Source organism: Pantoea sp. GbtcB22, assembly GCF_019091025.1.
Classification (GTDB): Bacteria; Pseudomonadota; Gammaproteobacteria; order Enterobacterales; family Enterobacteriaceae; genus Pantoea; species Pantoea leporis.
Genome location: NZ_JAGXKB010000003.1, coordinates 398916 through 513355, shown reverse-complemented (window position 1 = coordinate 513355; position 114440 = coordinate 398916). Strand labels below are relative to the sequence as shown.

General features: G+C 55.9%; 107 protein-coding genes and 6 tRNA genes (1 of these 113 only partly in view). 65 read left to right on the top strand and 48 right to left on the bottom strand.

The genetic code is table 11. The features are described 5' to 3' along the window. The 10 genes from KVT28_RS13945 to KVT28_RS13900 form a co-directional block, all read left to right on the top strand. Positions 1-773, top strand: the 3' portion of a protein-coding gene (locus KVT28_RS13945) for a bifunctional tRNA (adenosine(37)-C2)-methyltransferase TrmG/ribosomal RNA large subunit methyltransferase RlmN (protein ID WP_007884898.1). Its footprint begins 397 nt before the window's first position; only the last 773 of its 1170 coding nucleotides appear in the window; its start codon lies off the left edge, out of view; its stop codon occupies positions 771-773. Positions 774-848: 75 nt separating this feature from the next. After that, a complete protein-coding gene (gene pilW / locus KVT28_RS13940; RefSeq protein ID WP_217548978.1) occupies positions 849-1583 on the top strand; it encodes a type IV pilus biogenesis/stability protein PilW in 735 nt (244 codons plus the stop codon). Continuing rightward, positions 1573-2589, top strand: a complete 1017-nt coding sequence (gene rodZ / locus KVT28_RS13935; RefSeq protein ID WP_110866463.1) for a cytoskeleton protein RodZ — start codon at positions 1573-1575, stop codon at positions 2587-2589. Before pilW ends, rodZ begins: the two co-directional genes overlap by 11 nt. 38 nt (positions 2590-2627) lie before the next feature. Continuing rightward, a complete protein-coding gene (ispG, locus tag KVT28_RS13930; protein ID WP_101763487.1) occupies positions 2628-3749 on the top strand; it encodes a flavodoxin-dependent (E)-4-hydroxy-3-methylbut-2-enyl-diphosphate synthase in 1122 nt (373 codons plus the stop codon). Between the two features lie 105 nt (positions 3750-3854). Next, a complete protein-coding gene (gene hisS / locus KVT28_RS13925) occupies positions 3855-5129 on the top strand; it encodes a histidine--tRNA ligase (RefSeq protein WP_217548976.1) in 1275 nt (424 codons plus the stop codon). A gap of 39 nt (positions 5130-5168) precedes the next feature. Continuing rightward, positions 5169-5786 (top strand): YfgM family protein, encoded by a 618-nt coding sequence (locus KVT28_RS13920; RefSeq protein WP_101763489.1) that lies wholly within the window; start codon positions 5169-5171, stop codon positions 5784-5786. 19 nt (positions 5787-5805) lie between these two features. Continuing rightward, positions 5806-6987: an outer membrane protein assembly factor BamB gene (gene bamB / locus KVT28_RS13915; protein ID WP_110866466.1), complete on the top strand. Its 1182-nt coding sequence runs from the start codon at positions 5806-5808 to the stop codon at positions 6985-6987. A gap of 178 nt (positions 6988-7165) precedes the next feature. Then, on the top strand, positions 7166-8656 hold the full coding sequence (der, locus tag KVT28_RS13910) for a ribosome biogenesis GTPase Der (protein ID WP_101763491.1): 1491 nt from the start codon (positions 7166-7168) through the stop codon (positions 8654-8656). A 94-nt stretch (positions 8657-8750) separates the two neighbouring features. Then, complete coding sequence (locus tag KVT28_RS13905; protein ID WP_101763492.1) at positions 8751-8978, top strand: zinc ribbon domain-containing protein; 228 nt, start codon at positions 8751-8753, stop codon at positions 8976-8978. A 327-nt stretch (positions 8979-9305) separates the two neighbouring features. After that, complete coding sequence (locus KVT28_RS13900) at positions 9306-11744, top strand: glucose/quinate/shikimate family membrane-bound PQQ-dependent dehydrogenase (protein ID WP_101763493.1); 2439 nt, start codon at positions 9306-9308, stop codon at positions 11742-11744. Positions 11745-11831: 87 nt separating this feature from the next. Here KVT28_RS13900 and KVT28_RS13895 read toward each other — a convergent pair whose 3' ends face one another. From KVT28_RS13895 to xseA, 4 genes are all read right to left on the bottom strand, one after another. Continuing rightward, complete coding sequence (locus KVT28_RS13895) at positions 11832-12014, bottom strand: general stress protein (protein WP_045814915.1); 183 nt, start codon at positions 12012-12014, stop codon at positions 11832-11834. Between the two features lie 103 nt (positions 12015-12117). Continuing rightward, positions 12118-12444, bottom strand: a complete 327-nt coding sequence (locus tag KVT28_RS13890; protein WP_217548974.1) for a protealysin inhibitor emfourin — start codon at positions 12442-12444, stop codon at positions 12118-12120. Next, positions 12429-13454: a M4 family metallopeptidase gene (locus KVT28_RS13885; protein ID WP_192233017.1), complete on the bottom strand. Its 1026-nt coding sequence runs from the start codon at positions 13452-13454 to the stop codon at positions 12429-12431. The genes KVT28_RS13890 and KVT28_RS13885 overlap by 16 nt, the downstream gene beginning before the upstream one ends. 49 nt (positions 13455-13503) lie before the next feature. Beyond that, a complete protein-coding gene (xseA, locus tag KVT28_RS13880) occupies positions 13504-14877 on the bottom strand; it encodes an exodeoxyribonuclease VII large subunit (RefSeq protein ID WP_110866471.1) in 1374 nt (457 codons plus the stop codon). A gap of 169 nt (positions 14878-15046) precedes the next feature. Here xseA and guaB point away from each other — a divergent pair, with 169 nt between their 5' ends. From guaB to KVT28_RS13865, 3 genes are all read left to right on the top strand, one after another. Further along, positions 15047-16513, top strand: a complete 1467-nt coding sequence (gene guaB, locus KVT28_RS13875) for an IMP dehydrogenase (protein WP_101763497.1) — start codon at positions 15047-15049, stop codon at positions 16511-16513. A 72-nt stretch (positions 16514-16585) separates the two neighbouring features. Next, entirely contained in the window at positions 16586-18166 is a 1581-nt protein-coding gene (guaA, locus tag KVT28_RS13870) for a glutamine-hydrolyzing GMP synthase (protein WP_101763498.1), read from the top strand. Positions 18167-18335: 169 nt separating this feature from the next. Next, entirely contained in the window at positions 18336-19112 is a 777-nt protein-coding gene (locus tag KVT28_RS13865; protein ID WP_008108318.1) for a DUF3750 domain-containing protein, read from the top strand. Between the two features lie 27 nt (positions 19113-19139). Here the strand turns inward: KVT28_RS13865 and KVT28_RS13860 are convergent, their stop codons facing one another. Next, positions 19140-19319 carry a DUF2158 domain-containing protein gene (locus tag KVT28_RS13860; RefSeq protein WP_101763499.1) on the bottom strand — a complete coding sequence of 60 codons (180 nt, stop codon included), beginning with the start codon at positions 19317-19319 and terminating at the stop codon, positions 19140-19142. Positions 19320-19535: 216 nt separating this feature from the next. On the opposite strand from KVT28_RS13860, the gene KVT28_RS27820 reads away from it, so the two are divergent. Beyond that, on the top strand, positions 19536-19793 hold the full coding sequence (locus KVT28_RS27820; RefSeq protein ID WP_101763500.1) for a hypothetical protein: 258 nt from the start codon (positions 19536-19538) through the stop codon (positions 19791-19793). Positions 19794-19806: 13 nt separating this feature from the next. After that, on the top strand, positions 19807-20307 hold the full coding sequence (locus KVT28_RS13855; protein ID WP_101763501.1) for an AlpA family transcriptional regulator: 501 nt from the start codon (positions 19807-19809) through the stop codon (positions 20305-20307). Here the strand turns inward: KVT28_RS13855 and mgtE are convergent. The 5 genes from mgtE to ppk1 all read right to left on the bottom strand — a co-directional run bounded on the left by mgtE (position 20304) and on the right by ppk1 (position 26417). Continuing rightward, a complete protein-coding gene (gene mgtE, locus KVT28_RS13850; RefSeq protein ID WP_101763502.1) occupies positions 20304-21737 on the bottom strand; it encodes a magnesium transporter in 1434 nt (477 codons plus the stop codon). The two genes, KVT28_RS13855 and mgtE, sit on opposite strands and share 4 nt — an antisense overlap. A gap of 121 nt (positions 21738-21858) precedes the next feature. Further along, positions 21859-22044, bottom strand: coding sequence for a YfgG family protein (locus KVT28_RS13845; protein ID WP_101763503.1), 186 nt, complete (start codon positions 22042-22044; stop codon positions 21859-21861). A 153-nt stretch (positions 22045-22197) separates the two neighbouring features. After that, positions 22198-22797, bottom strand: coding sequence for a tellurite resistance methyltransferase TehB (gene tehB, locus KVT28_RS13840; RefSeq protein WP_240632920.1), 600 nt, complete (start codon positions 22795-22797; stop codon positions 22198-22200). Positions 22798-22824: 27 nt separating this feature from the next. Continuing rightward, positions 22825-24351 carry an exopolyphosphatase gene (ppx, locus tag KVT28_RS13835; RefSeq protein ID WP_101763505.1) on the bottom strand — a complete coding sequence of 509 codons (1527 nt, stop codon included), beginning with the start codon at positions 24349-24351 and terminating at the stop codon, positions 22825-22827. A gap of 5 nt (positions 24352-24356) precedes the next feature. Next, positions 24357-26417, bottom strand: a complete 2061-nt coding sequence (gene ppk1, locus KVT28_RS13830; RefSeq protein WP_101763506.1) for a polyphosphate kinase 1 — start codon at positions 26415-26417, stop codon at positions 24357-24359. Between the two features lie 182 nt (positions 26418-26599). On the opposite strand from ppk1, the gene KVT28_RS13825 reads away from it, so the two are divergent. The 3 genes from KVT28_RS13825 to pstB are packed head-to-tail and all read left to right on the top strand — an operon-like array spanning position 26600 to position 31067. Next, a complete protein-coding gene (locus KVT28_RS13825; RefSeq protein ID WP_217548972.1) occupies positions 26600-28693 on the top strand; it encodes an ABC transporter permease subunit in 2094 nt (697 codons plus the stop codon). Then, positions 28690-30288, top strand: coding sequence for a phosphate ABC transporter permease PstA (pstA, locus tag KVT28_RS13820; protein WP_217548970.1), 1599 nt, complete (start codon positions 28690-28692; stop codon positions 30286-30288). Before KVT28_RS13825 ends, pstA begins: the two co-directional genes overlap by 4 nt. A gap of 11 nt (positions 30289-30299) precedes the next feature. Beyond that, positions 30300-31067: a phosphate ABC transporter ATP-binding protein PstB gene (gene pstB / locus KVT28_RS13815; protein WP_101763509.1), complete on the top strand. Its 768-nt coding sequence runs from the start codon at positions 30300-30302 to the stop codon at positions 31065-31067. Between the two features lie 109 nt (positions 31068-31176). Here the strand turns inward: pstB and purN are convergent, their stop codons facing one another. Both purN and purM read right to left on the bottom strand, forming a co-directional pair. Next, a complete protein-coding gene (purN, locus tag KVT28_RS13810; RefSeq protein WP_192411398.1) occupies positions 31177-31815 on the bottom strand; it encodes a phosphoribosylglycinamide formyltransferase in 639 nt (212 codons plus the stop codon). Next, positions 31812-32852, bottom strand: a complete 1041-nt coding sequence (gene purM, locus KVT28_RS13805) for a phosphoribosylformylglycinamidine cyclo-ligase (protein ID WP_008108330.1) — start codon at positions 32850-32852, stop codon at positions 31812-31814. The genes purN and purM overlap by 4 nt, the downstream gene beginning before the upstream one ends. A gap of 229 nt (positions 32853-33081) precedes the next feature. Between purM and upp the strand changes: the two genes are divergently transcribed. From upp to hda, 3 genes are all read left to right on the top strand, one after another. Beyond that, complete coding sequence (gene upp, locus KVT28_RS13800; RefSeq protein ID WP_008108331.1) at positions 33082-33708, top strand: uracil phosphoribosyltransferase; 627 nt, start codon at positions 33082-33084, stop codon at positions 33706-33708. 118 nt (positions 33709-33826) lie between these two features. Then, positions 33827-35110 (top strand): uracil permease, encoded by a 1284-nt coding sequence (gene uraA / locus KVT28_RS13795; protein ID WP_217548968.1) that lies wholly within the window; start codon positions 33827-33829, stop codon positions 35108-35110. A 93-nt stretch (positions 35111-35203) separates the two neighbouring features. Next, complete coding sequence (gene hda, locus KVT28_RS13790) at positions 35204-35905, top strand: DnaA inactivator Hda (RefSeq protein ID WP_036649513.1); 702 nt, start codon at positions 35204-35206, stop codon at positions 35903-35905. Here hda and arsC read toward each other — a convergent pair. Both arsC and KVT28_RS13780 read right to left on the bottom strand, forming a co-directional pair. Further along, complete coding sequence (gene arsC, locus KVT28_RS13785) at positions 35902-36249, bottom strand: arsenate reductase (glutaredoxin) (protein WP_217548966.1); 348 nt, start codon at positions 36247-36249, stop codon at positions 35902-35904. The two genes, hda and arsC, sit on opposite strands and share 4 nt — an antisense overlap. Positions 36250-36253: 4 nt before the next feature. Further along, on the bottom strand, positions 36254-37717 hold the full coding sequence (locus tag KVT28_RS13780) for a M48 family metallopeptidase (protein ID WP_217548964.1): 1464 nt from the start codon (positions 37715-37717) through the stop codon (positions 36254-36256). A gap of 641 nt (positions 37718-38358) precedes the next feature. Here KVT28_RS13780 and KVT28_RS13775 point away from each other — a divergent pair. The 9 genes from KVT28_RS13775 (at position 38359) to KVT28_RS13735 (ending at position 47057) form a co-directional block, all read left to right on the top strand. Beyond that, complete coding sequence (locus KVT28_RS13775) at positions 38359-38964, top strand: DsrE family protein (protein ID WP_101763514.1); 606 nt, start codon at positions 38359-38361, stop codon at positions 38962-38964. Between the two features lie 23 nt (positions 38965-38987). After that, positions 38988-39596 (top strand): DsrE family protein, encoded by a 609-nt coding sequence (locus KVT28_RS13770; RefSeq protein ID WP_101763515.1) that lies wholly within the window; start codon positions 38988-38990, stop codon positions 39594-39596. Positions 39597-39722: 126 nt separating this feature from the next. Beyond that, complete coding sequence (locus KVT28_RS13765) at positions 39723-40748, top strand: substrate-binding domain-containing protein (RefSeq protein ID WP_101763516.1); 1026 nt, start codon at positions 39723-39725, stop codon at positions 40746-40748. Then, positions 40745-41758, top strand: a complete 1014-nt coding sequence (locus KVT28_RS13760; RefSeq protein ID WP_217548961.1) for an ABC transporter substrate-binding protein — start codon at positions 40745-40747, stop codon at positions 41756-41758. Before KVT28_RS13765 ends, KVT28_RS13760 begins: the two co-directional genes overlap by 4 nt. After that, the gene (locus KVT28_RS13755; RefSeq protein WP_217548959.1) at positions 41758-42621 is read left to right on the top strand and encodes an ABC transporter permease; all 864 of its coding nucleotides are present in this window, start codon (positions 41758-41760) and stop codon (positions 42619-42621) included. Before KVT28_RS13760 ends, KVT28_RS13755 begins: the two co-directional genes overlap by 1 nt. After that, a complete protein-coding gene (locus KVT28_RS13750; protein WP_217548956.1) occupies positions 42618-43430 on the top strand; it encodes an ABC transporter permease in 813 nt (270 codons plus the stop codon). The genes KVT28_RS13755 and KVT28_RS13750 overlap by 4 nt, the downstream gene beginning before the upstream one ends. Further along, the gene (locus KVT28_RS13745; RefSeq protein ID WP_192233045.1) at positions 43427-44410 is read left to right on the top strand and encodes an ABC transporter ATP-binding protein; all 984 of its coding nucleotides are present in this window, start codon (positions 43427-43429) and stop codon (positions 44408-44410) included. Before KVT28_RS13750 ends, KVT28_RS13745 begins: the two co-directional genes overlap by 4 nt. A 58-nt stretch (positions 44411-44468) precedes the next feature. After that, positions 44469-45299 carry a phosphodiesterase gene (locus KVT28_RS13740; RefSeq protein ID WP_101763521.1) on the top strand — a complete coding sequence of 277 codons (831 nt, stop codon included), beginning with the start codon at positions 44469-44471 and terminating at the stop codon, positions 45297-45299. A 165-nt stretch (positions 45300-45464) separates the two neighbouring features. Then, positions 45465-47057: a sensor domain-containing diguanylate cyclase gene (locus KVT28_RS13735; RefSeq protein WP_101763522.1), complete on the top strand. Its 1593-nt coding sequence runs from the start codon at positions 45465-45467 to the stop codon at positions 47055-47057. A gap of 32 nt (positions 47058-47089) precedes the next feature. Here KVT28_RS13735 and bcp read toward each other — a convergent pair whose 3' ends face one another. After that, positions 47090-47557, bottom strand: coding sequence for a thioredoxin-dependent thiol peroxidase (bcp, locus tag KVT28_RS13730; protein ID WP_101763523.1), 468 nt, complete (start codon positions 47555-47557; stop codon positions 47090-47092). Positions 47558-47697: 140 nt separating this feature from the next. After that, a complete protein-coding gene (locus KVT28_RS13725; protein WP_217548954.1) occupies positions 47698-48264 on the bottom strand; it encodes a glycine cleavage system transcriptional repressor in 567 nt (188 codons plus the stop codon). A gap of 143 nt (positions 48265-48407) precedes the next feature. Between KVT28_RS13725 and dapA the strand changes: the two genes are divergently transcribed. From dapA to ypfH, 6 genes are all read left to right on the top strand, one after another. Continuing rightward, complete coding sequence (gene dapA, locus KVT28_RS13720; protein ID WP_101763525.1) at positions 48408-49286, top strand: 4-hydroxy-tetrahydrodipicolinate synthase; 879 nt, start codon at positions 48408-48410, stop codon at positions 49284-49286. A gap of 14 nt (positions 49287-49300) precedes the next feature. Further along, the gene (gene bamC / locus KVT28_RS13715; protein ID WP_101763526.1) at positions 49301-50329 is read left to right on the top strand and encodes an outer membrane protein assembly factor BamC; all 1029 of its coding nucleotides are present in this window, start codon (positions 49301-49303) and stop codon (positions 50327-50329) included. Positions 50330-50473: 144 nt separating this feature from the next. After that, on the top strand, positions 50474-51187 hold the full coding sequence (gene purC, locus KVT28_RS13710; protein ID WP_007884822.1) for a phosphoribosylaminoimidazolesuccinocarboxamide synthase: 714 nt from the start codon (positions 50474-50476) through the stop codon (positions 51185-51187). A 214-nt stretch (positions 51188-51401) separates the two neighbouring features. Next, positions 51402-52271: a neutral zinc metallopeptidase gene (locus KVT28_RS13705; protein WP_110866495.1), complete on the top strand. Its 870-nt coding sequence runs from the start codon at positions 51402-51404 to the stop codon at positions 52269-52271. Positions 52272-52297: 26 nt separating this feature from the next. Continuing rightward, on the top strand, positions 52298-54229 hold the full coding sequence (locus KVT28_RS13700) for a tRNA(Met) cytidine acetyltransferase TmcA (protein ID WP_217548952.1): 1932 nt from the start codon (positions 52298-52300) through the stop codon (positions 54227-54229). 73 nt (positions 54230-54302) lie between these two features. After that, the gene (gene ypfH, locus KVT28_RS13695; protein ID WP_101763528.1) at positions 54303-54998 is read left to right on the top strand and encodes an esterase; all 696 of its coding nucleotides are present in this window, start codon (positions 54303-54305) and stop codon (positions 54996-54998) included. A 47-nt stretch (positions 54999-55045) separates the two neighbouring features. Here ypfH and KVT28_RS13690 read toward each other — a convergent pair whose 3' ends face one another. The 3 genes from KVT28_RS13690 to KVT28_RS13680 are packed head-to-tail and all read right to left on the bottom strand — an operon-like array spanning position 55046 to position 56751. Further along, positions 55046-55234: a YpfN family protein gene (locus KVT28_RS13690; RefSeq protein WP_008108368.1), complete on the bottom strand. Its 189-nt coding sequence runs from the start codon at positions 55232-55234 to the stop codon at positions 55046-55048. Positions 55235-55253: 19 nt separating this feature from the next. After that, positions 55254-56381: a succinyl-diaminopimelate desuccinylase gene (gene dapE / locus KVT28_RS13685; RefSeq protein ID WP_217548950.1), complete on the bottom strand. Its 1128-nt coding sequence runs from the start codon at positions 56379-56381 to the stop codon at positions 55254-55256. Between the two features lies 1 nt (position 56382). Then, positions 56383-56751 (bottom strand): ArsC family reductase, encoded by a 369-nt coding sequence (locus KVT28_RS13680; RefSeq protein WP_217548948.1) that lies wholly within the window; start codon positions 56749-56751, stop codon positions 56383-56385. A gap of 404 nt (positions 56752-57155) precedes the next feature. Between KVT28_RS13680 and ypfM the strand changes: the two genes are divergently transcribed. Further along, the gene (ypfM, locus tag KVT28_RS28200) at positions 57156-57215 is read left to right on the top strand and encodes a protein YpfM (protein WP_137386901.1); all 60 of its coding nucleotides are present in this window, start codon (positions 57156-57158) and stop codon (positions 57213-57215) included. Between the two features lie 196 nt (positions 57216-57411). Here ypfM and acrD read toward each other — a convergent pair whose 3' ends face one another. From acrD to narQ, 3 genes are all read right to left on the bottom strand, one after another. Beyond that, complete coding sequence (gene acrD / locus KVT28_RS13670; RefSeq protein ID WP_101763531.1) at positions 57412-60528, bottom strand: multidrug efflux RND transporter permease AcrD; 3117 nt, start codon at positions 60526-60528, stop codon at positions 57412-57414. A 195-nt stretch (positions 60529-60723) separates the two neighbouring features. Next, a complete protein-coding gene (locus tag KVT28_RS13665) occupies positions 60724-61356 on the bottom strand; it encodes a response regulator (protein WP_101763532.1) in 633 nt (210 codons plus the stop codon). Between the two features lie 109 nt (positions 61357-61465). After that, the gene (gene narQ, locus KVT28_RS13660; protein WP_101763533.1) at positions 61466-63154 is read right to left on the bottom strand and encodes a nitrate/nitrite two-component system sensor histidine kinase NarQ; all 1689 of its coding nucleotides are present in this window, start codon (positions 63152-63154) and stop codon (positions 61466-61468) included. Between the two features lie 244 nt (positions 63155-63398). On the opposite strand from narQ, the gene KVT28_RS13655 reads away from it, so the two are divergent. The 8 genes from KVT28_RS13655 to nudK all read left to right on the top strand — a co-directional run bounded on the left by KVT28_RS13655 (position 63399) and on the right by nudK (position 70682). Beyond that, entirely contained in the window at positions 63399-63671 is a 273-nt protein-coding gene (locus tag KVT28_RS13655; RefSeq protein ID WP_101763534.1) for a YdgH/BhsA/McbA-like domain containing protein, read from the top strand. 279 nt (positions 63672-63950) lie between these two features. Next, positions 63951-65453, top strand: coding sequence for an L-asparagine permease (gene ansP, locus KVT28_RS13650; RefSeq protein ID WP_101763535.1), 1503 nt, complete (start codon positions 63951-63953; stop codon positions 65451-65453). Between the two features lie 163 nt (positions 65454-65616). Continuing rightward, a complete protein-coding gene (napF, locus tag KVT28_RS13645) occupies positions 65617-66087 on the top strand; it encodes a ferredoxin-type protein NapF (RefSeq protein WP_101763536.1) in 471 nt (156 codons plus the stop codon). Then, positions 66077-66355, top strand: coding sequence for a chaperone NapD (locus KVT28_RS13640; RefSeq protein ID WP_101763537.1), 279 nt, complete (start codon positions 66077-66079; stop codon positions 66353-66355). The genes napF and KVT28_RS13640 overlap by 11 nt, the downstream gene beginning before the upstream one ends. Next, positions 66352-68838: a nitrate reductase catalytic subunit NapA gene (napA, locus tag KVT28_RS13635; protein ID WP_101763538.1), complete on the top strand. Its 2487-nt coding sequence runs from the start codon at positions 66352-66354 to the stop codon at positions 68836-68838. The genes KVT28_RS13640 and napA overlap by 4 nt, the downstream gene beginning before the upstream one ends. Before the next feature lie 11 nt (positions 68839-68849). Continuing rightward, on the top strand, positions 68850-69281 hold the full coding sequence (napB, locus tag KVT28_RS13630) for a nitrate reductase cytochrome c-type subunit (RefSeq protein WP_101763539.1): 432 nt from the start codon (positions 68850-68852) through the stop codon (positions 69279-69281). Positions 69282-69288: 7 nt separating this feature from the next. Next, positions 69289-69873 (top strand): cytochrome c-type protein NapC, encoded by a 585-nt coding sequence (gene napC / locus KVT28_RS13625; RefSeq protein WP_101763540.1) that lies wholly within the window; start codon positions 69289-69291, stop codon positions 69871-69873. A 230-nt stretch (positions 69874-70103) separates the two neighbouring features. Continuing rightward, complete coding sequence (gene nudK / locus KVT28_RS13620; RefSeq protein ID WP_101763541.1) at positions 70104-70682, top strand: GDP-mannose pyrophosphatase NudK; 579 nt, start codon at positions 70104-70106, stop codon at positions 70680-70682. 103 nt (positions 70683-70785) lie between these two features. Here the strand turns inward: nudK and KVT28_RS13615 are convergent, their stop codons facing one another. Genes KVT28_RS13615 through KVT28_RS13580 form a run of 8 tightly spaced genes read right to left on the bottom strand, consistent with a single transcriptional unit; the run spans position 70786 to position 78712 of the window. Further along, on the bottom strand, positions 70786-71748 hold the full coding sequence (locus tag KVT28_RS13615) for a ribokinase (RefSeq protein WP_101763542.1): 963 nt from the start codon (positions 71746-71748) through the stop codon (positions 70786-70788). Continuing rightward, entirely contained in the window at positions 71748-72641 is an 894-nt protein-coding gene (alsK, locus tag KVT28_RS13610) for an allose kinase (protein ID WP_101763543.1), read from the bottom strand. Before alsK ends, KVT28_RS13615 begins: the two co-directional genes overlap by 1 nt. Continuing rightward, positions 72638-73330, bottom strand: a complete 693-nt coding sequence (alsE, locus tag KVT28_RS13605) for a D-allulose 6-phosphate 3-epimerase (protein WP_061717928.1) — start codon at positions 73328-73330, stop codon at positions 72638-72640. The genes alsK and alsE overlap by 4 nt, the downstream gene beginning before the upstream one ends. Continuing rightward, positions 73330-74379: an ABC transporter permease gene (locus KVT28_RS13600; RefSeq protein ID WP_101763544.1), complete on the bottom strand. Its 1050-nt coding sequence runs from the start codon at positions 74377-74379 to the stop codon at positions 73330-73332. Before KVT28_RS13600 ends, alsE begins: the two co-directional genes overlap by 1 nt. A 16-nt stretch (positions 74380-74395) precedes the next feature. After that, positions 74396-75385: an ABC transporter permease gene (locus KVT28_RS13595; protein WP_101763545.1), complete on the bottom strand. Its 990-nt coding sequence runs from the start codon at positions 75383-75385 to the stop codon at positions 74396-74398. After that, positions 75378-76883, bottom strand: a complete 1506-nt coding sequence (locus KVT28_RS13590; RefSeq protein WP_217548945.1) for a sugar ABC transporter ATP-binding protein — start codon at positions 76881-76883, stop codon at positions 75378-75380. The genes KVT28_RS13595 and KVT28_RS13590 overlap by 8 nt, the downstream gene beginning before the upstream one ends. A 2-nt stretch (positions 76884-76885) precedes the next feature. Further along, entirely contained in the window at positions 76886-77869 is a 984-nt protein-coding gene (locus tag KVT28_RS13585) for a substrate-binding domain-containing protein (RefSeq protein WP_217548943.1), read from the bottom strand. A 12-nt stretch (positions 77870-77881) separates the two neighbouring features. Further along, entirely contained in the window at positions 77882-78712 is an 831-nt protein-coding gene (locus KVT28_RS13580) for a DeoR/GlpR family DNA-binding transcription regulator (RefSeq protein WP_101763547.1), read from the bottom strand. A 488-nt stretch (positions 78713-79200) separates the two neighbouring features. On the opposite strand from KVT28_RS13580, the gene KVT28_RS13575 reads away from it, so the two are divergent. Next, a complete protein-coding gene (locus tag KVT28_RS13575) occupies positions 79201-80274 on the top strand; it encodes a DUF1176 domain-containing protein (RefSeq protein WP_110866507.1) in 1074 nt (357 codons plus the stop codon). 92 nt (positions 80275-80366) lie between these two features. Here KVT28_RS13575 and ampH read toward each other — a convergent pair whose 3' ends face one another. The 3 genes from ampH to tal all read right to left on the bottom strand — a co-directional run bounded on the left by ampH (position 80367) and on the right by tal (position 84712). Then, the gene (ampH, locus tag KVT28_RS13570; protein ID WP_101763549.1) at positions 80367-81536 is read right to left on the bottom strand and encodes a D-alanyl-D-alanine-carboxypeptidase/endopeptidase AmpH; all 1170 of its coding nucleotides are present in this window, start codon (positions 81534-81536) and stop codon (positions 80367-80369) included. Between the two features lie 146 nt (positions 81537-81682). Then, positions 81683-83692, bottom strand: coding sequence for a transketolase (tkt, locus tag KVT28_RS13565; protein WP_101763550.1), 2010 nt, complete (start codon positions 83690-83692; stop codon positions 81683-81685). Positions 83693-83761: 69 nt separating this feature from the next. Continuing rightward, positions 83762-84712: a transaldolase gene (tal, locus tag KVT28_RS13560; protein ID WP_101763551.1), complete on the bottom strand. Its 951-nt coding sequence runs from the start codon at positions 84710-84712 to the stop codon at positions 83762-83764. Between the two features lie 341 nt (positions 84713-85053). Between tal and maeB the strand changes: the two genes are divergently transcribed. After that, positions 85054-87333 (top strand): NADP-dependent oxaloacetate-decarboxylating malate dehydrogenase, encoded by a 2280-nt coding sequence (gene maeB, locus KVT28_RS13555; protein WP_217548941.1) that lies wholly within the window; start codon positions 85054-85056, stop codon positions 87331-87333. A 104-nt stretch (positions 87334-87437) separates the two neighbouring features. Here maeB and hemF read toward each other — a convergent pair whose 3' ends face one another. Both hemF and amiA read right to left on the bottom strand, forming a co-directional pair. Continuing rightward, positions 87438-88358, bottom strand: a complete 921-nt coding sequence (gene hemF / locus KVT28_RS13550) for an oxygen-dependent coproporphyrinogen oxidase (protein ID WP_217548937.1) — start codon at positions 88356-88358, stop codon at positions 87438-87440. A gap of 48 nt (positions 88359-88406) precedes the next feature. Then, positions 88407-89264: an N-acetylmuramoyl-L-alanine amidase AmiA gene (amiA, locus tag KVT28_RS13545; protein WP_217548935.1), complete on the bottom strand. Its 858-nt coding sequence runs from the start codon at positions 89262-89264 to the stop codon at positions 88407-88409. A 210-nt stretch (positions 89265-89474) separates the two neighbouring features. Here amiA and KVT28_RS13540 point away from each other — a divergent pair, with 210 nt between their 5' ends. The 11 genes from KVT28_RS13540 (at position 89475) to KVT28_RS13490 (ending at position 99281) form a co-directional block, all read left to right on the top strand. After that, positions 89475-89900 (top strand): GNAT family acetyltransferase, encoded by a 426-nt coding sequence (locus KVT28_RS13540; protein WP_061717913.1) that lies wholly within the window; start codon positions 89475-89477, stop codon positions 89898-89900. Between the two features lie 8 nt (positions 89901-89908). Beyond that, positions 89909-90361 (top strand): DUF2919 domain-containing protein, encoded by a 453-nt coding sequence (locus KVT28_RS13535; protein WP_254633536.1) that lies wholly within the window; start codon positions 89909-89911, stop codon positions 90359-90361. 63 nt (positions 90362-90424) lie between these two features. Then, a complete protein-coding gene (locus tag KVT28_RS13530) occupies positions 90425-91045 on the top strand; it encodes an RpoE-regulated lipoprotein (protein ID WP_101763568.1) in 621 nt (206 codons plus the stop codon). Between the two features lie 101 nt (positions 91046-91146). Beyond that, positions 91147-92043: a Dyp-type peroxidase gene (locus KVT28_RS13525; RefSeq protein WP_217548930.1), complete on the top strand. Its 897-nt coding sequence runs from the start codon at positions 91147-91149 to the stop codon at positions 92041-92043. A 269-nt stretch (positions 92044-92312) separates the two neighbouring features. Beyond that, positions 92313-93329, top strand: a complete 1017-nt coding sequence (locus tag KVT28_RS13520) for a sulfate ABC transporter substrate-binding protein (protein ID WP_217548928.1) — start codon at positions 92313-92315, stop codon at positions 93327-93329. Beyond that, complete coding sequence (gene cysT / locus KVT28_RS13515) at positions 93329-94162, top strand: sulfate/thiosulfate ABC transporter permease CysT (protein WP_064739484.1); 834 nt, start codon at positions 93329-93331, stop codon at positions 94160-94162. Before KVT28_RS13520 ends, cysT begins: the two co-directional genes overlap by 1 nt. Then, entirely contained in the window at positions 94162-95034 is an 873-nt protein-coding gene (cysW, locus tag KVT28_RS13510; RefSeq protein WP_217548926.1) for a sulfate/thiosulfate ABC transporter permease CysW, read from the top strand. Before cysT ends, cysW begins: the two co-directional genes overlap by 1 nt. Further along, positions 95024-96112, top strand: coding sequence for a sulfate/thiosulfate ABC transporter ATP-binding protein CysA (gene cysA / locus KVT28_RS13505; protein ID WP_192233086.1), 1089 nt, complete (start codon positions 95024-95026; stop codon positions 96110-96112). Before cysW ends, cysA begins: the two co-directional genes overlap by 11 nt. Positions 96113-96184: 72 nt before the next feature. Next, a complete protein-coding gene (cysM, locus tag KVT28_RS13500) occupies positions 96185-97066 on the top strand; it encodes a cysteine synthase CysM (RefSeq protein ID WP_110866517.1) in 882 nt (293 codons plus the stop codon). A 176-nt stretch (positions 97067-97242) separates the two neighbouring features. Continuing rightward, on the top strand, positions 97243-97923 hold the full coding sequence (locus KVT28_RS13495) for a response regulator transcription factor (RefSeq protein ID WP_008107810.1): 681 nt from the start codon (positions 97243-97245) through the stop codon (positions 97921-97923). Then, positions 97920-99281 carry an ATP-binding protein gene (locus tag KVT28_RS13490; RefSeq protein WP_217548924.1) on the top strand — a complete coding sequence of 454 codons (1362 nt, stop codon included), beginning with the start codon at positions 97920-97922 and terminating at the stop codon, positions 99279-99281. The genes KVT28_RS13495 and KVT28_RS13490 overlap by 4 nt, the downstream gene beginning before the upstream one ends. A gap of 228 nt (positions 99282-99509) precedes the next feature. Here the strand turns inward: KVT28_RS13490 and crr are convergent, their stop codons facing one another. The 5 genes from crr to cysZ form a co-directional block, all read right to left on the bottom strand. Beyond that, a complete protein-coding gene (gene crr, locus KVT28_RS13485) occupies positions 99510-100013 on the bottom strand; it encodes a PTS glucose transporter subunit IIA (protein WP_008107804.1) in 504 nt (167 codons plus the stop codon). Between the two features lie 41 nt (positions 100014-100054). Beyond that, entirely contained in the window at positions 100055-101782 is a 1728-nt protein-coding gene (ptsI, locus tag KVT28_RS13480) for a phosphoenolpyruvate-protein phosphotransferase PtsI (RefSeq protein ID WP_110866519.1), read from the bottom strand. Positions 101783-101939: 157 nt separating this feature from the next. Beyond that, a complete protein-coding gene (gene ptsH / locus KVT28_RS13475; RefSeq protein ID WP_101763576.1) occupies positions 101940-102197 on the bottom strand; it encodes a phosphocarrier protein Hpr in 258 nt (85 codons plus the stop codon). 388 nt (positions 102198-102585) lie between these two features. Further along, complete coding sequence (gene cysK / locus KVT28_RS13470; RefSeq protein ID WP_101763577.1) at positions 102586-103557, bottom strand: cysteine synthase A; 972 nt, start codon at positions 103555-103557, stop codon at positions 102586-102588. Between the two features lie 140 nt (positions 103558-103697). Then, the gene (gene cysZ / locus KVT28_RS13465) at positions 103698-104456 is read right to left on the bottom strand and encodes a sulfate transporter CysZ (protein WP_101763578.1); all 759 of its coding nucleotides are present in this window, start codon (positions 104454-104456) and stop codon (positions 103698-103700) included. A gap of 217 nt (positions 104457-104673) precedes the next feature. Here cysZ and zipA point away from each other — a divergent pair, with 217 nt between their 5' ends. The 3 genes from zipA (at position 104674) to KVT28_RS13450 (ending at position 107958) form a co-directional block, all read left to right on the top strand. Next, complete coding sequence (zipA, locus tag KVT28_RS13460; RefSeq protein ID WP_137386242.1) at positions 104674-105651, top strand: cell division protein ZipA; 978 nt, start codon at positions 104674-104676, stop codon at positions 105649-105651. A gap of 68 nt (positions 105652-105719) precedes the next feature. Then, on the top strand, positions 105720-107738 hold the full coding sequence (ligA, locus tag KVT28_RS13455; RefSeq protein WP_217548922.1) for an NAD-dependent DNA ligase LigA: 2019 nt from the start codon (positions 105720-105722) through the stop codon (positions 107736-107738). A gap of 1 nt (position 107739) precedes the next feature. Continuing rightward, positions 107740-107958 carry a DUF3820 family protein gene (locus KVT28_RS13450; protein WP_101763581.1) on the top strand — a complete coding sequence of 73 codons (219 nt, stop codon included), beginning with the start codon at positions 107740-107742 and terminating at the stop codon, positions 107956-107958. A 32-nt stretch (positions 107959-107990) separates the two neighbouring features. Here KVT28_RS13450 and KVT28_RS13445 read toward each other — a convergent pair whose 3' ends face one another. Then, positions 107991-108992 carry a bile acid:sodium symporter family protein gene (locus KVT28_RS13445; RefSeq protein ID WP_101763582.1) on the bottom strand — a complete coding sequence of 334 codons (1002 nt, stop codon included), beginning with the start codon at positions 108990-108992 and terminating at the stop codon, positions 107991-107993. A gap of 101 nt (positions 108993-109093) precedes the next feature. Between KVT28_RS13445 and KVT28_RS13440 the strand changes: the two genes are divergently transcribed. Further along, the gene (locus tag KVT28_RS13440) at positions 109094-110014 is read left to right on the top strand and encodes a LysR family transcriptional regulator (protein ID WP_101763583.1); all 921 of its coding nucleotides are present in this window, start codon (positions 109094-109096) and stop codon (positions 110012-110014) included. On the opposite strand, the gene KVT28_RS13435 is transcribed toward KVT28_RS13440, so the two are convergent. The 5 genes from KVT28_RS13435 to KVT28_RS13415 all read right to left on the bottom strand — a co-directional run bounded on the left by KVT28_RS13435 (position 110011) and on the right by KVT28_RS13415 (position 110899). Then, positions 110011-110340, bottom strand: a complete 330-nt coding sequence (locus KVT28_RS13435; RefSeq protein WP_101763584.1) for a FlxA-like family protein — start codon at positions 110338-110340, stop codon at positions 110011-110013. The two genes, KVT28_RS13440 and KVT28_RS13435, sit on opposite strands and share 4 nt — an antisense overlap. Before the next feature lie 161 nt (positions 110341-110501). Then, a tRNA-Lys gene (locus KVT28_RS13430) sits at positions 110502-110577 on the bottom strand. 4 nt (positions 110578-110581) lie between these two features. Further along, a tRNA-Val gene (locus KVT28_RS13425) sits at positions 110582-110657 on the bottom strand. Positions 110658-110698: 41 nt separating this feature from the next. Then, a tRNA-Val gene (locus KVT28_RS13420) sits at positions 110699-110774 on the bottom strand. A gap of 49 nt (positions 110775-110823) precedes the next feature. Beyond that, positions 110824-110899, bottom strand: a tRNA-Val gene (locus KVT28_RS13415). A 273-nt stretch (positions 110900-111172) separates the two neighbouring features. Between KVT28_RS13415 and gltX the strand changes: the two genes are divergently transcribed. Then, positions 111173-112594 carry a glutamate--tRNA ligase gene (gene gltX / locus KVT28_RS13410; protein WP_101763585.1) on the top strand — a complete coding sequence of 474 codons (1422 nt, stop codon included), beginning with the start codon at positions 111173-111175 and terminating at the stop codon, positions 112592-112594. 35 nt (positions 112595-112629) lie between these two features. On the opposite strand, the gene KVT28_RS13405 is transcribed toward gltX, so the two are convergent. Then, positions 112630-112983 carry a YfeC-like transcriptional regulator gene (locus KVT28_RS13405; protein WP_110866524.1) on the bottom strand — a complete coding sequence of 118 codons (354 nt, stop codon included), beginning with the start codon at positions 112981-112983 and terminating at the stop codon, positions 112630-112632. A gap of 111 nt (positions 112984-113094) precedes the next feature. Next, complete coding sequence (locus tag KVT28_RS13400; protein WP_101763587.1) at positions 113095-113883, bottom strand: formate/nitrite transporter family protein; 789 nt, start codon at positions 113881-113883, stop codon at positions 113095-113097. A gap of 362 nt (positions 113884-114245) precedes the next feature. Here KVT28_RS13400 and KVT28_RS13395 point away from each other — a divergent pair. Next, positions 114246-114321 (top strand) — tRNA-Ala (locus tag KVT28_RS13395). A 42-nt stretch (positions 114322-114363) separates the two neighbouring features. After that, a tRNA-Ala gene (locus tag KVT28_RS13390) sits at positions 114364-114439 on the top strand. Position 114440: the final 1 nt, after the last annotated feature.

The following is a 114440-nucleotide window of genomic DNA, read 5'->3' as shown; positions in this document are numbered from 1 at the left end:
AGTGCAAATTCTGTTCGACGGCGCAGCAGGGCTTTAACCGCAACCTGCGCGTATCAGAAATTATCGGCCAGGTATGGCGCGCCGCGAAAATCATCGGTGCTGCGAAAATTACCGGTCAGCGCCCGATCACCAACGTGGTGATGATGGGCATGGGCGAACCGCTGCTGAATCTGAACAACGTGGTGCCGGCGATGGATATCATGCTGGACGACTTCGGTTTCGGCCTGTCAAAACGTCGCGTTACGCTGTCAACCTCAGGCGTGGTGCCGGCGCTGGATAAGCTGGGCGACATGATCGACGTAGCGCTGGCGATTTCACTGCACGCGCCGAACGATGCGATTCGTGATGAGATCGTGCCGATCAACAAAAAGTACAACATCGAGACTTTCCTTGCGGCGGTCAAACGCTACATCGGCAAGTCCAACGCCAATCAGGGCCGTGTGACCATCGAGTATGTGATGTTGGATCACGTCAATGACAGCACCGACAACGCGCATGAACTGGCGGCACTGCTGAAAGAGACGCCGTGCAAAATCAACCTGATTCCGTGGAACCCGTTCCCGGGCGCGCCGTATGGCCGTAGCTCCAATAGCCGTATTGACCGCTTCTCCAAAGTACTGATGGATTATGGTTTCACCACCATCGTGCGTAAAACCCGTGGTGATGATATCGACGCCGCTTGTGGTCAGCTGGCGGGCGATGTGATTGACCGTACCAAGCGCACGCTACGTAAGAAAATGGCGGGCGAAGCCATCTCTGTGAAGGCGCTCTGAAAGCCAGCGCCTGCTGATATTCAGCGGGCGTAACTCATGTCAGTCTCTCCACATATTTTTCATGGAGAGACTGAAATGCGTAAAGGATTACCCGCCGCGATTCTGGTTGGCTTTGTTGTAACCGGTTGTGTCAATCACCCTGCTAAGCAGAGTGCAGCGGATATCCGTCTGCAGCTCGGATTGCATTATCTGGCGGTGAAGGATTATGCCGCTGCACAGCGCAATTTATTGCGTGCTCAGCAGGCAGCGCCGAAAGATTATCGCGTGCCGTTGGCCCTGGCCCGTGTGGCGCAGGCGCAGCAGAACAGCGCACAAACCCGCTGGCACTATCAGCAGGCGCAGCAGTTAGCGCCGCTGAATGGTTATGTGGCTAACAATTACGGTGCGTTTCTCTGCGGTTTAAGGCAGTATGACGAAGCGCATCAACAGTTTAAGCTGGCAATTGAGGCGCAGGAAATCGATGCTCGTCAGGATGCATTCCTGTTTTCGGGCTATTGTTACCTGCAGGCTGATGAGAGTGCCGCAGCGCGCGAGCAGTTAGGTTACGCGCTGGATGCCGCACCGGAGCAGGGCAGTCAACTGCTGAGGGAAGTGGAAAGGCGGCTTGAACAGCAGGAACAGCAGTCGGTTCCGCTGCTTTTAGAAGTGTACCACCAGCGTTTGCCCGCAACGGCAGAGAGCCTGTGGTTACAGATACGTTTCGCCGCGCAACAGGGAAACGCTGCTGACGTTACACGTTATGGCGACCGGTTGGCGCGAAGTTTTCCACAATCGATACAGTACCAGCGTTATTTAGCTAATGAATACTGAAGCCACTCAAGAGAATTCTGCAGTACATTCCACAGGTGAACGCCTGCGTCTGGCCCGTGAGCAGATGGGGCTGACCCAGCAAAACGTCGCTGAACGCCTGTGCCTGAAACTTACTACCGTGCGTGATATTGAAGAGGATAAATCACCAGCTGATTTGGCTTCGACATTCCTGCGCGGTTACATTCGCTCTTATGCCCGTCTGGTGCATGTGCCGGAAGATGACCTGCTGCCGATGATGGCAAAACAGGCTCCGGTGCGCGCTGCCAGGATCGAGCCGATGCAGAGCTTCTCATTGGGTAAGCGTCGTAAAAAGCGCGATGGCTGGCTGATGATCTTCACCTGGTTGGTGGTTTTCGTCGTAGTCGGTTTGACCGGTGCGTGGTGGTGGCAGAACCATAAAGCATCACAGGCTGATTTGGTGTCGATGGCCGATCAAAACGGCAGCGGCGACAATAGCCAGTCCATTCCATTGGGCGACAACAGCACCGACAGCAATACCGATGCGGACACTAACGCTGCCGGTACGCCAGTCGATAACGGTGCTGGCGCAGCGGCCACGCCTGAAAGCAACGCCGGCGCACCTGCGTCGAGCATGAGCAACAATGCGCAAACCACCGGCAGCGACAACGCCGTGGTTTCGCCAAGCCAGGCTCCGATTGATACAGCGCCGCCTGCGGCGACCTCTCCGGCGCCAGCGAACAGCGTTCCTGCTGGTCAAATGCCTACCGCGAATGCGGCAGTCAGCCAACCGGCAGGCGATCCGAATGCCATCGTAATGAACTTCAAAGCCGACTGCTGGCTGGAAGTCAGCGATGCGACCGGCAAGAAGTTGTTCAGCGGTTTGCAACGTAGCGGCGGTAAGCTGAGTTTGTCCGGAACGGCTCCGTATCGTCTGAAAATTGGCGCACCGGGTGCGGTTGACGTGCAATATCAGAATCAGCCCGTTGATTTAAGTCGTTTTATCCGTAATAACCAGGTTGCCCGTCTGACGCTGGGTGCGCAATAACGCGCAGCGCGCTTTCCGGGTAATTGTGGAGAGAGAATATGCATAACGAAGCACCCATCATCCGTCGCAAATCAACACGGATTTACGTCGGCAAGGTGCCAGTTGGCGATGGTGCGCCCATCGCCGTTCAGTCAATGACCAACACCCGCACCACTGACGTGGACGCCACCGTTAACCAGATTCGCCAGCTTGAGCGCGTCGGGGTTGATATCGTGCGCGTCTCCGTTCCCACTATGGATGCGGCTGAAGCCTTCAAACTGATTAAGCAACAAGTCAACGTGCCGCTGGTCGCGGACATTCACTTTGACTATCGCATCGCACTGAAAGTCGCTGAATATGGCGTGGATTGTTTACGTATCAATCCAGGCAACATCGGTAACAATGAGCGCATTCGCCAGGTGGTGGATTGTGCGCGTCATTACAATATTCCGATCCGTATCGGCGTTAATGCCGGTTCGCTGGAAAAAGATCTGCAGGAAAAATATGGCGAGCCAACGCCGCAGGCGCTGCTCGAATCCGCGATGCGCCATGTGGATCACCTCGATCGCCTCAACTTTGATCAGTTCAAAGTGAGCGTCAAAGCCTCTGACGTCTTCCTTGCCGTTGAATCTTATCGTTTGCTGGCGAAAGCCATCGATCAGCCGCTGCACCTCGGTATCACCGAAGCGGGCGGCGCGCGTGCGGGTTCCGTGAAATCGGCGATCGGTTTAGGTTTACTGCTGGCCGAAGGCATCGGCGATACGCTGCGTATTTCGTTGGCGGCCGATCCGGTTGAAGAAGTGAAAGTCGGCTACGATATCCTCAAATCTCTGCGCATCCGCTCCCGCGGCATCAACTTTATTGCCTGCCCGACCTGTTCGCGTCAGGAGTTTGATGTCATCGGAACGGTCAATGCGCTGGAAGAGCGGCTGGAAGACATCATTACGCCGATGGATATTTCCATTATCGGTTGCGTGGTGAACGGTCCGGGTGAAGCGACAGTTTCTACCCTCGGCGTGACCGGCGGAGCCAAGAAAAGCGGCTTCTACGAAGATGGTGTGCGCCAGCGCGATCGTCTCGATAACAACGACATGATCGACCAGCTGGAAGCGCGTATTCGCGCTAAAGCCAGCATGCTGGATGAAAGCCGCCGTATCAACGTGCAGCAGCTGGAAAAATAATCGTGGTGCGCGCCTGTCGCGTGCCAGTTTGTGATTGAACCTGTGCGGTTTCATCCTCATAAGGTATGATGCCGCTCAGGTTTTTTTGTCTTAAGAGATTCTAACGTGGCGAAGAATATTCAAGCGATTCGCGGGATGAACGATTACCTGCCTGCAGATACCGCGATTTGGCAGCTTATTGAAGGCACCCTTAAGCAGGTGCTGGCCAGCTATGGTTACAGTGAAATCCGTCTGCCAATCGTTGAGCACACCCCGTTGTTCAGCCGCGCGATCGGTGAAGTCACCGACGTGGTTGAGAAAGAGATGTACACCTTTGAAGACCGCAACGGCGAAAGCCTGACGCTGCGTCCGGAAGGCACTGCAGGTTGCGTGCGCGCCGGTATCGAGCACGGTCTGCTGTACAATCAGGAACAGCGTCTTTGGTACACCGGCCCGATGTTCCGCTACGAGCGCCCGCAGAAAGGTCGTTATCGCCAGTTCCACCAGATGGGTGTCGAAGTCTTCGGCCTGCAAGGCCCGGACGTAGATGCTGAGCTGATCATGATGACCGCGCGCTGGTGGAAAGCGTTAGGTATTGCCGAGCACGTTGATCTGGAGCTGAACTCTATCGGTTCGCTGGACGCGCGTGCCAACTATCGCAGCGCGCTGGTAGCATTCCTTGAGCAACATCAGGACGTACTCGACGAAGATTGCAAACGCCGCATGTACACCAATCCACTGCGCGTGCTCGACAGCAAAAATCCTGACATCCAGAAACTGTTAAACGATGCGCCAACGCTAGGCGAATTCCTCGATGAGGAGTCACGCGAGCACTTCAGCGGCCTGTGTGCGTTGCTGGACGACGCGGGCATTAACTATCGCATTAACCAGCGTCTGGTGCGCGGCCTCGATTACTATAACCGTACCGTGTTTGAATGGGTGACCAGCAGCCTCGGTTCGCAGGGCACCGTGTGCGGCGGCGGACGTTACGATGGTTTAGTTGAACAGCTGGGTGGACGTGCCACGCCAGCGGTTGGTTTTGCGATGGGTATGGAGCGTCTGGTGTTGCTGGTGCAAGCGGTTAATCCAGAATTTGAACCGACGCGCATTGTTGATGTCTATGTTATCGCTTCGGGGCAGGGCGTTCAGTCCGCCGCGATGCAACTGGCGGAAAAACTGCGTGATGCTGATCCGGCACTGAAGATGATGACCAACTTTGGTGGCGGTAACTTCAAGAAGCAGTTTGCCCGTGCAGACAAGTGGGGCGCACGCATTGCGCTGGTGCTGGGCGAAGATGAAGTGAAAGCGGGCCAGGTTGTGGTGAAAGACCTGCGTACCGGCGATCAACAGACGCTGGCTCAGAGCGACGCCGCAGCAACGTTGCGCACGCTGCTGCAGTAAGCGCAGCACTGCAACAGCCATTTTAAAGAGAGGGATTGCGTGGAAGTTTACAGCAACGAAAACGAACAAGTTGACGCGCTGCGTCAGTTCTTTGCCAACAATGGCAAATTCCTGGCCGTTGGCGTAATCATCGGTATCGCTGCGCTGGGTGGCTGGCGTTTCTGGTCCAGTCATCAGGAAGGCACCGATAAAGCGGCATCAGCCGAATATCAACAGCTGACCAGTGCGATGCAGGCGGACAAGCCTGATTCGCTGGAAGCGGTCGCCACTTTCGCCAGCGAAAACAACAACACCTATGGTGCGTTGGCTTCGTTGGATCTGGCTAAGCAGTATGTTGAAACTAATCAGCTCGATAAAGCTATCACTCTGTTACAGAGTGGGCTGAAAGATACCAAAGATGCCAACCTGCAGGCGGTGATTAACCTGCGTCTGGCTCGCATTCAGTTGCAGCAAAGTCAGGCCGATGCCGCACTTTCTACCCTTAACAATGTTAAAGGTGATGGCTGGACAGCCATTGTGGCGGACATTCGTGGCGAAGCACTGCTGAGCAAAGGCGATAAGCAGGGCGCGCGTGATGCCTGGAGCAAAGGTGCTGAATCGCAGGCCTCTCCTGCGCTGAAGCAAATGCTGCAGATGAAGATGAATAACTTAAGTTAAGCCAGTCAAGAGAGCGCACATGGAATTACGTAAATACCTGCTGCCAGGGCTGATTTCAGTCACTCTGCTCAGCGGTTGCTCGCTGTTCAGCGGCGAAGAAGATGTAGTGAAAATGGCCCCGCTGCCTAAAGTGGAAAACCAGTTTACGCCGCAGACCGCGTGGAGCACCTCGGTTGGCGATGGCGTTGGTGATTTCTATTCCAATCTGCATCCAGCCTGGCTGGACGGTACCGTGTATGCTGCGGATCGTTTTGGTGTGGTTAAAGCGCTTGATGCCAGCAATGGTAAAGAGAAATGGAAAGTCGATCTCTCTGAGAAAACCGGCTTCTTCTCGAAAAACATCTCGGCACTGCTCTCTGGCGGCGTCACCGCCAGCGGCGATCGCATCTACATCGGTAGCGAACGTGGTCAGGTATTTGCGTTGAATACCAGCGATGGTGGCATTGCCTGGCAGACCAAGGTCGCCGGTGAAGCGCTGTCGCGTCCGGTGGTGAGCGACGGTTTAGTGCTGGTTCACACCAGCAACGGTATGTTGCAAGGCCTTGATCAGAGCACTGGCGTGATCAAATGGACCGTTAATCTTGATATGCCTGCGCTGTCACTGCGCGGTGAATCAGCCCCGACCGTGGCCTTTGGTGGCGCAATTGTGGGTGGCGATAATGGCCGCGTGAGCGCAGTCATCGTCAATCAAGGTCAGCTTATTTGGCAGCAGCGTATTTCGCAGCCAAGCGGCGCCACGGAAATCGATCGCCTGAGCGACGTCGATACTACGCCAGTCGTAGTAAACGGTGTGGTTTATGCGCTGGCGTATAACGGTAACCTCACCGCGCTGGAACTGCGTTCTGGTCAGGTGCTGTGGAAACGTGAGATTGGCGGCGTGAAAGACATGGTGGTGGATGCGGGTCGTATCTATCTGGTCGATCAGGATGACCGCGTGATTGCCCTGAATGCTGATGGTGGCGTAGCCATCTGGCGTCAAAGCGATCTGCTGCATCGTAATCTGACCTCGCCGGTGCTGTTCAACGGTTATCTGGTTGTCGGTGATAGCGAAGGTTATCTGCACTGGATTAACACCCTTGACGGCCGCTTCGTGGCGCAGCAGAAACTGGACAGCGATGGCTTCCAGACTGAACCGGTGGTTGCCGGTGACAAGCTGCTGATCCAGGCGAAAGGCGGAGAAGTTTACGCCATCACCCGTTAAGGATATGGCTCTGCGGGAACGCGTTTCCCGCTCGCTTACACGGCTCCTGATTCGTCAGGGGCCGTTTCGTTTTTAGTCAGGCATGGTATTCTTTGCGCCTTCAGCCTGACGCCTGGCGTCAAATGTCGTTATAATCACGCCATTCGGGCGAATTATTTTAAAAACTGAGGCAAGTGTTATGGTACCTGTGGTCGCGCTGGTTGGGCGTCCCAATGTGGGAAAATCTACGCTATTTAACCGTTTAACACGCACACGTGATGCGCTGGTGGCGGATTTTCCTGGACTGACTCGCGATCGCAAATATGGTCGCGCCGAAGTGGAAGGGCGCGAATTCATTGTTATTGATACCGGCGGTATTGATGGCACCGAAGAGGGCGTAGAAAACCGCATGGCGGAGCAGTCGCTGCTGGCGATTGAAGAAGCCGATGTGGTGCTGTTTATGGTGGATGCGCGCGCGGGCGTAATGCCGGCGGATCAGCAAATCGCTAATCATCTGCGTGCCCGTGAGAAAGCCACCTTTGTTGTCGCCAACAAAACTGACGGTATCGACCCGGAAGCGGCGGTGCTGGATTTCTATGCGCTGGGCTTAGGCGAGATTCACGCCATTGCAGCTTCGCATGGCCGCGGCGTTAACAGCCTGCTGGAAACCGCACTGTTGCCGTGGATGGAAGAAATCGTTCCAGAAGTCGAGCTCACTGAAGAAGAAGAGAACGCTGCTTATTGGGCCGATTTAGAAGAAGAGAGTGAGAAGGCGCTGGAGGAAGAGGAAGAAGAAGATTTCGACCCAACCACACTGCCAATCAAACTCGCTATCGTTGGCCGCCCGAACGTGGGTAAGTCAACGCTAACTAACCGCATTCTTGGCGAAGACCGTGTCGTGGTCTTCGACATGCCGGGCACCACGCGCGACAGCATCTATATTCCGATGGAACGTGACGGACGTGAGTATGTCCTGATTGATACCGCTGGCGTACGTAAGCGCGGTAAAATCACCGAAACCGTCGAAAAATTCTCAGTTATCAAAACGTTGCAAGCGATCGAAGATGCTAACGTGGTAATGCTGGTGATTGATGCCCGTGCCGGAATCTCCGATCAGGATCTCTCGCTGCTCGGCTTTATCCTGAACAGTGGGCGCTCACTGGTGATCGTGGTCAACAAGTGGGATGGCATGACGCAGGAAGCCAGAGATGAAGTCAAAGAGATGTTGGACTTCCGCCTGGGCTTTATCGATTTTGCGCGCATCCACTTTATTTCCGCCCTGCACGGCAGCGGCGTCGGCAACCTGTTCGAATCGGTGACCGAAGCGTACGACTGCTCTACCAAACGTGTGGGCACCGCAATGCTGACGCGCATTATGACCATGGCCGCCGACGATCACCAACCGCCGTTGGTGCGGGGTCGCCGCGTGAAGCTGAAGTATGCGCACGCCGGTGGTTATAACCCGCCAATTGTGGTGATTCACGGCAACCAGGTGAAAGATCTGGCTGATTCCTATAAGCGTTACCTGATGAACTACTTCCGTCGTTCACTCAACGTTATGGGGACGCCGATTCGCATTCAGTTCAAAGAAGGCGATAACCCGTACGCGGGCAAACGCAACCTGTTGACGCCAACGCAGCAGCGTAAACGTCAGCGTCTGATGTCGCATCTGAAGAAGAACAAGCGTTAAGATGAGAAGGGCCCAGCAGGGCCCTTTTTTTTCACCTGTAACTTGTAGTGGCGCCATTTATGGCGGCCGCCATCCAAAGCGCAGAGGATAATGGATGAACTTTTCCTGCCCAACCTGTCAGCAACCACTCACTCTCAGTGAAACCGGTTTTGACTGCCCCAATTGTGAACGTCATTTCGATCGTATCGCCTTATGCCCGGATTGCCATCAGCCGTTACAAGTGCTGAAAGCCTGTGGCGCTGTCGACTACTTTTGTCAGCACGGCGACGGTCTAATCTCGAAAAAGCGCGTCGAATTTACGCCTGCCTTCATCGCAGATTAAAAACTCCGGATTCCACGCCTAGAGTTATTAACCAGTTACGCCTGGATTTGTAGCAAAAATGCTATTAACCAGTGACTGCCGCGTTATGGATATTCACTTTTTATTGTACCAAGTGGTACAATCCTGCCGCCTTGTCGCGAGAATCACTCTCACCTACGTTGTGTCCTCGCTCACAAGCGCCGAATCACGGGCATTGCACCCGTATCAATAGATATAAAATAAAGCGTAACGGAATAGTTCCTGTCTCCCGCTGCGGCTGGGGCCTTGTCATCGGCTGCCACAGATTTATCGGCGCCAGCGCTTTATTTTTTCAGGAGAGTTTTTGTTATGGCAGAAAATTCCGCTCGTCCCGGCAAAGGGCTGAGCATCTGGTCCGTACTGTTTGGCCTGGTCTTGCTGGCAATCGGCTTGTTCTTCGCAATCGGCGGCGGCAAGCTGGTCGCGCTGGGCGGCAGCTGGTACTTCCTCATCGCCGGTATCGTTATGTTGCTGGCGGCCATTCAGTTCTTCCGTCGCAAATCATCCGCCGTCACCCTGTTTATTCTGGTGTTTGCTGGCACGCTGATTTGGTCACTGTATGATGCAGGCCTGCATTTCTGGCCGCTGGTCTCGCGCTTGATGGTGCCGGCCGGCTTGATGCTGTTTGCATTCCTCACCTGGCCAGCCCTGCGTAAAAGCGAAGGCAAAAGCTCCCTGGCAAAAGTCTCTTATGTGCTGTCTGCGGTGATCGTGGTGGGCATGGTGGCGACTTTCGTGCAGATGTTCCAGCCGCATCCTACCGTGGCATTTGACGGTAAACAGCTGCCGCTGATTCCGGTCGATAAATCAAAACCTCAGCAAGACTGGAGCAGCTACGGCCGTACGCCGGGTGGCGACCGCTTCGCTGCCATCGATCAGATTACCCGCGATAACGTGAAAGATCTGCAGGTTGCCTGGACTTTCCACACTGGCGATACGCCAATCAGCCCAACCGGTAACGGTGCGGAAGATCAGCAAACCCCGCTGCAGGTGGGCAACACGCTGTTCCTGTGCACCCCGCATAACAATGTGATTGCGGTTGCCGCAGACAGTGGTAAGGAAATCTGGAAACGCGAAATCAACGCGCAGGCAGAAGTGTGGAACCGCTGCCGTGGCTTAGCCTATTTCGATGCGACTAAACCCCTGCAGCAGCCAACCGAGCCGGGTTCAACGCCGGTTACTGCCGCTGTGCTGCCTGCTGGCGACACCTGTCAGCGTCGTATTCTGATGAACACCATTGATGCGCGTCTGATTGCTATCAACGCCGACAACGGTGAGCTGTGCGACACCTTCGGTACGCACGGTGTGGTTGACCTGAAAACCGGTCTGGGCAGTGCGCCAGATCCGCAATATCAGTTGACGTCACCGCCAGCGATGGCCGGTACCACTGTTGTTGTGGGTGGTCGTGTCGCCGATAACGTACAGACCGACATGCCTGGCGGCGTGCTGCGTGGTTTTGACGTCATCACCGGTCAGATGCGTTGGGCGTTTGACCCAGGCAACGACGACCCCAATGCGGTGCTGATGCCGGGTAAAAATTACACCCGCAGTACGCCAAACTCATGGGCGCCAATGTCTTACGATCCGGCAATGAACACCGTGTTCCTGCCGATGGGTAGCTCGTCAGTGGATCTGTGGGGTGCGAACCGTACCAAACTGGATCACACTTACGGCGCATCAATCCTGGCGTTGGATGCCACCACCGGTAAGCAGAAGTGGGTTTATCAGACCGTGCATAACGATCTGTGGGACTTCGACCTGCCAATGCAGCCGAGCCTGGTCGACTTCCCGATGAAGGATGGCACTAACAAGCCAGCCGTCGTTATCGGCGCGAAAACCGGCATGATCTGGGTGCTGGACCGCCTGACCGGCAAGCCTTTGACCAAAGTTGAAGAGCTGCCGATGCCGCAGGGTCACATCCCGAACGAGCAGTACACCAAAACTCAGCCGCACTCTGTGGAAATGCCAAATATCGGCAACCAGAAAATGACGGAATCGGATATGTGGGGGGCAACACCGTTTGATCAGCTGGCGTGCCGTATTGCCTTTAAAGGCATGCGTTACGATGGTCTGTTCACCGTGCCGGATACCGATAAATCCCTCAGCTTCCCAGGTTCACTGGGTGGTATGAACTGGGGCGGTATCTCGTTTGACCCGAACAACCAGTACATGTTCGTTAACGACATGCGTCTGGGCCTGTGGGTACAGATGATCCCACAAGACACCAGCAAAACGGCGGCCAGCAACGGTGGTGAAGCCATCAACACCGGTATGGGTGCGGTTCCGCTGAAAGGTACACCGTACGCGGTGAACAAAAACCGCTTCATGTCGCCGCTGGGCATTCCGTGCCAGGCTCCGCCGTTCGGTACGCTGTCAGCGATTGACATGAAAACCCGTCAGATCGTGTGGCAGGTGCCAGTGGGTACGGTAGAAGATACCGGTCCGTTTGGTATCAAAATGCGCGCGAAAATGCCAATTGGTATGCCGACCTTAGGCGGCACGCTGGCAACGCAGGGTGGCCTGGTGTTCATCGCGGGTACGCAGGATTACTATCTGCGCGCTTTCGATAGCTCAACCGGTAAAGAGGTGTGGAAAGCACGTCTGCCAGTCGGCAGCCAGGGGGGGCCAATCAGCTATGTTTCGCCGAAAACCGGCAAACAGTACATCCTGATCTCCGCAGGCGGTGCACGTCAGTCGCCAGACCGTGGTGATTACGTGATTGCTTACGCGCTGCCAGACAGCAAGTAAGTTAAAAAAAGAGAAAGGCCGACATCATGATGTCGGCCTTTTTTTTATCACCCTCCGTGGCACATCTCTTCCTTTAAGGCACCTTAATTACTGCTGCTTAGAAGGGCGACGGCTTTTTTGACCTCCTTTTCTTCCAGCTTCCCTGGCTCTTTCAGGATCGTTTCTGAAATTACCCCCACTGACTTTGCCGCCAGCGCTACCGGCTTCCCTGGCGCGCTCCGGGTCCTCTGCAAAGTTCCCGGCACCACCTCGTTGCTTTTTTTGTGTCATAGCAGAGACCTCATCTAAGGGTGTTTTCTTCGACGTGGACTAGCTAGCCACATAATGAGTATAGTCAATCAGTTACGCTCTGCCTTGAGAGATCTCCGATAACCTATTCACCGTCTCGCCACAGCGATTGCAGCTCGGGGGGCGCCAGTTGTTCGGGAATTAAAATCACGAAACTTCCCGCTTCGCGATGGGTAGCATAGGTGATTTGAATGCGGTAGTAACGCTGATCGCCACGACCGACATTTGCCGCCTGATCTTCCGTTTCCCCCAAGGGCATTGCCTGTTCCAGTACTTCGCAGACGCGCTGCTTTTGCGGTTCCGGCAGTTCCGCCAGCGCAAAGCGCCGTTCGCCGCGCAGTTTAGGGATAAAAGCGATTCCGCCTTCCCGCGCCAGCTCGATGATTGCGTCATCGGTCAGTTGGATGTCCATGTTACGCCTACCTGCTGCCAGGCGGATTGGATCTTTTCCGCCACTGAGCTGTTGAATCGTTGATTGGCGTGCTGCACGGTAAAGCGCGCAAAGGTGCTGAAATCGGCATCCTGTGGCAGCGTTTTGTCGCACAGCGTGTCGTACCAGGCTTGACCGGCCTGCTCCCACGCAAAGCCGCCCAGCGCTTTGGCGGCGAGGTAAAAAGCGCGATTGGGAATGCCAGAATTGAGGTGCACGCCGCCGTTGTCGTCACGCGTTTCGATATAGTGCGCCATATCGGCCGGTTGAGGATCTTTACCCAGCACCGGATCATCGTAGGCCGTTCCCGGTGACGACATCGAGCGCAATCCGCGCCCGTTGATGCCCTGCGCCAGTAACCCTTCGCCGATAATCCAGTCGGCCTGATCGGCGCTCTGCTTGAGGTGAAATTGCTTCACCAGCGAACCAAACACGTCAGACATCGATTCATTCAGCGCGCCTGCCTGTTGGAAATAGATCAATCCCGCTTCGGTTTCTGTCACGCCGTGCGTCAGCTCGTGTGCCACCACATCCAGCGCGATAGTAAAGCGATTGAAAATCTCGCCGTCGCCGTCACCAAACACCATCTGCTGCCCGTTCCAGAAGGCGTTCTGATACTCCTTGCCGTAATGCACGGTGCCATCGAGCTTGAGGCCTTTATTGTCCAGCGAGTTGCGTTGGTAGATTTGCCAGAAGAAATCGTAGGTAATGCCGAGATAGTTCCAGGCTTCTTCTGCTGCAACATCACCATTTCCCGGCTGGCCTTCTTCGCGCACCAACGTGCCGGGCAGATTTTGCGTCCCTTCGGCGTCATAGATAGCACGCAGCACCGTGCCTGGCTGAGCGGTGGCGGTGCTTGCTGGTTTAGCGTTATGTTCGCCCATCAAGTGCTGGACGTGGGTGAGGGTGCGGCGCGCATAGTCTTGCTGCGCGCCGGAGCAGTTATCAATGATATTGCGCAGAATGTAGGGAGGAATAACGCTGTAAGACATAAAAAAACTCCTGGCCATTGAGGTACATGCCAGAAGTATAGTTTTCCCGCTATGAACGCGCTTTGCGGCTCCGGGATTTCTGCGGTTCGAGTGCGGTAACCTGGCTTTCCACCCAGCCATCGTCCAGCCGGGTGCGCAGCAAGTCGCCTTTGCTCAGCTGTTGGGTTTTCTTCACCACCTGACCTTGGGTGTCGGTGGTTACGCTGAAGCCACGCGCCAGCGTCGCCAGCGGGCTCACGCCTTCCAGCTGTGCCGCCAGCGTGCCAAAGCGCTGACGATTGTGATTGAGCTGCTTCTCCATGCCCTGCTGTAAGCGATAATGCCATTGCTGGAGCTGCTGCTGAGCGCGCAGAATACGTCCCTGCGGCTGCTGGGCGTTAAGGCGTTGCAGCAGGCGATCCTGCTGACGATTGGCCACACGCATGCGCTGGTCCATCGCTTCACCGAGACGGCGCTGCAGCTGGAAGAGCGCGGTTTGCTGGCGTGCCAGACGCAGCTGTGGATGCTGCTGCTGCAAGCGGTGCTGAATGCGCGTGAAACGACGCTGCTGCTGAGCCAGATAGAAATCCATCGCCATCTCCATGCGCTGCTGCTGCGACTGCAAACGGCGCAACAGTTCAAGCTGATTACGGCTCACCAATTCTGCCGCAGCAGACGGCGTCGGCGCACGTAAATCCGCTACGAAGTCAGCGATAGTGACATCGGTTTCATGCCCAACGGCGCTGACAATCGGCAGGCGGCTGGCAAAAATCGCCCGCGCCACGCGCTCGTCATTGAAGCTCCACAAATCTTCCAGCGAACCGCCGCCACGACCGACAATCAGCACGTCACACTCATCGCGCTGGTTAGCCAGCTCAATGGCACGCACAATGCCAGCCGGCGCATCCACGCCTTGCACCGCGGTGGGATAGATAATCACCGGCAGTGAAGGATCGCGTCGATGCAGCACGCGCAGCACGTCGTGCAGCGCCGCGCCGGTGGCGGAGGTAATCACGCCCACCTGACGCGCTGGATCCGGCAGCGGCTGTTTGAACTGTTGATCGAATAAGCCTTCCGCGGCTAAACGCGCTTTCAGCTGCTCGAATTGCTGCTGCAGCAAGCCTTCACCGGCCGGATGCATGCTTTCGATAATCAGCTGATAATCGCCGCGCGGCTCATACAGCGTGATGCTGGCGCGCACTAACACCTGCTGGCCATGTTGAGGACGGAAGGTGACGCGACGATTGCTGTTGCGGAACATCGCGCAGCGCACTTGTGCGCCATCATCCTTCAACGTGAAGTACCAATGACCGGAAGAGGGCTGAGTGAAATTTGAAATTTCAGCGCTGAGCCACACCAGGCCCATCTCATTTTCCAGCAGTTGGCGCACCGTGGTGTTCAGGCGGCTGACGGTAAAAATATTGGCGGTTGGCGGTAGCGACATGTGATGTAGATCAAATTTTAAATCAGAGGGTTAATCAACTGATACTACATTGCTTGCCCCGAGGATCAAGACTTTTTCTGAAAAAACACTGGAGGCAATCGGTTTCGGCCTGTATAATGCCGCGGCAATATTTTATCTGTTTTAATCGCCCCCAGGTGGAGATATTGCAATGTTAAGAATCGCTAAAGAAGCCCTCACATTTGACGACGTTCTGCTCGTTCCCGCTCACTCCACTGTCTTACCGAACACCGCTGATCTCAGCACTCAACTGACGAAAAACATCCGTCTGAACATCCCCATGCTCTCCGCTGCAATGGACACCGTGACCGAAGCCGGTCTGGCAATTGCGCTGGCGCAGGAAGGTGGTTTGGGCTTTATTCACAAAAACATGTCAATTGAGCGCCAGGCGGATGAAGTTCGTAAGGTGAAAAAACACGAAAGCGGCGTCGTTACCGATCCACAAACCGTGCTGCCAACCACCGCGCTGGCGGCGGTGAAAGAGCTGACCGAACGTAACGGCTTCGCCGGCTACCCGGTCGTGAACACCGACAACGAGCTGGTGGGCATCATCACGGGCCGTGACGTGCGTTTTGTTACCGACCTGACCTTACCAGTTTCCGCGGTGATGACCCCTAAAGAGCGCCTGGTAACGGTGAAAGAGGGTGAAGCACGCGAAGTTGTGCTGCACAAAATGCATGAAAAACGTGTTGAGAAAGCGCTGGTTGTTGATGACAGCTTCCACCTGCTGGGCATGATCACCGTTAAAGACTTCCAAAAAGCCGAACGTAAACCTAACGCGTGTAAAGATGCGGAAGGCCGTCTGCGCGTAGGCGCTGCTGTTGGTGCCGGTGCGGGCAATGAAGAGCGCGTTGATGCGCTGGTTGCTGCCGGTGTTGACGTGCTGCTGATTGACTCATCACACGGTCACTCTGAAGGCGTGCTGCAGCGTATTCGTGAAACCCGTGCAAAATACCCGAACCTGGAAATCATCGGCGGCAACGTTGCCACCGGCGCAGGCGCATTGGCGTTGGCGCAGGCCGGCGTGAGCGCGGTGAAAGTGGGGATCGGTCCTGGCTCAATCTGTACCACGCGTATCGTCACTGGTGTTGGCGTGCCACAGATCACCGCGGTTTCTGATGCGGTTGCCGCGCTGGAAGGCACCGGCATTCCGGTTATCGCTGATGGCGGCATCCGCTTCTCTGGCGACATCGCTAAAGCGATTGCAGCAGGCGCAGCGGCCGTCATGGTCGGTTCTATGCTGGCTGGTACCGAAGAGTCTCCGGGCGAAATCGAGCTGTATCAGGGCCGTTCGTTCAAGTCTTATCGCGGTATGGGTTCACTGGGCGCGATGTCTAAAGGCTCTTCAGATCGTTACTTCCAGAGCGATAACGCCGCTGACAAACTGGTACCGGAAGGTATCGAAGGCCGCGTGGCCTATAAAGGCCGCCTGAAAGAGATCGTGCACCAGCAAATGGGCGGCTTGCGCTCTTGCATGGGCCTGACGGGTTGCCAGACCATTGACGATCTGCGCACCAAAGCGGAGTTCGTGCGTATCAGCGGCGCGGGCATCAATGAAAGCCACGTGCATGACGTGACCATCACCAAAGAGTCACCAAACTACCGCATGGGTTCATAATCCCGTAAAATTTAGCGCCCGGCACCCGCCGGGCGCTTTTATTATTAAGTCCATCCCAATGGAAACGCCTCAATGACGACTGAAAATATTCATAAACATCGCATTTTGATCCTCGATTTTGGTTCTCAGTATACGCAGCTGGTTGCGCGCCGCGTGCGCGAGCTGGGTGTTTACTGCGAACTCTGGGCGTGGGATGTCACCGAAGAGCAAATTCGCCAGTTTAACCCGAACGGCATCATTCTCTCTGGCGGTCCGGAGAGCACCACCGAGCTGAACAGCCCGCGTGCGCCGGAATACGTGTTTAACGCGGGTGTGCCAGTGTTGGGCGTCTGCTACGGCATGCAGACCATGGCGATGCAGTTGGGCGGCAAGGTTGAAGGCTCTAACGAGCGCGAATTTGGTTATGCGCAGGTTGAAGTGCTGACTCAGAGCGCGCTGGTGCGTGACATCGAAGATGCGATTAGCGCAGCAGGTAAACCGCTGCTGGACGTTTGGATGAGCCACGGCGACAAAGTCACCGCCATCCCAGCCGGTTTCGAAACCGTTGCCAGCACCGAAACCTGTCCGTTTGCCATCATGGCTAACGAAGAGAAGAAATTCTACGGCGTGCAGTTCCACCCGGAAGTGACGCACACGCGTCAGGGCCTGCGCATGCTTGAGCGTTTCATTCGTGACATCTGCGGCTGTGAAGCGCTGTGGACGCCAGCCAAAATCATCGAAGATGCGGTTGAGCGTATTCGTCAGCAGGTTGGCGATGACAAAGTGATTCTCGGTCTGTCTGGCGGCGTGGACTCTTCTGTGACCGCGATGCTGCTGCATCGCGCCATCGGCGAGCGTCTGACCTGCGTGTTCGTGGATAACGGCCTGCTGCGTCTGAATGAAGCTGAGCAGGTGCTGGAAATGTTCGGTGACCACTTCGGTCTGAACATCGTGCACGTTGCGGCAGAAGCGCGCTTCCTTGATGCGCTGGCGGGCGAGAACGATCCCGAAGCCAAACGTAAAATCATCGGCCGCGTATTCGTAGAGGTGTTTGACGAGCAGGCGCTGCGTCTGGAAGACGTGAAGTGGCTGGCACAAGGCACCATCTATCCTGACGTGATCGAATCGGCGGCTTCTGCCACCGGTAAAGCGCACGTGATCAAATCGCACCACAACGTGGGCGGTTTGCCGAAAGAGATGAAGATGGGCCTGGTTGAGCCGCTGAAAGAGCTGTTCAAAGACGAAGTGCGTAAAATCGGTCTGGAACTCGGCCTGCCGTACGACATGCTGTATCGTCATCCGTTCCCAGGTCCAGGTTTGGGCGTGCGCGTGCTGGGCGAAGTGAAGAAAGAGTACTGCGACCTGCTGCGCCGTGCAGACGCTATCTTCATCGAAGAGCTGCATAAAGCTGACTTGTACAACAAAGTCAGCCAGGCGTTCACCGTGTTCCTGCCAGTACGTTCTGTTGGCGTGATGGGCGATGGTCGTAAATATGATTGGGTTGTTTCACTGCGTGCGGTGGAAACCATCGACTTCATGACAGCGCACTGGGCGCACCTGCCGTACGATTTCCTCGGCCGCGTCTCTAACCGCATCATCAACGAAGTTAACGGCATTTCCCGCGTGGTTTATGATATTTCAGGTAAACCACCTGCGACGATTGAGTGGGAATAAATCCTGCTTTGATTACTGCGTAAAAACGAAGCCCGCTTAATTGCGGGCTTTTTTTTCAAACCTTCTGATGGCAAATCATGCGGCTAAATGTATCGCATAGTTCGTGAATACAAACGCCCCCGTTTCGATGCAAGATAGCGAGTAATTTTTACTCATCAGGATGCCGTCGATGTTGCCTTTCAAAGCCGTACTGATCTCTTTTCTTTGCATCATCTTGCTTTCATTAGGCGCGAGCTTGGCGCAGGCAACGCGAAGCGGTGAGCTCACCTCTGAACGCGGTGGCTGGGCATCAGCAAGGCGCGATTCGGCCGGTATCGCACCGGATCCGCAGCGTTATGCGGCAGAAGCTATCGTGCAGGTTTATGCTGCGCCGACTTATGGCTGGAAGGGCGCGGTGGCGGTGCATCCGTGGATTATCTTCAAGCGCGCCGGTGAAACCCGCTATAACCGTTACGAAGTGATTAGCTGGGGCAGCGGCGATAAAGTGCGTCGTAACAGCAATCTTCCCGATGGTTATTGGTACGGTGCGAAGCCGCGTCTGCTGGTTGACCATCGCGGCAGTAGCGCAGAAGCGATGATTCCGCAGATCGAAGCGGCCATTAAATCCTATCCCTGGCCGACCACGTATCACGCCTGGCCGGGACCCAACAGCAATACTTTTATGGCGCATATCGGCCGCGAGGTTCCGGCATTGAAGCTCGACCTGCCGGCTAACGCGCTCGGCAAAGATTATCGCTCGCTGCTTAATCCGGTAGGTTTACCACCTTCAGGTCGCGGCGTGCAGCTTTCCCTGCTGGGCGTGTTGGGTGTGACGGTTGGCGCGGAAGAGGGGCTGGAAGTGAACTTGCTGGGATTAAACATGGGGCTGGATTTCACACCATTTAGGCTGCGTCTGCCGTTTATCGGCGGCATCGGTCAGAATAATGTGCAGCGAGACAATCCCTAAAAATGGCCCCGATTTGGGGCCATTTTTTTAACAGACGCCGAAATCGCCGTCTTCGTGATACAGATTCACGCTATCGGCTCTGACTTCAATTTCACGTTTGATGTGATCGTCAACGCGAGCGCACCACAGCATATCGCCTTCCACGCGCAGCACCTGCATCTTTGGGCCACCGGTCTTAGACTGCACAAAATCATCCACGTTAAACATGCTTCTTCTCCGTCAGGTCAGTGATAACAACAGAGTCTATATGCACTTCAGGCGCTGTGCGCTTGATTTTGTGCGCTGTCTTCCAGCACAAAACTGAATCAAAGCGCGTTGAGACCGTTCTGGTTATTTTCTGCAGCATTCGCCGCTGAAATAGTACCGAAACACTTCGCAGTTGTCAGTTGACAACTTATTGCGGTGAGCATAAGGTAGCCAGCGATGTCATACAGGAAGCGGCATCCGCATAAAGCGGTCGAAGGAGCTTTGCGATATGCAGAAGCGAGAGGTTGGAAGATTGCAGTTGGCGGTCACCATGCGTGGGGCAAGATGTACTGCCCAGATAATTCGACAGAGTGTCGATGTGGGGATTACTGCATTACCTGCATCTGGAGTACGCCAAAAAATCCCGAAACGCATGCCAAACTGTTACGGCGCGTGGTGGATAACTGCAGTGAAAGCCCTCAGCGGGTTAAGTGACGAGGAGTGAAACATGGAATTTGAGTTTACGCTGCGTTTTCAGCTCAATGATGAGAGCGACATCAATGAAGTGATCGAACGGCTCGGTTCGCAAGGCTGCACTGATGCGTTAATTGGCGCGGGTGTGGCGGGAAAATTAAGCATGACGTTCTGCCGCGAAGCCAGCACTGCACAGGACGCGGTGCGCAGCGCGTTGGAGGATGTTTTTGAGGCATTGCCAGATGCGGAACTGATTGAAGCCGCGCCAGATTTAGTCGGGCTGACGGATATCGCAGAGTTAATTGGTGTTTCGCGGCAGAACATGCGCAAGCTGATGCTCAGCCATAGCCCGCAGTTTCCGCGCCCGATTCATGATGGAAAAACAGCCATATGGCATTTAATCGATGTGCTGGAGTGGTTAAATCAGCGTGGTTCAACGCGGGTCAATCCAGCAATGAGTGAACTGGCGCGCGCAACGTTGCAACTCAATTTACAGCAGATGCTGCAACGTTACGCACACTGTTTAAAGCCTTAATGATGCAGCAAAAATATCGTCGCCAGACCAAGGAAGATAAAGAATCCGCCGGTATCGGTGATCGCGGTGATCAGCACGCTAGAGCCAACGGCGGGATCGCGTTTCATTTTGGTCATGATTAACGGAATCAGCACGCCCATCAGCGCGGCCAGCAGCAGGTTCAGCACCATCGCCAGCATCATCACGCCGCCGAGTTGCAGGTTGTCGTACATCAGCCAGGTGACGCCGCCCATAATGCCGCCCCAGAACAGGCCGTTAATCAATGCCACGCCGAGTTCACGCATGATCAGGAACGAGAAATTACCCGGTTCAACCTGATGCAGCGCCAGCGCACGCACAATCATGGTAATGGTTTGATTGCCGGTGTTGCCGCCGATGCCGGCGACGATTGGCATCAGCGCTGCCAGCGCAACCAGCTGCGATATGGTGGCTTCAAACAGGCCAATCACGCGCGAAGCGACAAATGCGGTACACAGGTTAACCGCCAGCCAGGCCCAGCGTTTGCCCACCGCTTTGCGCACCGGCGCAAACACGTCTTCGCCCTGGCTGATACCCCCCATTTTACGGATGTTGCTTTCGTTCTCTTCGTTCACCAAATCGACCACGTCTTCAATGGTGATACGGCCAATCAGTTTGCCTTGAGCATCGGTGACCGCAGCGGAGATCAGGTTATAACGTTCAAACGCGCTAGCAGCGTCTTCCGCTTTATCGTTGAGCTGAAACGTGGTGGGATGCGAATTCATCACTTCTGCGACCAGCATCTTCGGTTTGTTGAGCAGAATATCAGTGAGCGTTAACTCACCTACCAGTTGATTCTGTTCGTCGGTGATAAAGATCTTATCGGTGCCGTCAGGCATTTTTTTGCCTTTACGCAGATAGCGCTGCACCGTGGCTAAGGTCACGTCAGAGCGCACCGTCAGGATATTGAAATCCATGATCTGCCCGACGCGATCGCGATCCAGCTCGATCACGCTCATCAGTCGCGCGCGCAGGCTAGGTTCAAGGGTGGTGAGCAGACGTCCGGTTAAATCGCGCGGCAGGTAGCGCGCCAGATATACCTGATCGTCGATATCCAGCGGCTCGATGGCGTGCAGAATATCGCGATCAGACATTTCTTCCGTCAGGCTGGCCCAAACGGTTTCTGAAGCCTCAACCAGGACGTGACCGCGCTGTGCCGTCGGCACTAAACGCCACAGCGCCTGACGCTCTTCTTCCGGCAAGGCTTCGAGGATGTCGGCTAAATCCGCGGCGTGCAATTGCTGCAGCTCAAGCTCTAATTCATAACGCCAGTCGGTGATATCACGCAGTTCGGCGGCATTCAGATCGACGGATTTATCCAGCAGAACATCAACCAGATCGTGCTCGTTGAGCAGCAGGTTGAGAATGTGATGACGGGTTTCAGCTAATTTTTGTGAATGCGAAGCAGACATAACGCGTTCCTTGTGTCTGTAAAGTCAGCTCACAGTGTAGCGCGTTGCGGGTAACAGGACGTAAAAAGCAGCATTGTCTCAAAGGACAATGTTTAGCAGCGACAGCCGACCCGCAGATTATTTAGCGCGAATCACTGGTGCTCAGCGTGACCGGTTCAGGGATGGCTTTCTTTTGCTGATGATGCTCGATGGCACCGGGAATGATGAAAAGCAGGCGGCCGAACAAAATTAAGAAGCTGACCAGTAAAACAATGCGGGTCATGGTGCCAGTTTTGCGACGTCTTCGTGCAGAGATAGCGCTGTTCACGCGGGGTGGTTCCTGTAAATGCCCGATGGGCGGAGGCAATATTTAGTCACACTTAGATCGCTAAAGCAATCGCTGTGTGAAAAATGAGCAAAAAAGATTCAGCGCACTGATCGACATCAGACAATCTAACGGCCGCACAAAGCGGCCGTTAATTCAGTAACTGGCTTTCTGCGCCAGCAGCGTGGCAAAACGGGTTTTAATGCGGTTACCGTTTTCATCACGACGATGCAGTTCACCGACCTCTTCGTTGTATTTCACAATATGCCAGTTGCGGTAATAGTGGCTGAGTTCACCGGATTTAAACGCAAATGGGAAGTTTTGCGTATTGGGATAATCATCGGTATCCATCGCCGCCACAATCAGGTTGTAGCCATATTTACGCGTGCTGGCCTGCATATCGGCAATCAGCTGCGGAATGGTTGCCGGCTGCAGGAACATCATCACCACGGTCGACAGCACAAACTTATAGTCGCCGTTGAAGCGCACGCTATTGAGATCGCACAGCTCGGTGTGAATGTTCTGTAGATTCTCTTCCGCAATGATGCTGTTCAGGCGCTCCAGACTGGCGGGATTGCTGTCCCAGGCCGTCACGTCAAAGCCATGCTGATTGAGAAACAGACTATTGCGGCCCTGGCCGCAGCCCAAATCCAGTGCTTTCCCTACTTCAAGATGAGGCAGGGCCGCCAGCACTTCAGAATGGGTCGGCGTGAGGCCGTATTTTTCAGCGTAATAGTTATCGGGGCGTGTAGTCATAACCAGATTGCGGGCCAGCTGCCCGCATTACTCCTCTTCTTCCAGCATCAGTTTCCAGCCGGTGACATCATTCCAGTAAGCTTGCTCGCGTTCCAGATCCAGCTGCACCAGCGTATTCTGGCTCAGGAAGCCGGCAGGGAAGGTCAGCGTCCAGTGGCCGTCGTCGGTGCTGAGCTTGAGAGAATCCGGTTTGGTGGTCGCCTGGCGCTGATTATTCAGCAGCGTGCCAAGACGCAGCAGGAATACCATCGGCAGAAACTGTTTCTTTTTAAACAAGGTGAAACGCGGCATCTCATCCTGCTTCACCGCTTTGCGGTGATAACGTACCAGCGTGGCCAACAGCATCTGTTGATCCTGATTAAAGCCCGGCATGTTGGAGTTCTGCAGGATGTAAGCCGAATGGCGCTGCATGCCGCTGTGATTGATGGTCAATCCCACTTCATGCAGCAGCGCGGCCCATTTCAGCAGCGCCGACAGTTGTGGATTAGCTTGCTTTGGATTCTGCTCCTGCCATTGCAAATAGAGCTTCTCGGTGGTTTCCAGCACACGGCGCGCCTGATCGCTATCAATCGCATAGTGATTTGCCAGACTTTGCGCGGTGCGGCTGCGAATGTCCTGATGACGGAAACGGCCTTCCATCTCATACAGCACGCCTTCACGCAGTGCGCCGTCAGAGAGACGCAGCTCGCGAATCGCTAACGCATCAAACACGCCACACAAAATTGCCAAGCCCGGTACAAATACCGCCTTACGCTCTTCCGACAAGCCTGGCAGGCTCAGCGCATTAAACGACTTATGCTTCAGCACTTCGCTGGTCAGCAATTCCAGCGTTTCTGGCGTAATCAGCTTCTCTTTTTCGCCCATCGCTAGCAGCACTTCGCAGGCCGCTTTAATGGAGCCCGACGCGCCTAGCGCATATTGCCAGCCGTGCAAACGATATTGCCACGCCATGGTTTCCAGCTTTTGCGCAGCGGACAGGCGCGCACGGCGGAAGTTTTCTGGCGTGATTTCGCCTTTGGGGAAGAAGAGATTGGCGAAGCTGACGCAGCCCATGCGGCGGCTTTCAACCAGCTGCGGCTCAAAGTCTTCCCCAATCACCAGTTCGGTGGAGCCGCCGCCGATATCGATCACTAGCTTGCGGCCTTTTTCCGGCTGCGTGTGCTCCACGCCCATAAAAATCAGACGCGCTTCTTCGTTGCCGGAGATCACCTCGATCGGATAGGGAATCACCTCGGCCGCGCGCTGCAGAAACTCTTCCGCATTGCTGGCGATACGCAGCGTGTGCGTGCCGACGATCGTCACGTTGGCGGAACTGAAGCCCTGCAAACGTTCGGCGAACAACGCCAGACAGCTCAGCCCGCGCTCAATCGCTTCTTCGCTCAGGCGATTATGCGCATCCAGCCCATCGGCGAGATGCACGCGCTGTTTCAGGCGTCCCAGCACTTGCAAAGCGCCATCCACCACGCGGGCAATGACCATATGGAAGCTGTTCGAGCCGAGGTCGATTGCCGCGAATTCCTGAGGTTTCGGCGTACTTTTATGTGAGATTGGCATAGGCGTTATTCGGGTTGTTCCAGTTTCTTGATGTAGTCATAAATGGCCAGTTGCGAACGCACCTTTTTACGGTTGCCGCGCGGCACATAACGATTACTCAGCTCTTTATCGACGATGCGGGCTTTCACCGTATCACTAAACAGAATGGCGATGATGTCCAATATGCGCTGCTTTACGCGGGGATCAAGAATCGCCACGGCTACTTCAATGCGGTGGTCTATGTTACGCGTCATCCAGTCCGCGGAAGAGAGGAACACCTTTTTCTCGCCGCCGTTCTCAAAAATATAGACGCGGTCGTGTTCGAGATAGCGGTCAACGATGCTGGTAATGCGAATATTTTCACTGATGCCCGGTAAATCAGGAATCAGCGAACACATGCCGCGCACCAGCAGATTCACTTTCACGCCTGCCGACGAGGCGGCGTAAAGTCGATCAACTAAACCATTATCCACCAGGTTGTTGATCTTCAACGTAATGCCAGCAGGATTGCCTTGCTGCGCGTTGGCGATCTCGGCATCAATGAACTTATACAGCACGTCACGCGAGTTCTGCGGTGACACCAGCAAATGCTCGAAGGTGACCGGACGATACGGATTCTCAATGAAGTTGAACACGCGACGCACTTCATTGGTGATGCGCGCATCGGCGGTCAGCAATGAATAGTCAGTATAAATGCGCGCGGTTTTTTCGTTGAAGTTCCCGGTACCGATATGCGCATAACGCACCACTTCTTCGCCTTCACGGCGCGAAATCAGGAACAGCTTGGCGTGAATTTTCAGACCCGGCGCGGAGAAGATCACATGCACGCCCGCTTCGGTCAGGCGTTTCGCCCAGCGGATGTTGGCCTCTTCATCGAAGCGCGCCTGCAGTTCCACCACCACCGTGACTTTCTTACCGTTATAGGCGGCGTGAATCATCGCATCCATGATGCGCGAGTTTTTCGCTACGCGGTAAATATTGATCTTAATCGCCAGCACGTTCGGGTCGAACGAGGCCTGACGCAGCAGCTCCAGCACATGCTCAAAGGTGTGATACGGATAGTAGAGCAGCACATCGCGATTGCGGATGGCGTCGAAGCCGTTGCGGAAGCCGTCAAAGCCGATGTGGCGAATTTGCGGCAGCGGACGGTTTTCCAGATTGCTTTTACCAACGTTCGGGAAGCCGATGAAATCTTTGAAGTTATGGTAGCGGCCGCCGGGCACAATCGAATCGTAGTTCGAAATCGACAGCTTATGGCGCAGCATTTCCACCATCGCATCCGGCATATCGCGCTGATAAACGAAACGGACCGGCTCGGCATTGAGACGCTGCTTCAGGCTCGACGACATCAGCTCCAGCAGGCTCGATTCCATCTCTGTAACCAGATCGTATTCGGCGTCGCGCGTCATCTTCATCGAATAGGCGTTCAGCGTATCGTAATCGAAGAAGCCTTTGAAAATTTCATCGAGGCAATAGCGCAGGATGTTATCCAGCAGAATCATTGGCTTGCGCCGGCGTGGCGACTCAGCCGGCAAGTTAATAAAGCGCGGCACTTTATCAGACGGGATCTCCAGCAGCGCATAACGAATATCGTCGCCGCGAATGATCTCCACCGCCAGATAGGTGTAATCGTCTTTCAGGAATTCGATCAGATCGGTGTCATGGTTAATCAGAATCGGCGTGACGTGCTGGCGTAATTGATGTTTGAAGTAGTAGCGCAGCCACTCTTGCTGATTCGGTGACAGTTGACGTTCGTTAATCAGGAAGATCTGATTACGCGCCATTTCCAGCAGCAGATCGTTGTAGAGCGCATCAAACTCCTGATCCGATTTCTGCACCCGCAGCTGAATTTTCTTTAACAGATGCCGCAAAGAGGTCGGTTTGCCTTGCTCTTCGCTGATCAGAATTCGCCGCTTGAGATCGGCAAAGCGCACTTTATAGAACTCTTCGAGGTTATTGGAGTAAATCCCGAGGAAGCGCATGCGTTCAATCAGCGGATTACTTTTATCCGAGGCTTCCTGTAACACACGTTCATTGAAGCTTAACCAGCTTAATTCTTTTTCTATATACAGCTTATCCTGACCCATTCTGACTCCGAGATGCTGATGCTGGACGGAATGTCCGGCGGAAAAGACGCAAAAATGCGTTACCGCTCAGTGTCCGTCACCATTATGGCGAGAGTATGGCAGGCTTGTCCAACGTCAAAGGTTGTCTTATCAATCAGCTACGGGCAACATAGCGACTTGTTTCCACCGGTAACCTGGCCTGCATGAGCATAAATCGTATTCCCGTCCACTTTAGCGACCGTCGTCGACGCGCCACTGATAATTTAGTGCGCCGCGTCGTCACAGCTTGCGGCGTGGGAATTTTGCTGCTGATGTTACTGCTGTTCTTCTGGTTGATCTGGGTGGTGTTGCCGCTGTTTAGCGCGCCGGGAATGCATGCCACCACCAATATTCAGCTGTGGGACAAAGCCCCAATGCTGGCGATGGGCAGCGACGGCCATTTAGGCTGGCGCATCAGCCGCAACGAAGCGCGCTTTATTCCGCTTGATGGTCAACCTGCCGCTCCCGCACTGGCGCTGAATGGCAAACCCGATGCGGCGATCGCAAGCTTTGATAACCGCAGCGTGCTGCTCAATATGCAGGGCGAACTGCTGTTAATGCAACCGGTTATCCGCAACGGCAGCGGCGAATGGGGCTTCCCGCTCGGCGATCGTCCACTGCGCTTACCGCAAGGCCCGGTCAGTAACATGGCGTTGACGTCGCTCAACGACCATCAATGGTTGATCGCGGCGCAAACCGCAGCCGGCATCAGCCTGCTGACGCTGGAAAATCAGCAAAAAGTGAATCAGATCCTGTTGCCCCAGCAGCAGGCCGATCATCTGCTGCTGTCGCCGGATGGCACCTTGCTCTACGCCAGCAGCGGGCGCTTACTGCGCGTGTGGCAAATCACATCTGATGGCGCACAGTTACGTGAAACGCAAACCCTCAATCTGCCGCCGCAAAGCCTGCATATGCTGGCCGGTGGACGCACCTTGCTGATTCAGGATGCGCAGGGCGTGCAGCAATGGTTCGCTATCGCCAGTAATAATGGGCCGCGCTTACAACAGATTCACACCTTCAACGGCAGCCAGCAGGCGCGCGGAATAACGCCGGAGCCGCAGCGCCGCGTGTTTGCCACTTACGATGCGCAGGGCACGGTTCAGCTGTTCGCCAGCAAGCAGCAGGGCGCGATTTTAACGCGTCAGCTGGCACCGGGCATTCAGGCACTGGCCTTCGCGCCGCACGGGGATGCCTTGATCATTGAACGCGCCGGGGAGTGGCAACAGTTTGCGCTGGATAACCCGTGGCCGGACTTCACCTGGCGCAACCTGTGGCAAAAAATCTGGTACGAAAACTATCCGCAGGCCGATTGGGTATGGCAATCCACCGCGGCGGGTGACAGCTATCAAGCCAAGTTCAGCCTGATGCCGCTGGTACTGGGCACGCTAAAAGCCGCCAGTCTGGCGCTGCTGTTTGCCACGCCGCTGGCGCTGGCCGCCGCGATGTATACCGCCTGGTTTATGTCGCCGGGTTTACGTCGCTGGGTGAAACCGGCGATCGAAATGATGGGCGCGCTGCCCAGCGTGGTGATTGGTTTAATCGCTGGCGTGTGGCTGGCACCGCACATCAGCACCGCGCTGGTTGGCGTGCTATTACTGCCGCCGGTGTTGGCCGCGACCTTATTATTGTGCGGCGTGCTGAGTCCGCGTTTGCCGGCCAGCTGGCGACGTCCCGGTTTTGAAGTGATTCTGCTGCTGCCGCTACTGTTAGTGGTGACCTTGCTGACGCTGTGGCTGCCAACGCTGTTCTGGCCGGAGATTGGCGAGCGTTTAGCGCATTACGAACAGCGCAACTTATTAGTTGCTGCACTGGCGATGGGTTTTGCACTGGTGCCGCTGATTTTCACCTTATCGGAAGATGCGCTGTTCAGCGTGCCGGGCGCGCTGGGGCAGGGCTCGCTGGCGCTGGGCGCCACGCCGTGGCAAACCCTGACGCGTGTAGTGCTGCCGGGTGCCTCCGCGGGCATCTTCGCCGCCTTGATGATTGGCTTTGGCCGCGCCGTCGGCGAGACGATGATTGTGCTGATGGCCACTGGCAACACGCCGGTTAGCGAAGGCGGCTTATTTGCTGGCATGCGTGCGCTCTCCGCCAACATTGCCATTGAGATGCCCGAAGCCGCAGCGGGCAGCGCGCATTATCGCATTCTGTTCCTCAGTGCGTTGTTGCTGTTGATCTTCACCTTGGTGATCAACACCATCGCCGAGTTGATTCGTCAGCGCTTGCGCCAACGCTACAGCCAGCATGAGGGCCACGGATGACGGCAATGAAACAAAACGATCGCTGGCGCTGGCTCACCGCCGGCGCCGTCGCGGTTTGCCTGCTGACGTTTACCTTGCTGATTGGTTTGCTCGGCTGGCAGGGCGTGCGTGCCTTCTGGCCGCAGCCGGTCGATCAATATCAGTTCCAGCCGCCGCAAGGCAGCCCGGTGATGGTGCTGGGTGAAACCTTGCAAAAGCAGCAGCAGGGCGAACAGTGGCGCTATGTGGTGAAAACCGGCAACCGTGATTTTGCCGCGCCGGATTTCCGCGTGCTCTACAGTCAGGGCGAGGCGAAAACCCGTCGTCCTGCTGATGTGTTGGTGCTGCAGCGCCGCAACGGCGGCAACGCCTATGGTTGGCTGGTGGAGCTGCGCCAGGATAACGAAGTCATGACCGCCCAAAGCCGCGATGCCTTGCTGCATCAGCGTTTGCAGCAGGTACATGAGCAGCTGCGCCAGGCGAGTAACATCCGCCGCATTGAGATGGCGCGCCTTAATGCACAGCTGGAAAGCCTGCAGCAGCAGGCCGATGAGCAGCAGCGTAACGGCCGCTTCAGCCTGGAAGTGCAGTCTGAGTTTGATGCCAATCGCACGGCGTTACAGCGCCGCTTTAACGCGCTGGCGCAGCAGTTAACTCATCTGCAGCACGAAAGTCAGCGCGATACGCTGGTGCTGCGCGATGTGAACGGCGTGGATCACACCATCCCATTGGCGCAGGTGGTGGATGCGTGGTATCCGAATGCCATGACCTTAACCAACAAAACGCTGCACTTCTTCGGTCAGATTTGGCAATTCGTCAGCGATTCACCGACTTCCGGTGGCGGCGAGAGCGGGGCGTTTCCGGCGATTTTTGGCACCGTGCTAATGGTGCTGTTGATGTCGATCATCGTCATGCCGCTCGGCGTCATCGCGGCGGTATGGCTGCACGAATACGCCGGACGCAATGCGTTGACGCGGCTGGTGCGCATCGCGGTGGTAAATCTTGCGGGCGTGCCGTCAATTGTCTACGGCGTGTTTGGCCTCGGTTTCTTTGTCTGGCTGATTGGCGGCACCCTCGACCAGCTGTTTTTCTCCAGCGCCTTACCCAATCCTACTTTTGGTACGCCGGGCTTGCTGTGGGCCGCGCTGACGCTGGCGCTGCTGACGCTGCCGGTGGTGATCGTTGCCACCGAAGAGGGATTGTCGCGCATTCCGGATAATCTGCGTCAGGGATCGCTAGCGCTGGGCGCAACGCAGGCGGAAACGCTGTGGCGCGTGGTGCTGCCGCTGGCGGTACCGGCCATGCTCACCGGCTTGATTCTGGCGGTGGCGCGTGCGGCCGGAGAAACCGCGCCGCTGATGCTGGTGGGCGTGGTGAAGATGGTGCCTGAGCTGCCGGTTGATGCGGTGTTCCCTTATCTGCACCTCGATCGCAAATTCATGCACCTCGGTTTTCAGATCTACGATTTGGCGTTCCAGAGCCCCAACATCGATGCTGATCGACCGCTGGTTTACGCCACCGCTTTGCTGCTGGTGGTGATCATCCTGTCGCTCAATCTGCTGGCGATGGCGTTGCGCCATCGGCTGCGTGAGCGTTACCGGATTATGACGCACTAAAAAGGTTTCTGATGACGCCCGATTACGACATTGCCCTTAGCGTTAATCAGCTTTCGCTGTGGTATGGCGAACGCCAGGCGCTGAATAACATTGATCTGCAGATTCCGAAGAACCGCATCACGGCGTTGATTGGTCCTTCCGGCTGTGGCAAATCGACGCTGCTGCGCTGTTTCAATCGCATGAATGATGTGATCGATCGCTGCCGCATTGAAGGCGAGATTCTGCTCGGTGATTACGCGGTGATGCAGGCGAATCAGGATCTTCCCGCGCTGCGTCGCCGCATTGGCATGGTGTTCCAGCGGCCGAATCCGTTTCCTAAATCGATCTATGAAAACGTGGTTTACGGCCTGCGCTTGCAGGGCGTGCGCGATCGTCGCGTGCTGAATGAAGCCTGTGAGCGTGCGCTGCGCGCGGCGGCGTTGTGGGGCGAAGTGAAAGATCAGCTGGGGCAGAACGCGTTAACGCTCTCTAACGGCCAGCAGCAGCGTTTGGTGATTGCGCGCGCCATTGCCATCGAGCCGGAAGTGTTACTGCTGGATGAGCCCACTTCGGCACTTGATCCGATCTCAACGCTGGTGATCGAGGAGTTGATGACCACGCTGAAGCAGCATTTCACACTGGTGCTGGTGACGCACAATATGCAGCAGGCGGCACGCGTGTCGGATTACACCGCGTTTATGCACAACGGTCAGTTGGTAGAGTTTGACGAAACCGACAGAATCTTCACCTCACCGAAAGCGCGGCGAACCGAAGATTATATTACGGGAAGATTTGGTTAAAAAAGTCTGCGATTTGTAGCGGCGCAATTTATTGCGCAATGCCCGGATGGGCACGATGTTGCCATCGAAATGCGCGATAAATCGCGCCGCTTCGGAATATGCATAACATTCAATCGTGAGCATAGCCTTGCGTCGGTAATAACTGACCATCCAGCCATGCTTTACCTTCACGCATCTGCAAACGCCCATCAACAAACCAGCTGATCACCAGCGGATAGATCGCGTGTTCCTGATGCTGCACGCGCGCGCTGATCTCGTCTTCGCTGTCGCCAGCAAACACCGGCACACGCGCTTGCAAAATAATGGGTCCGCCATCCAGCTCGTCAGTGACAAAATGCACTGAGGTGCCATGCTCCTCGTCGCCGTTTTCCAGCGCCTGACGATGTGTGTGTAAGCCCGGATATTTCGGCAACAGCGACGGATGAATATTCACCAGACGATCGTGATAGTGCGCGACAAAAGCGCTGCTGAGGATGCGCATATAACCGGCCAGCACCACCAGATCTGGCGCGTAAGCATCAATCTCCTGCATCAGCTGGCGATCAAAGGCTTCGCGGTCGGCAAAATCACTGGCGGCTAACGCAAGTGACGGGACATTGGCTTCCCGCGCGCGCGTTAAACCAAACGCGCTGGCTTTATTACTGAAAACGGCAGCGACGCTGCCGTTTATACGCCCGCTTGCGCAGGCGTCGAGGATGGACTGAAGATTGCTTCCGTTGCCGGAGATCAGTACAACCAGTTTTTTCATGGATTGATAACCACACGCTCTTCGGAATCAGACGCTTTAATCACACCGATTTTCCACGCTTTTTCGCCCGCGTCGGTCATCAGCTGTACCGCTTTATCGGCCTCTGCCGGGCTCAGCGCAATCACCATGCCCACGCCGCAGTTAAAGGTGCGGTACATTTCGTGACGGCTAACGTTGCCCGCCTGCTGCAACCAGCTGAACACAGACGGCCACTGCCAGCTGCTCTCTTCCAGCACCGCCTGGGTGTTGTCTGGCAGCACGCGCGGGATGTTTTCCCAGAAGCCGCCGCCGGTCAGATGCGAAATCGCATGCACATCAACCTGTTCGATCAGGCTAAGGATGTTTTTCACATAGATGCGGGTTGGCGCCAGCAGGTGATCGGCCAGTGATTTGCCATCCAGCTGTTTGGTGGCCGGATCGGTCTGGCTGACTTCAAGAATCTTGCGCACCAGTGAATAACCGTTCGAGTGTGGGCCGCTGGAACCCAGCGCGATCAGCACGTCGCCGTCCTGCACTTTCGAACCGTCAATGATCTCTGATTTTTCCACCACGCCAACGCAGAAACCCGCCACGTCGTAATCTTCGCCGTGGTACATGCCCGGCATTTCAGCGGTTTCACCGCCGACCAGCGCACAACCCGACTGCAAGCAACCTTCGGCGATGCCGGTGATCACCGATGACGCGGTATCCACATCCAGCTTGCCGGTCGCGTAATAATCGAGGAAGAACAGCGGCTCAGCACCCTGAACAATCAGGTCGTTAACACACATCGCGACCAGATCAATGCCGATGCTGTCGTGGCGTTTGAGATCCATCGCCAGACGCAGCTTGGTGCCGACGCCATCGGTTCCGGAGACCAGCACCGGCTCGCGGTACTTCTGCGGCAGCGCACAGAGCGCGCCGAATCCGCCCAATCCACCCATGACTTCCGGGCGGCGGGTTTTTTTCACTACGCCTTTAATACGGTCAACCAGATCGTTACCAGCATCGATATCAACACCGGCGTCTTTGTAGCTGAGAGAGGTTTTGTCGGTCACTGCGGAATCCCCACGCGAGTTGCGGTTGGTGGCAAAAATTAAGCGCGGCAATTCTAACAGCGCAGGCAAACGTTTGCGAGTCCCATCTCATGCTGCCTTTGCATCGCCTCAGATTTTCGCCAATCCTTAGATGACGCAGGCTATTGACCGATGACAAGTGGCGCAGCAGCGAAAAGGCGGTATAATCCGGCGATTTTTTTTAGCTCAACTCAATTCCGGGAGAACAATCATGAAGATCGTGGAAGTCAAACACCCGCTGGTCAAACATAAACTGGGCCTGATGCGTGAGCATGATATCAGCACCAAGCGTTTCCGCGAGCTGGCCTCGGAAGTGGGCAGCTTGCTGACCTATGAAGCCACCGCCGATCTGGAAACCGAGCGCGTCACGATTGAAGGCTGGAACGGTCCGGTTGAAATCGATCAGATCAAAGGTAAAAAAATCACGGTGGTTCCGATTCTGCGTGCGGGTCTTGGCATGATGGAAGGCGTGCTTGAGCACGTTCCCAGCGCACGCATCAGCGTGGTTGGCGTGTATCGTGATGAAGAGACGCTGGAGCCGGTTCCTTATTTCCAGAAGCTGGTTTCGAACATCGAAGAGCGCCTGGCGCTGGTGGTCGACCCGATGCTGGCAACCGGCGGTTCGATGATCGCCACCATCGATCTGCTGAAAAAAGCCGGTTGTACCAGCATTAAAGTGCTGGTGCTGGTGGCCGCACCTGAAGGTATTGCCGCGCTGGAGAAAGCGCATCCGGATGTGGAGCTCTACACCGCATCTATCGATCAGGGATTGAACGAGAAGGGCTACATCATTCCTGGCTTGGGAGATGCAGGGGACAAGATTTTCGGAACCAAATAAAAGAAACCAGCCGGCCAGAGAGTCGGCTTTTTTTTGGCAAAAACACAACATTGTCATCCTCGAGTTATTCGAGCCAACGCAGCCATGGCTCGAAGAACGAAGAGGATAGGGGATAATAATGACTCGTCGTGCTATTGGTGTGGGCGAACGTCCGCCACTGTTGCAAACCATTCCACTCAGCTTACAGCATCTGTTCGCCATGTTCGGCGCAACCGTGCTGGTGCCGATTCTGTTCCACATCAACCCGGCCACGGTGTTGCTGTTTAACGGCGTCGGAACGCTGCTCTATCTGTTTATTTGTAAAGGCAAAATCCCGGCTTATCTCGGATCGAGCTTTGCCTTTATTTCGCCGGTGCTGCTGCTGTTGCCGCTGGGTTATGAAGTGGCGCTGGGCGGCTTTATTCTCTGCGGTTTGCTGTTCTGTATGGTGGCGCTAATCGTCAAGAAAGCCGGTACCGGCTGGCTGGACGTGATGTTCCCACCGGCAGCGATGGGCGCGATTGTCGCGGTTATCGGTCTGGAACTGGCGGGCGTGGCGGCGAATATGGCCGGCCTTATGCCTGCTGACGGCACATCGCCAGACAGCAAAACCGTGATCATCTCGATGGTGACGCTGGCGGTGACCGTGTTTGGTTCGGTGCTGTTCCGTGGTTTCCTCGCCATCATCCCGATTTTAGTCGGCGTGTTGGTCGGCTATGCGCTCTCTTACGCGATGGGGATTGTGGACTGGACCGCGGTGGAAAATGCGCCGTGGTTTGCGCTGCCAACCTTCTACACGCCGCGTTTTGAATGGGTGGCGATGCTGACCATTCTGCCAGCCGCACTGGTGGTGATTGCCGAGCACGTGGGTCACTTGGTGGTCACCGCGAATATCGTGAAGAAAGATCTGATCCGCGATCCGGGTCTGCACCGCTCGATGTTCGCTAACGGTTTATCCACCATGATCTCCGGTTTCTTCGGCTCCACGCCGAACACCACTTACGGCGAGAACATCGGTGTAATGGCGATTACCCGCGTGTACAGCACCTGGGTAATTGGCGGCGCGGCGATCTTTGCCATTCTGCTCTCGTGCGTCGGCAAGCTGGCGGCGGCGATTCAGGCGGTTCCTGTGCCGGTGATGGGCGGCGTATCGCTGTTGCTATACGGTGTGATTGGCGCGTCCGGTATTCGTGTGCTGATCGAGTCGAAAGTGGATTACAACAAAGCGCAGAACCTGATCCTGACCTCGGTGATCCTGATCATCGGCGTGAGCGGTGCCAAAGTGCACATCGGCGCGGCCGAGCTGAAAGGCATGGCGTTGGCGACTATTGTAGGCGTCAGCCTGGCGCTGATCTTCCGTTTAATCAGCGTATTGCGCCCGGAAGAGGTGGTGCTGGACGCTGAAGAGAAGCGCGAAAGTTAAGGCTGCAAGCCGGGCAGGGAAGCCCGGTTCATCTCCGGCAAAGATCGTGATAAACTTGCGCGGTTTTCTGCCCGCTCATCCGTTGAGGTACTTCTGAACACGCCGGCACAGCTCTCATTGCCACTCTATTTACCCGATGATGAAACCTTCGCCAGTTTCTGGCCGGGGGAAAACACGTCTCTGCTGGCGGCGCTGCAAGGCGCACTCTCTCAGCAACACGGTAGCTATCTCTATTTCTGGTCGCGCGAAGGCGGTGGCCGCAGTCATCTGCTGCATGCCGCCTGTGCGGAACTCTCGGCGCGCGGCGAAGCGGTGGGCTATGTGCCGCTGGATAAGCGCACCTGGTTTGTGCCGGAAGTCCTGGAAGGCATGGAGAATCTGGCGCTGGTGTGCATCGATAATATCGAGTGCATCGCGGGCGATCCGGAGTGGGAAATGGCGATCTTTGATCTCTACAATCGTATTCTGGAAATCGGTAAAACGCGTTTGCTGATTACCGGCGATCGACCGCCGCGCCAGCTCAATCTCGGCTTACCGGATCTGGCTTCACGTCTCGACTGGGGACAGATTTACCGTTTGCAGCCGCTCTCGGATGACGACAAATTACAGGCGATGCAGCTGCGTGCCGGATTGCGTGGTTTTGAGTTGCCGGAAGATGTCGGGCGCTTCCTGTTGAAACGCCTCGACCGTGAGATGCGCACGCTGTTTGATACCCTGGATCGTCTCGATCGCGCCTCCATCAGCGCCCAGCGCAAACTCACCATTCCTTTTGTTAAAGAAGCGCTGGAGCTTTAGATAATCTCCAGCACCGCTTCGGGTGGACGACCAATACGCGCCTGTTCGCCCTTGATCACAATCGGGCGTTCGATCAGTTTCGGATGATCCACCATCGCTTGCAGCAGATGAGCCTCGCTTAACGCGCTATCCGCTAAAGCCAACTCTTGATACAAGTCCTCTTTACGCCGCATCAGTTCGCGCGCGCTGTGCATGCCGAGCTGTTTCAACAGACGTTTTAGCGTAGTGACATCGGGCGGCGTCTCAAGATAAAGCACCACATCGGGCTCGATACCTCGCTCCTGCAACAGCGCCAGCGTTTCGCGGCTCTTGCTGCAGCGCGGGTTGTGATAAATGCTGACCATCTTCTTATCCTTTTTGATAAACCTTAAAACGCTTCTGCAGTTCACGGAACTGGTCGATACGTGCGTCATAGCGCGCTTGTTTCAGGCTGCCGAGCGGCACCTGCGCGCTGGCGCTGCTCAAGGTGGAGATCGCCTGATCGAGTTGACCGTTGAGCGCCAAACCTTCCGCGCGCGCCGAAAGTTCTTCATCGCGCAAACCCTGCGCCGCAGAGGCCTGCGCCAGCAGATCAAAGGCGTTAACATCGTCCGGATGGGCAAAGGTGTAGCGATTGAGGATGCGGCTGGCGTTGGCGGGCTGCTTCGCTTCGACATAGGCATTAGCCAGATTCAACTGCAATACCGGATTGCTGCTGTTGCCTTTGGCGCTGCTCAGCATGGCGATCGCCTGCTGCGGCTGATTCAGGCCGATGTCGATGTCGGTCATGATATCAAGGAACCAGACGTTATCCGGCTGCTTCGCCAGCAGCGGGGCGATCACCCGTTTGGCGCTATCAAAGCTTTTGGCCTGCAGGAACTGTATCGCTTTGCCGTACTGTGCCGCCTGCTGCTCGCGCACGTTGCCTTTGGCGTATTCGTTCAGCAGGTCATCGGTCAGCTGATTGCGGCCAGTGGCGTACATGCCGAGCGAGCGCACTTTCGCCATGTAGAAATCCTGCGACGACTGCACCACCACCGGACGCATCTGGTTGGCGCGGTTACGCGCATCGGCAAGTCGGCTGTCGGGTAACGGGTGCGTCAGCAAAATTTCCGGCGGCTTGGAGGAGAAGCGGCTCTGATCCGCCAGCTTCTGCAGAAAAGTCGGCATCGCTTGCGGATCGAATCCAGCGCGTTGCAGAACCTGAATACCGATGCGGTCAGCTTCCTGCTCGTTGCCCTGGGTAAAGCTGATAATGCCTTGCTGCGCACCCGCCAGCGTACCGGTCAACGCCGCCATGCCGGCTTGCGGGCTGGCCATTGCCAGCAGAATCGATCCCAATGCGCCGACCCAGGTCAGCGGCGCATTGCGTCGCTGCTCTTCCATGGCGCGCGCCAGATGGCGCTGCGTGACGTGCGAGATTTCGTGCGCCATCACCGACGCCAGCTGGCTTTCGTTATCGGTATAGCGGAACAGCGATGAATGCAGCACCACGTTGCCGCCAAAGAAGGCGAAGGCGTTGAGTTCGTCGTTCTGGATCAAAAAGAAGTGGAACGGCGTCCGCACCGAGTTGGCATGCGCCACCAGTCGCTGACCAAGCTCGTTAATGTATTGATTCAACAGCGGATCGTTAATCAGAGGCGCACTGGCGCGCAGCTGGCGCACGTAGAAGTCGCCCATCTGAAGTTCCTGATTAATCGAAAGCGTTGAACCTGCTGTGGTGCCCATGTCGGGCAGCGTATCACTAACGTCAGCGCGCGCACTCAGCGCAGGCGTCAGCAGCAGCGTAGGAATAAGGGCCGCCAGCACTGATTTTTTCAACCGGTTAAACATGCCTTGATCCTGTAAAAGTCACCCGAAATTGGACAGGTAAGTGGTTCAAATGTTCTGCACTATTTTTCCCTTTGCGGAACGCGCTCTATCTTAACCAGACTGCGGCGACAAGCAAACGATGAAGATTCATGCGCTTTAAATGAAAAAAGGGTTACAGCATGACGAAATTGCAGCAAAAAATTGAATAGCACGCCGCGATTTAAACAGGCTTCTTCACTCGTAAAAGTTAAAGTTACGTAAAGTTGCTCAAAATTATTGAATTTGGCATGAACTTTTCCAGGTTTACTCTGAAAAGCGGCGGCAAATCAGCGGTGTTGGCCCGCTTTATCCATCAGTGTTTTTAATCGTGAAGACGACGCGCAGAGCATGCTACACAGTTATCATCGGACGGATTTTAAACGCACGTAAACTTATCCCCTCTGTATTAGGATCACAATTTCACGGCCACGCATTTCTCAACTCCTGCCAAAGCGACAATCGAAACCCTTTTTCAATTAACCTTGCTAATTATTTTTCACGCAATGAAAACGTCGGACAGCCCGTCACTACAGGACTTTTGCCTTGCTCACGCTGTGGTATAGATAAGGCACTTTATTCAAACGGACTGTGAATTGACGCGCAGTGTAAGCCGGAGAGTTTTTATGCGTTCTGTAGTTTCATACGCCCTTATCGCAATTGTCGGGGGCTTTGTTGGCGCCACCGTGAGTAAAGGTGATGACCTGTATCAGCGTGTTGTCAGCCATTTCTCCTCTGCACCCGCCGATCCCGACGGCTTCTGGAGCACGCCCGCCGTCGACGGCTACGGCAAAATCCATTACGAACCGGATGCGGCTTTCAAACCGGTGGTCGGTTTAAGCAACAAAGTGGTGTTTCAAATTACCCGCAGTGAAGGGGAGATGACGCGCCCAAATCTTGGACTGGAGCGCGTAGCGCGCGTGGTCAATCTCTATATCGCTTCGGGCGTGCCCGCTGACGACCTGCACTTTGTGGTATCGGTCACCGGTGATGCCACGCCAGCGATGCTGGATAACGCGCATTTCCAGCAGTTCTACCAGGCGGACAACCCCAATCTGGCGCTGATCGGCGCACTGAATAAGTTGGGCGTGAAGGTTTCCGTATGCGATCAGTCGGTGGCGTTCCATCACTTCCCGAGAGAGTGGATTGACCCATCGGTGATTCATGCACTCTCCAGCCCGACTACCGTGTCGACGCTGGAAAATCAGGGTTATGCACTCTTACAGATGTAAATTTCAGGCACAGGAGAAGTGAAATGCGTCCAGCATCCTATATCGTTATTGCGGCTCTGGCAGGGTTTGTCGGCGGCAATGTATTACAGCTCCCCGATTTGGTCGACAAGGTCAGCGACAAATTTGCTGACAAGAAAAGTGAACCGGCGGATTTCTGGAGCACGCCGGCGATCGAAGGTTACGGCAAAATCCACTTTGTGAATGTGCCGGACTACAATCCGGCCACCACGCCAGGGTTGAGCAATAAAATCGTTTTCCAGATCAACCGTAATGAAGGCGATGTGCGTCAGCCGAACCTTGGGCTGGAGCGCGTGGCACGCGTCACCAATCTCTATTACGCGGCGGGCGTACCGCTCGATCAGCTGAAATTTGTGGTGTCGATTAACAGCGATGCGGTTCCTGCGGCGTTGAATAATGAGCAGTTCCGTAAAACCTACGGCACCGATAATCCCAATCTCAAGCTGATTGATGAGCTGAAAAAAGCCGGCGTGAAGGTGACCATTTGCGATCAGTCGGTGGCTTTCCATCAGCTGGAGCGCAACTGGATCGACACGCGCGTCACTCACACGCTGTCGAGCGGCACCACCGTGGCGTCGCTGCAGAACGAAGGTTACGCCTTCCTGATGCTCTGATTTCTGCCTGACAGCAGTTCGCGCTGCTGTCATCCCGCTGTCATTTATCCGCGATGTTGCTGTCACAGTTCGCCGCTACTTTAAGCGCCAATGAGATCGATCTCATTGGCACTTTACGAGGCGAACATGTCCGATTTAATCAGCGTGGCCAAACTGGCTGGCGTTTCTCGCGCTACCGCCGCCCGCGCATTCTCTGATCCGCATCTGCTGCGAGCTGACACGCTGGAAAAGGTGTTGAGCGCCTCTGAGCAGCTCGGCTTTCGCCCCAATCACATTGCTCGCCAACTGCGTACCCAAAGTTCAACCACCTTCGGCGTGCTGCTGCCGTCGCTGCTGAATCCGATTTTCGCCCGTCAACTGCAAGCGATGGAGCGTCAGGCGCGTGCCGCCGGTTACGGTCTGCTGGTGGCAACCAGCGATTATCAGCCCGAGCGGGAAGCGGCGATGGTGGAGCACATGCTGAACCAGCGCGTTGCCGGTTTGGTTCTTACCGTCGCCGACGCCGACAACAGCGCCATCCTGCATACGCTGCATCAAGCCAGCATGCCGTTTGTCCTGACGCATAACGTGCCGCAAGCCACGCACTGGCCCGCGATTTGCGTCGATAACCGCCAGGCGATGCAGCAAGCCACCGAACACCTGCTGCAGCTCGGCCATCGCCACATCGGTATGGTGGCCGGTCCCATGCTGCAATCGGATCGCGCCCGTCTGCGCTATCAGGGCTATTGCGATGCCATGCAGCAGGCCGGATTGCGTGCGCTGCCGGTACTCGAAATGCCCAGCCATACCCAATCTGATTTCGCGCTGCTGCAGCCGCAGCTGAGTGGCGACACGCCGCTCAGCGCGGTGATCTGCACCAACGATCTGCTCGCCATCAGCCTGATTGGTGCGGCGGCGCGCGCCGGAGTGCGCATTCCGCAGCAGCTGTCGGTGATGGGTTTTGATGGCATCGATATCGGCGAGCACATCGCGCCGTCGCTGGCGAGCGTAAGCCAGCCAGCTGACATGCTCGGCGCCGGTGCGATCGACATGCTGTTACAACAAGCCAGCCGCGGCACGCGCGTGCTGCCACATCGATTAAGGCTCGGCGCCAGTATCGCCGCGCCAGCAACCTCTTTTTCTTCCATTGCCAATATCAGGGAACCATCATGAAAAAAGTCACAATGATTGCCGGGGCGCTCGCACTGTCCGCCGGTTCGCTGTTCAGTTCGCTGGCGCAGGCCGCCGATACGGCGATTTGCTACAACTGTCCTCCCGAATGGGCGGACTGGGGAACCCAGCTTAACGCCATTGCTAAAGACACTGGCATTCAGGTACCGCAGGACAATAAAAACTCCGGCCAGGCGCTGGCGCAGCTGGTGGCGGAGCAGGGTAATCCGGTGGCAGATGTGGTGTATTACGGCGTCAGTTTTGGCATCCAGGCGGATAGCGCCGGTGTCATCAGCGCCTATAAGCCCGCGCATTGGGACGAGCTCCCAGCCGGAATGAAAGATCCCGACGGCAAATGGGTGGCGCTGCACTCCGGCACCATGGGCTTTATGGTTAACCTTGATGCGCTGGGCGGCGCGCCGGTGCCGCAATCCTGGGACGATCTGCTGAAGCCTGAATACAAAGGCATGATCGGCTACCTCGATCCGGCTAGCGCCTTTGTCGGTTACGTGGCGGCCGTGGCGGTCAACCAGGCGAAGGGCGGCAACATGCAGGACTTCACACCCGCGCTGACATGGTTCAAAAAACTCCAGGCTAACCAGCCGATCGTACCGAAGCAGACCGCCTACGCGCGCCTGATCTCCGGTGAGATTCCGATCCTGCTCGACTACGACTTCAACGCCTACCGCGCCAAATATAAAGATCACGCCAATGTCGCCTTTGTGATCCCGAAAGAGGGCACGGTTACGGTGCCGTACGTCATCAGCCTGGTGAAGAACGCGCCGCACGCAGACAACGGCAAGAAAGTGATCGACTACGTGTTGTCGGATAAAGGTCAGGCGATTTGGGCCAATGCCTTCCTGCGTCCGGTACGCACCTCGGCGATGTCCGCTGACGCTAAGAAATTCTTCCTGCCAGACAGCGATTATGCGCGTGCGCAAACCGTAAACTATCAGCAGATGGCCGATGCACAGAAGGCCTTCTCGGCGAAATACCTGAGCGAGATGCGTTAATGTCGATGGCTGACACGCTGGCGGCCTCGCGCCGCCAGACACCCACGCAACCGGGCAGCCGCTGGTTGTGGCTGACGCTGCCCGCGCTGCTGTTCTTCTGCGCTTTCTGGCTGCTGCCGTTTGCCCGCCTGCTGCAAATCGGCATGCAGAACGATCGCAGCACCCAGCACAGCGGTTACTGGACGGTGATCACGCAACCGCACTATCTGCTGAGCCTGCTGAACACCGTGCTGCTGTCGCTGGCGGTGACGCTGGTGACGTTACTCATCGCCGCTATCGTCGGCTGCTTTCTGGCACGCCAGCGCTTTGCCGGGCGCGGCACCTTGCTGGCGTTGCTGACCTTTCCGCTGGCGTTTCCCGGCGTGGTGGTGGGTTTTCTGGTGGTGATGCTGGCTGGACGTCAGGGATTGCTGGCGCAAATCAGCATGAGTTTGCTGCATGAACGCTGGACGCTGGCCTATTCGCTGGCGGGTCTGTTTATCGGTTACCTCTATTTCTCGCTGCCGCGCGCCATCGTCACGCTGGTAGCTGACAGTGAAAAACTCGATCGCTCGCTGGAAGAGGCGGCGCGTTCGCTCGGTGCCAGCCAGTGGCGCATCACTTGGGACGTGATTGTGCCCGGCCTGCAACCGGCGCTGCTCTCTACCGGCGCGCTGTGCTTCGCTACCAGCATGGGCGCTTTTGGCACCGCCTTTACGCTCGGCACCGATTTGGCGGTGCTACCACTGACCATTTACGGCGAGTTCACCAATTACGCCAACTTCGCCACCGCCGCCGCGCTGTCAGTGTTGATGGGCGGATTCGCCTGGCTGGCACTGATGCTGGCGCGCCGTCTGGCGCAGGCTAAGGAGGCGCAATCATGAAACGTCGTGGACTGTTTAGCCTGCAACTGCTGATCACCGCCATCACCGCGCTGTTTATGATCGTGCCGGTGGTGCTGTCAATGCTGGCGGGCGTCACCAATAACTATTTCATCGGCCTGCGCAGCGGCTTCACGCTGAAGTGGGTGGAGCAAGTGTGGCAGATGTACGCCGATACTTTCTGGCTGTCGCTGCTGATCGCGCTGTTCTGCCTGCTGGTTACCTTGGTGATTGGCGTTCCCGCTGCGTGGGGATTGCTGAAAGCGCCGGGCCGCTGGGCGGCGCGTATTGAAGAGTGCTTGATGCTGCCGGTGGCGCTGCCCGGTCTGGCAACCGCGCTTGGCATCATTCTGCTCTACGGCCAGTTTTCCGGCTTGCGTGATAGCTGGCTGTTCATCCTGATTGGTCACGTGCTATTTACCTTGCCGTTTATGATGCGGCCGGTGCTGGCGGTGATGCAGGCGGTGGATATGCCGCGCCTGGAAGAAGCCTCGGCCAGCCTCGGCGCCAGCTTGTGGCAGCGCTTCTTTACCGTGGTGGTGCCGAACTGCCGCAACGGCATTCTTGCTGGCGCGTTTATGATGATCACGCTGTCGGTGGGTGAATTCAACATTACATGGATGCTGCACACGCCACTGACCAAAACCTTGCCGGTTGGCCTTGCCGACAGCTATGCCTCAATGCGGCTGGAAGTGGGTTCCGCCTACACGCTGATTTTCATTCTGATGATTCTGCCGCTGCTGCTGATGCTCAATGCCGTGAATCACTGGCTTAACCGCGCGGTTTCGCGCCAACACAAGGAGGCAGCATGAACCCTGCGGCCGTTACCGTGACGCTGCGCGGCTGCGCACGTCATTTTAATCATCATCAGGCGCTGCAACCGCTCGATCTCACAGTGCATGCCGGCGAAACGCTGGTGCTGCTGGGGCCGTCCGGCTGCGGCAAAACCACCACGCTGCGCATTATCAGCGGGCTGGAGAGCTGCGATGTCGGCGGCGAAGTGTGGTTTGACGATCGCAACGTTACCGCTTTACCGATTGAAAAACGCAACGTCGGCATGGTGTTCCAGAACTACGCGCTGTTCCCGAATCTCAATGTGGCCGGGAACGTAGCGTACGGCCTGAAAGTGCAGGGCGTGGCGCGTGCCGAACGGGAAGCGCGCGTACAGGAGATGCTGGCGCTGGTGGATCTCACCGCGCTGGCGCAGCGTAGCATCGACAAACTCTCCGGCGGCCAGAAGCAGCGTGTGGCGCTGGCGCGCGCGTTAGCCGCGCAGCCCAAAGTGCTGCTGTTTGATGAGCCGCTGGCGGCGCTGGATGCGCGCCTGCGCGATCGTCTGCGTCTGGAGATCGGCGCGCTACTGAAGAAGCTGGCGATCACCGCCGTTTACGTGACGCACGATCAGCAGGAAGCGATGGCGCTCGGCGACCGTATTGCGGTGATGGAGCAGGGACGTTTGGTGCAGATCGATACGCCGCAGAAAATTTATCAGCATCCGGCGTCAAAATTTGTCGCCGATTTTGTGGGTGCGATTAACTGCGTAGATGTGGATACGCGCGGCCATCCGCAGCGCTTTTGCCGCCCGGAAGATGTGCTGCTGGCCAGCGATGAGCGTTATCCGCGCCAGGGTTTTATTGTTGCCAGCACCTTTCTGGGCGCGTCGCAGCGGTTGATGATCGACATCGGGCTGGCGACGCCCATTCAGGTGGATCGCCACGCGCGTGAAGCCTGGCATGCCGGACAAGCGGTGAGCTGGACGTTGGCGCAGGACGCCGCGCTGCAGTTTTCTTAATTGGCCCGATTGCCATAAATGGCGACCGCCGCGCTTAAACATCCAAAGGAAAAAATTCGTGTCTGAAGCAATGACGCTCATCGCGCAAATCAGCGATTTACACATCAAGGCCAACGGCCGTTTATCCTACAAAAAAGTCGACACTCAAGCCGCGCTACTGCGGGTGATTGAGACGCTAAACCGCCTTGCGCCGCGCCCCGACATGGTGGTGATGACCGGCGATCTGGTCGATTTCGGCACCGCGGCAGAGTATCAAACGTTAAAGCAGGCGCTGCGTCAGCTGCAGCTGCCGTTTCTGCTGATGGCGGGCAACCACGACGATCGCCAGGCGCTGCGTGCGGCGTTTCCGGATCATCACTATCTGCAGCACGGAGCAACCCTGAACTGGCAGATGCAGGTGAAAGGCGTGCAGCTGCTGGCGCTCGATTCCAGCGTGCCGCAGCAGCCGTGGGGCTATGTGGATGAAGCGCAGCTGCACTGGCTTGATGAGCAGTTGCAGCGCCAGCCGCAGTTGCCGACGCTGGTGATGCTGCATCATCCGCCGTTTCTTTGCGGCATCGAACATATGGATAACCAGCCGCTGCGCAATCCGGCGGCGCTGGCGGCGATTATCCAGCGCCATCCACAGGTGGAACGCGTGCTGAGCGGTCATCTGCACCGCTCGGTGCAGGCGCGTTTTGCCGGTACGCTGGCGTGCGTGGCGCCGGGCGTATCGCATCAGGTGGCGTTTGATCTCGCGGAAAATGCACCGGCGAATTTTGTGCTGGAGCCGCCCGGTTTTCTGCTGCATCGCTGGCATGCGCAGCAGGGCATGAGCACGCATTTGTGTGCTATCGGCGATTATCCCGGTCCGTGGCCGTTTTACGATGCCAACGGTTTGATCGATTAGCGCCAGCGCAGAGAAAGAATTGTGTGAGGCTGACAGGATGCTTCGTGCTCAATTTGCGTTGTGGGTGTACAATCGCCCGTTAGCTCACCAGGGCAAGTGCATCCAACTATAACAAGACTGTCAGGCACACATATCGATGAATCTATTCACTAAGGTCGGTGCGCTATGCTAACGCGCCTGCGGCCAAAAACTGACCTGCGCACGCTGATCGCGCTGTTGGCGATCACCAGCATCGTCATCACACTTGCCAACACGCTGTACGCCACCTGGCGCGTGCAACGTATGGTCCTGATCGAAAGCACCCTCGAAGCCAATCGCGCTTACGCCACTAAACTGGCGGCGACGACGGAGGTCTTCTTTCAGCTGGCTCAGTCGCAGCTGCACTACAGCGCGACGCAGCTGGGCAATGATTTTGATGATGCCGATTTAGCGCAGCAGGAAGTCAATCGCCTGCGTGAGCAAACTAATAGCTTCAACTCGGTGGCGGTGGTGGACAGCAACGGCATCGTGAAAGCCATTTCACCCGAATCGCTGATGCTGAAAGGCATGCAGCTCACCAGCCAGGCTTCGCGTGAAGCGCTGGCGCAGCGTCAGCCGATGGTCAGCAAACCCAGCATCTCCGCCGCCAATAATTTGATTGTATTTGTCTCCTGGCCGATCTGGAGCAAAGACGGACGTTACCTTGGCTACGTCGGCGGCACCATCTATCTGAAGAAGAAAAGCATCCTCAACGCGCTGCTCGGCGAGCAGTTCTATCGCGATGGCACGCATGTTTACGTGCTGGATCGCAATAATCAGGTGCTGTACCACCAGAATACCCAGCTGATTGGTAAAAGCGTGCCGGGCATCGTTAGCGATCGCCAACGCGAGGAGAAAACCAACGGTGAAGTGCAACTGACGGAAGAGAACGTGCCTAAGCTGGCCGGTTACGCCATCGTGCCCACCACCGGCTGGATGGTGGTGGCGTTGAAACCCACCGATGTGACGCTGGCGCCGCTCACCGGCTTGCTGCTGAAAGTGTTGAAAAACTCCGTGCCATTTGCGCTGCTGACCTTGCTGGTGGCGGTGATTCTGGCGCGTCTGATTGCGCTGCCGCTGTGGCAACTGGCGCGCAAAGCCAGCCAGATGGATTCCCAGGGCGTGTCGAACGAGATTGGCGGCATTCGCGCCTGGTATTTCGAAGCGGCGCAGGTCAAACGCGCGCTGCTCACCGGTATTGGTTTAGTGCAGGATAAGATTGGTCGCCTGAAATCGGAAGTGCAGAGCGATCCCATGACCAATCTGCTTAACCGTCGAGGCCTGAGCGCGGTGCTCGACTACTTCGCCACCATGCGCCAACCGTTCTCGGTGCTGGCGCTGGATATCGATCACTTCAAACGGGTCAACGATACCTTCGGTCATGACGTCGGCGATGAGGTGATTAAACATGTGGCGCGAACCTTACGCAGCAGCGCCCGTCAAACCGATGTGGTGTGCCGTAACGGCGGGGAAGAGTTCCTGATGTTGCTGCCTGCGACGTCGGTGGAAGACGCACGCATTCTGGCCGAGCGCGTGCGCATCAGCATTGCAGAAAACTGGATTGATCAGGTTGGCAATGTCACGCTGTCGGTGGGCATTGCCGACTGGCAGCCGGAAAGTGGTTCGCAGGAGCAGAGCCTCAAGCAGGCCGATGCCGCGCTTTATCAGGCGAAAAATGCCGGACGCAACTGCGTGATGATCTCCGGTCAGGATGCGTTGGTCAGCAGCATTACGCATTAACGCTCCGGGTGCGGCCTGCGCACCCGTTTATCTCAGGCTGACTTCAGATAATCCAGCACGATGTCGTGGTGATTGGAGGTTTTGAAATCGTCGAACACTTTCTCAACTTTGCCGTTGGCATCAATCAGGAAGCTGATGCGGTGAATGCCGTCATAGGTTTTGCCCATAAAGGTTTTCTCGCCCCAGACGCCAAACTGCTCGCACACCTGATGATCTTCATCCGATAACAGCGTGAAGTTCAGCAGCTCTTTATCGGCAAAGCGTGACAGCTTCTCCGCTTTGTCGGTGCTGATACCCAGCACAACAACGCCTTCAGTTTTCAACTCATCCATGTTGTCGCGCAGACCGCAAGCCTGCACGGTGCAACCCGGCGTCATGGCTTTCGGATAGAAATAGACCAGAACGCGCTGTCCCTGGAAGTCGGCCAAATTTACTTGTTCGCCGTCCTGATCGGGCAAACTAAATTTCGGTGCGGTATCACCGGCTTTCAGTGGATTCATCACAACTCTCCATTTTTTTACATGCTGTGGGTAATACACCATCAAGAGCAAAAGTGCCAGGTGGTGTTTACCGTCAGGGTTATTTCACCACACGGTTTGCCGCAGCGGCAGAGTGTGTGGCGAAATAACCCGGAGCCTGATTAAACGGTGCTGTTAGCATCGTCGGTGACACTATAAAGACGAATTGAGCCTTGTGCATGCAGTTCTTCGCACAGCTGATTGAAAGCCTGCTCGATGGGCGCACTGAACTGATTGGCCGGGCTGTGCGCCGTTATTTGAATATAGAGCGTCGGTGCCACGTCATCCTGCGCCGGTTTAATTCTGGACACCAGTTCGGCAATATTCATCTGATGTTTATCGAACAGATCGGTGAAGCGCTCAATGATATGCGGTGAATCCGGCACTTCAATCTGCACCCACACGGTGGCGGGCATCGGTGGCGTGGCGCGCGCATTGGTGCGCTTCATTACAATCAGCAACTCCAGCTCGGCACCTTTCATCGGCAGCGTCGATTCAATCAGGGTGATCGCGTTCCAGCTACCGGACAGCAGCATGATAAAAGTGAACTCATCGCCCAGCATTGCTAAACGGCTGTCCTCGATATTGCAGCCGCAGCTGCTGACGTGACGGGTGATGGTATTGACGATACCCGGACGATCAACGCCCAGTGCGGTGATCACCAGATGGTGAGGCTGTGACTGCGACAAAATGGCATTTCCTGTACGTTCGCTAATAACTATAAGGTAAACATAAAAAAAACTGCTGACAAGCGCGGGAATGGCGTGGCTCGCTTGCTTTTCTTTCAATGTAAAACGTAACATGAGGCACTTGTTTGTCGAGGGGATAGCCCATGTTCACCGGAAGTATTGTTGCGCTCATTACGCCAATGAATGAAAAAGGTAATGTCTGCCGCGAAAGTTTGAAAAAACTGATTGATTATCATGTTGCCAGCGGCACCGCGGCGATTGTTTCTGTTGGCACCACCGGCGAATCAGCCACGCTCAGCCATGACGAGCACGGTGATGTGGTTATGCAAACCCTGGAACTGGCGGATGGCCGTATTCCGGTTATAGCCGGCACCGGCGCAAATGCCACGGCTGAAGGCATCTCTCTGACCAAACGCTTTACCGGCAGCGGTGTGGTGGGCTGTTTAACGGTCACGCCTTATTACAACCGTCCGACGCAGGAAGGTCTGTTCCAGCACTTTAAAGCTATTGCGGAAAGTACCGATCTGCCGCAGATGCTGTATAACGTTCCTTCGCGTACCGGTTGCGACATGCTGCCGGAAACCGTTGCGCGTCTGGCCGAAATTAAAAATATTATCGGAATCAAAGAGGCCACCGGGAACTTATCGCGTGTCTCACAGATCCAAGAGCTGGTTAATGATGAGTTCATCATCGTCAGCGGCGATGACGCTACGGCGCTGGACTCCATGCAACTGGGCGGCAAAGGCGTAATTTCGGTCACGGCTAACATTGCAGCGCGTGAAATGGTTGAACTCTGTGCCTTAGCGCAACAGGGCAAATTCGCCGAAGCGCGTCGCCTGAATCAGCGTCTGATGCACCTGCACCAGACGCTTTTCTGTGAACCCAATCCAATCCCGGTGAAATGGGCAGCAAAACAGCTAGGATTAATCGCGGATGACACGCTGCGCTTGCCAATGACGCCACTGACCGAAGCTGGTCAGACGAAAACGGCGCAAGCGTTGATTAAAGCGGGTCTGCGATAATTTAGGGAGAATCAATGAGTTATTCAGTTAAGCGCTCGACGCTGGCAACGGTAGTGGGCCTTTCCACCCTGATGCTGCTCACAGCGTGTTCCAACGATCAGCGTTATAAGCGCCAGGTCAGCGGGGATGAATCTTACCTGCAGGCGCCTGAGCTGCATGATTTAAAAGCCCCAGCGGGCATGATTCTGCCGTTGCAGAATGGCGATTACGATGTTCCGCACAGCGTGGCGAAAGGCGCGGTTGGCAAAGAGCTGGATATTCGTCCGCCAGCCCAGCCGCTGGCGCTGCTGAACGGCACGCGTGCGCAGTTCACCGGTAATACGGGCGTGCTGGCCGTGGAAAGCAGTCGCGGTTCTATCTGGTCGCAGGTTGTGGGTGTGATTCAGTCTTACAAGTTCCCGATTGCCCAGCGTGATGACGCTTCGCAACAGCTGACCACCGATTGGGTGCAGTGGAACCGTGCTGACGAAGATAACCAGTATCGCGGTCGCTATCAGATCAGCGTGCAGAATCAGAGCTATCAGCAAGTGCTGACCGTACGTTTGCTGGAACTGCAGCAGTCTGGTCAAGCCGTTACTTCTCCGGCACAGATTCAACGCTATACCGGCCAGATGTTGAACGACATCAGCACCGGTCTGGATAAAGTCGATTCTGCCAGCCAGGATGCGGCGGCCAACCGTGCCACCGGACAGATTGATGTGCAGAGCGGCGCGGACGACACCGGTTTACCGCTGTTGATTCTGCGCGCACCGTTTAACGTCACCTGGCAGCGTTTGCCAGCGGCGCTGAAACGCGTGGGCATGGAAATCACGGATGACAACCGTTCGCAGGGCAGCCTGAAAGTGACCTACAAACAGCCGGGCAGCGGCGTGTGGGATCAGATTGGCGCCAAAGATCCAGAACTGCCAAACGGCGATTACAAGTTGCAGGTTGGCGATCTGGATAACCGCAGCAGTCTGCAGTTCATCGATCCGAAAGGTCACGTGCTAACCCAGGCGCAGAACGACGCGCTGGTGCAGGTGATTCAAGGCGCGCTGAAATAAATTGCCAAAGGGCCGGAGATTCTCCGGCCTTTTTGTTTTGGATTTGGCATAATAGCGCCCGGCGAAGTAAACGATTGCGTCACGCAATCGGCGCGCGGTGAAACACCGCTGAACACGGGTTCTTTCATGTTTGGAGTTAACAAGATGCAAAAGCGAGCTGAGTTGTATCGCGGTAAAGCGAAAACCGTATACAGCACCGATAATCCGGATCTGCTGGTACTTGAATTCCGCAACGATACGTCAGCAGGAGACGGTGCACGAATCGAGCAGTTTGATCGCAAAGGAATGGTAAACAACAAGTTTAACCATTTCATCATGACCAAATTGCAGGAAGCGGGCATTCCGACCCAGATGGAAGCGCTGCTGTCAGATAACGAAGCGCTGGTGAAAAAGCTGGAGATGGTGCCGGTGGAGTGCGTGGTGCGCAACCGAGCGGCAGGATCGCTGGTAAAACGTCTGGGTGTGGAAGAGGGCATTGTGCTCAATCCACCGCTGTTTGATCTCTTCCTGAAAGATGACGCCAAACACGACCCGATGGTCAACGAATCCTATTGCGAAACCTTCGGCTGGGTGAGCAAAGCGAATCTGGCACGCATGCAAGAGCTGACCTTCAAAGCCAATGATGTGCTGAGTAAACTGTTTGATGACGCAGGTTTGATCCTGGTCGACTTCAAGCTGGAGTTTGGTCTGTTCAACGGCGAAGTGGTGCTGGGTGATGAGTTCTCGCCAGATGGCGCGCGTCTGTGGGACAAAAACACCATGGATAAAATGGACAAAGACCGTTTCCGTCAGAGCCTTGGCGGCCTGGTTGAAGCGTACGAAGAAGTTGCACAGCGTTTGGGTGTGAAGCTGGATTAAGTCCTGTTTGCACCGGCCCGTAGCGGCGCGATTTATCGCGCTCTTTTACGGTCGGTGCACCTTCCAGACATTGCGCGATAAATCGCGCCCCTACAAATTCCTTCCTCCTTTATCACACCGTTTCTCTCATTCTTACCGTGCTGTCACTACAACACTGGTGCTTACCGCTGCCGCCAACTAAAATCATGCCAAACATGTTTAAAGGAGTTAGACCATGCGCTGGCAAGGGCGTCGTGAAAGCGACAATGTAGAAGATCGACGCAATGATTCACCTGGCCTTGGCGGCGGCGGGGGACGGCAAATCCGCATTCCACGCGGCAAAGGCGGCCTTATCTTGCTGGTGGTGGTCGCTGTTGCCGGCTATTACGGCTACGACCTCACCGCGTTATTGGAAGGCGGCGGCAGTGTCGCGCCAACGTCGCAGCAGCGTCAGGTAAACACCGCACAGAGCAACGAAGATGCCAAATTCACCTCGGTGATTCTGGCGACCACCGAAGATACCTGGAGCAAGCTGTTCCAGCAGATGAACAAACAGTATGTGCCGCCGAAGCTGGTGATGTATCGCGGGGCAACGCGCACCAACTGCGGTACCGGCCAATCGGCGATGGGGCCGTTTTACTGTCCTGCCGATCAAACCGTGTATATCGATTTGTCATTCTACGATGACATGAAAACCAAACTCGGTGCCGGTGGCGACTTTGCGCAAGGCTACGTGATTGCGCATGAAGTGGGGCATCACGTTCAAAAGCTGCTGGGCATTGAGCCAAAAGTGCGTCAGATGCAGCAGGGCGCGAGCCAGGCGCAGGCGAATCAGCTGTCGGTGAAAATGGAGCTGCAGGCGGATTGCTTCGCCGGCGTTTGGGGCCATTACATGGAGCAGCAAAACGTTCTGGAAGTGGGCGATCTGCAGGAAGCACTCAACGCAGCTGAAGCGATTGGCGACGATCGTCTGCAGCAGAAAGGTCAGGGCCGCGTAGTGCCGGATAGCTTCACCCATGGCACCTCTCAGCAGCGTTACACCTGGCTGAAACGCGGTTTCGATAGCGGCGATCCTGGCCAGTGCAACACCTTCGCTAGCAAGTGATCTCCCTGGTTGAACAAACGGCGGCGATGCAGCGTGCAGGCATTCGCCGCCTTTGCGTGATAGCGGGTGATGTGGAGTGGGCGCAGCAGCAGGCCACAGGTTGGCACACCGCGCTGCCCGGCGACTGGCTGGAGGTGAGCGACAGCACCGATTTTCCGCACGCCGTTGCGCCCGCGGCTTTACGCACCTTGCTGGGGCGTGAATTCCAGCATGCGATATTTGATGCCCGCCGCGGTTTTCACGCCGAAGCTTTTGCAGCACTGGCCGGAACCTTACGCGCGGGCAGCTGGTTATTGCTGTTAACGCCTGATTGGGAACGCTGGCCCAATCAGACCGATGCCGACAGCCTGCGCTGGGCGGATGTCGCTGAACCGATTGCCACGCCGCATTTTATCCACCATCTGCAATCGCTGATGCGGCAAGACGCGCAGGTGATGTTGCAACGTCAGCATCAAGCGGTGCGTTATCCGGTGGAAGCGCATCTGCCCGACTGGCGCTGTCAGGCACCGCAGCAGCAGGCGCAAATCCTTGAACAGCTTGAAGCGATGCCGCCGGGCGTGGCAGTGATCACCGCCGCGCGCGGTCGCGGCAAATCGGCGTTGGCCGGCATGCTGGCGCAGCGCAACCAACACTGTTTAGTCACGGCACCGGCCAAAGTCTCCACGGCGGTGCTGGCAGAATTCGCTGGTGAGCATTTCAGTTTCATGGCTCCCGATGCCGTTCTCGCGCAGGAAGCGACGCCTCAGGCGCAGTGGCTGATTGTCGATGAAGCGGCCGCCATTCCCGCGCCCATCCTGCAACAGCTGGTGCAACGTTTCCCGCGCGTGCTACTTATCACCACCGTGCAAGGTTACGAAGGCACCGGACGCGGCTTTATGCTGCGCTTCTGCGCCACCTTGCCGGATGTGCGCCTCTTCCAGCTCGACGAGCCGTTGCGCTGGTCGCCGAACGATCCGCTGGAGCAATGGCTCAGCCAGGCATTGCTGTTTGAAGAGGCGCAGGAGAGCCGCGCAAGCGGTGAGATCGCGATTTATCCGGCAACGCCGGAACACAACATAACGGCGCTGGAAGCGGGCTATCGCCTGCTTGCCAGCGCGCACTATCGCACCTCGCCACTGGATTTGCGGCGCATGCTGGATGCGCCCGGCATGCGTTTTTGGTTGGCGGGTGCAGCCGAACAGGTAACCGGCGCGTTGTGGCTGGTGGAAGAGGGCGGATTGGATCAGCCATTGGCTGACGCGGTGTGGGCCGGTCATCGTCGGCCGCGTGGCAATCTGGTGGCGCAATCGCTGGCGGCCCATGCCGGTTTCGCGCAGGCGGCAACGCTGCGCTCACTGCGCATTAGCCGGATTGCGGTGCAGGCGTCACAGCGTCAGCGTGGGATCGGCAAAGCGCTAGTGGCCACCGCGCGTCAGCAGGCGCAGAATTGTGATTATCTCTCGGTGAGTTTCGGCTACACCGAGTCCTTGTGGCGCTTCTGGCGCGCCTGCGGTTTTACGCTGGTGCGGATTGGCTCGCAGCGCGAAGCCAGCAGCGGCTGCTATGCCGCGATGGCGCTGCTGGCAATCTCGGCGGCAGGTGAAGCGCTACAACAGCAGGCAGCGCAGCGCCTGGCGCGTGATTGGCTGTGGCTGCAAGCGATTATAGATTTACCGTTAACGCTGGTAAGCGATGCCAGCCAGCAGCTAAACGAGGATGACTGGGCGCTGCTGGCCGGCTTTGCCTGGGCGCAGCGCCCGTTCGAAGCCAGCTACGCGGCGCTACAGCGGCTGGTGCGCCAGTCTCCTTCACCGTTGTTGAATGCCATCCTGCTGCAAAAACAGACGCTAACCGATGCCGCGCAACATGCCGGTCTCAGCGGTCGTAAAGCCTTGATAAACCAGCTGCGATCGGAAGCTGGCGCAGCACTGATTCGCCTCAATCCCGACGCGGCGCAGCGGCTGCGTTCATTGCAATAAATCCATTATCTCGTTCAAATTTTCCCGATATCTCTGTGCCAGCAGCGGCGTATAGTGATTTGAGGAGGATCTTATGGCACTACGATATGTAATTGTTCAGCAACCCAGCAGTGCAGCACAGCTGTTTCTGCTGTATCACGGCATCAACGACAACCCGGATTCGATGGCGCAGATTGGTAGCTGGTTCGCGAAAGCGTTCCCGCAAGCGCTGGTGGTGTCGGTCGGCGCACCTTACGCGGGCAGCGTGCCGCAAGGACGTCAGTGGTTTGCCGATATACCGCCGCACGATCGTTCGGAACAGCAGGGCGTGGATGCGATCATGCCAGAGTTCGTGGCATCGGTGCGTCACTGGCAGCAAGAGAGCGGCGTGCGTGCCGAAGCCACGGCGCTGGTGGGCTTTTCCCAGGGCGGCATCATGGTGCTGGAAGGCATGAAAGCGCAGCCGGATTTGGCTGGACGCGCGATTGTGTTTAGCGGCCGCTATGCCACGTTGCCGTTGCGGGCCAGCACGCGTAACACCATTCATCTGATTCATGGCGATTACGACGAACAGATCCCGCTGCAGCACGCTGAAGAGGCGAAGCAACGTCTGATTTCGTTGGGCGGCGATGTCACGCTGGATGTGGTGGAAGATTTACCGCACGCGATTAACGATCGCAGCATGGAACTGGCGCTGAATCATCTGCGTTATACTGTGCCGCGTCGTTACTTCGATGAGGCGCTGAGCGGTGCGAAGCCGGGCGATGATGATGTGGTGATGATGATGTAGCAGGATGCGTAACGGCGCGAGTTATCGCGCCGTTTGCGATATGACGATTATTTCTTTTTCGGCCAGTCGTCCTCGTCATCCCATTTATCGTTGAAATCACGATGCGGCGGTAACGTCGGTTTGTTGTCCATGAATTTTTTATGGTCGATACGTTTTAGGTCTTTGTAAACGTTCATCAAAATACCAACCATCAGCAGGATCACCAGGATCCACCAGTACTCTTTAAAGAATTCCATCCCCTTTCTCCTTTCGCGCTTAGGCGATCAGCTGTTCCATGATGCGCTGATACATACGGCTCAGCATCTGCAAATCTGACGCTTTCACGCACTCATTGATCTTATGAATGGTGGCGTTCACCGGGCCCAGTTCCACCACCTGCGCACCCATGCGCGCAATGAAGCGCCCATCGGAGGTGCCGCCGGTAGTTAGCAACTGCGGCTTAATTTCATTATAGTGCGCCACAGCGTTCACCACGGCATTCACCAGCTTACCGCGTGATGTCAGGAATGGCTGGCCGGAAACATTCCACTCCAGCGTATAGCGCAGCTGATGACGATCGAGCAGCTCCGCCACGCGATCTTTAATCATCTGATCGGTCAACTGCGTGCTGAAACGGAAGTTGAACTGCACAAAGAATTCGCCAGGAATCACGTTGTTGCTGCCGGTTCCGGCTTGCACGTTGGCGATCTGCATGCTGGTCGGCGGGAAGAATTCGTTGCCTCCATCCCACACGGTTTCTACCAGCTCATTCAGCGCCGGCATGGCGCGATGCACCGGATTATCCGCCAGATGCGGATAGGCTACGTGGCCCTGCACGCCATGAATAGTGAGATTCGCGGTCATCGAGCCGCGACGGCCATTCTTCACCACGTCACCCACAATCTCGGTGCTCGACGGTTCGCCGACCAGGCAATAATCCATGCGTTCGTTGCGCGCTATCAAGCGCTCAACCACTTTCACCGTTCCGTTAACCGCGCTGGCTTCTTCATCGGAGGTAATCAGAAACGCCAGACGACCTTTATGCTGCGGATTAGCGGCCACAAAGCGTTCCGCTGCCACCACCATCGCCGCCAGCGAACCTTTCATATCGGCGGCACCGCGGCCAAAAAGCATGCCGTCGCGGATGCTGGGTTCAAACGGCGGGCTGATCCAGCGGTTGGCGTCGCCCGGCGGCACCACATCGGTATGACCGGCAAACGCCAGCGTTTCGCCCTGGCCGCGCGTCGCCCAAAAGTTCAGCGTATCGCCAATGTGCATTGGCTCAACCGTGAAGCCGATGGCTTCCAGACGCGCAATCAGCAGCGCCTGACAACCGGCATCATCCGGGCTGAGTGACGGGCGACGGATAAGCTGCTGAGCCAGCTCAATAACCGGACAGAACATGTTATGACTTCTCCTGGATAAAGGCGAAATAAAGGGAATCTTTGAAGCCGACCAGCAGATCGCCATTCGGCGCGGCTAACACCGGACGCTTGATGATGGCAGGCTGCGCCAGCATCACCGCTTTGGCGCTGGCGGCATCGTTTACCACGTCGCGTTCGGCTTCCGGCAGCTTGCGCCACGTGGTACCGCGCGTATTCAGCAGCGCCTCATAACCGAGTTGATCGATAAACGATTGCAGCAGCGCGTCGTCAATGCCCTCCACGCGATAGTCGTGAAAACAGTAGTCGATACCGGAAGACGCTAAATAGTTGCGTGCTTTTTTAATCGTGTCGCAATTTTTAATTCCGTACATCACCCACTGCGCTGTCATCGCTTATTCCCGTTGAGTAAAAAATAAAGCGCGAGTTTACCACAGCGCTCTAAGGGCTGTGAGCGCTGACGGTGAAAGCCGGCCTTATTCACCCATTTTTCATGACCCTTAAGCCGTTATAAATTTTATTACTTAGGGCCAGGAAGCGCTTTCACTTACGCACTTAATAATTGCCTGCGATATCATTAAGCCACTAAGGATTATCCTAAATGCAGATTTCTGCTACCCGATTTAAGTCAGCCATTTTTCCTGCCGCATTATAGAGTTGCTGAAATGTGCGTCAGTACGCAATTTCAAAAGATTGAAGCTTTTCTACGCTTTTGCCGATAGTGATAACAGGTGGAAACGTATTCACCACCAGAAAAAAACGGCGTAGAATTGCCGCTACAATAAGAGAGGGTTTTATGGTCGACACCGAAATGGGAAACTGGAAAGAATTCATCGAAGCGATGTTACGTAAGTAACGCGTGAAGAGAAAAGCAGGGCACTTCCCAACTTGCTGTAATTCTTACCACACACAACAATAAAGCCGCCATGGATGTTCATGGCGGCTTTTTTATTCATTTAACCGCGCGCGATGAATCACGCCGCGACAAGTGTGTGCACTTGATATGCGCGGAACCTGATGTCCGCACAAGCCTCAGCGGCGCAATGGCCTGCTTAATCGTGCGGCTTCTCTTTCAGCGGGAAGCGGCGGCGTACCACCACAAAGAACAACGGCACAAAGAAAATCGCCAGCACGGTGGCAGAAATCATCCCGCCCATCACGCCGGTACCCACCGCGTGCTGGCTGCCGGAACCGGCACCGCTGCTGATGGCCATCGGCAGCACGCCGAAGATAAACGCCAGCGAAGTCATCAGAATCGGGCGCAGACGCTGACGCGAGGCTTCCAGCGTCGACTCCATCAGCTCGCGGCCTTTACTGTTGATCTCATTGGCGAACTCGACAATCAAAATGGCATTCTTCGCCGACAAGCCAATCACCGTGAGCAAGCCCACCTGGAAATAGACATCGTTCTCCAGCCCGCGCATCCAGGTTGCCACCAGCGCGCCCACCACGCCGAGCGGCACCACCAGCATCACTGAGAATGGAATTGACCAGCTCTCATACAACGCCGCCAGACACAGGAATACCACCAGCAGCGAAATCGCATACAGCGCCGGCGCCTGAGAACCGGACAAACGTTCCTGATAGGAGGCGCCGGTCCACTGGAAGCCTACGCCCAGCGGCAGCTGCCCAACCAGTTTCTCCATCTCGTCCATCGCGGTACCGCTGCTGACGCCGTTCGCCGCTTCACCGACAATCTCCAGCGCAGAGTAACCGTTGTAGCGCTCCAGACGCGGTGAACCGGTTTGCCAATGGCTGGTGGCGAAGGCAGAGAAGGGCACCATGCTGCCGCTGTTGTTACGCACATACCACTTATTTACGTCTTCCGGCAGCATGCGGAACTCTGCCGCCGCCTGCACGTAGACTTTCTTCACGCGACCGCGATCGAGGAAGTCATTGACGTAAGTTGAGCCCCACGCGGTGGTTAAGGTGTCGTTGATGGTATCCAGCGACACGCCAAGCGCCTGCGCTTTGCGCTGGTCGACATCAATCTGCAACTGCGGGCTGTCGTCGAGGCCGTTGTGACGTACCCGCGACAGCGCCGGATTGCTGTCAGCCATCTCCAGTAACTTATCGCGCATTGCCATTAGTCGCGTGTGGCCGATGCCACCGTGATCCTGCAGCTCCATATCGAAGCCCGACGAACTGCCCATGCCGGTAATCGCGGGCGGGCTGCTGGCGATAACGCGCGCTTCGTTGATCTTGTGGAAGGCTTTAGTCGCGCGCTCAATGATGGCGAAAGAGGTGCGATCGCTGCCCGGACGCTCCTCCCAATCTTTCAAGCGAACGAACAGGCGCGCGACGTTTTGACCGTTACCGCCAGGACCCGCTCCGATAGTGGAGAACACCGAAACCACATTGTCTTTCTCCTGGGTCATATAATAATTTTCGACCTTCGCCACCACGTTCGAGGTTTGTTGCAGCGTCGAACCGGCCGGCAATTGCACCTGCGTCAGGAACACGCCGCGATCTTCCAGCGGCAGGAACGAGGTGGGCAGACGAATAAACAGGAACGCCATCACGCCGATAATCGCCAGATAGAGCAGCAGCCAGCGGCCGCCTTTACGCAGAATTTTAGCGACGCCGCGCTCGTAACGTTCTGCGCTGGCGTTGAAGGTGCGGTTAAACCAGCCGAAGAAGCCACGACGACCGTGATGATGGCCTTGCTCCAGCGGTTTCAGCAGCGTGGAACAGAGCGCGGGCGTCAGAATCATCGCCACCAATACCGAAAGCACCATCGCCGAAACGATAGTGATTGAAAACTGGCGATAGATGGCGCCGACGGTGCCGCCAAAGAACGCCATCGGCACAAACACCGCCGACAGCACCAGCGCAATGCCAACCAGCGCGCCCTGAATCTGGCCCATCGATTTACGCGTGGCTGCGCGCGGCGACAGACCTTCCTCACTCATGATGCGCTCGACGTTTTCCACCACCACGATGGCATCATCCACCAGCAAGCCGATGGCGAGCACCATGGCGAACATCGTCAGGGTGTTGATGCTGTAGCCGAAGGCGTAGAGCACCGCAAAGGTGCCGAGCAGCACCACCGGCACGGCAATAGTCGGAATTAGCGTGGCACGGAAGTTTTGCAGGAACAGATACATCACAAGGAACACCAGCAGGATCGCTTCCAGCAGGGTCTTCACCACGTCTTTAATCGAGGCCTTAACAAACGGCGTGGTTTCGTAAGCGACTTTGGCTTCCAGCCCGTGCGGAAAGTAATGCGACAGCTCAGCAATACGCTCACGCACCAGTTTGTCGGTATTCATCTCATTGGCACCGGAAGCCAGCTTAATGCCGAGCCCCGATGCCGCCTGACCATTGTAGCGGCTGAGGAAGTCATATTTTTCCGCGCCCATCGCCACATCCGCCACATCGCCGAGCGTCACCACCGAGCCGTCGCTGTTGGTTTTCAGCGTCACCGCTTTGAACTGCGCCGGGGTTTGCAGCATCGACTGCGCATTCACCGTGGCGTTGAGCGCTTGCTTGTCCACCGACGGCAATCCGCCTACCTGACCCACCGCCACCTGCGCATTTTGCGATTCAATCGCGCTCACCACGTCTTCGGTGGTCAGCGCGTAGGCAATCAGCTTGTTGGGATCGAGCCAGATACGCATCGCATATTGCGAGCCGTAAGCATCCACCTGGCCGACGCCATCAACACGGCTGAGCGGATCCTGAATGTTACTGGCGACGTAATCTGAAATATCCTGTTTGTCCATGCTTCCGTCGGTAGAGACGAAGGCAATCATCAGGATATTGCTGTCACCGGTTTTATTCACCGTCACACCTTGTGACTGTACCGCCGCAGGCAATTTACGCAGCGCACTTTGCAATTGGTTTTGCACCTGCTGGCGCGCTTCGTCGGGGTTGGTGCCAGCGGTAAAGGTGAGGGTGATCTGGGCCTGGCCGGTGTTGCTGCTGTTGGAGGACATGTACATCAAATTATCGATGCCGGTCATGTTCTGTTCGATAACTTGCGTAACGGTGTTTTCCAGCGTTTCCGCGGATGCGCCGGGATAGTTGGCGGTGATACGCACGTTAGGCGGCGCGAGGTCGGGATATTGCTCAACCGGTAGCGAGACGATCGCCAACGTACCGCACAGGCAGAGCAGAATAGACAGAACCCAGGCAAAAATGGGCCGGTCGATAAAGAAATTCGACATGAAACCGACACTCCTCAACTGCGTATTTTTTACTTTTATTATGATGAGCGCGATGCGCGGACGGCGTCACGCTGGCGGAGTGCAAACTGCTCTCTCGAAAGACTCCTGCTGCAGACACTCTACGCGGCACAAATTAGAGAATCGTGAGTAAATTATGGAGAAAGTGTAAATATAGTGACGGTTTTTTGTGCGCGACTACAGATGTCGGCTTTCGAGCCACAGTACCGTAGCGGCAACGCGCGAACGGACATCCAGCTTGCGCAGCAAGTTGCGAATGTGCACTTTTACCGTCTCTTCGGAGATATGCAAGGTGGCAGCAATTTCCTTATTCGATAAGCCACGCGCCACTTCCTGCAGCACATCCAGTTCGCGTTCGGTGAGCTGTTTGAACGGATTTGTCGTCGGCTGGCGCGTCGCCAGATAATCGGCCACCACCTCGCTAAACACGTTTTCACCTTTAGCGCCGCGCATCACTTGCGCCAGCAGTAGTTCGGGTTCGCTGTCCTTGAGCAGATAGCCATCGGCACCAGCATCCACCATCGCATAAATATCACTGCGCGCATCGGAAACCGTCAGCACCAGAATCCGTGCGGCGATGCCTTCGTTACGCAGCGCTTTCAGCGTGTCCAGCCCGGACATGCCTTTCATGTTGAGATCCAGCAGAATGACATCCGGCGACAAACGGCGTGCTTCGGCCAGCGCTTCGGTGCCGTTATTGGCTTCCGCTACCACGTCCAGCCGGGGCTCCAGCGCCAGCAGCTGGCGAATACCACGGCGCATCAGTGGATGATCGTCAACGATCATAATTGTCAGGGAAGGGTTAGCCATAATGTCTCCAGTATCAAAGGCAACTTTCTTTCATTAACGCATCTGCCGTAGCGGCGCAGTTTATTGCGCGATGAATCGCGCCGCTACAGCAGGTGCGCTCTATAATCTGTCAGCTCAACCGGTGCGTCGGGCGCGGTGGAAAACGCAGCGTGACGCGCGTGCCTTGCGCCTGCGGGGTGATCATCAGCGTGCCGGATAATCGCGCGGCGCGCTCCGCCATGATGGTGAGACCATAATGTCCTGGCGGCTCTTCGAGGCTGCTGATGCCGCAGCCATCGTCTTCGATGGTCAGTAAGTGGTCCTCATCAGCGACACGCTGATAGTGAATCTGAATATTGTGCGCCTGCGCATGGCGAATCGCGTTAAGCAGCGCTTCGCGCGCAATCTGCAGCACATGAACTTGCTGCTGCGCATCCAGCATCTGCAAGCCGGGCTGATAATCGAAGTCGATTGCCGCCTGCGATTGCTCCTGCAGCGGCGCAATCATCGCCTGCATCGCCTGCACTAAATCAGCCTGTTCGATGGTCAGACGGAAGGTGGTCAGCAGTTCGCGCAGCTGCTGATAGGCTTCGGCCAGCGCGCGATCGAAATCAGCGATAATCGCCAGCGCCTGCGGTTGCGACCCATCGACATTGCGTCGCAGCAGCGCCAGCTGGATGCGCAGGAAAGAGAGCGACTGCGCCAGCGAATCGTGCAGTTCACGCGCAATGGTGGCGCGCTCTTCTATTAATAGCATCTGCTGATACTGCTTTTGCGTCTGCCAAATCCACAGTGCGCGCGCCAGCATGTTCGCCAGGCTCTGCATCAATTCGTCGGCGGGCGGTGCGCGGTGGGTTTGCCAGCACAGTTCGCCCAGCCGCTGCTCTTCCTGCATCAACGGCAAACGCTGCCAGCTCACCTCATCCGCCGCCACACCGGCCTGAAACTCAATCCCTTCGCTGACAATTTTCAGCACCGTCAGCGCTTCACGGCGCTGTACCAGACGCAGCAATCCCTGAAACAGTTCGGGATTGGGTGGGCTACTGGTGAGAATTTGTGAGCTTTCATACAGTAGAGAAAGTGTGCGATTGGCTTGAGTGAGATCTTCGGTTTTATCACGCACCGCGCACTCCAGCAGGCGATAGTGCGAATGCAGCCGTTCGGCCATGGTAGTAAAAGCCTGCGCCAGCACGCCCAGTTCATTCGGCTGTTGCACCGGCAGCGGCGGAAAAGCGAAATTCGCCTGCTCAACATATTGGCTGGCGGTCACCAGCGCGTTGAGCGGTCGCACCACGTTGCGGCGGATAAAGCGAATCGTCCACAACGCCAGCGCCACAATCGCCAGAAAACCGAACAGGCTGCTGGCGGCCACCAGATGCATCTTCAGTTCAGCATAATGCTGTAATGCCAGCACGAAGCGGTCGATCTCGCTGACGTAGCCCGCGACACGCTGCTGGTAGATTTGTGCCCGCTTGGGCTGCAACGTTTCCTGCAGCATCGGCCAGCTGTGACGCAGATAGCGATAGCGGCTACTCACTTCAAGCGGTACCCACGCGCGCTCCAGATGCTGCAGCGCCGGGGATTCCAGCGTTTGCCGGTAGAGTTGGATGTGATGATCCAACTGTTGCGGATCGCGCGTGCTGTCCCATGCCAGACGGTATATCTGCATGCGCAGCGATCCGGCGACATTCACTGCTTCGGCATCGCGCAGGCTGCTGGAGAGCGTCATCAGCGCCAGCCCGGTGGTCAATAGCGACAGCAGCACAATCACGCTAAGTGCGCGCGCAATGGTACGAGTAACGGGACGTTTCACAATCACAGTAATAACCCTTGTAAGAGCGGGGGATTATAGGGCAGCCGTGCGGTGACGGCGAGTGTCATCTCGTCACATCAGGTTACTTTTAACAGAGAAAACCCTTTCTCTTTACCTTTCTCTAAATAACCCGCGCTAAGCTGGCGAATTATTAAACGGCTTTACGGCTTGCTCAACCTGGTTTTCATTCCCTGCGTGATAATAAGTCCTGTAACGCTTAACCCTTAACGGAAGACAACAGGAGCATCACATGAAGAGACGTTATGCCGTTCTGACTGCTGCACTGCTTGCCACCGCAAGTTTCTCGACGTTGGCGGCCCAGCCCGTAAGCGCCACGCAAGCGCAAAACCTGCAAAGCGCGGGCACCGTTTCCATCAGCGGCGTACGCGGCTCGCTGGATGATGCAACGCGCCATCTGTCGCAAAAAGCGCAAGAGGAAGGTGCCAGCGGCTATCGTGTTATTGGTGTACAAACTCCGGGCGACTCCAGCCTGTGGAGCGGCACCGCAGAGATTTATCGTTAATTCCCTCCAGTAGTTATCCCTGTAGCCATCCCTTTACCGGTCAGCCCTCTGGCCGGTTTTTTTGTGCACCGCGACGGATTATTACAATTCATCTTGTGCAGCCTGGCGGTATTTTTTGCTTCGTTCTTGCAGAACGGGTAGGATTCATCGCCGTAAATTCCCAGCCCGCCACGCGACATCGTTCCGCCGCTGTGACACCGGGTTTTTACCCCATTTCGCACCGCCATACGCAATCGTTTGGTTACGCGGTGATTGATGGTCAGGACAAACAGGATAGCTATGAAATCAACTAAAAAAACCGCAGCCGAACAACGCGCTGCGAAAAGACGCTGGCTCAACTCGCACGACAGCGGTTACCACAAAGCAATGGGTAACCGCCAGGTACAAATGATCGCCATCGGCGGTGCTATCGGTACCGGTCTGTTCCTCGGTGCTGGCGCGCGCCTGCAAATGGCCGGTCCTGCACTGGCGCTGGTTTATCTGGTGTGCGGTATCTTCTCCTTCTTTATCCTCCGAGCGTTGGGCGAACTGGTGTTACATCGTCCTTCCAGCGGCAGCTTTGTTTCTTATGCACGTGAATTCCTTGGGGAAAAAGCGTCTTACGTTGCGGGCTGGATGTATTTCGTTAACTGGGCGATGACCGGTATCGTCGATATCACCGCAGTCGCGCTTTATATGCACTATTGGGGCGCGTTTGGCGATGTGCCGCAGTGGGTGTTTGCGCTAGGCGCGCTGGCGATTGTCGGCACCATGAACATGATCGGCGTGAAGTGGTTCGCGGAGATGGAGTTCTGGTTCGCGCTGGTGAAAGTGCTGGCTATCGTGGTGTTCCTGATTGTCGGCGTGGTGTTCCTCGGCAGCGGTAAACCGCTGGACGGCAATACCACCGGCTTCCATCTGATCACCGATAACGGCGGTTTCTTCCCGCACGGCTTGCTGCCAGCGCTGGTGTTGGTGCAGGGCGTCGTGTTCGCCTTCGCCTCGATTGAGCTGGTAGGTACCGCAGCAGGCGAATGTAAAGATCCCAAGACCATGCTGCCAAAAGCCATCAACAGCGTGATCTGGCGTATCGGCCTGTTCTACGTCGGTTCCGTGGTGCTGCTGGTACTGCTGCTGCCGTGGAATGCCTATCAGGCGGGGCAAAGTCCGTTCGTGACCTTCTTCTCCAAACTGGGCGTGCCTTATATCGGTAGCGTAATGAACATCGTGGTGCTGAGCGCCGCGCTGTCGAGCCTCAACTCGGGTCTCTATTCCACCGGCCGTATTCTGCGCTCCATGTCGATGGGCGGTTCTGCGCCACAGTTTATGTCGAAGATGAGCAAGCAGCAGGTGCCGTATGCCGGCATTCTGGTCACCGTTGCCGTTTACATCATCGGCGTGGTGCTGAACTACTATGTGCCGTCGCAGGTGTTTGAAATCGTTCTGAACGTGGCGTCACTCGGCATCATCTCGTCGTGGGCCTTTATCGTGGTGTGCCAGATGCGTCTGCGCAAAGCGATCAAAGAGGGTAAAGCCGAAGATGTCAGCTTCAAGCTGCCGTGGGCGCCGTTCACCTCCTGGTTGACGCTGCTGTTCCTGGTGAGCGTGCTGGTGCTGATGGCGTTCGACTATCCGAACGGGACGTACACCATCGCCTCGATTCCCCTGATTGCCGTGGTGCTCGTGCTGGGTTGGTTTGGCGTGCGCAAACGCGTTAATGCCGAAGCGATGAAAGAGCACGAACATCATGCTGACGACCAGGATGATGTATCGCCGAAACTGGCGGACGATAACGCGCGTTAATCGTAGCGATTCTCATCTACGGGGGCCTTTTGGCCCCCGTTTTTATTTCAATTCCCCTTCACTTGATCCCACGTCGGGATTTACCCCTTTGGGGTGATATAGCCCTCTTTAGAGTCAGGTTATTTTACGCACCATCTCTCTTTCCCCCGTTTAAGGTGAACCGATGGCGCTGTCGCGACGTGAACTCTTTACCGGGCAGCGCGTAGCGTCTGCTGACGGCATCGCTTTGCCATGGTGGCGGGGAGAGAAGGGTTGTGATGGCTGCGGCACATGCGTCTCGGCCTGCGAAACCCACATCATCCGCTTGGCTGCCGGTGAAGTGCCGCACCTCGATTTTCTGCAGGGCGAATGCACGTTTTGCGCCGCGTGCATAGACGCTTGCCCGCAGCCGCTGTTCCACGCGCGTGAAACCGAGCCGTTTCCACAGCGCATTCGCATCGACAACCGCTGCATCACCTTCCTGGGCGTGAACTGCCGCAGCTGCCAGGAGAGTTGTGAACAGCAAGCCATCCGTTTCCAGCTGATGCCGAACGGCATCGCACAGCCTGAAACCCTTCCGCAGCATTGCACCGGTTGCGGCGCCTGCATCGCGCCTTGCCCGGTCTCAGCCACAGGATTACATCATGAACCATGAAAACAGTTGGCACGTCTGCGGCCTGGTGATTCAGGCGCGGCCGGCGTCGATTCCCGCCGTTAAAAGTGCGCTGCTGGCCTTTGCCGATTGCGACATCGCCGCGGAAGACGCCGCGCGCGGCACGCTGGCGGTGACGCTGGGTGCGACGGATAGCGCCGCGCTGCTGCGCAATATTGAAGAGAGCCGCAACATCGCTGGCGTGTTGGCGGTATCGCTGGTCTATCACCAGCAAGACGAAATTGAAGAACCTTGTAAGGAAGCATCATGAGCATAAGTCGTCGTGATTTTATGAAGGCCAATGCGGCGGCTGCTGCTGCAACGGCTGCAGGACTCACCATTCCCACCGTCACCAAAGCCGCGACCTCATTGGCTGCGCCAATTCGCTGGGAAAAAGCGCCGTGCCGATTCTGCGGCACCGGCTGTGGCGTGCTGGTTGGCACCCAGGATGGCCGCGTAGTGGCGTCGCAGGGCGATCCGCAGGCAGAAGTGAACCGCGGTCTCAACTGTATCAAAGGCTATTTCCTGCCGAAGATCATGTACGGGAAAGATCGTCTGACCCAGCCGCTGCTGCGCATGACCGACGGTAAATATGCCAAAGAGGGCGAGTTCACCCCGGTCAGCTGGGATCAAGCCTTCGACATCATGGAAGAGAAGTTCAAAGCGGCACTGAAAGCCAACGGCCCGGATTCGGTCGGCATGTTCGGTTCCGGTCAGTGGACGGTGTGGGAAGGTTACGCGGCCTCCAAGCTGATGAAAGCCGGTTTCCGCACCAACAACCTCGATCCCAATGCGCGTCACTGCATGGCTTCAGCGGTGGTGGGCTTTATGCGCACCTTCGGCATGGACGAACCAATGGGCTGCTACGACGACATCGAGCAGGCCGACGCTTTTGTGCTGTGGGGCTCGAACATGGCGGAGATGCATCCGATTCTCTGGTCACGTATCACCGCGCGTCGTCTCAGCAGTGAGAATGTCAAAGTGGCGGTGCTTTCCACCTATCGTCATCGCAGTTTTGAGCTGGCCGACAACGCGATGGTGTTCACACCGCAGAGCGATCTGGCGATCCTCAATTTCATCGCCAACTACATTATTCAGAACAACAAGGTTGATAAAACCTTCCTGCAGAATCACGTTACGCTACGCAAAGGCGTGACCGACATCGGTTACGGTTTGCGCCCCACCGATCCGCGTCAGGCTTCGGCGAAGAACCCGGACAGCGGCGAATCCACGCCGATGAGCTTTGACGAGTTTGCGAAGTTTGTCTCTGAGTACACGGTGGAAAAAGCCAGCGCAATGAGCGGTGTGGAGAAAGATCAACTCATCGCCCTCGCCGAGCTGTATGCCGATCCGAAAGTCAACGTGGTGTCGTACTGGACCATGGGCTTCAACCAGCATACGCGCGGCGTGTGGGCCAATAACCTGTGCTACAACCTGCACTTATTGACCGGCAAAATTTCACGTCCGGGCACCGGTCCGTTCTCGCTCACCGGCCAGCCGTCGGCGTGCGGCACGGCGCGTGAAGTCGGCACCTTCTCACATCGTTTACCGGCGGACATGGTGGTTAATAATGACAAACACCGCGCTACCGCCGAGAAGCTGTGGAAGCTGCCGCAGGGCACGGTGCCGGCCAAAATTGGTTTGCATGCCGTGGCGCAGGATCGCGCGCTGAAAGATGGCAAGCTCAACGCCTACTGGGTGATGTGTAACAACAATATGCAGGCCGGTCCGAACCTGACGCAGGAGCGTATGCCGGGCTGGCGCGATGAGCGCAACTTCATCGTAGTCTCCGATCCCTATCCCACCGTCAGCGCCTTGTCAGCTGACCTGATTCTGCCCACTGCGATGTGGGTGGAGAAAGAGGGCGCGTATGGCAATGCCGAGCGTCGCACTCAGTTCTGGCATCAGCAGGTGAAAGCGCCGGGCGACGCGAAATCCGATCTGTGGCAGTTGGTGAATTTCTCCAAACGTTTCAAGGTAGCGGAAGTGTGGCCGGAAGCGCTGCTGGCGCAGAATCCGGAGCTGCGCGACAAAACGCTGTTTGATGTGCTGTACGCCAACGGCCAGGTCAACCAATTCCCACTGAGTGAAGTGGCAGATGATCAGTTGAATGATGAAGCGCGCGAGTTTGGCTTCTACATCCAGAAAGGCTTGTTCGAGGAGTACGCCAGCTTTGGTCGCGGTCACGGCCACGATCTTGCGCCGTTCGATGCTTACCATCAGGCGCGCGGCCTGCGCTGGCCGGTGGTGGATGGCAAAGAGACGCGCTGGCGCTATCGCGAAGGTTACGACAGCTACGTCAAAGCCGGTGAAGGCGTGCGTTTCTACGGCAAGCCGGATGGTAAAGCCACCATTTTCGCGCTGCCCTACGAAGCGCCAGCCGAATCGCCGGATGAAGAGTACGACCTGTGGTTCTGTACCGGTCGCGTGCTGGAACACTGGCACACCGGCACCATGACGCGTCGCGTGCCGGAGCTGCACCGCGCAGTGCCGCAGGCGCTACTCTATATACATCCGCTGGATGCCAAAGAGCGCAATTTCCGCCGCGGCGAGAAGGTCCGCGTGGTGTCGCGTCGTGGCGAAACCCTTGCCACCGTGGAAACGCGCGGTCGCAATCAGCCGCCCAAAGGTCTGGTATTTATGCCGTTCTTTGATGCGGGCGTGCTGGCCAACAACGTCACGCTGGACGCCACCGATCCGCTGTCGAAGCAGACCGATTACAAAAAATGCGCCGTCAAGCTGGTAAAAATTTAAGGCAGGATGCAATGAAACCCTTAATCACACTTGTTACTTTGGCCGCCCTGATGCTGGGCGGCACGGTTTACGCCCACAACGGCGTCGATCTCAATCAGTCACCGGAAGTGACGGCCACGCAACAGGGCACCATTCATCAGCCCAAAGAGCAGAGCCGCAAGCCGTTGAACTATGTGAATCAGCCGCCGGTGATCCCGCATAGCGTCGATGGCTATCAGGTGACGAAAAACGTCAACCGTTGTCTGCAGTGTCACGGCACGCAGAGCTATCTCACCACCGGCGCGCCACGCGTTAGCCCAACGCACTTCACCGATCGCGATGGACTGGTGAGCAGCACCGTGTCGCCGCGTCGCTACTTCTGCCTGCAGTGTCACGTACCGCAAACCGATGCCAAACCGGTGGTGGAAAACACCTTCAAACCGGCTGACGGCTTCGGTAAGTGAGGACATGATGAAAGAGAAACTTCTGCGCATCTGGCGCTGGTGGCGGCGTCCGAGCCGTCTGGCGCTCGGTACGCTACTGATTCTGGGCTTTGCTGGCGGCATCATTTTCTGGGGCGGCTTCAATACCGCAATGGAGATGACCAACCGCGAGCAGTTCTGTATTGGCTGCCATGAGATGCGAAATAACGTCTATCAGGAATATATGCAGACGGTGCACTACAACAACCGCAGCGGCGTGCGCGCCACCTGTCCGGATTGTCACGTGCCGCACGAGTGGGGCCCGAAAATGCTGCGTAAGATCCAGGCGAGCAAAGAGGTGTATGCCAAGATTTTCGGCATCATCGATACGCCGCAAAAGTTCGAGGATCATCGCATCAAGCTGGCGCAAAACGAGTGGCGCAGGATGAAAAACAACAATTCGCAGGAGTGTCGTAACTGCCACAACTTCGATTATATGGATTTCACCGCGCAGAAGACCGTGGCCGCGAAGATGCACAGCAAAGCAGTTGAGGAAGGGAAAACCTGTATCGATTGCCACAAAGGTATCGCGCACCATCTGCCCGATATGAAAGACCAACCCAACGGTTTTTGAGGCCTAACAACGCGGCATGAATTGGCGTAATGCCGATCACTACCGCAGCGCATCAAACCACTGCACAATCCGTAGCGGCGCGATTTAACGCGCAACCCATTGCGCCGCTACAATCTCTGTGCACTGAGCCAGGAGCGCCCATCACGGCGACCGGCCTCACAATTCAGATAGTTTTCCCCGCCGCTTCGGCCTATCATCTCAGGCTCCCTCAATTTAGCAGTGGAGCGGTTATGTCGTTAAAGATCAACATCATCAAAGACAAGTTGCTGTCAGAAAACTGGTTTGTGCTGCGCAACTTCACCTACGAACTCACCCGCAACAACGGCGAAGTCGTGCGTCACAAGCGCGAAGTGTACGATCGCGGTAACGGCGCCACCATCCTGCTGTACAACACTGAAAAAAATAGCGTGCTGCTGGTGCGTCAGTTCCGCATTGCCACTTATGTCAATGGCAATGAAAGTGGCGAACTGATTGAGACCTGCGCCGGGCTGCTGGATGACGACTCGCCGGAAGATTGCATCCGCAAAGAAGCGATAGAAGAGACCGGCTATCAGGTGGGTAAGGTCGATAAAGTTTTTGAAGCCTACATGTCGCCGGGCGGCGTGACTGAACTGATCCACTTCTTCGCCGCGGAATACAGCGATGCACAGCGCGCCAACAAGGGCGGTGGCGTTGAGGATGAAGAGATTACCGTGCTGGAGCTGAGTTTCCCGGAGGCGCTGGCGATGGTGAAAGATGGCCGCATTCGTGACGGTAAAGCCATTATGCTGCTGCAGCATGCGCAGATCGCCGGTTGGTTGCAGGCGTAGTTTTGACCGTAGCGGCGCAATTTATTGCGCTCTTTTGACCTTTTCATCGAGGTGAAAATGCGCAATAAATTGCGCCGCTAAAGGAATGTGTGGCCATCTTGCCTTACACACACTCTCCCAACGTTTCCGGGACACATTGCGGATACGCCTGCAATCTTGCCAGCGCTTCGGCATACGAAGGCATCGAGTGCGCTGCACCGGAGCGTTCCACACACAGCGAAGCATAAGCTGAAGCAAACAGCGCCGCCTGTGGCAGTTCATCGCCGGAAGCCAGCCGCGCCGCCAGTGCGCCATTAAACGCATCGCCCGCGCCGGTGGTATCCAGCGGCTGAGCCGGGAACAGCGGAATACGCAGCGGCGGCTGGTCTGCTACTGACAGCAACGCACCGCAAACCCCCAACGTAATAATCACCTGACGCGCCCCTTTGCGATGCAGCTTCTCTGCGGCTTGCTGCGCGCTGGCGAAGTCGGTGACCTTCACGCCGGTCAGCTGCATCGCTTCGGTGCTGTTAGGCGTCAGCAAATCCACTTTTGCCAGCAGCGCATCGGTGACCTTCTGCCACGGCGCAGGATTCATAATCACAAAGGTGCCACCGGCGCGCGCGTTGTCGATCATGCGCTGGATGGCGCTGAGATTATTCTCCAGCTGCACCAGCAGAATATCGGCTGCCGCAACGGTGGGTTGGCAGCGCGTCACCTCGGCGGCTGTTACGGTGGTGTTCGCGCCGGGATAGACTGAAATCATATTCTCGGCATCGTCCCCGGCGACATAAATCAGCGCATTGCCGGTCGGTTTCTCCTTGCAGGTAAACAAGGTAATGGCATCGAAACCGGTCTTTTCCAGATGGCGACGCGCAAACATGCCGAAGTCATCATTACCAATCTTACCGATATAGTGCACGCGCGCGCCGGCGCGCAGCGCGGCCGTCGCCTGGTTCGCGCCTTTGCCGCCCGGTCCCATCATGCTGGTATGGGCGGTGAGCGATTCGCCCGGCATCGGAAAGCGGTTCATTACCGCGACTACGTCGAGGTTGAACGAGCCAAACACACACACTTTTCCTTTCATCATGCACTCCTGAACAGACGTTCGGCGGCTAAACAGGCACCGCGACAACCGGTGTGGTCGGTGGATTGGCTAAACACGATCTTCAAACCCTCACGCGTGGCGGGTGGACGAAGATGCTGCTGAATCTGGCTGCGCAGCTGTGCCAGCGGGAAGTCCGCCATCGCCAGCACGCCGCCGCCCAGAATCAGGTATTCCGGATCGAGGATGTTCATCTCGGTGGCAATCAGTTGCGCCAGCCGCTGTACAAAAGCCTGCAGCTCCGGATGCTCACGATGCTGGGTAAACAGCGCCGACATGTTGGTTTCCGGCACATGGGTGCTCGCCCAGCGACTCAGCCAATGGCCCGACGTCACGGTTTCCGCACAGCCACGATTGCCGCACGGGCAGGGCAGATCGTTGCCGGCAACAGGCACATGACCAAGCTCACCCGCGCCACCGTGTTGACCATGATAAAACTGGCCGTTAAGCCATAGGCTGTTGCCCATGCCGGTGCCGGGATACAAACCCACCGCGCTGTCGGGCAGCTGCTCCAGCTGCAGTAAATCCCACAGCATCAGATGGTTAACATCTTTGTCCATCGCCACCGGTACGCCAAGGCGTTCGGTGAGCCGCGCGGCGACCGGTTGCTGGTCCAGCGCCTGAATAAACGGCAGCGAAATCACCTGCTGGCGGTCGCGGCTGAGAATGCCGGGTAACCCGAGCATCACGCCGCTAACTGGCTGCTGCTCCAGCGTTTCGCTGATTAACTGGCCCAACGCGTTAAGTGCATCAGGCTGCTGCGCCCAGCTGGCCGTCGGCACTTTCCGGAAGCTCGACCAAACGCGCTCCTCTTCCATCAGCTGCAGACGTGTGCCGGTGCCGCCAATGTCGATACCGAGCCAGCATTTTTTCATGCGGATACCTGCGCCAATCCCTGAGCCTCATCAATGCTTTCGCGCATCATATTCCAGGCGGTTTCCAGATCGTCATGAATATTGAACAGGCCGGAGGTGCCGACAATCAGCACTTCTGCACCCGCGCCGACCAGCGTGTTGTAGGTGCGGGTATTGCAGGAACCGTCAATCTCAATCAGATATTGATAGCCGTTGGCCTGCTTCAGCGCTTTCAGCTCCTGTACCTTCTGCACCATTTCCGGAATAAACGGTTGTCCGGCGTAGCCTGGATCTACCGTCATCACGGTGATCTTATCCACCAGATGAATGTAGTGATGAATAAAGGAGACCGGCGTAGCAGGATTAAGCACCACGCCAACTTTCTTGCCGAAGCTGCGGATCATATTGATCACCCGGAATGCATCGCGGTTGATGGTTTCGGCGTGCGGGCAGATGTAATCGGCACCCGCTTTGGCAATCACTTCAATGAAATCGGTGGGCTGCTCGACCATCAAATGCACATCCAGCGCCACTTTGGTGAACGGGCGAATCTGCTCAATAAAGAACGGTGACAGCGTGATATTTTTCACGTAGTGACCATCCATAATGTCGATATGCAGGAAGTCGGCGCGGGAGTCCAGCACGGCGAGCTGGTGCTTGATCTCCATCAGATTCATACACATCAACGACGGGGAGACTTGAATACGCATCATACTTCCTTTTTTTCGGTCAAAGGGTTAAGCGCCGCCGCCAGTTTGCTGAGCTTGACGGCACGATGTTCGTTAAAGCGAGTTTTGAATTGTTTGAAGGCCAACACCACAATCAGCACCGCGCCCCACATTGCCAGGCTAACGTGCTGGCTGATGTTCATCAGGTTGAAGCCGGTGGAGAGCACTTGCAGGGCGATCAACGCCAGCACCACGCCGGTCACGCGACCAAATCCGCCATTCGGGTCAGTGCCGCCGAGGATGATGGCCAGCACCGTCAGCAGCAGATACGCATCGCCGTAACCCATACGCGCCGAGTTGAAGCGCGCCATCATGATCAAACCGGCCAACACGCACAGCAGGCTGGAGATGACGTACACCAGAATCACCATGCGATGCGTATTGATGCCGCTAAACCAGGTGGCGTTGATGTTGCTGCCGCCCATATAGATGCATTTACCGGCGCGGGTTTTGCCGAGGAACAGCGCCAGCAGCGCGGCGGCAAACAGGAACACCCACAGCGGCAGCGGAACGCCGAGCAGCGTGTTGGAACCGAGCGCCTGCACCACCGACGGCATGCCGCTCACGGCCGCGCCTTTGGTCAGCCAGATGCCGATACCGTTCAGCGTCATCATGGTCGCGAGCGTCACCAGAATCGGGTGCGCACCGATGCGCGTCACCATCACGCCGGTAATCACGCCGATCACCGCCGCAATCAGCATCGCGCCGATGATGGCGATGAACAGCCACAACAGTTGCATACCGGTTCCCGCATCGGCGGGCAGGGCGCGCATCAGCGTCCAGGCGATAAACAGCGCCGTCAGGTTGGCGGTGGCGATGATTGCCAGATTCAGTCCGCCGCTGAGAATGGCGATAAACATCGCCAGCGTCAGCAAGCCCAGTTCGGGCAGCTGAAATGCCATGCTCATAAAGGTCGAATCAGTGAGAAAGCGGCCCGGCAACATGACGGTAAAGATCGCCAGCGCCAGCGCGATTAACAGCATCAGGCCGATATTGGTGCCGTCCGGACGCAGAGCAGAGAGTGATTTCATGTTGATGCGGCTCCCGTTAGACGAAACTGACATCAGTTTCTTTACGTTTTTTGTAGTGAGTCACGGCGATAGCCACCATGATCACGCCGCCCACCACGATGTTCATGAAGTAGTTGGAGACGCCAATCAGGTTGAGGCCGTTCTTCAGGATGGCGATAAGAAAGACACCCATCAGCGTGCCGCTCACCGTGCCTTTGCCGCCCATCAGGCTGGCACCGCCCAGCACCGTGGCGGCCAGCACATCCAGCTCGCCGCCGACCAGCGCATTTGGCACCACTTCGCCCATGCGATAGACCTGCACCAAGCCGCCGATCGCCGCCATGGCACCCAGCCAGCCATAGGCGAAGACATGAATCAGACCGACGCGAATACCGATGCGGCGCGCCGATTCCGCATCGCCGCCCACCGCATACAGTTGGCGACCGAGATTGGTTTTGTTCAGCAGCAGCGCGGTGAGTCCGGCAATCACCAGCATGGTCACCAGCGGCAAGCCAATCTGGAAGCTGTTGCCTTGCCAGGTGAATGGCAGCACGCTGCGCAGCGTGATCCACCAGTCCGGCAGCGAATAGAGGCTTTTGCCGCCGGTTACCCACATCAACAGGCCAAACAGCAGCGACTGCATGCTGATGGTGATGATGATTGAGACGACTCGCAGCGTGGTGATCAGCAGGGCGTTGATCACGCCAAACAGCGTGCCGCACACCACCGCCAGCAGGATGCTGAGCAGGGCGTTATCAAACTGGAACTGCACAAACAGCGAGGCGATCAGGTATTGCACCACCGACGCCACCGCAGCAAAGGAGATATCGATGCCGCCGGTCACCAGCACCACAAACAGGCCGAGGGCAAAGATGCCGGTCACGGCGTAGCTTTCTGCCAGATCCAGCAGGTTTTGCACCGTCAGGAACTGATCGCTGGCGGCAGAGAAAAACACAATGAACGCCAGCAAAACCCAGGCCAGCCAGCCCTGGCTGGAGCTCGGACGTAAACGAGAAAAATCAGGCATTGATCACCTCCGCCAGCTGCTGTTGCTCAACGGTATCGGGTTGGTATTCGGCATGAACGGTGCCATCACGGAAGTGCAGGATGCGGTCGCAGTTGTACCAAACCTCCGGCACTTCGTCGGAAATCAGGATGATCGACAAACCCTCTTTCGCCAGCAGATGAATCAGCTGATAGATGCTGGCTTTAGCGCCGACATCCACGCCAACGGTGGGCGAATCGAGGATCAGGATGCGCGGCTGGGTCAGCACCCATTTCGCCAGCACGATTTTCTGCTGGTTGCCGCCGGAGAGCGTGGAGATGGCCAGATTGGGATCGGCAACACGCACGCCAAGCTGCTGAATCCACTGCAGGATCAGCTTGTTCTTGCGGTATTCATCAATCAGGTGGAAACGGTTTTGCAGCTTGTCGAGAATCGGCAGCACCATGTTGTCGGCCACCGATTGTTGCTGCACCAAACCCAGGGTTAAGCGATCTTCGGAGACGTAGCCGATGCCGGCTTTGATCGCATCTTCGTGCCCACGGAAGCGCACCGGTTTGCTGTCGAGCCAGATCTTGCCGCTGTCGGGTTTGGTCATGCCAAACAGCGACAGCGCCAGTTCGGTGCGGCCCGAGCCCAGCAGGCCGCACAGGCCCAGCACTTCGCCCTGATAGAGTTTGAAATTAACGTCATTGTATTGTCCGGCGCGCGTCAGTTTTTCGACTTCGAGGATCAGGCGATCGTCATGGCGCGTCGGCGTTTTCAGCTGATAGTCGAGCTTCAGGCCGGTCATCAGTTCGGTCAGATGGTGCGGCGTCATCGCTTTTGCGGGCCAGCAGCCCATTTTGCGGCCGTCGCGGATCACCGTCACGCGATCTGAGATCTCCAGCACCTCATCCAGTCGATGGCTGACAAACACCACGCAGATGTTTTTGTCTTTCAGGTAACGCACGGTGCGCAGCAGCTGATTCACTTCGGTGCGCGTCAGCGACGCCGTCGGCTCATCCATGATCACCAGCCGCGCATCGGCGACCAGCGCGCGGCAGATCGCCACCTGCTGACGCTGCGCAATCGACAGCGACGCCACTTTCTCATCGAGATCGAGTTCAAACTTCAGTTCATCAATGATGCGCTGCGCGGTTTCACGCAGTTTGGCTTTGCGATGCCAGCCGAGCAGGCTATTCAGGTTGTGCTCGAATGCGATGTTTTCCGCCACGCTAAGGTTGGGGAACAGCGACAGATCCTGATAAATCACCTGGATACCGAAGTCACGCGCCTGGCGAGTGGTCAGACGCGGAAAGCTCGGGCCTTCGCCCAGCGTGATGCGGCTGCCGCTATCCGGGGCGTGCACCCCGGAAATGACTTTGATTAAGGTGCTCTTGCCACAGCCGTTGGTGCCAGCGAGACAGTGCACTTCGCCAGCCAGTAAGGTCAGCGAGATATCGCTCAGTGCGCGGTTGCCACCAAATGTTTTCGACAGGTTGTCGAGCGCAATCAGCGTCTGTGGGATCACCTCATTCATTATTACAGCCCCATTTTCACCAGTTTTGGCAGGTTCTCTTTGTCCAGGCTTTCGGTGTTGTTGCCGAGGATGGTGTGGGTCGCCTCGTCAACTTTCACTTTGCCCAAACCCTCGATGGTCATTCCGTCGGTGATTGGCTCTTTCTTCTGCATCATGTCGGCGATACGTACGAACACTTCGCCTGCGGTTTGTGGATTCCAGATGTAGCCGCCTTTGATCGCGCCACGCTGCACCAGCGATGCGCCCTGGCCAGGACTAAAGGCGCCAATTACGCAGACCTGATCGATCTTGTTACGGTTCATCACCGCGCGACCGGCGCCAATCGGACCTTGTGAACCAAAGGCCATAATTCCTTTCAAATCCGGATACTTGGACATCAGTTCGTTAGTGGTGCGAATCGAGTCATCCAGCGATTCGCCGACGCCAAACTTGTCGGTGACCATCTGCATCTTCGGATAGTGTTCTTTCTGATAATTCAGCGCGGCGTCGGTCCACTGCTGGTGCAATGGCACGGTCAGGCTGCCGACGTACATGGCGTATTTGCCCTCTCCATGCATGCATTTCGCCAGCGCTTTCATATGGTTGATGCCGTGCGTCGGCGCATCCACCAGTTCGAAGTCCCAGTTAGCGCCTTTCTGATCCGGCGATTCGTGGGTGATCACTTCAATGCCAGCATCACGGGCGCGCTTCAGCACCGGTTCCAGCACTTTCGGGTCATTCGGCACCACGCCAATGATGTCGACCTTCTGGGCAATCAAATCTTCGATAGCGCGCACCTGCAGAGCCGGATCGGCCGCCGTTGGTCCCACCATCCACGCGTCAATGCCGCGTTTCGCTGCTTCACTCTTGATGCCCGCTTCCATGGCGTTGAACCACGGAATACCGCCAATTTTCACCACGATGCCCATGCGTAATTTGTCAGCAGCCTGCGCGCCGGAGGCGGCAAACAGGGCGAGCAGAGAACAGGCGATAAGATGTTTTTTCATAAAGACTCCGATTTAATTTTTTATTAGCTGCATAGAATGGCTGCGCTGGGAGCAATCAATAATATTGACGCCGTTCCACGCTAATTCTTGTTCCAGCTCTTTGTCTTTTAATTGGTCAGTAATGAGAAAGTCCACATCGCGATAATGACAAATACGCGCGAATGAGGGCCGCAGGAATTTACTTCCGTCCAGCAGCAGATGTTTTCTTTCCGCTGCTAATAACATTTGCTGTTTTAAATGTGCGTTGTTTTCGTTACCTTCACGTAAATAACCGTCATTGCCTAAACTGCTACAGGAGAAAAAGATCTTATTGATCTGAAATTCCCTGAGCGGTTGCTCGGCGACGACGCCGTGGAAATCTTCATAACGGTCAGAATATTCTCCCCCCAGACAGATGGTGCGGATGCTGCCGCGCGCCGCAAGGGTTTGCACAATCCTGATGGAATTGGTTAATACCGTTAATTCAATATCCGGCAGCTGTCGCGCTAAATACCAGCAAGTGGTGCTGCTATCGAGTAATATACAATCGCCGGGGCTAATGAAATCGAGTGCGCGTTTGGCAATAGCCATTTTTGCATCAACATGTTCATTGACTCTCTGGCGGAAAGATAATTCATACTCGTTAACACCTCGCGTATTTCCCTGAATGTTGGCGGCCTGTCGTTTTGCTGGTACCGCACCACCGTGACTGCGTTGTAACAGACCACGTTTCTCCAGCTGCGTTAAATCACGCCGAATAGTTTCTTGTGAAACCTGACATAACGTGACTAATTCAGCGACAATGACCCGACCATTTAAATTTAATTCGTCAATAATTCGCTGCTGTCTTTCAATCGGCAACATAACTAACCTCCGATGGCTATAAATTACTGGATAGCGCATTTGGAAAGTGTGGGCTGCGCACGAGTCCACAGTCACCAAAACGCCTTAGCTGATTAGAGTGATCTGGATCTTTCTTATATGTAAATGAGATGTCTGGTTATCAAAATTAAGTGATATGTCTCACTTAAATAAGCCTAATGGCGCGAAATCCGCGTTCTACGCGCGTTGCAAATCCAAAACATGGATTTAACCTAACATGACCGCTTATGACCGTTTGTGTGTATTTGACCGTTTTGTGATGAGTTAACAAGAGTCCGACGAATCCGATTGAGCAGTAATCGGTCAAAACGGATGATGAGCGCTTGCCCCATCCAGTACCCGTTCGCCACAGGTGACGGCTTTTTCAGCGGTTAACCTCGCTTTTAGGGCCGGCTCACAGTTTAGGCCTGCTGACAGCGTTCCCGTTGCGCTATTATTTTCTTTCCAGGAATTTGGGGACCGATTTTTTGATGTCGTATTGGATGAAGTTACTGCTTTTATTGCCCTTTCTTTTTGTCGCGTGCGTTCAGGCTCAGCCACTGCAAAAGTCATTTTCCGACTGGCAACTGACCTGTAACAACGCGGCTTTTTGCGTGGCACGCAGTTTTCCCGGTGACAACGGCTTAGTAATGACGCTCTCACGTCATGCTGGCGTCAACGATCGTCCCTTGCTGCGTATTGATTACGGCAGCGCCTACAGCGGTGAGCTGCCGGGCGGCCCGCTCAAGGATAACCTGCTACTCGATCAACGCCGTCTCACACCAGACCTTAAACACTGGACGGTGGAACCGCATCATCTGGCGACCAGTAATGCTATCGCCATCGACGAGTTTCTGGCGCAGACGCTGGATGCGCAAAATCTGCAGCTGACCTATAAAGCCAACGCCACCATTCCGCTCAGCGGTATGAAGGCGGCATTACTGTTGATGGATGACGTGCAGGGCCGCGTCAACGGTGCCAGCGCCTGGGTGAAGCGTGGCGACCGCGTGCAGTGGGATGTACCGCCGCAGCCAGCGTTGCCGGCGTTACCTTCGCCATTACCGCCGCCGCCGCCGCTGACGCAGGAAGAGACCAGCGGTTTAATTGATTTTGGTACCTGGCGGGTGAATACCGATAACTGCTCGCTCGATCCACTGCGGCGTGAAGTGAGCGTGTCGCCGCTGACCGACAGCAAAGCGCTGCTGCTGATCAGCTGCGAAACCGGTGCGTATAACGTGATCGATCTGGCCTTTGAAGTGACGCGCACGCAGCCTTATGTGTCGCGCGGTCTGAGCTTAACGCTGCCGTTTACGCCGCCGTCACGCGGAGATAATCAGCTGGAGTTGGTGAACGCGGAATTTGATGCCAGCCATGGATTGCTCTACACCTTCAGTAAAGGACGTGGTTTGGGGGATTGCGGCGTGGCAACGCGCTGGCAGTATGACGGCAACGAGTTTGTGCTGGCGGAGTATGCGGAAGAGAAGACCTGCGATGCGTGGCACAGCAGTGAGGATTGGCCAACACTCTGGGTCACTGAATCGCAAAATCCGGCGCAGTCGCGTTAATACCACGTGCAGCATTAAATCATTGCACATTCCGTAGCGGCGCGATTTATCGCGCAATGAATTGCGCCGCTACAGCCTGCACCACAACCCAGTTAGCGGATGGCTTGCACCGTCATCGGTGAACCCGACTGATTGCCCACCAGCTCGGTCAGCATATTATTCACGCCATCGCTCATCGGGGTGAAACGCGTTAACGGCGAGCGAGTCACCACCACAAACACGCCGACGTTGTGCTGCGGCACCATCGCCATATAGGTAATGAAGCCGCCGCCACCGCCGGTTTTCTGAATAATCCCCGGACGACCTTCCTTCGGCCCCATATAGACCCAACCCATGCCCAGCGCATCGGCGCGGCCCGGCACATCCATGCCTTCCACTTTGGTTAGCTGGTCACGACGATAAATCAGCGTTTGCAGGCGATCAATTTGCGGCGTGCGGTGATTCACCGCCGAGTTAAGGAACTGCTGCATCCAGCGGCCCATATCGTCTGGCGTTGAGTAAACGCCGCCGCTGCCGATGGCCGCCAGCGTGTTGTTACACGGACTGGCACCTTTCTCGGCAATCATCAGACGCTGACACTGATCCGGTGACGGCGTAAAGGTGGTGTCTTTCATGCCCAGCGGACGCGTTATCAACTGCTGGAACAGTGCTGGATAGGGCATGCCCGCCGCTTTGGCGAGCGCATCGCTCAGCAGATCAAAGCCCAGGTTTGAATAGGCGGCATTGGTGCCTGGCGCGGCCTTTAATGCCGCTCCGCTCAGCCACTGCCAGCGATCGGACTTGGTCGGCCAGACAAACACCGGACGATGCGGTTTACCGCCGGGCTGCTCGCGCGGCAGGCCGCTGGTGTGGGTGGAGAGGTTAATCAGGCGAATCGGCTGGCCGTTATAGCTTGGCACGCGCGCGCCAGGCGGCGCGTATTTGCTCAGCGGATCGTCAAGACGCAGTTGACCGCGTTCGGCCATCTTCACCATCACTTCGCTGGTCATCAGCTTGCTGAGCGAGGCAATACGAATCACCGAATCGGGCTGCGGACGCACGTTGTTGCCGGGGCGCGTATCACCAAAGCTGGCGAAAACCCGCTGATTGCCATCAATCGCCACCAGCGCCATGCCGGTTGCGCCGCTGCCATAGAAAATGTGCTCGGCGTAGCGATCAACAATTTGCGATGCCAACAGCGGATCGGGCGACGACTGCGCCATGCTTTTTAATGGAAGCACTGTAACCATTAAGGCCAGTAAAAAAGGAGTACGTTTTTTCAACGGGAAAGCGTCCGCTATAAGAATCGGAGGAAAGCTTATAGTAATCAGTTTGCGCGAGGCGTGAAGGGGGCAGGGCGGATTTTTTTCTGTTTCAGGCTGTGATCAAAAAATGGCCCTTACGCCAAAATGACGCAGGGCCAGATCGATTAGTGCGGCTTGAGTAAAGCTTCAGTATGGCTGACGATGTTCTCGACGGTGAAACCGAATTCCGGGAACAGTTTGCCGGCGGGGGCTGACTCACCAAAGGTGGTCATACCGACAATCGCGCCATCCAGACCAACATACTTGTACCAGTAATCAGCAATACCGGCTTCGACCGCCACGCGCGCTTTCACGCCGGATGGCAGCACCGATTCGCGATACGCAACGTCCTGCTTATCAAACACGTCGGTGCTCGGCAGCGAAACCACGCGAATCTTGTGGCCAGCAGCGGTGAGTTTATCTGCCGCGCCCAGCGCGATTTCAATCTCCGAACCGGTGGCGATGATGATCGCATCCGGCGTGCCGTTGCTGTCCTGCAGCACATAGCCACCGCGCGCAATATTCGCCACCTGCTCTTTGCTACGCTCTGGCTGCAGCAGGTTCTGACGCGACAGGATCAGCGCGGTTGGCCCATGATGGCGCTCAACGGCGGCTTGCCACGCCACGGCGGTTTCCACCTGATCGCACGGACGCCACACACTCATGTTTGGCGTAACGCGCAGGCTGGCAATCTGCTCAACTGGCTGGTGTGTCGGACCATCTTCGCCGAGGCCGATGGAGTCATGCGTATAGACCAGCACCTGACGCGCCTTCATCAGCGCCGCCATGCGCACCGCATTACGCGCGTACTCGACGAACATCAGGAAGGTAGCGGTGTATGGCACGAAGCCGCCGTGATGCGCGATGCCGTTGCCGATCGCCGTCATACCAAATTCACGTACGCCGTAGTGAATGTAGTTACCGGCAGTATCCTCTTTGATCGATTTTGAGCCCGACCAGATGGTGAGGTTACTGGGTGCCAGATCCGCTGAGCCGCCGAGGAATTCCGGCAGCAGCTTGCCAAACACTTCCAGCGTATTTTGTGAGGCTTTACGGCTGGCGATTTTCTGTGGATTAGCCTGCAGCTCTTCAACAAACTTCTGCACTTCGCTACTCCAGTTAGCCGGCATTTCACCGCTCAGACGACGGGTAAACTCCTGCGCCAACTCGGGGTGTGCCTCTTTATAAGCGGCAAACTTATCATCCCAGGATTTCTCGCGCTGCGCGCCCGCTTCTTTGGCATCCCACTGCTGATAAATCTCTTTCGGGATCTCAAACGGCGGATAGTGCCAGCCCAGTTTCTGCCGCGTCAACGCCACTTCTTCTTCGCCCAGCGCCGCGCCGTGCGACTCCTCTTTACCGGCTTTGTTCGGCGAGCCGAAACCGATAGTGGTGCGACAGATAATCAGTGACGGCTTGTCGGTAACGCTTTGCGCCTCTTTAATCGCCGCAGCGATCGCTGCCGAATCGTGGCCGTCGATACCTTCTGCGCTACCGATGACGTGCCAGTTGTAGGCTTCGAAACGTTTGTGCGTGTCGTCGGTGAACCAGCCTTCGGTTTCACCATCGATGGAGATGCCGTTGTGATCGTAGAAGCCAATCAGTTTGCCGAGGCCGAGCGTGCCGGCCAGCGAGCTCACTTCGTGCGAGATGCCTTCCATCAAACAGCCATCGCCCATAAACACGTAGGTGTGGTGATCGACGATGTCGTGACCGGGACGGTTAAACTGCGCCGCCAGCGTGCGTTCGGCAATCGCTAAACCTACCGCGTTGGCCAGGCCCTGGCCGAGCGGACCGGTGGTGGTTTCCACGCCTGGCGTGTAACCGAGTTCGGGATGCCCCGGCGTTTTAGAGTGCAGCTGACGGAAGTTTTTCAACTCTTCCATCGGCAGGTCGTAGCCGGTGAGATGCAGCAGGCTGTAGAGCAGCATCGAGCCGTGACCGTTGGAAAGAATAAAGCGGTCACGATCGGCCCACGCCGGATTGTTGGGATTGTGTTTCAACACATCGCGCCATAACACTTCGGCGATATCTGCCATGCCCATCGGCATACCTGGGTGCCCGGAATTTGCTTTTTGTACCGCATCCATGCTGAGTGCACGAATTGCGTTAGCCAACTCTCTGCGTGAAGACATAAGGTTCTCCCTTGTGATTTGGCGATAGCGGATGAGCAAATGCCCATCCGCCATAAGAGTGAGTGCGGATTACAGACGAGAAGAGAGCACGTCTTCCAGTTTCTGCTGGTCGACGGCGAACTGACGGATGCCGTCTGACAGTTTTTCTACCGCCATCGGATCCTGATTGTGTTCCCAGCGGAATTCCGCTTCAGAAAGTGAAGCCGGCTGATGGAAACCTTCGGTTGATGGCTCCAGCTTACGCTCCAGCGGCGCGTCGCTGTTGGCCAGCTCTTCCAGCAGGTTAGGGGAAATGGTCAAACGGTCACAGCCGGCCAGCGCCTGAATCTGTTCCACTTTGCGGAAGCTGGCGCCCATGATGACGGTGCTGTAACGGTGCTTCTTGTAGTAATCGTAGATACGGCGCACAGATTTCACGCCCGGATCTTCATCAACCACATACGGATCCATCGGTTTGCGGGTATTGTACCAGTCGTAAATACGGCCAACAAATGGCGAGATCAGGAACACACCGGCTTCGGCACAGGCACGCGCCTGAGCGAAGGAGAACAGCAGCGTCAGGTTGCACTGAATGCCGTTTTTCTCCAGCTCCTCGGCGGCTTTGATGCCTTCCCAGGTTGACGCCAGTTTGATCAGAATGCGTGAGCGGTCGATGCCGTGCTCTTCATACAGACGCACCAGCTTCTCGGCTTTGGTGACACACATGCCACGATCGAAGGAGAGGCGCGCATCCACTTCGGTCGAAACACGGCCCGGTATGCTTTTCAGAATTTCCATACCGAGGTTGATCGCCACTTTGTCGCTGGCGTTGATGATTTGCGTCTCTTTGCTGCCGCCCTGTTTTTTCGCGTAGTCGATGGCGTCATCAATCAGATGTTTATAACCCTCAAGACCGGCGGCTTTCAGAATCAATGAGGGGTTGGTGGTCGCGTCTTCTGGATTGTAATGGCGAATGGATTCGATATCGCCGCTGTCCGCCACCACGGTGGTGTATTGTTTCAATGCATCTAGCTGGTTCATCACTTAACTCCTTGATTAGCAATAATGTGGGCAAAGGTGTTGCACCCATTCCTGTTAAGTATTGGTCCAACACAGTGCTACAGACGTTACACGAAGAAAATGCGTTTTCTCTGATTGTGGCGTCGTGGCGCTTAAGAGGTGCGATAGTGAAAGGAGGACTGGCCTAAACGGTTCAGCTACGCTTTTTGCCATCAATAAGGATAGCAGGCTGTGCCGATCCCGCAGGCGAAGCGGTGGCAATCCGTGCCTTTCAGTCTGTGCGTTCTTTGAGCGCCTTCACCCTCTTTTGTGCCGCACATTCCTATACTGAATGCCTATTTAGCGATGCCAAAGGATGCCCAATGGACGATCAACTCAAGCAAAGCGCGCTCGATTTTCATCAATTTCCCACGCCCGGAAAAATTCAGGTTTCACCCACCAAACCGTTAGCCACGCAGCGCGATCTGGCGCTGGCCTATTCGCCCGGTGTCGCTGCGCCTTGTCTGGAAATTGCCGCCGATCCGCTGGCGGCGCGCAAATATACCGCGCGTGGCAATCTGGTGGCGGTGATCTCCAACGGCACCGCGGTGCTGGGGCTGGGTAACATTGGCGCGCTGGCGAGTAAGCCGGTGATGGAAGGCAAGGGCGTGCTGTTCAAAAAGTTCGCCGGCATTGACGTGTTTGATATCGAAATCGATGAGCGAGATCCCGATAAGTTGATTGAGGTGATTGCCGCGCTGGAACCCACTTTTGGTGGCATCAATCTGGAAGATATCAAAGCCCCCGAGTGTTTCTATATTGAGCAACAGCTGCGTGAGCGCATGCAGATCCCGGTGTTCCACGACGATCAGCACGGCACGGCGATCATCTGTACCGCGGCGGTGCTCAACGGCTTAACCATCGTTAAAAAAGCCATCAGCGAGGTGCGGCTGGTGGTTTCCGGCGCAGGTGCCTCGGCGATTGCCTGCCTGAATCTGCTGGTGGCGCTCGGCATGCAGCAGCACAACATTGTGGTGTGCGATTCCAAAGGCGTGATCTATCGCGATCGTGAGCCGAATATGACGCCGACCAAAGCGGCCTATGCGGTGGCCGACAGCGGCGCACGCACGCTGGACGAGGTGATTGGCGGCGCGGATATTTTCCTTGGCTGTTCCGGCCCCAAAGCGCTGACGCCGGAGATGGTGCAGAAGATGGCGCAGGATCCGCTGATTCTGGCGCTGGCCAATCCCGAACCGGAAATCATGCCGCCGCTGGCCAAACAGGTGCGGCCCGACGCGATTATCTGCACCGGGCGCTCTGATTTCCCCAATCAGGTGAACAACGTGTTGTGCTTCCCGTTTATCTTCCGTGGCGCGCTGGACGTGGGTGCCACCGCGATCAATGAAGAGATGAAGCTGGCGGCGGTCCATGCGATTGCGGCGCTGGCGCAGGCGGAACAGAGCGATGTGGTGGCGTCGGCGTATGACGATCAGGATCTGAGCTTCGGCCCGGAATACTTGATCCCCAAACCGTTTGATCCGCGTTTAATCGTGCAGATCGCGCCCGCAGTGGCGAAAGCGGCGATGGAATCGGGCGTCGCCACGCGACCGATTGAGGATTTTGATGCTTATCGTGAGCAGCTCACCGAGTTCGTCTATAAAACCAACCTGTTTATGAAGCCGATCTTTTCGCAGGCGCGTAGAGATCCCAAACGCGTGGTGCTGGCCGAAGGCGAAGAGGTGCGCGTGCTGCACGCCACGCAGGAGCTGGTGACGTTAGGGCTGGCGAAGCCGATCCTGATTGGCCGGCCGAATGTCATCGCTATGCGTCTGCAAAAGCAGGGTTTGAAGATCGAGGCGGGCAAAGATTTTGAGATCGTCAATAACGAATCCGATCCACGTTTTAAAGAGTACTGGAATGAGTATTACCAGATCATGAAACGGCGCGGCGTTACGCCGGAAACTGCCCAGCGCGCGGTGATCGGCAATCCCACGCTGATTGGCGCGATCATGGTGCATCGCGGTGAAGCCGATGCGCTGATCTGCGGCACCATCGGCGATTATCAGGAACATTATGATGTGCTGGAGAAAGTGTTTGGGCTGCGAGAGGACGTGAAGGTAGCGGGCGCGATGAATGCGCTGCTATTGCCGAGCGGCAATACCTTTATAGCTGACACCTACGTTAATGAAGATCCCAGCGCGGAACAGCTGGCGGATATCACGCTGCTGGCGGCGGAAACGGTGCGACGCTTCGGCATTGAACCGCGCGTGGCGCTGCTGTCGCACTCCAGCTTTGGCACCTCAAATGCCCCGGGCGCGCGCAAAATGCGCGACGTACTCGCGTTGATTCAGCAACGCGCCCCGGATCTGGAGATTGACGGCGAAATGCACGGTGATGCGGCGCTGGTCGAGAGCATTCGCCGTGAACTGATGCCGGACAGCCCGCTGAAAGGCACTGCGAATTTGCTGATTATGCCGAACGTCGAAGCGGCGCGTATCAGCTATAACCTGCTGCGCGTCTCCTGCTCCGAAGGTGTCACGGTGGGCCCGGTGTTGATGGGGATCAGCAAGCCGGTGCATGTGTTGACGCGTATCGCCTCGGTGCGGCGCATCGTGAATATGGTGGCGTTAGCGGTGGTGGAGGCGCAGACCGAGCCGTTGTAACGACTTGATTGGCGAATGTGTTGCGCCGCAATGAAATTCTGCACACCTTGTCGCGGCGCAATTCATTGCGCGATAAATCGCGCCGCTACGGGGTGTCCGGTTTGTTAATTATGTAGCTTCAACCAATCTTTGACTGGCAGGAAATCGCGGTACAAGGCGGCTTCGGGGGAATCGGCTTCTGGCTGATAATCGTATTCCCAGCGCACCAGCGGTGGCATCGACATCAAAATGGATTCGGTGCGGCCGCCGGTTTGCAGCCCAAACAGCGTGCCGCGATCCCACACCAGATTGAACTCGACGTAGCGACCACGACGATAGAGCTGGAACTGGCGCTCGCGATCGCCCCACGGCAGCGCTTTGCGCCTGGCCACAATCGGCAGGTAGGCGTTGGCGAAACCGTTGCCGACTGCCTGCATGAAATCGAAGCAGTAATCGAAATCGGGCGTGTTCAGGTCGTCATAAAACAGGCCGCCGATGCCGCGCTGCTCGTCGCGATGCTTGAGGTAGAAGTAATCGTCGCACCACTTTTTGTAGCGCGGATAAACCTCCTCACCAAACGGCTGGCACAGATCGTGTGCGGTTTGATGCCAGTGCAGCGCATCCTGTTCGAAGCCGTAATAGGGCGTGAGATCGAAACCACCGCCAAACCACCACACCGGATCGGCACCCGGTTTTTCCGCAATAAAGAAGCGCACATTGGCGTGGCTGGTGGGCACGTAAGGATTGGATGGATGCACCACCAGCGATACGCCCATCGCTTCAAAGCTGCGCCCGGCCAGTTCAGGACGATGCGCGGTGGCGGACGCGGGCATTTGATCGCCGTGCACGTGCGAGAAGTTAACGCCGGCTTGTTCAAACACCGCGCCATCACGCAATACGCGACTGCGTCCGCCGCCGCCGCCGGGACGTTGCCACTCATCTTCGGCAAAGCTCGCCTTGCCATCTTCCGCCGCTAATTGGGCGCAAATATCATCTTGCAGCGCCAGCAAAAAGGCTTTGACGCGGGAAATATCGGGATTGCTCATCAGTCACTCGTTCCGGAAATTTGCCGCGATTCTACCACAGGATGAAGGCTATGCTTCGCGACGATCGACCTCATCGAAGTAGCGAGTGATGCCGTCGGCAATGGCGCTGGCAATTTTCTGGCGGAACGCCTGCGTGCCAAGCAGCTGCTCTTCACGCGGATTGGTAATGAAGGAGGTTTCCACCAGCACCGAAGGAATCGACGGCGATTTCAGCACCGCAAATGCAGCCTGTTCGGTGTGCTGGCTGTGCAGATGATGCACCGGGCGAATCTGGTCGAGGACGTGTTTACCCAGCGTCAGGCTGTTGCGAATGGTATCGGTCTGCACCAGATCGAACAGAATCTGGTTGAGGTAATGATCTTTATCCTGCACCTCAGCACCGCCCACTTTGTCTGCATCGTTTTCACGCTGCGAAAGGTATCGCGCCATCGCGCTGCTGGCACCGCGATTGGAAAGGGCAAACACCGATGCGCCGTTAGCATCCGGGCTGGTGTAGCCATCGGCGTGAATCGACATAAACAGGTTAGCGCCGTGCTGGTGGGCGATTTCGACGCGCTGATAGAGCGGAATAAAGTGGTCGCTGTCGCGCGTCAGGCGCACTTCGATGCGTGGATGCGATTGCAACAGCGTCTTCACGGTATTGGCGATCGCCAGCACAATGTGTTTCTCTTCCGAACCCTCTTCGCCGACGGCGCCGGAATCGATGCCGCCGTGGCCGGGATCGATCATCACGATGCGTTTGCCGTTGCTGGCGGGTTTCGGTGGCGTATGACGCGGACTGACGCGCAAATCGCTGTTCTGTTCTTTGGCCTGCACCGCACGCGGTGACAACACCGCCAGCGCTAAACCGGAAAGTATCAGTTGGCGACGATTGGTAAGGCGCTTAAGCAGTGAAATCTTCTTCATTTACGGGTCCATGGCAGGTAAATCCTGCCCAGTGTTATAGCGTAACAATAGCCAGGCAGCGACCTCGCAACTATTTCAAGTGTTTACTTTCTATTGCAACAGACTAACAGCGATGTCGCGTTTTTTTGCTCCGTTGTCACGCGTGAGGGTTGCGCCTGGCAAAGAATGCGTGATAATCAGCGAATTGTGCCTAACAGCAGGGTAACGTCGATGGAAATCCGTTCTTTCCGCCAGGAAGATTTTGAAGAAGTGATCACGCTCTGGGAGCGTTGCGATTTGTTACGCCCATGGAACGATCCGGAGCTGGACATTGAACGCAAAATGAACCACGACGCGGAACTGTTTCTGGTCGCGGAAGTCGGTGGCGAAGTGGTCGGTACGGTGATGGGCGGCTACGACGGCCATCGCGGCTCCGTCTACTATCTGGCGGTGCATCCTGATTATCAGGGCCGTGGCTTTGCCAATGCGTTGATGAATCGTCTTGAGAAGAAGCTGATTGCGCGCGGTTGCCCAAAAATCAATTTGATGGTGCGCGAAGAGAACGATCAGGTGGTGGCGTTTTACGAAAAGCTCGAATACGAGCCGGTGGACTCGCTGCTGCTGGGCAAGCGTTTGATTGAAGATCGCGAGTATTGAGGGTCGGTTTGAAATACCTTCCCGAAGAGTACGATGCGAAAGGGCAGCTGCGGCTGCCGTTTCTTTTCTGGCTGATCCTGTTATTGCAGGCGCGCACCTGGCTGCTGTTGGTGATGGCGGGCGCATCACGCCAGCAGGGCAATGATTTGCTGGCGCTGTTCTATCCCGACCGCCAAAGCTTCTGGCTGGGGCTGGGGTTAGGCATTCCGGCGTCTATCGGCTTATTGCTGACCGGCTATCGCCAGCGCTGGCCGCGCTTGTGGCAAAGCTGGCGTCATGTGTTGAGCGCATCGCTACTTGTCAGCCTGCTGTGGCAGGGTTCCAGCCTGCTGCAAGGCGCCTTTCCCGACTCGCCGCTGCCGCTGTTATTGACGCTATTTGACCTGCTGGCGTTGTTCTGGCTGCAAACGCAACCTCGCCTGCGCGACTGCTTTCTGCCGGAACATCAGCAGGTCGAATAAACTTTTTGCCGGTTTGTGACTCCAACAGGCACGCCAATCGGCTTAGCAGATCAAGGAGTTTTCATGAAAGTTGTTCGTCACGCACTGCTGGTTAGCAGCATGGTTCTGGCCGGCTGCGCCAGTTCGGGTTCCTCTGGCAGCGCGAGCGATAGCGAAAGCCATTGGTACAATCCGCTTAGCTATCACTGGTCGGCGCTCAATCCACTCGGCTGGTTTGGTGGATCGCTGGAGGTCACCGAGCAAGGCGTTGCGGGCCTGACGAGCACCACCTCAATGTCGGAAGACGCCATCCATAAAGCGCTGAACGGCGATTACAAACTGCGTCAGGGCATGCGCACGCAGAATGGTCAGGTGATGGATTTCTGGCAGGCGCTGGATGGCGACAACGTTAAATTGGTGATTAACGGCAGCAGCAGCGTGGAGCGCATTGAAGTGCAGGATGCCGATGCCAAAGCGGCGGACGGCAGCAAGATCGGCGATCTGTTCAGCGACAAGTTCAGCAAAGCCTTTAATAACTGCAAAATGGTCACCGGTCTTGATGCACGCGATGTTGAGTGCCGTGCGCCGGGCAGCCAGCACATCTCCTACATTTACAGCGGTGAATGGCATGGTCCGGAAGGCTTGATGCCGTCGGACGATACCCTGAAAAGCTGGAAAATCAGCAAGATCGTCTGGCAGCGTTAAACCAGATAAAACTTGCTTAAAAACCCACTCAAAAAGTGTGGCTTTCCGGTATGATGCGGGCGAAAAAATGTCGTCTAATCTTCATGCCGGAGAGCATAGCAATGTCTCAGTTTCAGAGCGGGATCCTGTTGGAGCACCGCCGTTTCGCCATTTGGCTCGAAGCCCGCGTCACGGGCGATCTTGACGCGCTGCGCCAGGGCTGCAAATTCTTCATACAGCAGCTTGAAGCGCTGCAGACGCAATTCAGTGATGCCGGATTGGGCGCGGTGATCGCCTTTGGTGATGCGCTGTGGCGCGATCTGCAAGGCAACGCTTCTGCACCTGAACTCAAAGCTTTCGCCGCGCTTGGTAACGGCATTGCGCCTGCCACGCAGCGCGATTTGCTGATCCATATTCAATCCCAACGACATGACGTGAACTTCGCGCTGGCTCAGGCGGCACTGAGCGCCTTTGCCGCTGCGGTCAATATCGAAGAAGAGACGCACGGTTTCCGCTGGATTGAAAATCGCGATCTGTCGGGCTTCGTCGATGGCACGGAAAATCCGCAGGGTGAAGCGCGCAAGGAGGTAGCGATTATCAGCGCAGGCGCGGATGCGGGCGGCAGCTATGTGTTTACCCAGCGCTGGGAGCACAACCTTAAGCTGTGGAACCGCATGGCGGTGGAGAAACAGGAAGCGATTATTGGCCGTACTAAAGAGACGGATGAAGAGCTGCCGGGCGATCAGCGTCCTGCTACATCGCATCTCAGCCGTGTCGATCTGAAAGAAAAGGGCAAAGGGCTGAAGATTCTGCGCCAGAGCCTGCCATACGGCAGCGCCAGTGGCACGCATGGGCTGTACTTCATCTCTTACTGCCATCGTCTCTACAATATCGAGCAGCAATTGCTGAGCATGTTCGGCGAGCGCGACGGCAAAATGGACGCCATGCTGCGCTTCACCAAACCGGTCAGCGGCAGCTACTTTTTTGCGCCGTCGCTGGATGCTTTGCAAGCGCTGTAACCGCTATGTATTAAGGTCAACCTGGGGCGATTCATCGCGCCGCTACGGATATCAGCCCTTATTTGTCGCGGCGCAATTTAATGCGCAATGAATCGCTTAATGCCGATTTACATTTGCATTCGCCGCATAAACTCTCCCGCCGTCTTATGCCTTTTTAGACTTTTAAATCCCTAAACGATATATAAAACCGTTACAGCTTTCCCCTGAGTTATAAATACACTGACAGCATCTAATGGCATTGGCTTAACTGCCGTCTTTCAGGGTGCAGCATGACACTTCCGATTTCGAAAAAATGGCTTGGCGGTATCGCGCTGTCGTGTGCTTTAGCCGGTGCGGCGCAAGCGACCGAGTTGCTGAATAGCTCTTACGACGTTTCGCGCGAACTGTTCGTTGCCCTTAATGCACCCTTTGAAAAACAGTGGGACGCTGCCCATCCCAATGACAAACTGACCATCAAGCAGTCGCACGCCGGTTCTTCTAAGCAGGCGCTGGCGATTCTGCAAGGGCTGCGCGCCGATGTGGTGACCTACAATCAGGTGACAGATGTGCAGGTGCTGCACGACAAAGGCCAACTGATTCCCGCTGACTGGCAACAACGTCTGCCAAACAGCAGCTCACCGTTTTACTCCACCATGGCGTTTCTGGTGCGTAAAGGTAACCCGAAGCAGATTCACAGCTGGGCCGATCTGGCGCGCGATAACGTGAAGCTGATTTTCCCTAACCCAAAAACCTCGGGTAACGGCCGTTACACTTATCTCGCCGCGTGGGGCGCTGCCGATCAGGCGGATGGCAAAGATAAAGCCAAAACCAGAGCCTTTATGGCGAAGTTCCTCAAGAACGTGGAAGTGTTTGATACCGGCGGTCGCGGTGCGACCACCACCTTTGCCGAGCGCGGTCTGGGCGATGTGTTGATCAGCTTTGAATCGGAAGTGAATAACATCCGTAATCAGTACGGCAAAGACGACTACGAAGTGATCGTGCCAAAAACCAATATTCTGGCGGAGTTCCCGGTGGCGTGGGTCGACAAAAATGTCGAGCACAACGGCACCACCGACGCGGCCAAAGCCTATCTGAATTATCTCTACACGCCTGAAGCGCAGAAAATCATCACCAATTATTATTATCGCGTGAATAACCCGCAGCTGATGGCGGAGCAGAAAGATCGCTTCCCGCAGACAGAACTGTTCAACGTCAAAGACGCCTTTGGCGGCTGGGATAACGTGATGAAAGTCCATTTTGCCAATGACGGTGAGCTGGACAAATTACTGGCAGCGGGGCGCGGTTAATGTTCGCGCTCGCTCAAAAACGTGTTTTGCCGGGCTTTGGACTGAGCCTCGGCACCAGCTTACTCTTCACCTGTCTGATTCTGCTGCTGCCGATCAGCGCGCTGCTGATGCAGCTGTCGCAAATGACGCTGGCGCAATACTGGGCGGTGATTAGCCATCCACAGCTGATCGCCGCCTATAAAGTGACGATTCTGGCGGCGGGCGTGGCCTCGCTGTTCAACGCCGTATTCGGCATGCTGATGGCGTGGATTCTGACGCGTTATCGCTTCCCCGGCCGCACGCTGCTGGATGGTTTGATGGATCTGCCGTTTGCGCTGCCGACTGCGGTGGCAGGTTTAACGCTGGCGGGTCTGTTTTCGGTCAACGGCTGGTACGGTCAGTGGCTGGCGCATTTTGATATTAAAGTCTCTTACACCTGGCTCGGCATCGCTGTGGCGATGGCCTTTACCAGCATTCCGTTTGTGGTGCGTACCGTGCAGCCGGTGCTGGAAGAGTTAGGTCCGGAATATGAAGAAGCCGCGGAAACGCTGGGCGCAACGCGCTGGCAGAGCTTCCGTCGCGTGGTGCTGCCAGAAGTGGCGCCGGCATTGCTGGCCGGCACTGCGCTGTCGTTTACCCGCAGCATCGGTGAGTTTGGCGCGGTAATCTTTATCGCCGGCAACATCGCCTGGAAAACGGAAGTGACCTCGCTGATGATTTTTGTGCGTCTGCAGGAGTTTGATTATCCGGCGGCGAGCGCCATCGCCTCGGTGATCATGGCGGCTTCCTTGCTGCTGCTGTTCGCGATTAACACCTTGCAGAGCCGCTTTGGCCGTCGCTTAGGAGGCCACTGATGGCGGAGATTTCACACATCAACCACGCCGACCGCCAGCCAATCAACTGGGGCAAGTGGCTGCTGATTGGCATCGGTGCGCTGATTTCCATCCTGCTGCTGGTGGTGCCGATGGTTTCCATCTTCTGGGAAACGCTCAACCAGGGTTTGGTTGCCTCGCTGAGTAACCTGAAAGATGGCGACATGCTGCACGCCATCTGGCTGACCCTCTTAGTGGCGCTGATTACCGTACCGGTCAACATGGTGTTCGGTACGCTGCTGGCGTGGCTGGTGACGCGCTTCACCTTTCCCGGCCGCCAGCTGCTGTTGACGCTGTTTGATATCCCGTTTGCGGTGTCGCCGGTGGTTGCCGGGTTGATGTATCTGCTGTTCTGGGGCGTCAACGGTCCTGCCGGTGGCTGGCTGGATGCGCATAATATTCAGATTATGTTCTCCTGGCCGGGCATGGTGCTGGCCACCATCTTCGTTACCTGTCCGTTTGTGGTGCGTGAATTGGTGCCGGTGATGCTGAGCCAGGGCAGTCACGAAGATGAAGCGGCGGTGCTGCTCGGCGCATCCGGCTGGCAGATGTTCCGCCGCGTGACGTTGCCGAATATCCGTTGGGCGCTGATGTACGGCGTGGTGCTGACCAACGCACGTGCGATTGGTGAATTTGGTGCGGTCTCGGTGGTTTCGGGATCGATTCGCGGCGAAACCTATACCTTGCCGCTTCAGGTTGAATTACTGCATCAGGATTACAACACCGTGGGCGCCTTTACTGCCGCCGCGCTGCTGACCCTGATGGCAATCGTAACGCTGTTTCTGAAAAGCGTGGTGCAGTGGCGATTAGAGCATCAGCAGAAGCGCCTACAGGAGGAAAATCATGAGCATTGAGATTAAACAAATCAACAAATCGTTTGACCGCACATCGGTTCTTAACGACATCTCTCTGGATATTCCTTCCGGCAAGATGGTGGGGCTGCTGGGGCCATCCGGTTCTGGTAAAACCACGCTGCTGCGTATCATCGCTGGGCTGGAACATCAGAACAGCGGACAGATCCATTTCAATGGCAAAGACGTCAGCCGCATCCATGCGCGCGATCGTCAGGTGGGCTTTGTGTTCCAGCACTACGCGCTGTTCCGCCACATGACGGTGTTCGACAATATCGCCTTTGGCCTTACCGTTCTGCCACGTCGCGAACGTCCAGGTGCTGCTGAGATCAAACAGCGCGTTACGCGTCTGCTTGAGATGGTACAACTTTCCCATCTGGGCAACCGCTTCCCGGCACAGTTGTCGGGTGGACAGAAGCAGCGTGTAGCGCTGGCGCGTGCACTGGCGGTAGAACCGCAAATTCTGCTGCTGGATGAGCCGTTTGGCGCGTTGGATGCGCAGGTGCGTAAAGAGTTGCGTCGCTGGCTGCGTCAGTTGCATGAAGAGTTGAAATTCACCAGCGTGTTCGTGACCCACGACCAGGAAGAAGCGATGGAAGTGGCGGACACCGTGGTGGTGATGAGCCAGGGCAACATTGAACAGGTTGGTACGCCAGATGACGTATGGCGCGATCCATCGACGCGCTTTGTGCTGGAATTCCTTGGCGAAGTGAATCGCTTTACAGGCGAAGTACACGGCTCGCAGTTCCATGTGGCCGCGCATCGCTGGCCGCTGGGCTACACGCCTGCGCATCAGGGCGAAGTTGAACTGTTCCTGCGTCCGTGGGAAATCGATATTTCACGCCAGAGCAGCCTGGAAACGCCTTTGCCAGTGCAGGTGCTGGAGATCAGCCCGCGCGGCCACTTCTGGCAGTTGGTTGTTCAGCCGAGCGGCTGGCAGGGCGAGGTGTTCTCCGTGGTGTTCGACGGCGATCACCATGCGCCGGTGCGTGGTGAACGCCTGTTCGTTGGCCTGCAACAGGCGCGAATTTACCATGGCACTACGCCGCTGCGCCCGGTTGCCTTTGCCGAGAGCGCCTGATATTTTTGACACTCCTTCGGGCGGGACTTTCCCGCCCGTTTTATTTGCCCCTCTTTCGTCTGGAATTAAACCGTGACCACACTGGAAAATACCATCGGCAATACGCCGTTGATAAAGTTGCAGCGCCTGACGCCTGATAACGGCAGCGAGATCTGGCTAAAGCTGGAAGGCAACAATCCAGCCGGTTCCGTCAAAGACCGTGCGGCCTGGTCGATGATTCATCAGGCGGAGTTGCGCGGTGACATCAAACCGGGCGATACCTTAATTGAAGCCACCAGCGGCAATACCGGCATTGCGCTGGCGATGATCGCCGCGATGAAGGGCTACAAGCTGCGCCTGTTGATGCCCGATAACATGAGCCAGGAGCGCCAGGATGCGATGCGCGCCTACGGCGCTGAATTGCTGCTGGTATCGCGCGAGCAGGGCATGGAAGGGGCACGCGATTTGGCGCAGGCGATGGCCGATCGCGGCGAAGGACGCGTGCTGGATCAGTTCAACAATCCCGATAATCCGCTGGGCCACTATCTCACCACGGGCCCGGAAATCTGGCAGCAAAGCGCTGGCCGCATGACGCATTTTGTCTCCAGCATGGGCACCACCGGCACCATTACCGGCGTTGGGCGTTACCTGAAAGAGTTCGCGCCAGCGGTGCAGATAATTGGCCTGCAGCCACAAGAGGGCAGCAGCATTCCCGGTATACGTCGCTGGCCTGAAGCCTATTTGCCTGGCATCTTCCGTCCGGAGTTAGTGGATGAGGTAATAGATATGGCGCAGCGCGAGGCGGAAGAGACCATGCGCGCGCTGGCGCAGCGTGAAGGGATTTTCTGTGGCGTCAGCTCTGGCGGCGCGGTGGCCGGCGCATTGCGTATCGCCACGGCGCAGCCTGGCAGCGTGGTGGTGGCGATTGTGTGCGATCGCGGCGACCGCTATCTCTCAACCGGCGTTTTCCACTGATCCCACTTTCCCACCGATGATTTGGCCTGCGCGTACTGTGATGGTACGTCCAGGCCATTTTTGTCTATAGTCTTCGTAATATTCGTCTGACGTAAGCAACGTAAGGATCGCGTAAAACCGGCTGCGTTCGTTGTGGACTCAGGACAAAATAGCGGCAATTTACACGAGAGATAACGATGAAAATTCTGCTGGTTGATGATGATGTAGAACTTGGCACCATGTTGAGCCAATACCTGATTGCTGAAGGTTTTGAAACACAACTGGTTTTAACCGGTAGCGCCGGTGTGGAGGGCGCGTTATCGGGCAACTATACCGCAATGATTCTCGACATCATGCTGCCTGATATGAGCGGCATCGATGTGCTGCGCCAGGTGCGGCAGAACAGCCGATTACCGGTAATTATGCTGACGGCGAAAGGCGACAATATTGATCGGGTGATCGGCCTGGAAATGGGTGCGGATGATTACATGCCGAAACCGTGCTATCCGCGTGAACTGGTGGCCCGTCTGCGCGCCGTGCTGCGTCGCTTTGAAGATCAGACTCCGCTGCCGGATAAGAAAGAGCTGCTACGCTGGGGCGATCTCAGCCTCAATCCCGCCACGCGTATCACCGAATGGCAGGGCAAAGCGTTCGATCTGACGGCTTCAGAGTTTAACTTGCTGGATTTGCTGCTGCGTGCGCCGGATCGCGTGGTGTCGAAAGATGAGCTGTCGGAAAAAGGCCTTGGCCGTCCGCGCGAAGCTTACGATCGTAGCGTTGATGTGCATATCAGCAACATCCGTCAAAAGCTGGCTGCCTTAACCGCCGACAGCGTCAACATTGAAACTGTGCGCAGTATTGGTTATCGCATTCGATGAAACACAGCTATCGCGGCCGCATGTTCTGGAAGATTTTGCTGGGCTTCTGGATTGTGTTTGTCATCATCAGCCAACTGTTGTGGCTAGGCTTTACGCTCTCCGGTAATCGACATGAGCCGCCAGAGCTGGTGGCGATTCGGCGTATCGTTAATCTGCAAATGGCGTCAGCGGTTTCAGTACTGGAGCGCGGTGGTCCCAGCTCGCTTGATGACATGATGGCCGACTGGGAACCGAACGATCGGCAATTCTTCTCGGTGATCCAGCACGAAAAACCCGCTGCGACGCCCAACAATGCGCCGCCAGAAAGCATCAACGAACCCTTTCAGGGACCGTTTCCTGATGTGATTGTGCGCTGGGTAAAAGGGCAGGATGGCAAACAGTACGAGCTGCGTTACGACGTTAAAGGTCTGCGCGAAGACAGCTCAATGGGCGGCGGCCGCCCGCGCCGCATCCTGAATATCCCCGAACCGATGTTTACCTTCGCTGGCGCATTGGGGCTGCTGTTTAGCCTGCTGCTGGCGTGGAACCTGACGCGACCAATGCAGCAGCTGCGTGAGGGCTTTGCGCGCGTCTCCAGCGGTGATTTGTCGGTACGGCTCTATCCGGTGATGCGCAAACGCCATGATGAGCTCTCGAACGTTGCGCAGGATTTTGATGCGATGGTCGAGCGCCTCGATACGCTGGTGAAAGCGCGTGAGGAGCTGCTGCATGATATCTCCCACGAGCTGCGTTCACCGCTGGCGCGCTTGCAGCTGGCGACAGGCCTGGCGCGGCAGACGCCGGAATCCGTCGAATCCTCGCTCAATCGCATTGATGAGGAAGCCCGACGCCTCGACAAGATGATTGGCGAGCTGCTGACGCTTTCGCGCGCTGAGCACGAAAGTATGCCTGGGGAACAATATTTCGACCTTACCGGCCTGCTGCATGCGGTGGTGACCGATGTGCGCTACGAAGCGCAGATTCCCGGCGTGATTGTCGATTTTCAGGTGGATGAGAATGCCGATTACACCGTTCACGGCAATGCGGAACTGATTCGTCGTGGTGTGGAGAATGTGCTGCGCAATGCGCTGCGATTCTCGCACAAAGGGCAGCACATCAACGTGCGGCTGCAGGCGGAAAATCAGTGGCTGGCAATTAGCGTGCGCGATCAAGGGCCGGGCGTGGACGATGAGAAGCTTTCGAGCATCTTCGATCCTTTTGTACGGGTTAATTCTCCGCTGATGGGCAAAGGCTACGGTTTGGGGCTATCGATTGTGCGTAAGGTGATTCTGGCGCATCACGGTGAAGTTCAGGCGGTAAATCGCCCGGAAGGTGGTCTGGAGTTAACGTTAAGGTTACCGCGCTGGAAGCAGGAATAAGGCTTAGTGCAGCCGGTCAGGACGACGGGGCAGATCGTAAAGACGGCATAAACCGTCCCTGGGCCTCGGCTCGCGCCTTCCCTGGCGCGAGACGCTTTACTCCTCTGCCCCGTCGTCCCGACCTCTTCCCGCATTGTGCGCGTTGAAAGATGCAAGAGTAGGGCAGACTGAAACAAAAAACGGCACCCTTTGGGTGCCGTTTTGCAATTCTCACGAATCAGCCGAAGCTTACTTTTTAATGCGGATAACCGGAGTCTCGCCCACAGTTACCTGACCGGAGAGTTTGATCAGGTCTTTAATCTCGTCCATGTTCGAGATTACAACCGGCGTCAGCGTGGATTTCGCTTTCTCTTCCAGCAGTGCCAGATCAAACTCGATCACCACGTCGCCTTTCTTAACCTTCTGGCCTTCTTCAGCGATGCGTTTGAAACCTTCACCTTTGAGCTCAACCGTGTCGATACCGAAGTGAACAAACAGTTCGATACCGTTATCAGACTCGATTGAAAATGCGTGGTTAGTTTCGAAAATCTTGCCGATAGTACCATCAACCGGTGCAACCATTTTGTTGCCGGTTGGTTTGATTGCGATACCGTCACCCACGATTTTCTCAGCGAATACCACATCAGGTACGTCTTCGATATTTACGATTTCGCCTGACAGAGGCGCAACGATATCAATAGTGCCTGACGCGCTCTCTGATTTTTCGCCAAAAAGTTTAGAAAACAAACCCATGATCTTCTCCTAAGCAGTAATTTGAGGCTAGCGTCCGTGGATCAGCAGAGCGTTTTTTCTTTAATGAACTTGTTGACCAAATTCATCAAATCATCCGCTGTTGGTTGATCCAGAGCCTGCTCCGCCAATGCCTTCGCATCTTCGAAATTAGTATTACGAATGATTTTCTTGATGCTTGGGATTGAAATGGCGCTCATGCTGAATTCGTCCAGCCCCATTCCCAGTAACAGTAGTGTAGCACGTTCATCACCAGCCAGCTCACCACACATGCCGGTCCATTTCCCTTCGGCATGTGATGCATCGATCACTTGCTTAATGAGGCCAAGAACAGACGGCGTCATTGGGTTATAGAGGTGTGAAATCAAATCATTACCACGATCGACCGCCAGAGTATACTGCGTCAGGTCATTTGTCCCAATACTAAAGAAGTCGACTTCTTTCGCCAGATGACGAGCAATCACTGCGGATGCTGGCGTTTCAACCATGATGCCCACTTCAATGGTCTCATCAAAGGATTTGCCTTCTTCGCGCAGTTGCGCTTTCAGCAGCTCCAGTTCGCCTTTCAGAATGCGAACTTCTTCTACTGAAATGATCATTGGGAACATGATGCGCAGTTTACCGAATGAGGATGCACGCAGAATCGCGCGCAGCTGCGCATGCAAAATCTCTTTACGGTCCATGGCGATACGAATCGCGCGCCAGCCGAGGAACGGGTTGTCTTCTTTCGGCAGGTTCATGTAAGGCAGATCTTTGTCGCCGCCGATGTCCATGGTACGCACGATAACCGCCTGCGAACCCACGGCTTCAGCCACGGCTTTATACGCCTGGAATTGTTCTTCTTCGGTTGGCAGTGAATCACGGTCCATAAACAGGAACTCGGTACGATACAGGCCAACACCTTCCGCGCCGTTGCGCTCTGCACCGGCGACATCGCGCACGGTACCGATGTTAGCGCAGACTTCAACCTGATGGCCGTCCAGCGTAATGGCTGGCAGATCTTTCAGTTTCGCCAGTTCATGCTTTTCAGACAGATATTGAGTCTGAATTGCTTTCAGTTCTTCCTGCACGTCATCAGTTGGATTGACGTAAATTTTGTTGTTCACGCCATCAATGATCAGGAAATCACCGTTTTTCACGGTGGCAGTCACGTTGCCGGTGCCGACAATCGCAGGCAGCTCAAGCGAACGCGCCATGATCGAGGTGTGAGATGTACGCCCACCCAGATCGGTAATAAAGCCCAGCACCTTCTTCAGGTTCAGCTGTGCGGTTTCTGACGGCGTTAAATCTTTCGCCACCAGAATAGATTCGTCAGCAATCGCACTCAGGTCGACAATGTGCAGACCGAGAATGTTCTGCAGCAGACGCTTACCAATATCACGTACGTCAGCCGCACGCTCTTTCAGGTATTCGTCATCCAGCTCTTCCAGTGCAACGGCCTGGCCTTCAATCACGGTGTGAGCAGCGGCGTCCGCGGTAGCATGGTCTTTCTTGATGAGGTCGATGATTTCCTGCTCAAGCTCTTCGTCTTCGAGCAGCATGATGTGACCTTCAAAGATCGCCGCTTTCTCTTCACCGAAGGTTTCACCGGCTTTAATGCGAATGGCTTCGAGCTGTGAAGCAGCTTTGCTGCGTCCATCAAGGAAGCGCTGAACTTCCTGCTCAACCTGATCGTCAGTAATTTTTTTACGGCTGATGACGATCTCATCTTCCTTCAGCAAAAGTGCGTTGCCGAAAGCGATACCCGGTGATGCTAAAATGCCTGAAATCATAACCCTACCTTTTAATCACGATGGCTCATTGACCCGATGCGTCGCCACTGTCGCGGAGCAGTACTCTAAAGATGCAATAACGCGGACAGATTGTCCGCGATCAAGATATTTGCACTCAATGGGGCAAAGGGGTCGGTTTAGTTGCGAACTGAGCCGGTTACTCCAGCTCAGCCATCAGCTTGACCAGGTGCTCAACCGCTTGCTGCTCGTCTTCACCTTCAGCAGACAGCGTAACAACCGTACCTTGAGTCAGACCCAAAGTCTGCAGTTTAAACAGGCTTTTCGCGCTGGCAGATTTGCCATTAGAGGTCACATTGATTTCTGACTTAAAAGCCTTTGCTTCTTTGACGAACTGGGCTGCAGGACGAGTATGAAGGCCGTTAGGTGCGGTAATGGTAACTTCTTGCTGGAACATTCTATTTCCCCAACTTTATCAGGTTTGGTGTTATGGATCTAAAGTCTAGCCTGGAGCCGTAACTTTAGCCTGTGTAGGTGCGCTGGTATGGCTTTGAGCTCACCATAAAATGCGCTCGAATGAGTACGTCATTAACAGTGACAGATCAAAAACTGCACGAATGCGTCACTCTTCTCATTATGCCGTGATTCGCCGTTTCGCCAAATCAGTAAATCGATTCAGCTTGATCCACTTCAAAGGCAGATTAATTTCAGGCACCGAAATAATTGGAAGCTTAAATACCAGAGCCGCATCACTGAAAGCAATCTGTCTGGTGATAAAAGTGAGATCTGCACCACAAAAAAGCACCCATTCGGGTGCTTTTTTCGTCAGTTTCAGACTTTCAGCATCACTGCTGAAGTTCTTTCTCAGTGAAGAGATCGGCAAACAGCGCGGTACTTAAATAACGTTCGCCGGAGGAGGGCAGAATCACCACGATGTTCTTGTTGGCGAAGGCTTCATCTTCTTGCAGCTTCAGCGCGGCAGCAACGGCAGCACCTGAAGAGATACCTGCTAAAATACCTTCTTCTTCCATCAGCTTACGGGCGGTGCTAATGGCTTCTTCATTGGTGATCGCCACTACGCGGTCGATCAATTCCAGATCAAGGTTGCCAGGAATGAAGCCGGCACCGATGCCCTGGATTTTATGTGGGCCTGGTTTGATCTCTTCGCCCGCCAGCGCCTGAGCAATAACCGGTGAATCGGTTGGCTCAACGGCAACGGTAATCAACTCGGTCTTGCCTTTGGTATTCTTGATGTAGCGGCTCACGCCTGTCAGCGTACCGCCGGTGCCCACGCCCGCAATAAACACGTCCACTTCGCCGTCGGTGTCTTCCCAAATTTCTGGACCGGTGGTTTTTTCGTGGATCTCCGGGTTGGCTGGGTTGCTGAACTGCTGCAACAGCACATATTTGTCCGGATCGCTGGCGACAATCTCTTCCGCCTTCGCGATGGCACCTTTCATGCCTTTAGGACCTTCGGTTAGCACCAGGTTAGCTCCCAGCGCTTTCAGCAGCTTGCGGCGCTCAATTGACATGGTTTCTGGCATGGTTAGCGTCAGCTTGTAACCGCGCGCTGCGGCGACGTAAGCCAGCGCAATACCGGTGTTACCGCTGGTTGGTTCAACCAGCTCAACGCCCGGCTTCAAAATACCGCGTTTTTCCGCGTCCCAAATCATATTGGCACCGATACGGCATTTGATGCTGAAGCTCGGGTTGCGCGACTCGACCTTAGCCAGAATGCGGCCGTTACCGATGCGGTTCAGTCGAACCAGCGGCGTATGACCAATTGTCAGAGAGTTGTCTTCATAGATCTTACTCATAGCTCGTCCTTAACTGTATGAAATATTGGGAACCCTCAGAGCATACCTTTTCTAATGATGTGCGGAAGGAAAGAAATCGCATATCTATATAGCGCACAACCATAAGCCTTACGCAAAAATGCATAAGACGATTTAAAGCTTTAGCGGCGTGCATGTTGTGCATGATAACGATCCACCCACATGGCCGTTGCACCGCATACCGCAACCGGCAGAATCGCCAGATTGATAATCGGGATCATGGTGAACAGGCTAACCAGCGCACCAAATTGCATATTTGCGCTTTTGTGCTGGCGCAACGCCTGGCGCATCTGCTGGAAACTCACTTTGTGGTTATCAAATGGGTAGTCGCAATACTGCACGGACAGCATCCACGCACTGAATAAAAACCATAGAACGGGCGCCACCGTTTGTCCAAAGCCGGGGATAAAGTGCAGCAACAGCAAACCAAGCGCACGCGGCAAATAGTAGCCGAGCTTCTGAAACTCTCGCTTCATGATGCGCGGTATGTCTTTTATCAGGCCCACCCAACCGCTATCTGGTAATGGCGTTCCGGTCAATCGCCCTTCAAGCTGCTCGGCGAGCAAGCCACAGAAGGGCGCGGCAATCAGATTTGCCAGAGTCGAAAAGAAGTAACTGAATACCAACACAATCGAAATCACTGAGAGCGGCCATAGCAGATAACTCAGCCACTGCAGCCAGTCAGGGATATGTGACATTAAAGCCGGGATCCACTGCCCCAAGCGCTGAAACAACCAGATAAAGGCACCGCCAAGTAGCACGATGTTGATCAGTAGCGGCATGATGACATAGCGACGAATGCCGGGCAGGCGCACCAGTTTCCATCCTTCAGCGAAGTAGTGAACACCATTAAATGTTGAGACCGAATTTCCTGCGGGCATAGCGAGCCTTTCTCCTAAATATAGCGGCGCGACCATCATAACCTGGCTTTTTATCGGCTTCAGGCAGTGTTTGCGCGAAAAAACAGCAAAAAAGCGTGGGGCAGCTATCTAATTTGTCAGAAAATACTGCACAGACTTGCACTTGTTTAGCTGGGCAAATACAGTTAGAGGATAAAGTTTGCCGTGGTGGCAAGGTATTGGAACAACAGAGAATACAATGATGCAGGATTTGCGTCTGATATTAATCGTTGTTGGCGCGATCGCCATAATAGCGCTGCTACTTCATGGACTGTGGACCAGCCGTAAAGAGCGCTCCTCCGTGTTTCGTGATCGCCCGCACAAACGTCTGAAACAGCGCGAAGAAGCCGATGAAGATCTGCTGAGCGAAGAAGATGATGGCGTCGGCGAAGTCCGTGTACGTCGTCCTCGTGATGCGGATGAAGAACCTGAATTCACTGCACGTCCAGCGAGCGCGCCGCGTGCGCCTGAACCTGTACGTCAACCGGCATCACGTCAGGCTGACCCATTATTAGGCGATCCGCTGCTGGATAACGAGCCAGACGTGCGTAAGCCGGCTGCGCCGCAAGCGCCAGTGGCGAAGCCAGCGCCAGCGCCTGCACCACAACCAATTCAGGCCGATCCTTTGCTGGATAACGAACCGCTTTCCGCGACTCAACCTGCACCTGAATTCCTCGCCGCAGAAGAGCCAGAATTCGAACCTGAAGCGCCAGTTGCACATCAACCAGAAGCGCCACAGCCAGCGGCTGCTGCGCCTGGCAGTAAAAAAGAGGCCGTATTAGTGCTGCACGTCGCTGCACATGCGGGCGGCGAACTGAACGGTGAAGCGCTGTTGCAGGGCATCCTGCAAGCCGGATTCCAGTTTGGTGAGATGAACATTTTCCATCGCCATCTTAGCCCAGCCGGCAGCGGTCCGGTGCTGTTTAGCCTGGCGAACATGGTGAAGCCGGGTTCATTCGATCCGGATCAAATGGGGAATTTCTCTACGCCTGGCGTCTCGATCTTCATGATGGTGCCGTCGTACGGCGATGCGAATCAGAACTTCAAGCTGATGCTGCAATCCGCGCAGCGTATCGCTGATGATGTAGGCGGCGTGGTGCTGGATGATGAGCGTCGCATGATGACGCCGCAGAAGCTGGAAACCTACAAAACGCGTATTCGCGAAGTTATCGGTTAATCGCCGCTAGCTGAGTCAAAACAAGTATAACCCCCGCCTGTCGGGGGTTTTTTATCGGATAAGAGACTATGAAATCGGTTCAGGAGCAGATCACCGCGCTGCGCACCACGTTACGTCACCACGAATATCTCTACCACGTGATGGATACGCCGGAAATTCCGGATGCAGAGTATGACCGATTGATGGTTCAGCTGCGCGAGCTGGAAAGCGCACATCCTGATTTGATCACCCCTGATTCACCCACCCAACGCGTGGGTGCGGCACCGCTGGCGGCTTTTGAGCAAGTGCGTCATGAAGTGCCGATGTTATCGCTGGACAACACCTTTGATGAAGCGGGCTTCCTTGCCTTTAATAAACGCGTGCAGGATCGCCTTAAAAGCACTGACGAATTGACTTACTGCTGCGAGCTCAAGCTGGATGGTCTAGCCGTGAGCTTGCTGTATGAAGATGGCCTGCTGGTGCGTGCGGCGACGCGCGGAGATGGTACCACCGGCGAGAACATCACGGCGAACGTGCGCACAATTCACGCCATTCCGCTGCGTCTGCATGGCGATAACATCCCCGCACGCGTTGAAGTGCGTGGCGAAGTGTTTATCACCGAAAGCGGTTTTGAAAAGCTGAATGAAGAAGCGCGTCGCACCGGCGCGAAAGTCTTTGCTAACCCACGCAACGCCGCAGCCGGTTCACTGCGCCAGCTCGATCCACGCATCACCGCTAAACGTCCACTGACCTTCTTCTGCTACGGTTTTGGTCTGCTGGAAGGCGGTGAAATGCCTGCCAGCCATTGGCAACGTCTGCAACAGTTTAAGGCGTGGGGATTGCCAGTCACCGATCGTATTCGCCTGGCACACAGCGCCGATGAAGTGCTGGCGTTTTATCGTCAGGTTGAGCAGGAGCGCCCGTCGCTCGGCTTCGATATCGATGGCGTGGTTATCAAGGTCGATTCGCAGGCGCTGCAGGAGCAGCTCGGCTTTGTGGCGCGAGCGCCGCGCTGGGCTGTGGCCTTTAAATTCCCGGCGCAGGAACAGATGACGTTCGTGCGCGATGTCGAATTCCAGGTGGGCCGCACCGGCGCGATTACGCCCGTCGCGCGTCTGGAGCCGGTTCAGGTTGCGGGCGTTGTGGTAAGTAATGCCACGCTGCACAACGCCGATGAAATTGCCCGACTGGGTTTGCGCATTGGCGACAAGGTGGTGATTCGCCGCGCCGGTGACGTGATTCCGCAAGTGGTCAACGTGGTGGAATCGGAGCGCCCGGCAGAGACGCGTGAAATCGTCTTCCCAGGTCATTGCCCGGTGTGCGGTTCAGACGTTGAACGCGTGGAAGGTGAAGTTGTGACGCGCTGCACCGGCGGCCTGATTTGTGGCGCGCAGCGTAAAGAAGCACTTAAACACTTCGTTTCGCGTCGTGCGATGGATGTCGATGGCATGGGCGATAAGATCATCGATCAGTTGGTGGAGAAAGAGTACGTCTTAACGCCAGCCGATCTGTTCCGCCTTACTGCCGGTAAGCTAACCGGACTCGATCGCATGGGCCCTAAATCGGCTCAGAACGTGGTTGATGCGCTGGAAAAGGCCAAATCCACCACGCTGGCACGTTTCCTCTATGCGCTGGGTATTCGCGAAGTGGGCGAAGCCACTGCCGCCAACCTTGCCAATCACTTTGGCGAGCTGGAAAAGGTGATGAACGCCGATCTCGATGCGCTGATTGAAGTGCAGGATGTCGGCAAAGTGGTAGCGACGCATGTGCGTAACTTTATGGATGAAGAGAGCAACCGCGCCGTTATTCGCGATCTTACTGAAGAGATTGGCGTGCACTGGCCGCAGGTTGAAGTGGTCAATGTCGAAGAAATTGATAGTCCATTTGCCGGTAAAACCGTGGTACTGACCGGCTCTCTGTCGCAGATGAATCGCGATGATGCCAAAGAGCGTCTGGTAGCGTTGGGCGCTAAGGTGAGCGGTAGCGTGTCGAAGAAAACCGATTTGCTGATTGCGGGGGAAGCGGCCGGTTCCAAGCTGGCGAAAGCGCAGGAGCTCGGCATTCCGGTGATCGACGAAGCGGAAATGATTCGCCTGCTCGGAGCGTAATGTGGATAAACAGCAACTGGTTGAAATCGCCAATACCGTGATGCCGTTCGGCAAGTACAAGGGCAGAGCGCTGATTGATGTGCCGGAGGAGTATTTGCTGTGGTTCGCTCGCAAAGATGAATTCCCGGCCGGTAAGTTAGGCGAATTGATGCAGCTGACGCTGACCATCAAGATCGAAGGGCTGGAAGGTTTAATCAAACCACTCAAGCGCAATGAATAATAAAACGGCCCGCTTTTTGCGGGCCGTTTTATTTAGGACTTCTGCGCTTCAACTTGCTGCTGCGCCAGCCGTTTTTCATTGCCGGCTTTGTAGCGCTGGGCAATGAAAGAACACACCATTAACTGCACCTGATGGAAAATCATCAGCGGCAGCACGATTATCCCCACGGAACTGGCTGGGAACAGGATGTTGGCCATCGGGACACCGTTCGCCAGACTCTTTTTCGAGCCACAGAACAGCACCACAATCTCGTCCGCACGGCTGAAGCCAAACAGGCGCGATGCCGCCAGGTTAATCGCCAGTGCGATAAACAGCACCAGCACGCTGCCAACCAGAATCCACAGCAAGGTATCCACGCCCACGCGATGCCAAATGCCGTTCACCACCGCTTCACTGAAGGCGGAGTAAACCACCAGCAGAATCGAGGTTTGGTCGGTTTTACCAATCAGGCTGCGATGCTTCTCGACCCACGCGCCAATCCAGCGACGCGACAGATGTCCTAAAACAAACGGCACCAGCAGTTGCAGCATAATTTTGCCAATCTGCTCCAGACCGTTGCCCGGCATTTCGCTGTGCACATTCATCACCAAATTCACCAGCAGCGGCGAGACAAATACGCCGAGCAGGCTGGAGGCTGAAGCCGCACAGACCGCAGCGGCGACGTTGCCGCCCGCCATTGAGGTGAAGGCGATTGAGGATTGCACGGTCGCTGGCAGAATACACAGATAGATAAAGCCGGTGTAAATCTCCGGGCTGACGTTAACCGGATGCCACCAGACAATCAGCAAACCAATAATCGGGAAAATCACAAAGGTGCTGCACATAATCCACAAGTGCAAACGCCAGTGGCTGCTGCCGGCAATGATCTTCTCGCGCGACAGTTTGGCGCCATGCATAAAGAACAGCAGGGCGATGGCGGCAGTGGTCAGATATTCGAAGATATCGACAAAGACGCCTTTGGCAGGAATAAAGCTGGCCAGCAGCACGGTAATGATGAGTTTAATCATCATCGGATCGAGGCGTAAAAATCCCATTGTTAAAATCCGGTAAATTTAGAAAAATGATGGTGCTGATTGTGCGCCTGCTGGGTTTAGAAATAAAATTGATTTATTGCATCAATCTATGAGCGATATCGATGAATTACACCTTACGTCAGTTGCGTACCTTTGTCGCGGTGGCGCATCACGGCAGCTTCAGTCTGGCCGGCCAAGCGATTGGTTTAAGTCAGTCGGCGGTCAGCCATAGCATTAAAGAGCTGGAAGCTGAAATGGGCGTGCGCTTGCTCGATCGCACTACGCGGGAAGTAATGCTGACCGAGGCGGGGCAGCAGCTGGCCACACGGCTTAATCGTCTGCTGGACGACCTCAATACCACCGTGTTGGATGTGCGCAGCTATGGCGAACAGCGCAGCGGCACGGTGCGTGTTGCCGCCAGCCAAACGCCTTCTGCCCATCTAATGCCGCAGTGCCTGGCCAGCAGCCAGCAGCGCTATCCGGATATCCGCGTTATCCTGCATGACCGCGTACAGCAATGGGTGCTGCAAAGCGTACGCAATGCGGAGGTTGATTTTGGCATTGTAATTGGCCCGCTCAACGACACTGATTTCGACAGCGAAGAGATTCTGCAGGAGCCTTTTTTACTGCTGTGTCATGAAGATGACGAGCTGGCGCAAATTGAACAGGCGCAATGGTCGATGCTGGCCGGACGCAATATGGTGCTACAGGATTATGCTTCCGGCAGTCGCGTGTTAGTTGATGCCGCGCTGCAACAGCTGGCTTTGAGTGTGCATGTGGTGCAGGAAATCGGTCATCCCGCTACGCTTTATCCGATGGTGGAAGCGGGAATTGGCATCAGCATTCTGCCTGCGCTGGCCTTGCCGTTGCCGTCAGGACGCAAACTCACGGTGCGGCGTCTTTATCCGGAAATTAACCGCAGCCTGATGCTGATAAAGCGCAAAAACCGCTCGCTGACACCCGCCGCAGAAGCGATCTGGCAGGAAGTGCGCCAGCAGGCAGCCCTGCTGACGCAACAACGCATGCTAAAGCCGGCGTTTTAAACGTACACGTTGATTTGATTGGTATCAGTTGGGCGGTTAATACCATCAGCTTTGGTGGCCGCAGGTTGCTGTGCTTCCTGTTTCTGTTGCGCTTTCTCAGCTTGCTGCTGCTCAATTTGCGCGATTTGCGCTTCAATCATTTGAATCTGTGATTGCAGCATCTGCTCCTGTTCAGACTTTTGCTCATCGGTGAGCGTATCGTCGCTGGAAAGATCTTTCAGCTGCTTAGTGATGGATTGAATCTGTTTATAGAGGCTGGCGATTTCTGAGGTGGAACCGCCGCCGCTACTTGCGGTGCTGACACTACCTACGCTGGATATAGACATGGTTTTCTCCTTGCAATAGACCATTATCGTTATCGGTCAGAGTATAAGGAGGCTTGAGGGCAGGGAGTGTTAAACTTGCGAAAAGGGTTCGTTGGGATTTAGCGCATTAACCACAGATTTAACGCATAGCAAAAAGGCGCCTTTAGGGCGCCTTTTTACATTGGTGGGTCGTGCAGGATTCGAACCTGCGACCAATTGATTAAAAGTCAACTGCTCTACCAACTGAGCTAACGACCCGAAGTGGTGGGTGATGACGGGCTCGAACCGCCGACCCCCTCCTTGTAAGGGAGATGCTCTACCAACTGAGCTAATCACCCACTTCGGTACTGCTTAACAAGAGTGTCATCTGACTAAGATATGGTGGGTGATGACGGGCTCGAACCGCCGACCCCCTCCTTGTAAGGGAGATGCTCTACCAACTGAGCTAATCACCCATATCTTATCTCTTGTTCACTGCGGGCCATCTTTAAACCTTCTAAAGAGTGGTGGGTGATGACGGGCTCGAACCGCCGACCCCCTCCTTGTAAGGGAGATGCTCTACCAACTGAGCTAATCACCCCCGCTGTGTGGAGTCGCATTATAGGGATCCTTCAAAGTGAGTCAACGGTTTTTAAAACTTAAATGTGCGTTCGCTTTAAAAATAATCATCGTGGGGCGCTTTTCGCCAATGTGCTGGTTTTATTAGCAGAAAAGCGCACAGCAAACCGGGATGCCACCGCGACAATCATTGAGGAATCAGCCTCACCTGCTAGAATGTGCGCACTGTTTTTTCGCGTTAACCCGTTTTTTTGTCATCCAGACAATGAAACCTGCGCATTTAAGGCAATGCTGAATGAAAATCAAAACTCGCTTCGCACCCAGCCCAACGGGCTATCTGCACGTAGGCGGTGCTCGTACTGCTCTTTACTCCTGGCTTTATGCTCGCCATAACAAAGGCGAATTCGTTCTGCGTATCGAAGATACCGATCTGGAGCGTTCCACACCGGAAGCCATTGAAGCCATCATGGATGGTATGAACTGGCTGAGCCTTAACTGGGATGAAGGTCCGTATTATCAGACCAAGCGTTTTGATCGCTACAACGCGGTGATCGACGACATGCTGGAAGCGGGCACGGCCTATAAATGCTACTGCAGCAAAGAACGTCTCGATGCGCTGCGTGAAGAGCAGATGGAAAAAGGCGAAAAGCCGCGTTATGACGGCCGCTGCCGCGACAGCCATGAACATCACGCCGCTGATGAACCGTGCGTGGTGCGCTTCCGCAACCCGCAGGACGGTTCTGTCATCTTTGACGATCAGATTCGTGGTCCGATTGAATTCAGCAACCAGGAACTGGATGACCTGATCATTCGTCGTACCGACGGTTCACCCACCTATAACTTCTGTGTGGTGGTGGATGACTGGGATATGGGCATCACTCACGTGATTCGTGGTGAAGACCATATCAACAACACGCCACGCCAGATCAATATCCTGAAAGCGATCGGTGCAGAAGTGCCAACTTACGCGCACGTATCAATGATCCTGGGCGATGACAGTAAGAAGTTGTCCAAACGTCATGGCGCTGTTGGCGTGATGCAGTATCGTGATGACGGTTATTTGCCGGAAGCGCTGCTCAACTATCTGGTACGTCTTGGCTGGTCACATGGCGATCAGGAAATTTTCAGCGTGCCGGAAATGGCAGAGCTGTTCACTCTGGATGCCGTGAGTAAGTCGGCCAGTGCTTTCAATACTGAAAAACTGCAGTGGCTAAATCATCACTACATTAATACGCTGCCGCCGGAGTACGTTGCTACGCAGCTGCAATGGCATATTGAGCAGCAGAAGATTGATACCCGCACCGGTCCGGAGTTGGCAAAGCTGGTTACCTTACTGGGCGAGCGTTGCAAAACCCTGGTAGAGATTGCGGCATCTTGCCGTTACTTCTATGAAGAGTTTGAAGCCTTTGATGCTGACGCGGCGAAGAAGCATCTGCGTCCGGTCGCGCGTCAGCCGCTGGAAGTGGTGCGCGACAAACTGGCTGCAATCAGCGACAGCAACTGGAACGCAGAGAATGTGCATCATGCAATTCAGTCTGCGGCAGATGAGCTGGAGCTGGGGATGGGCAAAGTCGGTATGCCACTGCGTGTAGCGGTGACCGGTTCTGGTCAGTCACCGGCGCTGGATGTGACGGTGGAAGCGATTGGTCGCAGCCGCAGCGTTGCGCGAATCGAAAAAGCGCTGGCATTCATCGCGGAGCGCGAAGCAAACGCATAATGTGAAAAAGCCGGAAGCATCTGCTTCCGGCTTATTTATTCTTCCTGAATCCCCAGACGTTCCAGTACGCCTCGAATTCCCTCCCGCAACAACAACGCCGCAAATTGCTCTTGCTCCGCTGCCGTCATTTGCTGGACAGAATTTATTAATAACGCAGGTAACGTATTTTGTTGTGCACCGTAATTAGCCGCCGGTTCGTTCGCGTGGCGGGTGGATTGAACAAAGCTCTTTACGCGCTCATCTATATGGATCAATCGCGCTTTACCGCCCTGAACACCGGGCTTTGGCGTGGTTGTCCAGTTTTCACGCTTGATCCATTTATTCACCGTTTGCCGACTGTAGCCCGTTTCCTGCGCGAGCTCCTCGGGGGTTAGCCATTCCTTTTTCACGATGCTGTCCCTGTTAAATACATTAGTTCTACATATTACAACAAAACGTAACGGGGAAAAGTAACCTGAACAGAAAATGCCTTCTGCTCTCCAACAAAAGGCAAAATTAGGTTATTGCGCCTGGCTCACTGCGGGTTGTTCCGGACGGAAAGCGATGAAATAGGTGAGGCCAACAAAAATTGCACCGCCCACGCCGTTACCGAGGAACACCGCGATCACGTTTGGCGCAAATTCCGCCCAGCTCATCTGCCCGGCAAAAATTGCTGCCGGAACAATAAACATGTTTGCGACGACGTGCTGGAAGCCAATCGCCACGAACGCCATCACCGGGAACCACATACCGAAAATTTTACCTACCACATCTTTACTGGCGAAGGCGAGCCACACCGCCAGACACACCAGCCAGTTGCAGCCCACGCCGGAAATAAAGGCGTGCAGGAAATCGGCATTCACTTTTGCGTGCGCAATCGCCACGGTTTTTTTCAGGTAATCGCCTTCGGTCATGCCCAGCATGTGACCAAAGAACCATGCAACCGCAACGCTGCCAATGAAATTGGCGAGGGTAACCCAAAACCAGTTACGCAGAACGCTGAAGCCACTGATGCGACGAGCGAACCAGGCGATGGGCATCGTCATCATATTGCCGGTCAGCAGCTCGCCGCCCGCCAGTACCGTCATGATCAACCCGACCGGGAACACCGCAGCGCCGAGTAGCACGCCGAATGAACCCCATTCAGCAGGCAGTTGGTTAATGACATGCAGATCGAGCAGGAAGCCAGTGGCGATAAACGCACCGGCCATAAAGCCAAGAATCAACAAGGTGGAGATAGGCAGGCGGCTTTTAGCCACGCCAGCTTGAATCGCCAGTTGGGCGATCTCTTTAGGTGTATGCAGCGACATAGTTCACTTTTCTTTTATGGATTAATGGGGACGTTGCTGGCCGGTCATTGAGAGAACACCCTGGTAGGATGACCGGTTAATTAGCGCGCTAAGTTTTACACGCACTTTTAACGAAAACAAGACTGCTTCTAACATCTTTAACCTAAAGTTAACGCAGGGTTGAGGTTGGAGAGGGGAAGCATTGCCGGATGGTGCATATAAATAGTCGCGCAGCGGGATGGCGTGTTGAAAAAAAAACCATGCTGACGCGGGGTTGACGCCTTTTTCAGCGATCAAACACAGAACGAGAATTTGACGTTGACACTCAAGGGGCGGTTTCATATTATCCCGTCCGTCGAGTTTACTCGGCAGTTTTTCGGTTCGGGGGTATAGCTCAGCTGGGAGAGCGCTTGCATGGCATGCAAGAGGTCAGCGGTTCGATCCCGCTTATCTCCACCAAACCGCTCCCAACGGTTTGACCGAAAAATGATTTCCAGATGTGGGGGTATAGCTCAGCTGGGAGAGCGCTTGCATGGCATGCAAGAGGTCAGCGGTTCGATCCCGCTTATCTCCACCAA

What these genes read in the sequence shown, in the direction of transcription:
- crr (WP_008107804.1), bottom strand. Translation starts at nt 100,013, where the DNA reads ATGGGTTTGTTTTCTAAACTTTTTGGCGAAAAATCAGAGAGCGCGTCA.
- acrD (WP_101763531.1), bottom strand. Translation starts at nt 60,528, where the DNA reads ATGTCGAATTTCTTTATCGACCGGCCCATTTTTGCCTGGGTTCTGTCT.
- uraA (WP_217548968.1), top strand. Translation starts at nt 33,827, where the DNA reads ATGACTCGTCGTGCTATTGGTGTGGGCGAACGTCCGCCACTGTTGCAA.
- ispG (WP_101763487.1), top strand. Translation starts at nt 2,628, where the DNA reads ATGCATAACGAAGCACCCATCATCCGTCGCAAATCAACACGGATTTAC.
- napA (WP_101763538.1), top strand. Translation starts at nt 66,352, where the DNA reads ATGAGCATAAGTCGTCGTGATTTTATGAAGGCCAATGCGGCGGCTGCT.
- KVT28_RS13525 (WP_217548930.1), top strand. Translation starts at nt 91,147, where the DNA reads ATGTCTCAGTTTCAGAGCGGGATCCTGTTGGAGCACCGCCGTTTCGCC.
- upp (WP_008108331.1), top strand. Translation starts at nt 33,082, where the DNA reads ATGAAGATCGTGGAAGTCAAACACCCGCTGGTCAAACATAAACTGGGC.
- KVT28_RS13540 (WP_061717913.1), top strand. Translation starts at nt 89,475, where the DNA reads ATGGAAATCCGTTCTTTCCGCCAGGAAGATTTTGAAGAAGTGATCACG.
- ypfH (WP_101763528.1), top strand. Translation starts at nt 54,303, where the DNA reads ATGGCACTACGATATGTAATTGTTCAGCAACCCAGCAGTGCAGCACAG.
- gltX (WP_101763585.1), top strand. Translation starts at nt 111,173, where the DNA reads ATGAAAATCAAAACTCGCTTCGCACCCAGCCCAACGGGCTATCTGCAC.
- KVT28_RS13655 (WP_101763534.1), top strand. Translation starts at nt 63,399, where the DNA reads ATGAAGAGACGTTATGCCGTTCTGACTGCTGCACTGCTTGCCACCGCA.
- purN (WP_192411398.1), bottom strand. Translation starts at nt 31,815, where the DNA reads ATGAAAAAACTGGTTGTACTGATCTCCGGCAACGGAAGCAATCTTCAG.
- KVT28_RS13780 (WP_217548964.1), bottom strand. Translation starts at nt 37,717, where the DNA reads ATGTTTAACCGGTTGAAAAAATCAGTGCTGGCGGCCCTTATTCCTACG.
- rodZ (WP_110866463.1), top strand. Translation starts at nt 1,573, where the DNA reads ATGAATACTGAAGCCACTCAAGAGAATTCTGCAGTACATTCCACAGGT.
- der (WP_101763491.1), top strand. Translation starts at nt 7,166, where the DNA reads ATGGTACCTGTGGTCGCGCTGGTTGGGCGTCCCAATGTGGGAAAATCT.
- mgtE (WP_101763502.1), bottom strand. Translation starts at nt 21,737, where the DNA reads ATGTCTGCTTCGCATTCACAAAAATTAGCTGAAACCCGTCATCACATT.
- tal (WP_101763551.1), bottom strand. Translation starts at nt 84,712, where the DNA reads ATGAACCAGCTAGATGCATTGAAACAATACACCACCGTGGTGGCGGAC.
- cysT (WP_064739484.1), top strand. Translation starts at nt 93,329, where the DNA reads ATGTTCGCGCTCGCTCAAAAACGTGTTTTGCCGGGCTTTGGACTGAGC.
- cysK (WP_101763577.1), bottom strand. Translation starts at nt 103,557, where the DNA reads ATGAGTAAGATCTATGAAGACAACTCTCTGACAATTGGTCATACGCCG.
- zipA (WP_137386242.1), top strand. Translation starts at nt 104,674, where the DNA reads ATGATGCAGGATTTGCGTCTGATATTAATCGTTGTTGGCGCGATCGCC.
- KVT28_RS13595 (WP_101763545.1), bottom strand. Translation starts at nt 75,385, where the DNA reads ATGCCTGATTTTTCTCGTTTACGTCCGAGCTCCAGCCAGGGCTGGCTG.
- cysA (WP_192233086.1), top strand. Translation starts at nt 95,024, where the DNA reads ATGAGCATTGAGATTAAACAAATCAACAAATCGTTTGACCGCACATCG.
- ppk1 (WP_101763506.1), bottom strand. Translation starts at nt 26,417, where the DNA reads ATGGGTCAGGATAAGCTGTATATAGAAAAAGAATTAAGCTGGTTAAGC.
- napC (WP_101763540.1), top strand. Translation starts at nt 69,289, where the DNA reads ATGAAAGAGAAACTTCTGCGCATCTGGCGCTGGTGGCGGCGTCCGAGC.
- napB (WP_101763539.1), top strand. Translation starts at nt 68,850, where the DNA reads ATGAAACCCTTAATCACACTTGTTACTTTGGCCGCCCTGATGCTGGGC.
- maeB (WP_217548941.1), top strand. Translation starts at nt 85,054, where the DNA reads ATGGACGATCAACTCAAGCAAAGCGCGCTCGATTTTCATCAATTTCCC.
- KVT28_RS13735 (WP_101763522.1), top strand. Translation starts at nt 45,465, where the DNA reads ATGCTAACGCGCCTGCGGCCAAAAACTGACCTGCGCACGCTGATCGCG.
- KVT28_RS13855 (WP_101763501.1), top strand. Translation starts at nt 19,807, where the DNA reads ATGGAATTTGAGTTTACGCTGCGTTTTCAGCTCAATGATGAGAGCGAC.
- dapE (WP_217548950.1), bottom strand. Translation starts at nt 56,381, where the DNA reads ATGTTCTGTCCGGTTATTGAGCTGGCTCAGCAGCTTATCCGTCGCCCG.
- KVT28_RS13530 (WP_101763568.1), top strand. Translation starts at nt 90,425, where the DNA reads ATGAAAGTTGTTCGTCACGCACTGCTGGTTAGCAGCATGGTTCTGGCC.
- KVT28_RS13765 (WP_101763516.1), top strand. Translation starts at nt 39,723, where the DNA reads ATGTCCGATTTAATCAGCGTGGCCAAACTGGCTGGCGTTTCTCGCGCT.
- KVT28_RS13680 (WP_217548948.1), bottom strand. Translation starts at nt 56,751, where the DNA reads ATGACAGCGCAGTGGGTGATGTACGGAATTAAAAATTGCGACACGATT.
- dapA (WP_101763525.1), top strand. Translation starts at nt 48,408, where the DNA reads ATGTTCACCGGAAGTATTGTTGCGCTCATTACGCCAATGAATGAAAAA.
- cysW (WP_217548926.1), top strand. Translation starts at nt 94,162, where the DNA reads ATGGCGGAGATTTCACACATCAACCACGCCGACCGCCAGCCAATCAAC.
- pilW (WP_217548978.1), top strand. Translation starts at nt 849, where the DNA reads ATGCGTAAAGGATTACCCGCCGCGATTCTGGTTGGCTTTGTTGTAACC.
- KVT28_RS13590 (WP_217548945.1), bottom strand. Translation starts at nt 76,883, where the DNA reads ATGAATGAGGTGATCCCACAGACGCTGATTGCGCTCGACAACCTGTCG.
- KVT28_RS13745 (WP_192233045.1), top strand. Translation starts at nt 43,427, where the DNA reads ATGAACCCTGCGGCCGTTACCGTGACGCTGCGCGGCTGCGCACGTCAT.
- KVT28_RS13575 (WP_110866507.1), top strand. Translation starts at nt 79,201, where the DNA reads ATGTCGTATTGGATGAAGTTACTGCTTTTATTGCCCTTTCTTTTTGTC.
- KVT28_RS13760 (WP_217548961.1), top strand. Translation starts at nt 40,745, where the DNA reads ATGAAAAAAGTCACAATGATTGCCGGGGCGCTCGCACTGTCCGCCGGT.
- bamB (WP_110866466.1), top strand. Translation starts at nt 5,806, where the DNA reads ATGGAATTACGTAAATACCTGCTGCCAGGGCTGATTTCAGTCACTCTG.
- KVT28_RS13495 (WP_008107810.1), top strand. Translation starts at nt 97,243, where the DNA reads ATGAAAATTCTGCTGGTTGATGATGATGTAGAACTTGGCACCATGTTG.
- KVT28_RS13755 (WP_217548959.1), top strand. Translation starts at nt 41,758, where the DNA reads ATGTCGATGGCTGACACGCTGGCGGCCTCGCGCCGCCAGACACCCACG.
- KVT28_RS13885 (WP_192233017.1), bottom strand. Translation starts at nt 13,454, where the DNA reads ATGTCTTACAGCGTTATTCCTCCCTACATTCTGCGCAATATCATTGAT.
- KVT28_RS13705 (WP_110866495.1), top strand. Translation starts at nt 51,402, where the DNA reads ATGCGCTGGCAAGGGCGTCGTGAAAGCGACAATGTAGAAGATCGACGC.
- KVT28_RS13750 (WP_217548956.1), top strand. Translation starts at nt 42,618, where the DNA reads ATGAAACGTCGTGGACTGTTTAGCCTGCAACTGCTGATCACCGCCATC.
- ppx (WP_101763505.1), bottom strand. Translation starts at nt 24,351, where the DNA reads ATGCCAATCTCACATAAAAGTACGCCGAAACCTCAGGAATTCGCGGCA.
- nudK (WP_101763541.1), top strand. Translation starts at nt 70,104, where the DNA reads ATGTCGTTAAAGATCAACATCATCAAAGACAAGTTGCTGTCAGAAAAC.
- alsE (WP_061717928.1), bottom strand. Translation starts at nt 73,330, where the DNA reads ATGCGTATTCAAGTCTCCCCGTCGTTGATGTGTATGAATCTGATGGAG.
- tehB (WP_240632920.1), bottom strand. Translation starts at nt 22,797, where the DNA reads ATGACTACACGCCCCGATAACTATTACGCTGAAAAATACGGCCTCACG.
- KVT28_RS13490 (WP_217548924.1), top strand. Translation starts at nt 97,920, where the DNA reads ATGAAACACAGCTATCGCGGCCGCATGTTCTGGAAGATTTTGCTGGGC.
- KVT28_RS13770 (WP_101763515.1), top strand. Translation starts at nt 38,988, where the DNA reads ATGCGTCCAGCATCCTATATCGTTATTGCGGCTCTGGCAGGGTTTGTC.
- KVT28_RS13905 (WP_101763492.1), top strand. Translation starts at nt 8,751, where the DNA reads ATGAACTTTTCCTGCCCAACCTGTCAGCAACCACTCACTCTCAGTGAA.
- pstA (WP_217548970.1), top strand. Translation starts at nt 28,690, where the DNA reads ATGACGGCAATGAAACAAAACGATCGCTGGCGCTGGCTCACCGCCGGC.
- KVT28_RS13640 (WP_101763537.1), top strand. Translation starts at nt 66,077, where the DNA reads ATGAACCATGAAAACAGTTGGCACGTCTGCGGCCTGGTGATTCAGGCG.
- xseA (WP_110866471.1), bottom strand. Translation starts at nt 14,877, where the DNA reads ATGTCGCTACCGCCAACCGCCAATATTTTTACCGTCAGCCGCCTGAAC.
- KVT28_RS13580 (WP_101763547.1), bottom strand. Translation starts at nt 78,712, where the DNA reads ATGTTGCCGATTGAAAGACAGCAGCGAATTATTGACGAATTAAATTTA.
- KVT28_RS13435 (WP_101763584.1), bottom strand. Translation starts at nt 110,340, where the DNA reads ATGTCTATATCCAGCGTAGGTAGTGTCAGCACCGCAAGTAGCGGCGGC.
- KVT28_RS13700 (WP_217548952.1), top strand. Translation starts at nt 52,298, where the DNA reads ATGCAGCGTGCAGGCATTCGCCGCCTTTGCGTGATAGCGGGTGATGTG.
- KVT28_RS27820 (WP_101763500.1), top strand. Translation starts at nt 19,536, where the DNA reads ATGTCATACAGGAAGCGGCATCCGCATAAAGCGGTCGAAGGAGCTTTG.
- bamC (WP_101763526.1), top strand. Translation starts at nt 49,301, where the DNA reads ATGAGTTATTCAGTTAAGCGCTCGACGCTGGCAACGGTAGTGGGCCTT.
- bcp (WP_101763523.1), bottom strand. Translation starts at nt 47,557, where the DNA reads ATGAATCCACTGAAAGCCGGTGATACCGCACCGAAATTTAGTTTGCCC.
- guaA (WP_101763498.1), top strand. Translation starts at nt 16,586, where the DNA reads ATGACGACTGAAAATATTCATAAACATCGCATTTTGATCCTCGATTTT.
- KVT28_RS13865 (WP_008108318.1), top strand. Translation starts at nt 18,336, where the DNA reads ATGTTGCCTTTCAAAGCCGTACTGATCTCTTTTCTTTGCATCATCTTG.
- ligA (WP_217548922.1), top strand. Translation starts at nt 105,720, where the DNA reads ATGAAATCGGTTCAGGAGCAGATCACCGCGCTGCGCACCACGTTACGT.
- KVT28_RS13890 (WP_217548974.1), bottom strand. Translation starts at nt 12,444, where the DNA reads ATGGACATCCAACTGACCGATGACGCAATCATCGAGCTGGCGCGGGAA.
- KVT28_RS13825 (WP_217548972.1), top strand. Translation starts at nt 26,600, where the DNA reads ATGAGCATAAATCGTATTCCCGTCCACTTTAGCGACCGTCGTCGACGC.
- alsK (WP_101763543.1), bottom strand. Translation starts at nt 72,641, where the DNA reads ATGAAAAAATGCTGGCTCGGTATCGACATTGGCGGCACCGGCACACGT.
- KVT28_RS13860 (WP_101763499.1), bottom strand. Translation starts at nt 19,319, where the DNA reads ATGTTTAACGTGGATGATTTTGTGCAGTCTAAGACCGGTGGCCCAAAG.
- KVT28_RS13400 (WP_101763587.1), bottom strand. Translation starts at nt 113,883, where the DNA reads ATGTCGCTGCATACACCTAAAGAGATCGCCCAACTGGCGATTCAAGCT.
- napF (WP_101763536.1), top strand. Translation starts at nt 65,617, where the DNA reads ATGGCGCTGTCGCGACGTGAACTCTTTACCGGGCAGCGCGTAGCGTCT.
- guaB (WP_101763497.1), top strand. Translation starts at nt 15,047, where the DNA reads ATGTTAAGAATCGCTAAAGAAGCCCTCACATTTGACGACGTTCTGCTC.
- KVT28_RS13585 (WP_217548943.1), bottom strand. Translation starts at nt 77,869, where the DNA reads ATGAAAAAACATCTTATCGCCTGTTCTCTGCTCGCCCTGTTTGCCGCC.
- KVT28_RS13440 (WP_101763583.1), top strand. Translation starts at nt 109,094, where the DNA reads ATGAATTACACCTTACGTCAGTTGCGTACCTTTGTCGCGGTGGCGCAT.
- amiA (WP_217548935.1), bottom strand. Translation starts at nt 89,264, where the DNA reads ATGAAGAAGATTTCACTGCTTAAGCGCCTTACCAATCGTCGCCAACTG.
- purC (WP_007884822.1), top strand. Translation starts at nt 50,474, where the DNA reads ATGCAAAAGCGAGCTGAGTTGTATCGCGGTAAAGCGAAAACCGTATAC.
- hemF (WP_217548937.1), bottom strand. Translation starts at nt 88,358, where the DNA reads ATGAGCAATCCCGATATTTCCCGCGTCAAAGCCTTTTTGCTGGCGCTG.
- KVT28_RS13600 (WP_101763544.1), bottom strand. Translation starts at nt 74,379, where the DNA reads ATGAAATCACTCTCTGCTCTGCGTCCGGACGGCACCAATATCGGCCTG.
- KVT28_RS13520 (WP_217548928.1), top strand. Translation starts at nt 92,313, where the DNA reads ATGACACTTCCGATTTCGAAAAAATGGCTTGGCGGTATCGCGCTGTCG.
- KVT28_RS13900 (WP_101763493.1), top strand. Translation starts at nt 9,306, where the DNA reads ATGGCAGAAAATTCCGCTCGTCCCGGCAAAGGGCTGAGCATCTGGTCC.
- KVT28_RS13690 (WP_008108368.1), bottom strand. Translation starts at nt 55,234, where the DNA reads ATGGAATTCTTTAAAGAGTACTGGTGGATCCTGGTGATCCTGCTGATG.
- ptsH (WP_101763576.1), bottom strand. Translation starts at nt 102,197, where the DNA reads ATGTTCCAGCAAGAAGTTACCATTACCGCACCTAACGGCCTTCATACT.
- cysZ (WP_101763578.1), bottom strand. Translation starts at nt 104,456, where the DNA reads ATGCCCGCAGGAAATTCGGTCTCAACATTTAATGGTGTTCACTACTTC.
- KVT28_RS13895 (WP_045814915.1), bottom strand. Translation starts at nt 12,014, where the DNA reads ATGACACAAAAAAAGCAACGAGGTGGTGCCGGGAACTTTGCAGAGGAC.
- pstB (WP_101763509.1), top strand. Translation starts at nt 30,300, where the DNA reads ATGACGCCCGATTACGACATTGCCCTTAGCGTTAATCAGCTTTCGCTG.
- ansP (WP_101763535.1), top strand. Translation starts at nt 63,951, where the DNA reads ATGAAATCAACTAAAAAAACCGCAGCCGAACAACGCGCTGCGAAAAGA.
- arsC (WP_217548966.1), bottom strand. Translation starts at nt 36,249, where the DNA reads ATGGTCAGCATTTATCACAACCCGCGCTGCAGCAAGAGCCGCGAAACG.
- KVT28_RS13775 (WP_101763514.1), top strand. Translation starts at nt 38,359, where the DNA reads ATGCGTTCTGTAGTTTCATACGCCCTTATCGCAATTGTCGGGGGCTTT.
- ptsI (WP_110866519.1), bottom strand. Translation starts at nt 101,782, where the DNA reads ATGATTTCAGGCATTTTAGCATCACCGGGTATCGCTTTCGGCAACGCA.
- KVT28_RS13665 (WP_101763532.1), bottom strand. Translation starts at nt 61,356, where the DNA reads ATGGCTAACCCTTCCCTGACAATTATGATCGTTGACGATCATCCACTG.
- KVT28_RS13445 (WP_101763582.1), bottom strand. Translation starts at nt 108,992, where the DNA reads ATGGGATTTTTACGCCTCGATCCGATGATGATTAAACTCATCATTACC.
- tkt (WP_101763550.1), bottom strand. Translation starts at nt 83,692, where the DNA reads ATGTCTTCACGCAGAGAGTTGGCTAACGCAATTCGTGCACTCAGCATG.
- KVT28_RS13615 (WP_101763542.1), bottom strand. Translation starts at nt 71,748, where the DNA reads ATGAAAGGAAAAGTGTGTGTGTTTGGCTCGTTCAACCTCGACGTAGTC.